Origin of the sequence: Clostridium sp. MD294 (assembly GCF_000364165.2) — a bacterium.
In the GTDB taxonomy this organism is placed as follows: Bacteria; Bacillota; Clostridia; order Lachnospirales; family Anaerotignaceae; genus Coprocola.
Genome location: NZ_CP097810.1, coordinates 2,479,872 through 2,595,214, shown reverse-complemented (window position 1 = coordinate 2,595,214; position 115,343 = coordinate 2,479,872). Strand labels below are relative to the sequence as shown.

The 115,343-nt window shown below is 30.9% G+C and carries 110 protein-coding genes, 3 pseudogenes and 1 CRISPR repeat array (1 of these 114 only partly in view); of the genes and pseudogenes, 72 read left to right on the top strand and 41 right to left on the bottom strand.

Going from position 1 to position 115,343, the window contains the following annotated elements; genetic code table 11:
* Positions 1 to 117: 117 nt before the first annotated feature.
* The 9 genes and pseudogenes from C820_RS12810 to C820_RS12770 form a co-directional block, all read right to left on the bottom strand.
* A complete protein-coding gene (locus tag C820_RS12810) occupies positions 118 to 882 on the bottom strand; it encodes an alpha/beta fold hydrolase (protein ID WP_004033167.1) in 765 nt (254 codons plus the stop codon).
* An 8-nt stretch (positions 883 to 890) separates the two neighbouring features.
* Positions 891 to 1,277 carry a GNAT family N-acetyltransferase gene (locus tag C820_RS12805; protein WP_004033168.1) on the bottom strand — a complete coding sequence of 129 codons (387 nt, stop codon included), beginning with the start codon at positions 1,275 to 1,277 and terminating at the stop codon, positions 891 to 893.
* The gene (locus C820_RS12800; protein ID WP_004033169.1) at positions 1,267 to 1,686 is read right to left on the bottom strand and encodes an SRPBCC family protein; all 420 of its coding nucleotides are present in this window, start codon (positions 1,684 to 1,686) and stop codon (positions 1,267 to 1,269) included. The genes C820_RS12805 and C820_RS12800 overlap by 11 nt, the downstream gene beginning before the upstream one ends.
* Before the next feature lie 126 nt (positions 1,687 to 1,812).
* On the bottom strand, positions 1,813 to 2,055 hold the full coding sequence (locus tag C820_RS12795; RefSeq protein ID WP_004033170.1) for a helix-turn-helix domain-containing protein: 243 nt from the start codon (positions 2,053 to 2,055) through the stop codon (positions 1,813 to 1,815).
* The gene (locus tag C820_RS12790; protein ID WP_004033171.1) at positions 2,048 to 2,467 is read right to left on the bottom strand and encodes an RNA polymerase sigma factor; all 420 of its coding nucleotides are present in this window, start codon (positions 2,465 to 2,467) and stop codon (positions 2,048 to 2,050) included. Before C820_RS12790 ends, C820_RS12795 begins: the two co-directional genes overlap by 8 nt.
* 258 nt (positions 2,468 to 2,725) lie before the next feature.
* On the bottom strand, positions 2,726 to 3,103 hold the full coding sequence (locus C820_RS12785) for a replication initiator protein A (RefSeq protein WP_004033173.1): 378 nt from the start codon (positions 3,101 to 3,103) through the stop codon (positions 2,726 to 2,728).
* A 186-nt stretch (positions 3,104 to 3,289) separates the two neighbouring features.
* Positions 3,290 to 3,526 (bottom strand): hypothetical protein, encoded by a 237-nt coding sequence (locus C820_RS12780; protein ID WP_051057727.1) that lies wholly within the window; start codon positions 3,524 to 3,526, stop codon positions 3,290 to 3,292.
* A gap of 57 nt (positions 3,527 to 3,583) precedes the next feature.
* A complete protein-coding gene (locus tag C820_RS12775; protein WP_004033175.1) occupies positions 3,584 to 5,227 on the bottom strand; it encodes a recombinase family protein in 1,644 nt (547 codons plus the stop codon).
* Between the two features lie 46 nt (positions 5,228 to 5,273).
* Positions 5,274 to 5,516: pseudogene (locus C820_RS12770) on the bottom strand (type IV secretory system conjugative DNA transfer family protein); the annotation flags it as partial.
* Between the two features lie 557 nt (positions 5,517 to 6,073).
* Here C820_RS12770 and C820_RS12765 point away from each other — a divergent pair.
* Positions 6,074 to 6,724 (top strand): hypothetical protein, encoded by a 651-nt coding sequence (locus tag C820_RS12765; protein WP_004033176.1) that lies wholly within the window; start codon positions 6,074 to 6,076, stop codon positions 6,722 to 6,724.
* A 322-nt stretch (positions 6,725 to 7,046) separates the two neighbouring features.
* Here the strand turns inward: C820_RS12765 and C820_RS14605 are convergent, their stop codons facing one another.
* From C820_RS14605 to C820_RS12750, 3 genes and pseudogenes are all read right to left on the bottom strand, one after another.
* Positions 7,047 to 7,262: a DUF3847 domain-containing protein gene (locus C820_RS14605; RefSeq protein ID WP_347562951.1), complete on the bottom strand. Its 216-nt coding sequence runs from the start codon at positions 7,260 to 7,262 to the stop codon at positions 7,047 to 7,049.
* A gap of 95 nt (positions 7,263 to 7,357) precedes the next feature.
* Positions 7,358 to 7,513: pseudogene (locus C820_RS12755) on the bottom strand (transposon-encoded TnpW family protein); the annotation flags it as partial.
* Between the two features lie 79 nt (positions 7,514 to 7,592).
* Positions 7,593 to 8,087: pseudogene (locus tag C820_RS12750) on the bottom strand (DUF4368 domain-containing protein); the annotation flags it as partial.
* A gap of 1,320 nt (positions 8,088 to 9,407) precedes the next feature.
* Between C820_RS12750 and C820_RS12745 the strand changes: the two are divergent.
* From C820_RS12745 to C820_RS12625, 25 genes are all read left to right on the top strand, one after another.
* Positions 9,408 to 9,599, top strand: a complete 192-nt coding sequence (locus C820_RS12745) for a helix-turn-helix domain-containing protein (RefSeq protein ID WP_004033181.1) — start codon at positions 9,408 to 9,410, stop codon at positions 9,597 to 9,599.
* Complete coding sequence (locus C820_RS12740) at positions 9,592 to 10,284, top strand: response regulator transcription factor (protein ID WP_004033183.1); 693 nt, start codon at positions 9,592 to 9,594, stop codon at positions 10,282 to 10,284. Before C820_RS12745 ends, C820_RS12740 begins: the two co-directional genes overlap by 8 nt.
* A gap of 3 nt (positions 10,285 to 10,287) precedes the next feature.
* Entirely contained in the window at positions 10,288 to 11,211 is a 924-nt protein-coding gene (locus C820_RS12735) for a sensor histidine kinase (protein ID WP_004033184.1), read from the top strand.
* 157 nt (positions 11,212 to 11,368) lie between these two features.
* The gene (locus C820_RS12730) at positions 11,369 to 12,292 is read left to right on the top strand and encodes an ABC transporter ATP-binding protein (RefSeq protein ID WP_004033185.1); all 924 of its coding nucleotides are present in this window, start codon (positions 11,369 to 11,371) and stop codon (positions 12,290 to 12,292) included.
* A complete protein-coding gene (locus C820_RS12725; protein WP_004033186.1) occupies positions 12,285 to 13,073 on the top strand; it encodes an ABC transporter permease in 789 nt (262 codons plus the stop codon). The genes C820_RS12730 and C820_RS12725 overlap by 8 nt, the downstream gene beginning before the upstream one ends.
* Position 13,074: 1 nt before the next feature.
* Positions 13,075 to 13,854: an ABC transporter permease gene (locus tag C820_RS12720; protein WP_004033188.1), complete on the top strand. Its 780-nt coding sequence runs from the start codon at positions 13,075 to 13,077 to the stop codon at positions 13,852 to 13,854.
* A gap of 15 nt (positions 13,855 to 13,869) precedes the next feature.
* Positions 13,870 to 14,253: a YxeA family protein gene (locus C820_RS12715; RefSeq protein WP_004033190.1), complete on the top strand. Its 384-nt coding sequence runs from the start codon at positions 13,870 to 13,872 to the stop codon at positions 14,251 to 14,253.
* Between the two features lie 14 nt (positions 14,254 to 14,267).
* Positions 14,268 to 14,771, top strand: a complete 504-nt coding sequence (locus C820_RS12710) for a hypothetical protein (protein WP_502799855.1) — start codon at positions 14,268 to 14,270, stop codon at positions 14,769 to 14,771.
* A gap of 379 nt (positions 14,772 to 15,150) precedes the next feature.
* On the top strand, positions 15,151 to 15,609 hold the full coding sequence (locus C820_RS12705) for an RNA polymerase sigma factor (protein ID WP_004033194.1): 459 nt from the start codon (positions 15,151 to 15,153) through the stop codon (positions 15,607 to 15,609).
* Positions 15,581 to 15,784, top strand: coding sequence for a helix-turn-helix domain-containing protein (locus C820_RS12700; RefSeq protein WP_004033195.1), 204 nt, complete (start codon positions 15,581 to 15,583; stop codon positions 15,782 to 15,784). The genes C820_RS12705 and C820_RS12700 overlap by 29 nt, the downstream gene beginning before the upstream one ends.
* 380 nt (positions 15,785 to 16,164) lie before the next feature.
* Positions 16,165 to 17,358 carry a site-specific integrase gene (locus C820_RS12695; protein WP_004033197.1) on the top strand — a complete coding sequence of 398 codons (1,194 nt, stop codon included), beginning with the start codon at positions 16,165 to 16,167 and terminating at the stop codon, positions 17,356 to 17,358.
* Between the two features lie 687 nt (positions 17,359 to 18,045).
* The gene (locus C820_RS12690; protein ID WP_004033198.1) at positions 18,046 to 19,074 is read left to right on the top strand and encodes a LacI family DNA-binding transcriptional regulator; all 1,029 of its coding nucleotides are present in this window, start codon (positions 18,046 to 18,048) and stop codon (positions 19,072 to 19,074) included.
* A gap of 280 nt (positions 19,075 to 19,354) precedes the next feature.
* Positions 19,355 to 20,359 carry a Gfo/Idh/MocA family protein gene (locus tag C820_RS12685; RefSeq protein WP_004033200.1) on the top strand — a complete coding sequence of 335 codons (1,005 nt, stop codon included), beginning with the start codon at positions 19,355 to 19,357 and terminating at the stop codon, positions 20,357 to 20,359.
* 14 nt (positions 20,360 to 20,373) lie between these two features.
* Positions 20,374 to 21,207: a sugar phosphate isomerase/epimerase family protein gene (locus C820_RS12680; protein WP_004033202.1), complete on the top strand. Its 834-nt coding sequence runs from the start codon at positions 20,374 to 20,376 to the stop codon at positions 21,205 to 21,207.
* A gap of 65 nt (positions 21,208 to 21,272) precedes the next feature.
* Entirely contained in the window at positions 21,273 to 23,348 is a 2,076-nt protein-coding gene (locus tag C820_RS12675; RefSeq protein WP_004033204.1) for a cytidylate kinase family protein, read from the top strand.
* A gap of 7 nt (positions 23,349 to 23,355) precedes the next feature.
* Positions 23,356 to 24,252 (top strand): myo-inosose-2 dehydratase, encoded by an 897-nt coding sequence (iolE, locus tag C820_RS12670; RefSeq protein WP_004033207.1) that lies wholly within the window; start codon positions 23,356 to 23,358, stop codon positions 24,250 to 24,252.
* A gap of 13 nt (positions 24,253 to 24,265) precedes the next feature.
* Entirely contained in the window at positions 24,266 to 25,186 is a 921-nt protein-coding gene (locus C820_RS12665; protein ID WP_004033208.1) for a sugar phosphate isomerase/epimerase family protein, read from the top strand.
* A 357-nt stretch (positions 25,187 to 25,543) separates the two neighbouring features.
* Positions 25,544 to 26,569: a LacI family DNA-binding transcriptional regulator gene (locus C820_RS12660; protein ID WP_004033211.1), complete on the top strand. Its 1,026-nt coding sequence runs from the start codon at positions 25,544 to 25,546 to the stop codon at positions 26,567 to 26,569.
* A gap of 250 nt (positions 26,570 to 26,819) precedes the next feature.
* Positions 26,820 to 27,854: a 5-dehydro-2-deoxygluconokinase gene (iolC, locus tag C820_RS12655; RefSeq protein WP_004033212.1), complete on the top strand. Its 1,035-nt coding sequence runs from the start codon at positions 26,820 to 26,822 to the stop codon at positions 27,852 to 27,854.
* Between the two features lie 16 nt (positions 27,855 to 27,870).
* The gene (gene iolD / locus C820_RS12650) at positions 27,871 to 29,802 is read left to right on the top strand and encodes a 3D-(3,5/4)-trihydroxycyclohexane-1,2-dione acylhydrolase (decyclizing) (protein ID WP_004033215.1); all 1,932 of its coding nucleotides are present in this window, start codon (positions 27,871 to 27,873) and stop codon (positions 29,800 to 29,802) included.
* A gap of 15 nt (positions 29,803 to 29,817) precedes the next feature.
* The gene (locus C820_RS12645; protein ID WP_004033217.1) at positions 29,818 to 30,597 is read left to right on the top strand and encodes a 5-deoxy-glucuronate isomerase; all 780 of its coding nucleotides are present in this window, start codon (positions 29,818 to 29,820) and stop codon (positions 30,595 to 30,597) included.
* A gap of 47 nt (positions 30,598 to 30,644) precedes the next feature.
* The gene (locus tag C820_RS12640) at positions 30,645 to 31,796 is read left to right on the top strand and encodes an iron-containing alcohol dehydrogenase (protein WP_004033226.1); all 1,152 of its coding nucleotides are present in this window, start codon (positions 30,645 to 30,647) and stop codon (positions 31,794 to 31,796) included.
* 36 nt (positions 31,797 to 31,832) lie between these two features.
* Positions 31,833 to 32,678, top strand: coding sequence for a class II fructose-bisphosphate aldolase (locus tag C820_RS12635; RefSeq protein ID WP_004033228.1), 846 nt, complete (start codon positions 31,833 to 31,835; stop codon positions 32,676 to 32,678).
* Positions 32,679 to 32,692: 14 nt separating this feature from the next.
* Positions 32,693 to 33,487, top strand: a complete 795-nt coding sequence (locus C820_RS12630) for an enoyl-CoA hydratase/isomerase family protein (RefSeq protein ID WP_004033230.1) — start codon at positions 32,693 to 32,695, stop codon at positions 33,485 to 33,487.
* A 107-nt stretch (positions 33,488 to 33,594) separates the two neighbouring features.
* Entirely contained in the window at positions 33,595 to 33,822 is a 228-nt protein-coding gene (locus tag C820_RS12625; protein ID WP_004033232.1) for an HPr family phosphocarrier protein, read from the top strand.
* A 1,359-nt stretch (positions 33,823 to 35,181) separates the two neighbouring features.
* Here C820_RS12625 and C820_RS12620 read toward each other — a convergent pair.
* The 5 genes from C820_RS12620 to C820_RS12600 all read right to left on the bottom strand — a co-directional run bounded on the left by C820_RS12620 (position 35,182) and on the right by C820_RS12600 (position 40,181).
* A complete protein-coding gene (locus C820_RS12620; protein WP_162213011.1) occupies positions 35,182 to 37,956 on the bottom strand; it encodes a hypothetical protein in 2,775 nt (924 codons plus the stop codon).
* A gap of 6 nt (positions 37,957 to 37,962) precedes the next feature.
* Complete coding sequence (locus C820_RS12615) at positions 37,963 to 38,754, bottom strand: hypothetical protein (protein WP_162213012.1); 792 nt, start codon at positions 38,752 to 38,754, stop codon at positions 37,963 to 37,965.
* A complete protein-coding gene (locus tag C820_RS12610) occupies positions 38,744 to 38,902 on the bottom strand; it encodes a hypothetical protein (RefSeq protein WP_004033243.1) in 159 nt (52 codons plus the stop codon). Before C820_RS12610 ends, C820_RS12615 begins: the two co-directional genes overlap by 11 nt.
* A 6-nt stretch (positions 38,903 to 38,908) precedes the next feature.
* Positions 38,909 to 39,709 (bottom strand): hypothetical protein, encoded by an 801-nt coding sequence (locus C820_RS12605; protein ID WP_004033245.1) that lies wholly within the window; start codon positions 39,707 to 39,709, stop codon positions 38,909 to 38,911.
* Positions 39,710 to 39,863: 154 nt separating this feature from the next.
* Positions 39,864 to 40,181: a hypothetical protein gene (locus C820_RS12600; RefSeq protein WP_035295419.1), complete on the bottom strand. Its 318-nt coding sequence runs from the start codon at positions 40,179 to 40,181 to the stop codon at positions 39,864 to 39,866.
* A gap of 444 nt (positions 40,182 to 40,625) precedes the next feature.
* Here C820_RS12600 and C820_RS12595 point away from each other — a divergent pair, with 444 nt between their 5' ends.
* The 4 genes from C820_RS12595 (at position 40,626) to C820_RS12580 (ending at position 45,277) form a co-directional block, all read left to right on the top strand.
* Positions 40,626 to 41,012, top strand: a complete 387-nt coding sequence (locus C820_RS12595; protein WP_004033255.1) for a BlaI/MecI/CopY family transcriptional regulator — start codon at positions 40,626 to 40,628, stop codon at positions 41,010 to 41,012.
* 40 nt (positions 41,013 to 41,052) lie between these two features.
* A complete protein-coding gene (locus C820_RS12590; RefSeq protein ID WP_162213013.1) occupies positions 41,053 to 42,387 on the top strand; it encodes a M56 family metallopeptidase in 1,335 nt (444 codons plus the stop codon).
* A 144-nt stretch (positions 42,388 to 42,531) separates the two neighbouring features.
* Positions 42,532 to 43,695: a hypothetical protein gene (locus tag C820_RS12585; protein ID WP_004033259.1), complete on the top strand. Its 1,164-nt coding sequence runs from the start codon at positions 42,532 to 42,534 to the stop codon at positions 43,693 to 43,695.
* Between the two features lie 130 nt (positions 43,696 to 43,825).
* Positions 43,826 to 45,277 (top strand): hypothetical protein, encoded by a 1,452-nt coding sequence (locus tag C820_RS12580; protein ID WP_004033261.1) that lies wholly within the window; start codon positions 43,826 to 43,828, stop codon positions 45,275 to 45,277.
* A gap of 629 nt (positions 45,278 to 45,906) precedes the next feature.
* On the opposite strand, the gene C820_RS12575 is transcribed toward C820_RS12580, so the two are convergent.
* Positions 45,907 to 46,065, bottom strand: coding sequence for a hypothetical protein (locus C820_RS12575; RefSeq protein ID WP_180321619.1), 159 nt, complete (start codon positions 46,063 to 46,065; stop codon positions 45,907 to 45,909).
* Between the two features lie 1,101 nt (positions 46,066 to 47,166).
* Here C820_RS12575 and C820_RS12570 point away from each other — a divergent pair.
* The gene (locus tag C820_RS12570; protein ID WP_004033263.1) at positions 47,167 to 47,709 is read left to right on the top strand and encodes a hypothetical protein; all 543 of its coding nucleotides are present in this window, start codon (positions 47,167 to 47,169) and stop codon (positions 47,707 to 47,709) included.
* A complete protein-coding gene (locus tag C820_RS12565; RefSeq protein ID WP_004033265.1) occupies positions 47,703 to 48,035 on the top strand; it encodes a PDDEXK-like endonuclease domain-containing protein in 333 nt (110 codons plus the stop codon). Before C820_RS12570 ends, C820_RS12565 begins: the two co-directional genes overlap by 7 nt.
* Before the next feature lie 405 nt (positions 48,036 to 48,440).
* Positions 48,441 to 49,392: a CRISPR direct-repeat array (repeat unit 36 nt; unit sequence GTTTCCGTCCCCTAACGGGGAGTCGTATTTGCAAAT).
* A gap of 215 nt (positions 49,393 to 49,607) precedes the next feature.
* On the opposite strand, the gene csm6 is transcribed toward C820_RS12565, so the two are convergent.
* The 9 genes from csm6 to cas6 are packed head-to-tail and all read right to left on the bottom strand — an operon-like array spanning position 49,608 to position 58,476.
* Complete coding sequence (csm6, locus tag C820_RS12560; RefSeq protein WP_004033267.1) at positions 49,608 to 50,948, bottom strand: type III-A CRISPR-associated CARF protein Csm6; 1,341 nt, start codon at positions 50,946 to 50,948, stop codon at positions 49,608 to 49,610.
* 34 nt (positions 50,949 to 50,982) lie between these two features.
* Positions 50,983 to 51,306: a CRISPR-associated endonuclease Cas2 gene (gene cas2 / locus C820_RS12555; protein ID WP_180321621.1), complete on the bottom strand. Its 324-nt coding sequence runs from the start codon at positions 51,304 to 51,306 to the stop codon at positions 50,983 to 50,985.
* 5 nt (positions 51,307 to 51,311) lie between these two features.
* Complete coding sequence (cas1, locus tag C820_RS12550; protein WP_004033271.1) at positions 51,312 to 52,319, bottom strand: CRISPR-associated endonuclease Cas1; 1,008 nt, start codon at positions 52,317 to 52,319, stop codon at positions 51,312 to 51,314.
* A 4-nt stretch (positions 52,320 to 52,323) separates the two neighbouring features.
* Complete coding sequence (gene csm5, locus C820_RS12545) at positions 52,324 to 53,418, bottom strand: type III-A CRISPR-associated RAMP protein Csm5 (protein WP_004033273.1); 1,095 nt, start codon at positions 53,416 to 53,418, stop codon at positions 52,324 to 52,326.
* On the bottom strand, positions 53,418 to 54,350 hold the full coding sequence (gene csm4, locus C820_RS12540) for a type III-A CRISPR-associated RAMP protein Csm4 (protein WP_004033274.1): 933 nt from the start codon (positions 54,348 to 54,350) through the stop codon (positions 53,418 to 53,420). The genes csm5 and csm4 overlap by 1 nt, the downstream gene beginning before the upstream one ends.
* A gap of 2 nt (positions 54,351 to 54,352) precedes the next feature.
* Entirely contained in the window at positions 54,353 to 55,012 is a 660-nt protein-coding gene (gene csm3, locus C820_RS12535; RefSeq protein ID WP_004033276.1) for a type III-A CRISPR-associated RAMP protein Csm3, read from the bottom strand.
* Positions 55,013 to 55,024: 12 nt separating this feature from the next.
* Positions 55,025 to 55,399 carry a type III-A CRISPR-associated protein Csm2 gene (csm2, locus tag C820_RS12530; protein WP_004033278.1) on the bottom strand — a complete coding sequence of 125 codons (375 nt, stop codon included), beginning with the start codon at positions 55,397 to 55,399 and terminating at the stop codon, positions 55,025 to 55,027.
* A 1-nt stretch (position 55,400) separates the two neighbouring features.
* Positions 55,401 to 57,725 carry a type III-A CRISPR-associated protein Cas10/Csm1 gene (gene cas10 / locus C820_RS12525; protein WP_004033280.1) on the bottom strand — a complete coding sequence of 775 codons (2,325 nt, stop codon included), beginning with the start codon at positions 57,723 to 57,725 and terminating at the stop codon, positions 55,401 to 55,403.
* Positions 57,718 to 58,476, bottom strand: coding sequence for a CRISPR system precrRNA processing endoribonuclease RAMP protein Cas6 (gene cas6 / locus C820_RS12520; protein WP_004033281.1), 759 nt, complete (start codon positions 58,474 to 58,476; stop codon positions 57,718 to 57,720). Before cas6 ends, cas10 begins: the two co-directional genes overlap by 8 nt.
* A 507-nt stretch (positions 58,477 to 58,983) precedes the next feature.
* Between cas6 and C820_RS12515 the strand changes: the two genes are divergently transcribed.
* The 13 genes from C820_RS12515 (at position 58,984) to C820_RS12455 (ending at position 67,063) form a co-directional block, all read left to right on the top strand.
* A complete protein-coding gene (locus C820_RS12515; RefSeq protein ID WP_004033282.1) occupies positions 58,984 to 59,358 on the top strand; it encodes a BlaI/MecI/CopY family transcriptional regulator in 375 nt (124 codons plus the stop codon).
* A 5-nt stretch (positions 59,359 to 59,363) separates the two neighbouring features.
* The gene (locus tag C820_RS12510; protein ID WP_242824472.1) at positions 59,364 to 60,671 is read left to right on the top strand and encodes a M56 family metallopeptidase; all 1,308 of its coding nucleotides are present in this window, start codon (positions 59,364 to 59,366) and stop codon (positions 60,669 to 60,671) included.
* Between the two features lie 253 nt (positions 60,672 to 60,924).
* Entirely contained in the window at positions 60,925 to 62,121 is a 1,197-nt protein-coding gene (locus tag C820_RS12505) for a hypothetical protein (protein WP_162213014.1), read from the top strand.
* Positions 62,122 to 62,190: 69 nt separating this feature from the next.
* On the top strand, positions 62,191 to 63,063 hold the full coding sequence (locus C820_RS12500; RefSeq protein WP_162213015.1) for a stalk domain-containing protein: 873 nt from the start codon (positions 62,191 to 62,193) through the stop codon (positions 63,061 to 63,063).
* Positions 63,064 to 63,411: 348 nt separating this feature from the next.
* A complete protein-coding gene (locus C820_RS12495) occupies positions 63,412 to 63,726 on the top strand; it encodes a hypothetical protein (protein ID WP_004033286.1) in 315 nt (104 codons plus the stop codon).
* Positions 63,727 to 63,754: 28 nt separating this feature from the next.
* Entirely contained in the window at positions 63,755 to 63,988 is a 234-nt protein-coding gene (locus C820_RS12490) for a hypothetical protein (RefSeq protein WP_004033288.1), read from the top strand.
* Between the two features lie 3 nt (positions 63,989 to 63,991).
* Positions 63,992 to 64,510: a recombinase family protein gene (locus tag C820_RS12485; protein ID WP_004033289.1), complete on the top strand. Its 519-nt coding sequence runs from the start codon at positions 63,992 to 63,994 to the stop codon at positions 64,508 to 64,510.
* Entirely contained in the window at positions 64,507 to 64,659 is a 153-nt protein-coding gene (locus tag C820_RS12480; RefSeq protein WP_004033291.1) for a hypothetical protein, read from the top strand. Before C820_RS12485 ends, C820_RS12480 begins: the two co-directional genes overlap by 4 nt.
* Before the next feature lie 69 nt (positions 64,660 to 64,728).
* On the top strand, positions 64,729 to 64,917 hold the full coding sequence (locus C820_RS12475) for a hypothetical protein (RefSeq protein WP_004033294.1): 189 nt from the start codon (positions 64,729 to 64,731) through the stop codon (positions 64,915 to 64,917).
* Positions 64,918 to 64,948: 31 nt separating this feature from the next.
* Positions 64,949 to 65,131 (top strand): DNA adenine methylase, encoded by a 183-nt coding sequence (locus tag C820_RS12470; protein ID WP_051057728.1) that lies wholly within the window; start codon positions 64,949 to 64,951, stop codon positions 65,129 to 65,131.
* Positions 65,132 to 65,668: 537 nt separating this feature from the next.
* Entirely contained in the window at positions 65,669 to 65,977 is a 309-nt protein-coding gene (locus C820_RS12465; protein ID WP_035295426.1) for a plasmid mobilization protein, read from the top strand.
* Positions 65,978 to 65,992: 15 nt separating this feature from the next.
* Positions 65,993 to 66,427: a relaxase/mobilization nuclease domain-containing protein gene (locus C820_RS12460; RefSeq protein WP_004033297.1), complete on the top strand. Its 435-nt coding sequence runs from the start codon at positions 65,993 to 65,995 to the stop codon at positions 66,425 to 66,427.
* Positions 66,428 to 66,556: 129 nt separating this feature from the next.
* Positions 66,557 to 67,063 (top strand): hypothetical protein, encoded by a 507-nt coding sequence (locus C820_RS12455; RefSeq protein WP_004033299.1) that lies wholly within the window; start codon positions 66,557 to 66,559, stop codon positions 67,061 to 67,063.
* A gap of 53 nt (positions 67,064 to 67,116) precedes the next feature.
* Here C820_RS12455 and C820_RS12450 read toward each other — a convergent pair whose 3' ends face one another.
* From C820_RS12450 to C820_RS12435, 4 genes are all read right to left on the bottom strand, one after another.
* Positions 67,117 to 67,428: a hypothetical protein gene (locus C820_RS12450; protein ID WP_004033301.1), complete on the bottom strand. Its 312-nt coding sequence runs from the start codon at positions 67,426 to 67,428 to the stop codon at positions 67,117 to 67,119.
* An 878-nt stretch (positions 67,429 to 68,306) separates the two neighbouring features.
* On the bottom strand, positions 68,307 to 69,020 hold the full coding sequence (locus C820_RS12445; protein WP_004033303.1) for a hypothetical protein: 714 nt from the start codon (positions 69,018 to 69,020) through the stop codon (positions 68,307 to 68,309).
* Positions 69,021 to 69,109: 89 nt separating this feature from the next.
* Positions 69,110 to 70,183: a hypothetical protein gene (locus tag C820_RS12440; protein ID WP_004033305.1), complete on the bottom strand. Its 1,074-nt coding sequence runs from the start codon at positions 70,181 to 70,183 to the stop codon at positions 69,110 to 69,112.
* 39 nt (positions 70,184 to 70,222) lie between these two features.
* Complete coding sequence (locus C820_RS12435; protein WP_004033307.1) at positions 70,223 to 71,158, bottom strand: hypothetical protein; 936 nt, start codon at positions 71,156 to 71,158, stop codon at positions 70,223 to 70,225.
* Positions 71,159 to 71,338: 180 nt separating this feature from the next.
* Between C820_RS12435 and C820_RS12430 the strand changes: the two genes are divergently transcribed.
* From C820_RS12430 to C820_RS12395, 8 genes are all read left to right on the top strand, one after another.
* Positions 71,339 to 72,433, top strand: a complete 1,095-nt coding sequence (locus tag C820_RS12430; protein ID WP_004033309.1) for a hypothetical protein — start codon at positions 71,339 to 71,341, stop codon at positions 72,431 to 72,433.
* A gap of 20 nt (positions 72,434 to 72,453) precedes the next feature.
* Positions 72,454 to 73,446, top strand: coding sequence for a hypothetical protein (locus tag C820_RS12425; protein ID WP_004033311.1), 993 nt, complete (start codon positions 72,454 to 72,456; stop codon positions 73,444 to 73,446).
* A 14-nt stretch (positions 73,447 to 73,460) separates the two neighbouring features.
* Positions 73,461 to 73,829 (top strand): hypothetical protein, encoded by a 369-nt coding sequence (locus C820_RS12420; protein ID WP_004033313.1) that lies wholly within the window; start codon positions 73,461 to 73,463, stop codon positions 73,827 to 73,829.
* A gap of 17 nt (positions 73,830 to 73,846) precedes the next feature.
* Positions 73,847 to 74,176, top strand: coding sequence for a hypothetical protein (locus tag C820_RS12415; RefSeq protein ID WP_004033315.1), 330 nt, complete (start codon positions 73,847 to 73,849; stop codon positions 74,174 to 74,176).
* Positions 74,177 to 74,552: 376 nt separating this feature from the next.
* Positions 74,553 to 74,930 (top strand): hypothetical protein, encoded by a 378-nt coding sequence (locus tag C820_RS12410; RefSeq protein WP_004033317.1) that lies wholly within the window; start codon positions 74,553 to 74,555, stop codon positions 74,928 to 74,930.
* A 397-nt stretch (positions 74,931 to 75,327) separates the two neighbouring features.
* Positions 75,328 to 76,068 carry a hypothetical protein gene (locus tag C820_RS12405; RefSeq protein ID WP_004033319.1) on the top strand — a complete coding sequence of 247 codons (741 nt, stop codon included), beginning with the start codon at positions 75,328 to 75,330 and terminating at the stop codon, positions 76,066 to 76,068.
* Between the two features lie 69 nt (positions 76,069 to 76,137).
* The gene (locus C820_RS12400) at positions 76,138 to 76,374 is read left to right on the top strand and encodes a hypothetical protein (protein ID WP_004033321.1); all 237 of its coding nucleotides are present in this window, start codon (positions 76,138 to 76,140) and stop codon (positions 76,372 to 76,374) included.
* A gap of 20 nt (positions 76,375 to 76,394) precedes the next feature.
* Positions 76,395 to 77,117 (top strand): leucine-rich repeat domain-containing protein, encoded by a 723-nt coding sequence (locus C820_RS12395; RefSeq protein ID WP_004033331.1) that lies wholly within the window; start codon positions 76,395 to 76,397, stop codon positions 77,115 to 77,117.
* Positions 77,118 to 77,365: 248 nt separating this feature from the next.
* Here C820_RS12395 and C820_RS12390 read toward each other — a convergent pair whose 3' ends face one another.
* Positions 77,366 to 78,238 (bottom strand): hypothetical protein, encoded by an 873-nt coding sequence (locus tag C820_RS12390; protein ID WP_004033333.1) that lies wholly within the window; start codon positions 78,236 to 78,238, stop codon positions 77,366 to 77,368.
* Between the two features lie 189 nt (positions 78,239 to 78,427).
* On the opposite strand from C820_RS12390, the gene C820_RS12385 reads away from it, so the two are divergent.
* Positions 78,428 to 78,628 (top strand): hypothetical protein, encoded by a 201-nt coding sequence (locus tag C820_RS12385; RefSeq protein WP_004033335.1) that lies wholly within the window; start codon positions 78,428 to 78,430, stop codon positions 78,626 to 78,628.
* A 333-nt stretch (positions 78,629 to 78,961) separates the two neighbouring features.
* Here the strand turns inward: C820_RS12385 and C820_RS12380 are convergent, their stop codons facing one another.
* The 6 genes from C820_RS12380 to C820_RS12350 all read right to left on the bottom strand — a co-directional run bounded on the left by C820_RS12380 (position 78,962) and on the right by C820_RS12350 (position 84,503).
* On the bottom strand, positions 78,962 to 79,195 hold the full coding sequence (locus C820_RS12380) for a hypothetical protein (RefSeq protein WP_004033336.1): 234 nt from the start codon (positions 79,193 to 79,195) through the stop codon (positions 78,962 to 78,964).
* Positions 79,196 to 79,268: 73 nt separating this feature from the next.
* Positions 79,269 to 79,616, bottom strand: coding sequence for a thioredoxin family protein (locus C820_RS12375; RefSeq protein WP_004033337.1), 348 nt, complete (start codon positions 79,614 to 79,616; stop codon positions 79,269 to 79,271).
* 12 nt (positions 79,617 to 79,628) lie between these two features.
* Positions 79,629 to 80,627, bottom strand: coding sequence for a permease (locus C820_RS12370; protein WP_004033339.1), 999 nt, complete (start codon positions 80,625 to 80,627; stop codon positions 79,629 to 79,631).
* Between the two features lie 17 nt (positions 80,628 to 80,644).
* Entirely contained in the window at positions 80,645 to 80,920 is a 276-nt protein-coding gene (locus tag C820_RS12365) for an ArsR/SmtB family transcription factor (protein ID WP_004033341.1), read from the bottom strand.
* A 1,502-nt stretch (positions 80,921 to 82,422) separates the two neighbouring features.
* Positions 82,423 to 83,604 carry a serpin family protein gene (locus C820_RS12355; protein ID WP_004033342.1) on the bottom strand — a complete coding sequence of 394 codons (1,182 nt, stop codon included), beginning with the start codon at positions 83,602 to 83,604 and terminating at the stop codon, positions 82,423 to 82,425.
* 29 nt (positions 83,605 to 83,633) lie between these two features.
* Complete coding sequence (locus C820_RS12350) at positions 83,634 to 84,503, bottom strand: LysR family transcriptional regulator (protein ID WP_004033344.1); 870 nt, start codon at positions 84,501 to 84,503, stop codon at positions 83,634 to 83,636.
* A 410-nt stretch (positions 84,504 to 84,913) separates the two neighbouring features.
* Here C820_RS12350 and C820_RS14600 point away from each other — a divergent pair, with 410 nt between their 5' ends.
* The 4 genes from C820_RS14600 to C820_RS12335 are packed head-to-tail and all read left to right on the top strand — an operon-like array spanning position 84,914 to position 87,325.
* The gene (locus C820_RS14600) at positions 84,914 to 85,117 is read left to right on the top strand and encodes a cyclophilin-like fold protein (RefSeq protein ID WP_207635775.1); all 204 of its coding nucleotides are present in this window, start codon (positions 84,914 to 84,916) and stop codon (positions 85,115 to 85,117) included.
* Between the two features lie 20 nt (positions 85,118 to 85,137).
* Entirely contained in the window at positions 85,138 to 85,725 is a 588-nt protein-coding gene (locus C820_RS12345) for a DapH/DapD/GlmU-related protein (RefSeq protein ID WP_004033347.1), read from the top strand.
* Positions 85,722 to 86,195, top strand: a complete 474-nt coding sequence (locus tag C820_RS12340; RefSeq protein ID WP_004033349.1) for a cyclophilin-like fold protein — start codon at positions 85,722 to 85,724, stop codon at positions 86,193 to 86,195. The genes C820_RS12345 and C820_RS12340 overlap by 4 nt, the downstream gene beginning before the upstream one ends.
* Before the next feature lie 32 nt (positions 86,196 to 86,227).
* Complete coding sequence (locus C820_RS12335; RefSeq protein ID WP_004033351.1) at positions 86,228 to 87,325, top strand: alpha/beta hydrolase; 1,098 nt, start codon at positions 86,228 to 86,230, stop codon at positions 87,323 to 87,325.
* A 469-nt stretch (positions 87,326 to 87,794) separates the two neighbouring features.
* Here the strand turns inward: C820_RS12335 and C820_RS12330 are convergent, their stop codons facing one another.
* Positions 87,795 to 88,526 (bottom strand): UTRA domain-containing protein, encoded by a 732-nt coding sequence (locus C820_RS12330; RefSeq protein ID WP_004033353.1) that lies wholly within the window; start codon positions 88,524 to 88,526, stop codon positions 87,795 to 87,797.
* 326 nt (positions 88,527 to 88,852) lie between these two features.
* Here C820_RS12330 and treP point away from each other — a divergent pair, with 326 nt between their 5' ends.
* From treP to C820_RS12260, 14 genes are all read left to right on the top strand, one after another.
* Complete coding sequence (gene treP / locus C820_RS12325) at positions 88,853 to 90,805, top strand: PTS system trehalose-specific EIIBC component (protein WP_004033355.1); 1,953 nt, start codon at positions 88,853 to 88,855, stop codon at positions 90,803 to 90,805.
* Positions 90,806 to 90,828: 23 nt separating this feature from the next.
* Positions 90,829 to 92,466: an alpha,alpha-phosphotrehalase gene (gene treC / locus C820_RS12320; RefSeq protein ID WP_004033357.1), complete on the top strand. Its 1,638-nt coding sequence runs from the start codon at positions 90,829 to 90,831 to the stop codon at positions 92,464 to 92,466.
* A gap of 156 nt (positions 92,467 to 92,622) precedes the next feature.
* Entirely contained in the window at positions 92,623 to 93,645 is a 1,023-nt protein-coding gene (locus C820_RS12315) for a LacI family DNA-binding transcriptional regulator (RefSeq protein ID WP_156801376.1), read from the top strand.
* 184 nt (positions 93,646 to 93,829) lie between these two features.
* Positions 93,830 to 95,221 carry a family 43 glycosylhydrolase gene (locus tag C820_RS12310; protein ID WP_004033360.1) on the top strand — a complete coding sequence of 464 codons (1,392 nt, stop codon included), beginning with the start codon at positions 93,830 to 93,832 and terminating at the stop codon, positions 95,219 to 95,221.
* Positions 95,222 to 95,254: 33 nt separating this feature from the next.
* Entirely contained in the window at positions 95,255 to 97,162 is a 1,908-nt protein-coding gene (locus tag C820_RS12305; RefSeq protein WP_004033362.1) for a PTS sucrose transporter subunit IIABC, read from the top strand.
* Positions 97,163 to 97,164: 2 nt separating this feature from the next.
* Entirely contained in the window at positions 97,165 to 98,553 is a 1,389-nt protein-coding gene (locus C820_RS12300; RefSeq protein WP_004033364.1) for a glycoside hydrolase family 32 protein, read from the top strand.
* A gap of 554 nt (positions 98,554 to 99,107) precedes the next feature.
* Complete coding sequence (locus tag C820_RS12295; RefSeq protein WP_004033366.1) at positions 99,108 to 99,614, top strand: hypothetical protein; 507 nt, start codon at positions 99,108 to 99,110, stop codon at positions 99,612 to 99,614.
* A 35-nt stretch (positions 99,615 to 99,649) separates the two neighbouring features.
* Complete coding sequence (locus C820_RS12290) at positions 99,650 to 99,964, top strand: TIGR04076 family protein (RefSeq protein ID WP_004033368.1); 315 nt, start codon at positions 99,650 to 99,652, stop codon at positions 99,962 to 99,964.
* Between the two features lie 384 nt (positions 99,965 to 100,348).
* The gene (locus tag C820_RS12285; RefSeq protein WP_004033370.1) at positions 100,349 to 103,366 is read left to right on the top strand and encodes a P-loop NTPase fold protein; all 3,018 of its coding nucleotides are present in this window, start codon (positions 100,349 to 100,351) and stop codon (positions 103,364 to 103,366) included.
* A complete protein-coding gene (locus C820_RS12280) occupies positions 103,367 to 106,051 on the top strand; it encodes an amidohydrolase family protein (protein WP_004033372.1) in 2,685 nt (894 codons plus the stop codon).
* Between the two features lie 91 nt (positions 106,052 to 106,142).
* On the top strand, positions 106,143 to 107,606 hold the full coding sequence (locus C820_RS12275; RefSeq protein ID WP_004033395.1) for a type I restriction-modification system subunit M: 1,464 nt from the start codon (positions 106,143 to 106,145) through the stop codon (positions 107,604 to 107,606).
* A complete protein-coding gene (locus C820_RS12270; protein ID WP_004033396.1) occupies positions 107,603 to 108,619 on the top strand; it encodes a restriction endonuclease subunit S in 1,017 nt (338 codons plus the stop codon). Before C820_RS12275 ends, C820_RS12270 begins: the two co-directional genes overlap by 4 nt.
* A 15-nt stretch (positions 108,620 to 108,634) precedes the next feature.
* On the top strand, positions 108,635 to 108,817 hold the full coding sequence (locus tag C820_RS12265; RefSeq protein WP_004033397.1) for a hypothetical protein: 183 nt from the start codon (positions 108,635 to 108,637) through the stop codon (positions 108,815 to 108,817).
* A gap of 26 nt (positions 108,818 to 108,843) precedes the next feature.
* The gene (locus C820_RS12260; RefSeq protein ID WP_004033400.1) at positions 108,844 to 112,209 is read left to right on the top strand and encodes a DEAD/DEAH box helicase family protein; all 3,366 of its coding nucleotides are present in this window, start codon (positions 108,844 to 108,846) and stop codon (positions 112,207 to 112,209) included.
* Positions 112,210 to 112,633: 424 nt separating this feature from the next.
* Here the strand turns inward: C820_RS12260 and C820_RS12255 are convergent, their stop codons facing one another.
* Positions 112,634 to 113,524, bottom strand: coding sequence for a hypothetical protein (locus C820_RS12255; protein WP_004033402.1), 891 nt, complete (start codon positions 113,522 to 113,524; stop codon positions 112,634 to 112,636).
* A gap of 262 nt (positions 113,525 to 113,786) precedes the next feature.
* Positions 113,787 to 115,343, bottom strand: the 3' portion of a protein-coding gene (locus C820_RS12250) for a sigma-54-dependent Fis family transcriptional regulator (RefSeq protein ID WP_004033404.1). Its footprint extends 234 nt past the window's final position; 1,557 of the gene's 1,791 nt are visible here — the last part of the coding sequence; its start codon lies off the right edge, out of view; the stop codon is at positions 113,787 to 113,789.

The window sequence follows — 115,343 nt, the reverse complement described above, 5'->3', positions numbered from 1 at the left end:
CAATCTTTTCTTCAATGTCTGTCATGGTTAAAATCTCCTTTCTGATTTCGGGCATAAGAAAAGCAGGAAGTCCGTTTCGGGATTTCCTGCTCGGTGGTGCTACTGTAAGGGTAGCGGTTATTCAGTTATGTGTTGGCTTATGAAATTTTTTATCAGCGTTGCAGCTTCTTCCGCATTGGAAAAGAGAGAGGGGTGTCCTCCGTTTTGGAAAAGATATACGGAAGATTGAGAAAGCATAGAAGCCATTTCTATATATTCTTCCTCTATGTTGTTTCGGCAACTTTCATCTTCTCTACTTCCCATGAATAAGATAGGTATTTTTAATTCCTCCAACGGCTTATGGAATAGTGGACGCTTTTCCTCCGCACACTTCAATAATGCTTCTGTATCAAGATCAACCACCTTTTCCCAGTCTGCACCTTGACACAATTCGTAAAATTCCCTTGATTGTGTATCTTCTTTCGCCGCTTTTCTTTCAACTAAAAGGTTTGCGGTAAAATTTTCATTAAGAGTGCGCCCGTCAAAGCTGTCTGCTATGACTGCATGAAACAAGTCGGGGCGTTCCAGTGCCGCATTGACCGCCGCCCATGCGCCGCCACTTGTACCGATAAGGCTGACTTTTCCGCATTGTAAATATTCAGTAAGAGCAATCGTCTGTAAGGCTTCATCATGCCACATATCCGGCGAAAAGTTATCTACTCGGTCTGACTGCCCGTTTCCTAAAAAGTCAATCAAAATACATCTGAAATTTTCTGCATATAGCGGCATAAGAAATTCAGACATTTTAGAAGAAGCTGTATTGCCATGTAAGAAGATAATCGGCTCGCCTTGTCCGTATTCTTCATAAAAAATGGCTTTATCTTGATATTTGAAATATGACATACTCGTACCTACCTTTCTTTTGTTTTATTTATCATGTATGATTGCAAACTTTTTTGACAGCCGTTTTTTTCGTAAAATGCTTCTACACCCGGCTGTGCGCCAAAATACAACATGGTTGGGGTGTTCTCCTTTGTAAGTTCAAGAAGTTTACTGCCTACGCCTTGTTTTTGATACTCTGGAAGAACAAGTAATTCTGTAATTGTTCCAAAAAAATATCCGTCTGTAAGAATACGCAAACACCCTACAAGTATTTTATTATCATACGCTGTAATATTCAGCGTTTTAGATAATGCGGCTTGTGTGCGCTCTATATCATAGTCGCCTTTCCATATTTGGTTGACAAAGGGAATGAAAGTTGAAGCAACAAGTTTTATATCATTTACTTTATATTCCATTTTGTTCCTCCATTAAGCATAATATTACTTTTTTCAAATCAGTGACAAATTGCGCTTGTTGTTTTTTTAGATAGGATTTGACAAAAGGTTTCATAAAGAATTTTTTCGCTGTTACATACTCTGTAAAATCAATCTCCGTTTCATTATCTTTGGAAATAAAAATACCAACCCAGTGTCCTTTCATGTTGCTGTTTTCCATGTCAAATTCCCAACGCTTATATGGTTCTGTAATAGTAATTGTAAAGGTGGTCGGATAGCCCTCTTTGGTATATTCGATAAACTGATTGTCGCTTATGACTTCTGTTTTACTCAAATCACTACGCCATGTGTAATTTTCAACCTCTGTAACAACTTTCCATACGCTATGAATATCACAAGGAATACTGGCTTTAATATTTGAAGTTGCCATTTTTAACACCTCCGCACAAACTCCGTTTTTGATGTCTTTATTTTACCATACCTCGCTTGTGTTTCCTATCCCTATTCAACAAGGGCAATCAGCTTTTTTCTGACTGCCCCTGTCTGTACTGCCGCCTTATCTGTCTATCTTGAAATTCTCCACAACAGCATGAATTAAGCGGCGTTCCATGAAGTCTTTTTTATCTGTGTCTATCCCGTAATACACAAGCCCCCTTTCGTCATAAACCGTCTTGATACATTTGTTGCGGATATAGCTTTCATAGATTTTCAATACCGTCTGAATAGCGGCGGCTTCTCCCTGTGTGGCGGCTATGATTACCTCAACGAGCAGATAGCGGTCTTTGTATCTTTCACTCATGGCGGCACACCTCCAATTCTTTCTGTATCTGCCGGACAGCCCTCATTTTGTGATAGCTGATTTTTCCGGCGTTACAGTTATGCAAGGCGGCAATCTCCTTGTTCTTGAAGCCTAAGAAAAAATACAGCAAGATGCTTTCACGTCTGTACGGGGTAAGCCGTTCTATGGCGTGTCCTAACGGCTCGCTCTGCACTTCTACAAGCCATTCCCTCACTTGGAAATGATAAACCATGCTTGGGTACTCGTCGGTGGTGCTGACCTCGGCTAAATCCTTTTCCAGTAGGGAAGAAAAGGACATTTCATGCTCCATGCGGCGGCGGTTGGCGTGGTAGTAGCTGATAGAAGCGTATTTCAAGACTTTCGTACAATATACGTCAAACTGGCGTTGTAAGATTTCTATGTTTTCATTCATTTTGGTTTTCCTCCTGTCTTTTTGTGTGATAGTTACGCAAAGCAGACAGGAGAGGTGGCGAACGGCACTTGACCGCTTTTTTTATTGGCTTCATGTTCCTGCACCAGACTTTCGGTTTCCGTAGTTCCTGAATTTCGATTATCGAAGTTCAAGAGTTTCGGTTATCGAAGTGTATAAGACTGATTATATCAATACAAGTATAATAGACTTATCTATCAATCCTATCCTTTCCTTTCCCAAACCCTTTCCCTCCCACGCCTACCAGTCATAGAGGGAAGTATCGTCCATGAAGTTCTTGACATAGATAATATTCGGTTTTCCTAAGCCTTGCCGGACACACTCAATCAGCCCGATACCTTTCTCGCTGTCTAACTCGGCAAACAGCTTGACAATCTTTTCAGTGCCGCATTTCAGCCGTTCCCTTGCGTTCTCCAGTGTGAAGTAGATAAACACACGCCCGTCCTTATCCGTCCAGCCGTTTTTCATGGAAAGCTCCATGCGGTCTATCAGCATACCATACAACAGCTTTGCATCTGTGGAGAGGGATTCAAAGCGTTCATCAGAAAACAGCAGCTTCGGTATGCGGTAAAATGCGTACTGCTCAGCGGCTCTGCCGTAGAAGTACGGAAAACTCATGCAATCAATCCTCCTTTCTCACCTCAAACAGCGCAAACGGCAAAAACAATGGGTAGGCATATCCTAATACCTTATGATATTTACAGCTTCTTAAAATCCTATTGGAATAGGGATTGTGAAGCGTAGAACGCCCCCAAAACGCCCTCATTTATCCGTCCTCGGCAATCTCTGTTTTGCCCGTTCTTTCTACTCCGCTGTGAGCGTGACGGTCTTTTCCTTTGACCGCAGGCTGATAAACCGCTTTGGCATGGAATAGGTCTTGCTGACTTCATCAGCCTTGATGCACTGATAGCACTGTGGATTTTTCTCTACCAGTTTATCAAGTTTCCGTTTCCATACGGGGTCTGCGGTGTAAATACTGGCGGTGTCCTCGGCGGCATTCAAAAGGATAATGGTTTCTTTTTCATAACGGCTTAATCTCATATCTGCTCCTTTCCGGCAAGAGAAAAGACACTCCCTAAGAAGTGCCTTTCCTGCCTGTCATGCCCTGTCCGGCGGCGGTAGTTCCACCTGCCCGACAAAGTTAAAATACACATCAATTTTCTGTTTCCTGTCTGTCCTGCCGCCTGTGGCTTCATGGACTACCACCTTTTCTATAAACTCATTCAGCATAGGGGTGGTAAGTTCCGTAAAATCCGTATATCGCCGCACAACGGCTATAAATTTATCGGCTTTTGTGCTGTCCTCGTTAAAGCTGTCAATCTGCGTCTGCAAGCCCTCAATCTCGGTTTCCAGTGCGGTCTGCTCTGTATCATACTCGGCTAACAGCCGTTCAAAATGCTTGTCGGGTATCTTGCCTGTGGCGTTGCCCTCATACAGCTTCTTGATTAGGGTATTCAGTTCCCCGTTGCGCTCGGTGGCTTCTGCAAGCCGCCGTTTCTGTTCCCTTTGCGTTTCTGCCATTTGTACGGTAGAGGTCTGCTGTACCTTGTCTATAAAAGCCTGTTCGTCCTGCCGCACATAGTCGCTGACCTCCCGTATTGCCGTTAAAATCAGTTCCCACAAAACGGAAGTCTTGATAAAGTGCATGGTACAGTTCCTTGTGCGCTGTCGGTAACTGCCGCATATATAAGCATCGTCTGCGTCATATTTCTTTTTCTTGGTGGGGCTTGGCTGTCGGTGCGTCATTTTACTGCCGCAATCGGCGCAATAGACAAGCCCTGTCAAGGGGTGGGGCGGTCTGTCATAGCTTGGTTTTCTGACCGTTTTCCGTAGCTTCTGCGCTAAATGCCATGTTTCTTCGTCCACAATGGCAGGGTGGGTATTCTTGAAAATCATCAGTTCATCCGGCTCTGCCTTGCGCCGTTTTTTAGTCTTGTAGCTGACGCTGATTGTCTTTCCCAATACTGTATGCCCCATGTATTCCTGTTTTTCAAGGATATAGGAAACAGCGGTAGGCGACCAGAGGCAGGGATTTGTAAAGCCCTTGCTGTGGTCATTTTCGGGACAGTGAGTTTTCGCATAGGCTGACGGTATCAGCACTTTTTCAGCGGTTAGAATGTCTGCTATGGCGGTAACGCCTTTCCCCTCGATTACCATTTGAAAAATCCGGCGCACAACGGCGGCAGGTTCTTCATCAATGATTAACTTCTGTTTATCTTCGGGGCTTCTCAAATAGCCGTATGGAACGCTTGGGGAAACACGCTTGCCGTCCTGCATACGGGATTTGAAAACCGCCTGTATCTTGCGGCTTGCGTCCCTTGCGTACCATTCGTTCATAATGTTTAGGAACGGGGTAAAATCGCTGTCCTGTTGGTTTGCGCTGTCTATGCCGTTGTTGATAGCGATAAACCGCACACCCTTTTCCTTGAACATGACTTCGGTATAAAAACCGACTTTCAGATAATCACGCCCAAAGCGGCTCATGTCCTTTACAATAACTGCACTCACATTTCCGGCTTCAACCTCTGCAATCATGGCTTGGAAGCCCTCACGCTCGAAAGTTGTTCCGCTTACTCCGTCATCTGTGAAGTGCCGGATAGGGGAATAGCCGTTTTTATGGGCGTAGCTTTCAAGAAGCTGTTTCTGATTTTTGATACTGTTGCTCTCGCCTATGAGTTCATCATCTCGGCTCAAACGCTCGTACAAGGCTGTGAATTTCATAGTCTGTGTTGCTGTCCTCATGCTCTGCACCTCACTTTCTGCGGCTTTATTTCCTCTGTCCTTAACAGATTAACCCTTTTGGGTCTGTTATTACATATGATGAGTTCATTTGCATTAAATTTGGCTTAACGTGATACCTTGTCTTACCACTTCCTGAACCACCTATCACAAGTACATTTTTATTGATATTATATTTGGGTATTTTGTTTCTGCCCATCATAATTCTTTCTGTTTGTGTTAATAAAATGTTGTTTTGAAATTTTGGGTCAATAAAAGGTTTGATGTCCTCAGAAGTTCCCCATGAAGCGTTTTGTCAAGTGCTTTTTTAAGTTATTGACGGAAAACTTTTCGGCATGGCGGGAAACGGGGCATAAAAAGGGGCATAAAACGCGCCTGTGGACGCTTAGAAGCCGTTTTCATGAGTAGGTAGTATAAAACCCTTACCTATGAATTTTCGTATCTGCAACGCCTTAAAAATCAAGCCTTTTCAAGCCCTATTGCGTAACATTCCATTCTGTTCTTTGGGAGAGGTCGGGGGCGCGGGGGCAGAGCCACCGCAAAACTTACCGCCAGCCGCCGCAGTAGTGCAGACGGTTTTGCCGTTAGAATGAAGCGGACGAAAGCGGGAGCAGGGTTGTAAAATCCTGTTCCCCGTTTTCGGCGGCGAAATGGCAACGGCAAAAATCCAGACGGTCAAGGGTTTAAGAGTGGAGATTTTTTCGCGCCCTTTGCGAAAAAATACTACTCGTCACTTGACGGCCTAGATAGTCGGAACGGCGTAGAATGGGGATTGTTTTTCGTGATTGGGTATGGTATAATTTTCCCCAGTACAAACCGATAAATCGGAATTTATGGGGGTGTTCCTAAATGAAAAAAATTTTTTTGCCAAGCTGTAAAGTAAAGGGAAAATATAAAAGTGCAAGTCAAAAGTTGCAGCGATATCTTGAGATAAAAGAGAAAGTAACAACGGTTGGGTGTTGTAAGGTGTTTTGCAGCAAGGTATGTCCTGAGGATACGGCAGTAGTTATTTGTAATAACTGTGCGGCTATTATGGAAGAAAGCAGTGCCGTACAGAAAATTGAATTTGTTTGGCAAATTATTGATAATGACCCAGAATTTCCATTTCCTGATTATCATGGCGAGAAAATGACCATTCAAGATTGCTGGCGTGCATATGAAAAGCGGTCTGTGCAGAATGCAATCCGTTCCCTTCTTCACAAAATGAATATAACAGTCATTGAATTGGAAGAAAATTATGAAAATACAAAATTTTGTGGTGCAGACTTATTGGAGCCATGTACAGATATTGAGAAAAAATTTGCTCCGAGGCGGTATGTAGTAAATGGTGCTGATAAGTACAATCCTATTCCTAAGGAGAAAGAAGATTTATGGCTTCAAAATTACTGCCAACAAATCGAAACAGAAAAAGTTGTTTGCTATTGTATGGCCTGTCTTGATGGTATACAGCGTGGTGGGAAAACAGCAGTTCATTTATTAGAACTTATTTTCCCAGAGTAATCCATTCAAACAGCTTCCAGTTTATCGGTCTAATAAAACTCCAAAAATTGCTATGGTCTGTCCTCCTTTCTGCGGGTCGTTCCCCCGTCCTTTTGTGCCGAGAGGCACAAAACGTCGTCTGCAAGGGTAGGGGCGCGAGCCCGTTGCCCTTGCGCCTCGTCCCCGTTCTGGCTCCCGCCTGCGCCGTCCTCGCGGGCTATATGGGTGGTTTTGGCGGTGAGTGGCGTGTTACCCTGTGCCGCCGTTTCCGCGCCCTGTGCGGGGGCTGTGGGGGCGTTCTGGGCGGTCAATTCGTCCAGTATGCGGCGGACGTGGTTGGTCATTACGTTTTTTCAAGGAAGGTCTTGAATTGTTCCTCTGTCAGCGGTATTGTGTCGGGGACAAGGCTTTCAAAAAGCCCCATGCGGCGGTATAGGCGTTTTGTCCTGTCCTTGCGTTCCTGTGCCTTTTGCTCCTGCACAAGCTGTCTGCGCCTGTTTTCAAGCTGTCGGATTTCTTCCTCAATGCTTGTGATTTTTTCGGCTTTGGTCTTTGCCACGGGTCAATCGCTCCTTTCATGTCTGGTGTGGAATGGATAGGATAGGAATGGAATGGATTTTTGCAGATAATCGTTTTCCCGTTTTATTCCTGCTTGTCTGCAAGTATTATTTTCAGCAGCTTGTCGCGGAATGTTTCTGTGCCGCTGTGGTTGAAAAACAGCTCCGCAACAATGGTCTGCCCGTTCCTGTGTGTCGTGATGATACCGTCCGGCTTTCGGGGCGGGGTGGGGGTTTTGTTCTTTTCTGTCAATAGGTCGCTCCTTTCTTTGGGCGTGAAAAAGGGATTTCCCGTAATTGGAAAATCCCTCTTAGCTGTTGGCTGTTTGGTTTTACTGTGCGGTTGCGGCGGCTTGCGCCTTTTTTCTCGCTCTGTATTCCCGCGCTTTGATACGGTCATACTCCCGTTGCTTTTCAATATTTTTAGCGCGGTAGGCTCTGGAATATTCCCAGTAGTAGGCGCGGCTCTTTTCCTTTTTCGCTTCTTCGATTTCCTCCCGCATTTGTCTGATTTCCTGCTCTGTCGGCTCTGCAAGCTGTGTCAGTTCGTTCTCAAATTTGCCGATATGGTTGAAGTATATCCTGATATGCTGAATGGCGTATCTCGCCCGTTTCTGGTCGCGCTCATGCACTTCGATTTTGCTGATAAACTCGTTGAGAATGGCGGGGGTGAGTTCGGCAAAGTCGGCGTATCGTTCTGTCAGCTTCACAAACCTCTGCGCCCGTCCTCCCGCGTTCTCAAAAGCGGACAACTGCTCTTTGATTTCCGCAAGTTCCTCTTTCAAGGTATAGTATTCTTCCGAATACTTCCGCGACATCTGCTCGTAGCTGTAAAGGGACAAAAAGAATGACAAAAAGGTGCAGAAAGAATGACAATTTTATAAAGCAAAAAACGAGCAAAAAATAAAATATTTTTCACTCGTTTTTTTGTAAAAATGGTTGATTATCTCAAAAAAGCCTTGATTTACGGACATACACGCAGGATTTCAAGCGAAATTTACTACCAATTTACTACTTTTGAGGGAAAGAGCCTTGATATGCCGCCCGGAATCCTGCAAGCCCAAACACCAGCCCCCAGCATTGAAAAACTGAATAAAGAAATACTCCAAAGGCACGGCGTTTCTTTATCTCCAAACAAGGAGAACAGGAACGCCGCTTTTTTATACCCTTATGTTACGCATTAGGAGCAACAAGAGCCTTGTTATATGCGGCTTTCTGGGCGCATTTTTATTGAGGGCAAGGATTTATACCTTAACCCGGCAAAATGGCGTTCTATAGCGTAACAAATACAAAGCAAAATGGGTAATGAAGCTATGGCGATTTTCCAAGCAAGACACAACATGAACCGTCCGATATTGGGAAACCCGATATTGGATTTTCCGATACCGGGTAATCCGACGTCGGAAAATCCAATGCAATTAAATAAAGATATAAATAAATACTGATTTATAAAATACTATTCCTTTCCCTTCCTATCCTTCCCTCTCTCTCTATCGGAAAAACAATACAGCCGCCGGAATGGAAACGAAAGGAACAGGCATACAAAAACATTGGAAATTTATAGAGAGATTCTAAAGATCAGTATCAAAATGATATTCTCAAACAGTATAAGGTTTAGCATTTACAGACTGGACGCGATTGTCGGCTCCATGCCCGGAACTGTTTCCCCCAAGAGAACAGCAATCCGAATTACTGAGAACGCTTACCCTGCGCCGATAATCTGATAATAGCAAAGTTACGGTTGTTATGCACAGGGAGTAAAAGCCCTTTATCGGGAAATCCCCGGAACAACAGTTCTGTCAACACAAGGGGAATTTTCACTGCTCTAAACGGAAAATGCTTTTCCATGCGAGTAGGGCTGTTGTTTCGGGTAATGAAAATCCGCCGTAAATTACGTTTTCAAAGAAGAATAAGTTTCGGAGCAAGCATAGGAAAAGAGTACCCTTTTCCGTAAATCTGCCCGTATGCGGCTTGCCGGACAGATTTGCTTGTTGGGAAATATCCCAAACCCTCGTGATAGTTCTCTCACTACCTACAACACCGTACAAGACGATTAAAATGCCAAGCATTATTTAATTTCTTGAATTTATTCGGCTGACCGTATATAATTATAGCAATAGACCTTAGGAAAGCGAGGGAGACCGAAAATGTTAGAGTTTATTTCTGCCCCGGAAGCGGCGCAAAAATGGGGCATTTCAGAAAGACGGGTGCAAAAGTTATGTGAGGAAAACCGTATACCGGGTGTGGCAAAATTCAGCCGCTTGTGGTTGATACCAAAGAACGCTGAAAAACCAACAGATGCCCGCTTGAAAGCAGAAAGGAAGAAAAAACATGAATAAAGTTTTAATTATTGATGATGATAAAGAGCTTTGTGCATTGATTAAACAAAGTATTTTACAAGAGAGTATAGAAGCTGACTGCTGCTATTCCGGGAAATCCGGCTTGCTACAACTAAAAGAAAAGGAATACCAGCTCGTCATACTGGACGTAATGATGCCCGGTTTCGATGGTTTTGAAACATTAGAACAGATTAGACAGGAAAGCAGTCTACCTATTTTAATGTTTACATCAAAAAATGACAGTGCTTCAAAAGTGCGTGGCTTGCGGGCGGGAGCCGATGATTATTTAACAAAACCTTTTGATATGGACGAGCTGGTTGCCCGTATTGTTTCATTGATTAGACGCTATACCCGCTTCAACCAAAAAGACGGACAGACACAGAAATTTGAGTTTGACGGGTTGACGATTGATTTTAATAGCCGTTCCATTGTCACAATAAATGGAGAATATGAAATTCCCCCGAAAGAATTTGATCTTCTTCTGTTCCTTGCTAAAAATCAAGGAAAAATACTAACAAAACAGCAAATATATGAAAAGGTATGGGGCGAGGAATATGTGTATGATGATAGTAATATTATGGCAATCATTAGCCGTTTACGGAAAAAAATAGAAGAAAATCCCGGGAGCCCTAAATATATCCAGACAGTAAAAGGGATTGGCTACCGTTTCAGTAAGGAGGTATGACCATTGTATACAGAAGCTATCATTGTGATTGAAATAGTGATTGTCCTTTTATCTGTTTGCAGTTCTGCGCTGACCGTCCGGCGTGTAAAAAAGCAGATTTCGGAAATATCTGACGCTTTGGAAGATATAAAAAATGGGAATGGAAACAGGCGTATTTTAGCAGAAACACATGAGCTTGTTGCCCCTCTTGCTTATGCAATCAACGATATTATCCTGTCTTATGAAAAAAGGCTTTCTGCCTATCACCAGACGGACGAAACAAACAGGCAGCTTATGACGAGCCTTTCCCATGATGTAAGGACACCGCTTACCACTTTGATTGGGTATTTAGACGCTGCACACAAGGGGATTGTTGACGGAAAAGAACGTGATGACTATATCGAAACTGCCCGCCGGAAAGCGCATGACTTGAAAGAATATATAGATGTGCTTTTTGATTGGTTTAGGTTAGGTTCTAATGAATTTTCCATGAACATAGCGGAGATTGATTTAACAGAGCTGACACGGAATATACTAATCGACTGGATACCGATATTTGAAGATACACAGGTAGATTTCACGATTGACATTCCAGAACAGCCTTTCCGGGTGCAGATTGACCCAGACGGATATATGCGGATATTAAACAACCTTATACAAAATGTAATCTCCCATAGCCATGCAGATAAAATTGAAGTCGCTTTATCGGAACAGAACAGGAATATAAAAATTCTCCTGTCTGATAATGGAATAGGGATTGGCAAGGAGGACTTAAAGCATATTTTTGATCGGCTGTATAAATGCGATAAAGGGCGGTCTGAAAAAGGCAGCGGTCTTGGTCTGTCTATCGTACATGAGCTTGTTGATAAATTAAACGGAACAATAACGGCAGACAGCACACCGGGAAAAGGAACAATTTTCACCCTGTTTTTCCCTTTGATAAACTAATCAGCCCCCGCCACCCTATGGCGGGAGTAATTATTTGTAAAAATCGCCTTTTCCAAATTGCAAGGTTAATGCAAGATTGGTGCAAGGTTAATGCAAGGTTGGCGTGGTAGAATGGCAGACATGAAAAACTTTTATTTCATAAAAGGGAGGTTTCGCAATGAGCAAATATGTAATTGAAACGAAAAATCTTACAAAGCAATACGGAACACAAAAAAGTGTTGCCAATCTGAACATTCATGTTCAAAAAGGACGTATCTATGGTCTGCTTGGCAGAAATGGAGCCGGAAAGACAACGACTATGAAGATGCTGCTTGGACTTACACAGCCGACTTCTGGGGAAGTGACGATTTGGGGGAAGCCCTTACAGGCAAATGAAAAAAAGCTGTTGCCCCGTATTGGCAGTCTGATTGAATCCCCCGGCTTCTATCCTAATCTTACAGCTACCGAAAATCTGCGCATTTTTGCTACCCTGCGGGGAGTGCCGAACCGCAACGCAATTAAAAATGCACTTGATTTAGTTGGTCTGCCTTACAAAGATAAAAAGCTGTTTTCCCAATATTCACTTGGCATGAAGCAGCGACTGGCGATTGCACTTGCCATTATGCACGACCCGGAGCTTTTGATTTTGGATGAACCGATCAACGGTCTTGACCCGATTGGAATTGCAGAAGTCCGTTCCTTTATCCGTGATCTCTGCAATGAGCGTGGAAAAACAATATTGATTTCCAGCCATATCCTTTCCGAAATTGCACTTTTGGCAGACGATATAGGCATTATCGACCACGGTACATTGCTGGAAGAAGAAAGTCTTGCAGAACTGGAAGCAAAGAGCAGCAAACATATCCGATTTGTTGTTTCTGATACGGCACAAGCGGCAAGAATTTTAGAGCGTATCTTCCATGAAAGCCAGTTTACCATACAGGATGACCACAATATACAGGTGCATAACCTTGATTTACCAATAGGAAAAATTGTTACTGCTTTTGTAGAAAATGGCTTGGAAGTATCGGAAGCCCATACTTGTGAAGAAAGCCTTGAAGATTACTTCAAACGTGTAACAGGGGGTGAAGGGATTGCTTAAACTTGTTATTTGTGAGTTTTCAAAATTGAAGCGAAAAAAATTTATATGGCTGGTTGTTCTTTCGGCGTTTTTATTTCCCGTGCCGCTGACAGCATTGATGACAATGCCGCAGACAGCAGGACAATATGACAGCAAAATAGATATTTTTAATGATTATTTTCAGTTTGTTATGGGATATGGGGTAGAACTTCTTTTGCCATGCGTGATCGGGGTGATGGCAGCCATGCTCTTTTTTATGGAACGGGATAATGATACATTTAAAAATCTGCGCACAATCCCTGTCACAAGCACACAGATGATTTTGGCAAAAATAATTGTTTTGTTCTTTTTTGGGAGTATTTTTAGTCTGACATCGGCTTTTATATCAATCCTGTGCGGTGGGATGATTACAGAAGTAAACAGCATTGCTTACAGATTATTTTTTGCGCTGGAAATGGGAATTTTTATTACCGCCGGGACGCTGCCGTTAGTCGTTCTCGTAGTTTTCTTTAGTAAGAATTATGTATTTTCTGTTTTATTATGTGTTTTTTACAGTGTCCTAAGTTTGACAGCCGAATCATCTTTTGGCGCACTGCCTAAAGTGATGTGCTGGTTAATGCCAATTCCGCTTACAACCCTTTGGAGTGCAGGGAATTTAACCGCACATGGAGCTATGGACGGCGTGGGGATGCTAGAATATTTAATTCCGACTACATTTCAGACAATTATTATTTTAGCCGTTATTGCTTTGCTTTCTGTTATATTGGTTGATTATATGTATAAAAAGAGAGGGGATGAATGATATGTTTCGCATGGTTAAGACCGAAATATGGAAATTAAAACGGTATCATATGATATGGGCAGGTGTTTTCCTAATGCTGCTCTCTGTCGTATTAACGCTTTTTTCCACAACCGCATTGGACGGAACGGTTTGGACATTTTCCTTTTTTACAGAGCAGGTAATCAAAAACAATGCCACAACGATTTTCCCCATGTGCATTGCCCTCATTGCCGGATATATCATAGCAAGGGAAGGAAAAGACGATACGCTGAAAAGCATTTTGACGATACCTGTTTCGTATAGCAGCTTGTTGTGGGGGAAGTTGCTTGTATGTGCATTGCTTTCTTTGTTTTTTGGACTGGTAAGTGCGGCATTTACGGTAATCGCTGATCTGATGATGGGATTTCCGGGAATTTCTGTAACATCAGTATTGCAGACATTTATCCAGATTATTTTTAACTGCCTGTTTTTGTATATTGGTGTCATGCCTGTTATTGCATTCGCCGCCCGTATACCAAACGGACACATGATTGGAACAATTATTGCTTTTGTTTATGGCTATGGCGGTATGTTTGCCTCTGGAAATGTTACGTTAGCAAATGTTTATCCTGTTACTGCAAGTTTAGGCTTAATCAGTTACAGAAGCTACGATCCGGCTGTACATTGGAATGTGTTCATCTGTCTGATTAGTATGATTGTCGCATTGATGATTACTGCTGTTTTCGTGTTCACTGCAAAAGGAAACGTGCCAGTCAAGGCAGCAAAAAAACAAAAAAAAACAATAACAAAAAAAGGTTGGTAAGCGGAGGATATAGGAATGAAGAAAAAATTATCTATCGGGATTGCGGTAGTTGTAATAATTGTTGTAGGTTTTATTGGTTTTTGTATGTGGTTTCTTTCGGGAACTGGCAGCACATACTATTATTCACAGATTGATAACAGTAAAATAGAACAGACCGAATCAAAAGGCGGTGTAATTAACTTTAGTGGAAGTATGGATTACTCATACACTTTATTTTCTTACGATGAGAATGGAAAAGGAAAAGACATTACATTCGGAACATCAAAGGAATTGAAAGAGGGAGCTTTTATCCGTTTAACAGTAATGCCAATCCGAGGTGTTCTTGAATGGAAAGAAGTGCAATATGATGAACTTCCTGCCGTTGTGCAAAGCAATTATACAGAACCAACGAATGAATAAGGGCAGTTATAGGTTTGGAATTAAAAAATAGAAAGGCTGATGATATGCGCTATAAGAAAATAAGTTTCCATTTCCTTTCAATGATTGTTTTGATATTTGGTTTGACACTTGCAGGGTGTTCAAAAGATGAAATCTTAGATCAGTATAATAGTGTTGTCCAAATAGCTGGAAATACAGCACTCACAAGCGATTTTTCACTGAAAGGAAATCGGACATATGGGGAAGATTGCTATACCGGGACGTATACGGCAGATTATAAGGATTTTTCTAAAACAGAATATCTCTTTGGTGGAACTTCTATTGAGCGCGAAAATGGCAAAGATATTTCTGTTTCCTTTGACTTGGAAATTACCGAGGGAACAGCGCAAGTGTTTTGGGTTTCTGGTAGTGATGATCCGGTAATCCTGCTTGAAGCAACTGGTAGCTATTCCGAAACAATAACATTGCCGGAAGGCGGGAACTATATTGGCGTTATTGGAAACAATTTTACAGGGCATTTAGAAATGAATATAGAATAATAATCTGCCGCACGACGGCAAAAGAAAAAAAGCCGTCGTCAAGCAGAGGTCTTTTCACACGCCTATCATTAAACGGCGGCTTTGGGAAAATCAAAGCCGCCGTTTCTTTTACTAAAGAAGTGAGAATCTTTGCCTAAAGATATGGCGGCTAAAGGAGTTAGCCGCCATGAAATGCAAACTGTATCAGCAAAATTCATCAGTCATTGATTTGTTAAAAAAATTCTGTCTTGCGAAACGGGATTTTTTGCCTATGAGTATGAACTATTATATCATTTAATATGTCTTAATAACTCATATTACCCAAATGCCTGTGCAGCTTTTTGTTGTATGGGTGTTTGCTGTAATAGCCCCCTACTGGGAAGAAAGGGGGTGAGAGAAAATGAGATATTCTGAAAGGTTCATGGAACATATCGAGTATGCGTTCAATGCGTTCTGTAAGATTGTCCTGCGCCATGAAGCAATCAACGCTTGGCGGGATTTGAAACGAAAAGAGGAAAGGGAAATATCCCTTGACTATCTGATGTCAGAGAAACATTTTGAACCGTCCGCTATGGACAGCTATTTTGAAAAGCAGGACAAGCCAACTGTATTTCTTGTGTTGGAAAAGGAAGTTATCGTTGATGATGAACGGCTGGCAATAGCATTATCAAGATTGCCGCATTTAAGGCGGGAAGTCCTGTTGCTTTATTACTTCCTCGGTTATCGTGACGAAGCAATCGGCAGGCTGTACGGACGTTGCAGAAGTTCAATAAACCGCAGGAGAAATGTTGCACTGAAACAGCTACGGAAAGAATGGGAGGAATTGGGATATGAGGAACAAGAAGCTGATACCTTTTGAAGTGATCGAAAAAGCCGTTGCTGGAGAGCCGGAAGCGGTAGAGGAAGTGTTGCGGCATTACACCGCGCACATCAAATATCTGTCTATGTACAAAGGGCGCATCAATGACGATACACAGGACAGATTAAAAGCAAGATTAACAGAATCCATATTGAAATTCCGCTTCGACCGATAGGAAGTAGCAAAGACAGGAAAAGCTGTCAAGGGTAAACTTCGCGCTACGCGCCCTTGACAGCTTTTCCCGCCTTTGCTGTTGGGCAGTCAAGAGGGTGAAATCAGTAAACTGCTTTCGCCCTCAATTTATTATGGAGTTTGTTACGCAGTAGGGAGTCTTTTCAGCTTGTTTTTGGCGGCTTGCAGACATGGAATTGACAGGAGATAAGGATTTATATTCCTACCCCCGGAAATAGCGTTCTAAAGCGTAACAAGAAAGAAAACAAAAAGTGGTGTGTTGGACGCAATTCAGTAAAAAAGACAGTGGAAATAATCTTTAAATCTGCTATAATAAATACAGGCATATCAAGGCTCTTTCCGACACAGAAAGGAGCAAAAACAATGTCGGAGAAAAGACGTGATAATAAAAACCGCATTTTGCGTTCGGGAGAGAGCCAGAGAAAAGACGGGAGATATGCTTACAAATATACCGATACTTTTGGTAAAGTGCAATTTGTCTATGCGTGGAAGTTAGTGCCTACGGACAAGACCCCTGCCGGAAAGCGTGACGATATATCCCTTAGAGAAAAGGAAAAAGAGATACAGAAAGACCTTGACGATGGGATAGACACGACCGGAAAGAAAATGACCGTCTGCGAGCTTTACGCGAAGCAGAACCGCCACCGAGGGAACGTAAGGCATAACACCACAAAGGGGCGCGAACGGCTGATGAAGCTGCTGGAAGCGGATAAACTTGGTCCCTGCCCCATTGACAGTGTGAAGCTGTCCGACGCGAAAGAATGGGCGTTGCGCATGAAAGAAAAGGGAATATCCTACAAGACCATAAGCAATGACAAGCGTTCTCTGAAAGCTGCTTTTTACACAGCGATACAGGACGACTGTATAAGGAAGAACCCCTTTGACTTCCAGCTAAACACCGTGATCGAGGACGACACAGAGCCGAAAGTACCTCTCACAGCGGAACAGGAAGAAAGCCTTTTATGCTTTATGCAAAATGATAGCGTCTATCAGAAATACCGTGATGAAGTTATCATACTGCTGGGGACAGGGCTTAGGATTTCCGAACTCTGCGGGTTGACTGAAACTGATCTTGACTTTGAAAACCGGGTAATCAATGTAGACCACCAGCTTTTACGGAGCGCGGAAACAGGCTACTACATAGAGAAGCCCAAAACACAGAGCGGTATCAGACAAATTCCAATGAGTGAAAAAGTGTATGAAGCGTTGGGGCGCGTGTTGGATAACTGCAGGGGAGCGAAAACGACCACCATTGACGGTTACAGCAATTTCCTTTTCCTTAACCGGGACGGTTGCCCAAAAACGAATGTGAACTATGCGACCATGTTCCGGGGGCTTGCAAAGAAGTACAACAAGTGCCATGAGGAAGCCTTACCCAAAGTAATGACACCCCACACCCTGCGCCATACGTTCTGCACCAACTTAGCCAATGCCGGAATGAACCCGAAAGCGTTACAGTATATCATGGAACACTCCAATATCACAATGACGCTGAACTATTACGCACACGCAACATTCGCTTCCGCAAGGGCTGAAATGGAAAGACTGATTGCATAGTCGTCAGCAGAATTTACTACTTTTTTACTACTGCCCAGAGGGAAAACATAAGGGATTATAAGAGTATATGTGAACTTCTCTCCATATCTGAAATGCCGGAAAAGCCCGGGAATACGGGCTATACCGACATATAAGAACTTCTAAAGAGATAATCTAATTTTACCAATAATTTTATTTTAAAAGTTTTTGCTTAAAAATTTTATCAAAAATGGTTTTACTTTTAATAGTAATTTTTATATACAGTACAATAAAAACGACATTTCAAGAAAAGGAAAAGCCACGCCGAAGGCGTTTTGCAAATTTCAAAAAAATTTGCATTTGGGGTTTGGAGGTGCTGAATGTCCAGTGAACATTCGTTTAGTACCGACCGGAGCGAAGCGTAGACACGCCCCAATAAGCATGGAAAGGGATATCCCTTTCCCCTGCTTGCAATTGGTGCAGACCTTCGTTTATATGCAATTTTTTATGTTTATATTTATTTTTAATTCATTCAAAAATGAATTTTAAAATTATCAAAAAGATTAAGCTCTATTATTATCTTTTTGAAGCAATTTTTTTAATAGGAAAGTCAAATTTAAAAATAAAAATTTATGAAGTAAAATAATAAAGAAAAATTGTAACATTGAAATATAAAAATATTGGTATTATAATAAACATAAAAATTATGAAGTATTAGAGGTGTAAAAAATGGCAGTTACATTACAACAAATTGCAGAGTTAGCCGGCGTTTCAAGAGGAACAGTTGATAGAGCATTAAACAACAGAGGTCGCATTAAACCAGAAGTGGAACAAAAAATTAAACTGATTGCCAAAGAATTGGGTTATCAGCCAAGCCTCGCTGGTAGAGCACTTGCTATGGCAAAAAAAAATATAAAAATAGGTGTTATATTACAATCAGCAAAAACGCCATTTATGCAGGAAGTTTTAAAGGGACTAGAAGCAGCCAAAAAAGAAGTGGAAAACTTAGGTGCAACAGTTGATATACAAAAAATAGATGGCATTAATGCTGGAGAAGTAGTATCTATTATGGAAAAAATGAAAGAAAACAATGTAAGCAGTATTGCACTTTCTCCTTCAGAGGACAGGTATTTAATGCAAACGATAAATCAGTTTTCAGAAGAATATCATATACCTGTTTTAACATTTAATTCTGACTTAGAAAATACTTCTCGCATTTGTTTTATTGGACAGGATACCAAAAAAAGTGGACAAACTGCGGCTGGGCTGATGGGAGAAATTTTAAATGGAAATGGAGAAATTATGATTATTTCTGGCTATGAAGAAAATCTTTCCTTAAAAAATAGAGCAAATAGCTTTGTGGAGGAAATAGAATTGTGTTATCCAGATATCAAAATTATAGGGGTAAGATATGGCTATGATGATAATTGGGTAGCGGAAAAAATTACAGAAGAAGCTCTAAAAGAGTATACAAATATTAGAGGATTTTATATTACTGGTTCTGGTGTTGTAGGGGTTTGTAAAGCAATTAAAAATGCACAAAAAGAAAAAGAAATAAAAGTAATTGCAAATGATTTTATAGAAGAAAATATTCATTGGCTTTTAAATGGTACTATTAATTTTTTAATTGGACAAGATGCTTATACACAAGGTTATGAGTCTGTACTATCTTTATTTCGAAAATTTTTTTATGGAGAAGAACCGAAAAATGAATTTCAATATACAGAAATATTTATCAAAACAAAGTATAACATATAAAATGTGCACGAGTACATAATAAATCATTTTTATTTCTTATAAAAATACAAAATACTTGTTTTTCATATTGGGAAAAAATAGATATTTATACCAATAATAAACAAGTATTTTATTTTATTTTTAGTAAAAATAAAATAATAAAATAGGGAATTGTAAAATCTAATAAAAAAAAGCAGAATATCTTGTGAAAAAGGCATATTGCGTTCACGTGCATAAATATGATAGTATAACAACAACAAAACAAAATAAGTAAGAGAAATCATAAAAGGAGGAATTTGTTATGTTAAATGTAGGTGTAATTGGTTGTGGCGGAATGGGAAAAGACCATATCAAAAGATTAACAGAAAAAATTCAAGGGGCACAAGTGGTAGCAGTGTCAGATGTTTTTGAGGAAAGTGCAAAACAAGCAGCAGCAATCTGTGGGGCAAAAGTTTATACAGATGCAAACGCTCTAATCAATGATAGTAATGTAGATGCTGTATTTATTGTATCACCTGGTTTTGCTCATGTTGATTCCCTTTTAGAAGCAATCAAGGCAGGTAAAAGAATTTTTTGTGAAAAGCCTCTGTGTACAACCGCAGAAGATTGCTTGAAAGTAGTAGAGGCAGAAGTAAAAGCAGGCAAACATCTTATTCAATTAGGATTTATGAGAAGATATGACAAAGGATATATGCAAGTAAAAGAGGCTTTAATCTCTGGAGAATATGGCGAGCCTTTGATGTTGCATTGTACACATAGAAATCCAGAAGTTGGAACAAATTATAACACTCCTATGGCTGTGCACGATACCGCAATTCATGAAATAGATGTATTACATTGGTTAGTTGATGATGAATATGAATCTGCACAAGTAATATTACCAAAAGTAACAAAATATTCTCATTCAGAGTTGAAAGACCCTCAAATTATGCTTCTTCGTACTAAAAAAGGAGTTTGTATTGACGTAGAAGTATTTGTAAATTGTAAATTTGGATACGATATTAACTGTGAAGTAGTTTGTGAAGATGGTGCAATTAAAATGCCATCTCCAATTTATCCAAGTATTCGTAAAAATGCAGCCGTTGCTACAACAATAGATACTGACTGTTTTGTAAGATTTAAGGATGCTTATGATGCAGAAGTGCAGGCTTGGGTTGATGATGCAGCACAAGGTGTTATCAATGGACCAAACGCATGGGATGGCTATTTAGCAGCAATTACTGCAGATGCTTTGGTAAAAGCACAACAAACAGGCGGCATTGAAACCATTAAAGCAGCTGTTGAAAAACCAGAATTTTATAAATAAGGAGGAAGCGAAATATGAAAATAGGATTTAATGAAGCGACAGCATTAGAATGTAAAGGACAATCTTTGATTGCTGACCTTGAAATGTGTGAAAAATATGGATTTGATTACATAGAAATTCGTTTTGACTGTATCAGAGAATATTTAGAAACAAATACATTAGAAAATTTAGCAAATTGGTTTCAAAGTCACCATTTAAAACCATGGGCATATAATACTTTGATTTTCTTTAACCAAAGAGATAAAGCTGGAGAAAAAGAAATTGATGAGGAAGTAGACTTTATTATGGAAGTTTCCAAGGCAATCGGCATGAAAATGTTGATTACAGTACCTTCTTTTGATGTAAAAGATAAATCTGTCAGTGAAATCAAAGCAGAAGCTGTAGAAAGATTGCGTTATCTTTCTGATAAAGTTGGAAATGATATGAAAATATCACTTGAATTTTGTGGTGCACCAAACTGCTCTATTAATCAATTTGGTACAGCTTATGACGTTGTAAAAGCAGTTGACCGTCCTAATGTTGGAATTACAGTAGATACCTTCCATTTTCATGAAATGTGCTCTAAATTAGAAGATTTAAAAGCAGCAGATGGAAATAAAATATTTGCTTATCATTTAAATGATTGTGAAGATTTGCCTTTAGGCTCTTGCGGAGATGACAAGCGTTTATGGCCAGAAGAAGGCGTTGTTGACCATGCTGGCATTGCTTCCGCTTTGAAACAAATTGGTTTTGATGGTGTATGTACCATTGAAGAATTCCGTCCTGAATACTATGCAATGTCTCATGAAGAAAATGTAAAAAAGGCTGCTGAAGTAACAAAGAAATTTGTAAAAAAATATTTTGGATAAATAAAAAACGGCTGCCTTTTGTCTAAGGCAGTCGTATTAATAAAAAATGATTGGAGGGGAAATGTATGGTACAAGGAGGTATTCCAGAATTATTAAACTTTAAACAAAAAGGCAAAGATATGAATGAGTTTATTAAAGTACCATTGTCAGAAAAGCTGTCATATTGTTTTGGTGACCCTGCATTAACATTGATGTATACTATGACGACCACATTGTTAATATATTTTTATACTAATGTTGTAGGAATTTCGTCTGGTTCTGTTGGTATGATAATGCTTTTGTCTAGGGTGTTTGATGGTTTTTCTGATGTGCTTATGGGAACCATTATTGACCGTACCCATTCAAAATATGGAAAGGCAAGAATATGGATATTAAGACTTGCCATTCCTTATGCTTTGGCTGCAATTTTATTGTTTACCATGCCAAATGTGGGTGATATGGGAAAAATAATCTATGCTTTTGTCACTTATAACATTATGAATACAGTAGTATATACTGCAATCAGCCAACCATTTCATGCTTTAGGCTCTTTGATGAGTCGTGACAGAAAAGAAAGAGATACCATTTGTAATATTCGTATGGTATTATCCATTACAGCAAGTATGGTAATTACTGCATTTACATTACCTATCATAAATCAAGTTGCTGCACTTATCCATAACACACAAGCCGCATGGATTATTGTGACTGCTGTTTATGCAACTGTTTCTGTATTTGTGTTAATCAATACATATTGTACTTGTACAGAGAGGGTAAAAGCAGCGGCACAAGAACAAAAATCTGACATTCCATTTTTAACAGCTTTTAAAGCAACTATTACAAATAGATATTTTTTAATTGCTTTAGGGCTTATGATTTTTTATACTGCTTATCAAATTATTATAGGTACAGATTTAACCTATTACTGTCAATATGTTTTAAATGATGTTAATTTAGTAATGCCTTTATCCGCAGCAGAAAAAATAGCAACCATTATTGGGATTGCCATGCTGCCGAAAATACTTCCGAAATATGGAAAACGAAATTTAATTTGTGCAGGTTGTATATTAGGTATCGCTGGACAACTTGTATTCCTTTTAAATATTACAAGTGTACCTTTAGGAATTTTAACTTGTATTATGAGAGGCTTTGGTATCGCACCATTTTATGGAACACAATATTCTTTACCAAGTGATGCAATAGAATACGGACATTGGAAAACAGGTGTCCGTGTAGAAGGATTGATGTTTTCCTCTATGAGTATGGGACAAAAAGCAGGTTCTGGTTTTACTTCTGCGATTATGGGTGCTATTCTTTCTTTTGCTGCATTTGATGGATTAAAAGCAACAGCAGCAGAACAAACAGTTGAAGCAATCACTGCAATCAAAGGTTTTTATTTATATGTACCTATCGCAATATGGGTTATCATGTTTTTAATTGCTGCTTGTTATAAATTAGATAAAACATATGATAAAATGATGCGAGAACTGATTGCAAGGGAAGGCAAAAATTTAGAAAATATAGAGCAACAAACAAATACTGATAGAAATGGAAATGAAATCAATGTTGCAATAGGTCGTTTATATGGTGCAAGTGGAAAAAAAGTAGCAGAAGGTGTTTCAAAAGCATTAAACTGCCGCCTTTATGATAGACAAATTATATGTCTTATGGCTGAAAAATTTGGTATGGATTCCTATTCTATGAAAGATATTGAAAACTACTTTGACTCCTATAATGAACAGCAAGAAATTACATTTTCACCCTATGCCTATGGAAATGCAGGCACTGCTGGAGATTTGACAGCAAGTGATATGTTTAAGGTACAAACAAAAATTATTAGAGAATTATCTGTAAAATCACCTGGTGTATTTTTAGGCAGATGTGCTAATTTTATATTAGAAAATAAACCGCATACGTATTCCTTTTTTTTGTATGCTGATGATGAATATAGACAAAAAGAAGCAGCAGAATACTATAAAGAGGAAAGCTTAAAAGACTTAGATAAAAGAGATGAACAAAGAAATCATTATTATCAAAAGTTTACTGGAACGCAAAGAAATGACCCACAATATTATGATATGGTTATCAATGTGGGTAAAGTTGGAGTAAACAATGCCATAAATATGATATTGAATTACATAAAACAAAAAGAAATGGAGTGAAAAAACGATGTTAGATAAAAATAAAGTGAAATTGGGCATTGCTCCGATTGCATGGACAAATGATGATATGCCAGATTTGGGAAAAGAAAATACTTTTGAACAGTGCGTTAGTGAAATGGCACTTGCAGGATTTACAGGTTCAGAGGTAGGTGGAAAATATCCTACAGATACTGTTGTTTTAAAAAAGGCTTTAGATATGAGAAAGATAGAAATATGTAATCAATGGTTTTCTTCTTTTTTGATTTCAAAACCATATGAACAAACAGAAAAAGAGTTTATCAAGGCAATAGACTTTTTACATACTATGGGAGCGAAAGTAATAGGTGTTTCAGAACAAAGTTACAGTATACAAGGAAAATTAGACCAACCTGTTTGGGAAGGCAAATACATAATGAATAACGAGGAATGGAAATTATTAACGGATGGATTAAATAAGTTAGGAAAAATTGCCAAAGACAAAGGCATGACATTGACATTCCATCATCATATGGGTACAGTGGTACAAACAGAACAAGAAATTGATAAATTTATGGAAATGGTAAATCCAGAATTGGTATATTTATTGTTTGATAGCGGACATTTATCATTTGCAGGAATAGACCCTGTAAAAGTATTAAAAAAATATGTAAATCGTGTAAAACATGTACATTTAAAAGATATTCGCAGTGATATGGTTGAAAAATCCAAAAAAGAAAAATGGAGCTTTTTAAAAGGAGTACGAGAAGGTGTTTTTACCGTTCCCGGAGATGGTGATGTAAACTTTGAGCCAATTTTTGAAGTATTGGAAGATGCTAATTATGAAGGTTTTGTTGTAGTAGAGGCAGAACAAGACCCAGCAAAAGCGAATCCTTTAGAATATGCTTTAAAAGCAAGAAAATATATTGCAGAAAAAACTGGTCTTTAAGGAGGTATGATTTATGAAAATAGCATTTGACGTTGATGTATTAGCAAAACAAATGGACATCAATAGAATGGTACACCAAGTTGCCGATTGGGGCTATAAATATATTGAACAATCTCCTCATCCTCGCATTAATCCATTTTATAAACACCCTTTGTTTTCCAAAGAATGTGAAATGGAATACAGGAAAGCATTAAAAGAAACTGGTGTTGAAATTTCTTCTTTTATTGTAGTGTATCGTTGGTCAGGTCCTACAGAAGAACAAAGACAATTTGCTGTAGCAAATTGGAAAAGAATGATACAAATTGCAGCAGATATGGGGGTACAGGTTATTAATACAGAATTGTCGGGTGACCCAAATCAGCAGGAAATTTGTAATGGTATGTGGTTTAAATCTATGGAAGAGTTGCTTCCTATTATTGAAAAAGAAGGGATTAGAGTAGAAATACAATCGCACCCATATGATTTTTGTGAATTAAACAATGAAACTTGTGACATGGTAAAATCTTTCCGCTCCAAAAATTTAGGATATGTTTATTCTTCTCCTCACGGATTTTTCTATGATGAGGGAAAAGGTGATGTGCGTTCTATGCTTCGCTATGCAGGTGATGAATTAACACATGTATTATTTGCAGATACTTTTAATCAAACATTAGATTGTCGTTATATATTAAATCCACCATGGTTAAATGGTAGAGGAAAAGCAGATGTTACAGTGCATCAACATTTAGCAATGGGAGAAGGCGATGTTGATTTTGATGGTATATTCCAAACATTGAGAGAAATGGATTTTGCAAATAAACAATTAAAACCTAATGCTCCAAAAGCAGGCGGAGACAATATTGCTTGTGTATCTATGTTTGGTTTTCCAGAAAAAATGAATAAACAAGCCCCAGAAGCAAGAGAAAGAATTGAAAAAGAATTGTTAAATAAATAAAATCAAAAAAGAAAAAAGAACAGAAAATATAACATTTTGCTGTTCTTTTTTCTATATTATTTGCTAATATATTTTAGTGCTTCTTCTTTGGAAAATCTATAAAATAACATGAGTTGTTTCAATGCAGTATTTTCTTCCATATTAATGTTTCAAAATACTGTAATAAATGCTTTGATACATGGAAAGTTTAGAAACTCGAAAGGTTACACTATATTCCTTTTTTTATTTATTATAGCACAGAATTGACAGATTATTTGTATTTCTTTTTACTTTTATCTATTTATGTTGTAGAATAATAATATCATTGTGTGCCATAACAAAATATGCGTGCATATTAAAAGGTAGGTGTAAAAGATTATGAGAGTAACAATACAACAAATTGCAGACAAAGCAGGCGTATCTCGAGGAACAGTTGACAGAGCATTAAATAATAGAGGAAGAATTGCCCCTGATGTAGCAGAGAGAATAAAAAATATTGCAGAGGAATTAGGATATACTCCCACAATTAGAAAAAAATCAGAAATAAAAAAGAAAAAAATAAAAATAGGTATTATCAATCAACTTGCAAAATCTTCCTTTATGTTAGAGGTAAACAAAGGAATACAGCAAGCAAAAGAGGAATTAGCAGAATGGGGCATTGAAATTATTGTAAAAGAAGTACTTTCTGTAGATGAGAAAATACAGTTAAAATATATAGAAGAACTTGCAGAAATAGGTATTGATGGTTTAGCAATTATGCCTGTAAATTGTGAAAGTATTCGTTTAAAATTAAATTGGCTAATAGAACAAAAAAAAGTACCTGTTGTTACATTTAATTCCGATATTGTAGGAACAAAAAGATGTTGTTTTGTAGGAATGGACAACCAAAAAAGTGGACAAACAGCAGCAGGTTTGATGAATATGTTAACAGGTGGAGTTGGAAAAATTTTAATTATTACGGGATTTTTCAGCAATTCTGTAAATAATGCAAGAGTAGATGGATTTATAGAAGAAGTCAAAAAAAACTATACACAATTAAGTATTGCAGGAGTGCAGGCAAGTTTTGACGAAGCAGAAGAAGTAGAACGTATTATTGAAAATACAATAAAAGATGTTTCTGGAGTGAATGGAATATTTGTTGTATCAGGTGGACAGTCTGGAATTGCTAAGGCTTTTGAAAAACTAAATATAGAAAAAAGACCTCATGTAATTATATATGATAAAACGCCTAAAAATGAAAAAATATTAATAGATAATGTTGCAGATTTTTTGATTGACCAAAACAGCTATATACAAGGTTATCGTCCTCCTTATATTTTAGCAAATATATTAGGAAAGGGACAAATACCCAAAAGCGAGTTTTTATATACAGATATCAATATTAAAACAAAATATAATTTGTAAATAAAGAAAAGAGCAGTATTTTGATAAGAATACTGCTCTTTTTTTATGCTTTGCGTGCAAAAAGCACGCAAACAGTATAAAAAATTGTTGTATTTACTAAAAAAATATATTGTTTATTATACAGTGTGCAGAAAAATAAAAAATCATCAAAAAATACTTGCACGCAATATATTTGCGTGCTATAATAAATCAAACAAAAGTGAATAGAATAAATGCACGCAAACAAAGTAAATAGAATGGAGGCTATCACATGAAATATATTGAATTTGATGAAGCAAGAAGACTTGATTTAATACTTTTGGGCAGAGTAACCATTGATTTTAACCCAGCTTATAATGACCAAGTAAAAGAAGACTTTAAGCCACTAAAAAAGGTACATATGTTTGAAAAATTTGTAGGAGGTTCTCCAGCAAACATAGCAGTAGGCGTTACAAGACATGGTTTAAAAGCGGGATTTATAGGAAAGGTTTCTGCTGACCAATTTGGAGAATATGTAGTTGATTATTTTAATGAACAAGGAATTGATACCTCTCATATTACAAGATGTACCAATGGTGAAAAATTAGGATTAACTTTTACAGAAATGCTTTCCAGCAAAGAAAGCAGTATATTGATGTATAGAAATTGCATTGCAGATTTGCAGTTATCTGTGGAAGACATAGACGAGGAATATATTAAAAGTGCAAAAGCGATATTGGTTTCTGGTACAGCATTAGCGGAAAGTCCTTCCAGAGAGGCAACATTAAAAGCAGTTATGTTAGCAAAGAAAAATAATACAAAGGTTATTTTTGATATAGATTACAGAGAATATAATTGGAAAAATACAGATGAAATTTCCATTTACTACTCTATAGTTGCAAAAGAAGCAGATATTATTATGGGCTCTAGAGAAGAATTTGATTTGACAGAAAAACTGATACAGCCAAACAGAACAGATAAACAAACAGCAGAAGCATGGCATGGATATAATGCAAAAATCGTAGTAATCAAGCATGGTATGAAAGGCTCTACTGCTTATACTTGTGACGGTCAAGATTTTTCTATTAAGCCATTCCCAGTAGAAGCAAGAAAAGGTTTTGGCGGCGGTGATGGATATGGTTCTGGATTTTTATATGGATTGTATCAAGGCTGGGAAATCATTGATTGCTTGGAATTTGGTTCCGCAGAAGCATCTATGATGGTAAGAAGCAACAACTGCTCTGACTCTTTACCAAATGCAGAACAAGTAAAACAATTTATAAAAGAAGAAAAAGAGCAATATGGCGAAATGATTGCAAGAGTATAAAAAGGAGGGTGTGTTTATGGAAAATACAATTAAATTGACAGTTGCACAAGCCATTGTAAAATTTTTAGATAATCAATATGTATCTATGGATGGAAAAGAAACAAAATTTGTAGAAGGATTTTTTACCATATTTGGACATGGCATTGCTGTTGGATTAGGAGAGGCACTTGACACAAATCCAGGACAATTAAGAGTCATGCAGGGAAGAAATGAGCAAGGTATGTGTCATGTTGCAACAGCATTTGCAAAACAAAGTAACAGAAGAAAAATAATACCATGTACAGCTTCTGTTGGTCCTGGTTCTGCAAATATGATAACAGCTTGTGCAACTGCAACTGTAAATAATATTCCTCTTTTGGTATTTCCAGCAGATACCTTTGCCTCAAGACAGCCTGACCCTGTATTACAGCAGTTAGAACAAAGCAACAGTTTAGCAACAACTACAAATGATGCTTTTAAACCAGTTTGTAAATATTGGGATAGAGTTGTAAGACCAGAGCAGTTAATGACAGCACTTATCAATGCAATGAGAGTATTGACAGACCCAGCAGAAACGGGTGCTTGTTGCATTGCAATACCACAAGATGTAGAGGGAGAAAGCTATAACTATCCAGAATACTTTTTTGAAAAGAGAGTACACAGAATTACAAGACCTGTTGCAGTAGAGGAAGAATTAGAAGACATTACAGAAGTAATTGCAAATGCAAAAAAACCGATTATTGTAGTAGGTGGTGGCGTAAGATATTCTGAAGCAGGAGAAACTGTAGAAAAATTTTGTGAAGAATTTCATATACCATTTGGAGAAAGCCAAGGTGGAAAAAGTGCTTGTAAATCCAGTCACCCTTATTGTTTAGGCGGTATTGGCGTAACAGGAACTTATGCAAGCAATATTATTGCAAAACAGGCAGATGTTGTTATTGCCATAGGAACAAGATTGTCTGACTTTACAACAAGTTCTAAAAGATTATTTTTAAATAAAGATGTAAAATTTGTTACAATAAATAATTGTCGTTATCATGCTTATAAAATGGATGCAGTAAAAGCAGTAGGTGACGCAAAAGTAACTGTAGAGGCTTTAGCAGAAAAATTAAGAAAACGTAACTATCAGTCAGCATACACAGAGGAAATACAAAAAGCAAAACAAGTATGGGATAAAGAAATGCAAAAACTTGCTTCCATTGCATATACAGGAGAGGATTTTGAACCTTTAATTAAGGCAAGAGATTTGCGTACCATACCAGAATTTGTAAAATTAACAGGTGGAAAAATTACACAAACAGCAGCACTTGCGACAATAAACAGAATTATTGATAAAAATGCTGTTATGATTACAGCAGGCGGTTCTTTACCAAGTTGTATGCAAAGAGTATGGACAACAGATAAAAGAGGCGGATACCATGCAGAATATGGTTATTCTTGTATGGGATATGAAGTAGCAGCAACATTAGGAGCAAAATTTGCAGAACCAGAAAATGAAGTTTATTGCGTTGTAGGCGACTCCAGTTTTCAAATGTTGCATAGTGAAATTATGACAATTATACAGGAAAAACAAAAAGTTAATATTATACTGTTTGATAATTGCGGATTTGGCTGTATTAACAATTTAGAAATGAATCATGGTGTTGGAAGTATTGCAACAGAGTTTCGTTATACAGATGGCAAAAAACCAGTAGGAGATTTAATACCAGTGGACTATGCCAAAATTGGAGAAGGGTATGGCTTAAAAACATATACTTGCAAAACAATACAAGAATTAGAAAATGCTTTAGAAGATGCAAAAAAACAAAACATTGCTTGTTTATTTGATTTAAAAGTTATACCAAAAACAATGACAGACGGGTATGAGTCATGGTGGAATGTAGGTATTGCTACAACATCAACAAAGCAGTCTGTCAATGAGGCTTGTGAAAAAGTGATGGAAGGTAGAAGGGAAGCAAGAAAATATTGATAAGGAGATAAAAATATGAAAGTATTTGGCTATCCAAAATTTGATGAAAATAACGAAAAAACACTTACAACTTATGACAATGAGTATCAAGCTATGATGATGGATGTACGCGTTTATCGTATGAGTGCAGGAGAAACAAGAGTATTTCAAAAAGCAGAGGAAGAAACAGCGATATTGCTTCTTTCAGGAAATGTTGTATATCACTATCATAATTTTCAGCAAAAAGCAAGTAGAAAAGATGTATTTACAGAAGGACCTTACTGTGTTCATGTCTGTAAAGATACAAAAGTAGAAGTAGTTGCAGAAAGTGCTTCAGAAATATTAGTACAGTGTACGAAAAATGATATTATTTTTGACGCAAAATTTTATCAACCAAAAGACGCACCTTGGGGATATTCTTGTGTGGGAAAATTTGGAAATGTGGCAAAAAGACGTGTAAATACGATATTTGACCATGATATTGCACCATATTCTAATATGGTATTAGGAGAAGTGTTAAATGATAAGGGAAATTGGTCAGGATATTTGCCACACAGACACCCACAGCCAGAAGTATATTATTTTAAATTCGACCGCCCAGAAGGATTTGGAGCAAGTTTTGTAGGAGAGAGTGTATTTAAAAGTGTAGATGGCAGTTTTTCTGCTATTCCGGGAGGAGAGTTACACCCACAAGCAGTTGCTCCAGGTTTTCAAATGTATACTTGTTGGATGATACGCCATATAGAAGGTAATCCATGGCTGCAAACAGACCGTTGTGAAGATGAAAGATATATCTGGTTACATGATAGTTTATAAAATAGATAGGAAAACAAAATATAAAAAATAGAAAGGAAGTTTTTATTATGGCAAGAGAATTTATTGTACCAAGTCAAATTATTTCAGGTTCAGGTGCATTAAATATGGCAGAGGAGTCTTTAAAGAGTTTAGGAAAAAAAGCAATGATTGTTACAGATACTGTTATGATTGATTTGGGAAACTGTGCGAAAGTAGAAACAGCTTTAAAAAATCAAGGTATTGACTATGTCATTTATTCTGAAATATTAGGTGAGCCTACCGATACTATGATTGAAAAGGGATTAAATTTATACAAAAAAGAAAATTGTGATTTCTTAGTTGCACTAGGTGGAGGAAGTCCTATTGACTCTATGAAAGCAATTGGTTCATTGGTAGTAAATGGCGGAAATATTTCTGATTATATGGGAAAAGTCATTGATGTAGCAGTACCTCCTATGGTGGCAATCCCTACTACTGCTGGTACTGGTTCTGAAGCAACACAATTTACCATTATTACAGATACCAAAAAGAATATTAAAATGCTTTTAAAAGGAAAAGTATTAATTCCAAAATTGGCAATTATTGACCCACAATTTACTATGACAGCACCACCAAAAGTAACAGCAGCTACCGGTTTAGACGCACTGTGCCATGCAATAGAAGCATATACTTCTAGAAAAGCGCAAACATTATCTGATACTTTTGCATTGTCTGCAGTAGAACGTATATTCAAATATTTACCTATTGCGTTCCATGATGGAAAAAATGAAGAAGCAAGAGTGCAGATGTCTGTTGCAGCTTTAGAAGGTGGTATTGCATTTAATAATGCCTCTGTTACTATCATTCATGGTATGAGTAGACCAATCGGTGCATTGTTCCATGTAGCACATGGTTTATCAAATGCTATGCTCATGAAAGAATGTTTAAAATTTGCCTTAGAAGGAGCATATGACCGTTTTGCAGTATTGGGTAGAAAAATAGGTGTTGCAACAGCAAGCGACAGTGACAAAGTAGCAAGTGAGAAATTTTTAGTAGCTGTGGAAAATATTACAAAAGAATTAGAAACACCAACATTAGAGCAATTTGGTATCAATAAAGAGGAATTTTTTAATCAAATTGATAAAATGGCATTTGATGCCATGGATAGTGGAAGCCCTCAAAATACAATGAGAGAAGTAACAGAACAAGATGTAAAACAAATTTATAAAAATTTATGGTAATTTTTATAAAGCATTTACAAAAATAGGAGGTATAGTATGCCACTTGTAAAAATGAAAACATTGTTAGAAAATGCAAAAAATAAAAATATAGGCTGTGGAGCATTTAGCATAGCAAACATGGAAATGATAAAGGGAGCAATCAAAGCAGCAGAAGAAATGCAAACACCTATTATATTACAAATTGCAGAAGTACGTTTGAATTATTCTCCTTTACATATGATAGGCCCTATGATGGTGGCAGCAGCAAAACAGTCAAAAGTAGATGTTGCAGTACATTTAGACCACGGTTTGACATTGGAAACTGTAAAGCAAGCATTAGAACTTGGATTTACTTCTGTAATGTTAGATGCTTCTACACTTCCATTTGAACAAAATATTGAAAAAACAAAAAGTGTTGTAGCATTGGCCAAAAAATATGGTGCGACAGTAGAGGCAGAACTTGGGCTTGTAGGAGGTAGTGAAGACGGAAGCAGTGACCATGGTATACGCTGTACTGACCCACAAGATGCAAAAGTGTTTACAGAAAATACAAGCATTGATGCACTTGCTGTGGCAATAGGAAATGCTCATGGTAATTATTCAGTAGCACCTAAATTAGCATTTGATGTATTAGAACAAATTAAAAATAATGTTTCTATTCCTTTGGTACTTCATGGTGGAAGCGGTATTACAGACGAAGATTTTCAAAAAGCAATTTCTTTAGGAATTAAAAAAGTAAATATTGCAACTGCTAGTTTTAACAGCTTAACGAACAAAGTCGAAGAATATATTAAATCAGAAGGAAAACACAATTATTTTGATTTGAATACTGCTATGACAGAAGGAACTTATCAAAATGTAAAAAAACACATTAAAGTATTTAATATGGAAAGTCTTTCATAAGGAGGATATTAATTATGAAATTTGAAGAATTAAATGGTACATTAGAAAATATAAAAATAGAATTGGAACAAAACATATTGACAGTAACAATGAACCGCCCTAAAGCATTAAATGCTTTAAATAACCAGACATTAGATGAACTTCAAAAAATTACAGATATGATTAATGAAGATAGTGATGTCTATGGTGTGATTATTACAGGAGAAGGCAGAGGATTTGTTGCAGGAGCGGACATTGTGCAAATGCGTCCTTATAAAAGTGAACAAGGCAGAGACTATGCAGGATATGCACAAGCTACATTTAATAGAATTGAGGCAATTACAAAACCTGTGATTGCAGCGGTCAATGGTTTTGCATTGGGTGGAGGCTGTGAACTTGCTTTGAGCTGTGATATTAGAATTGCATCAGAAAAAGCAGTATTCGGACAGCCAGAAGTTACATTAGGAATTATGCCATGTTTTGGAGGTACACAACGCTTGCCTAGACTAATTGGTGCAGGACTTGCAAAAGAAATGATATTTACAGGCAGACAGGTAAAAGCCGAAGAAGCTAAAGCACTTGGATTAGTAAATAAAGTAGTGCCAGCAGAGGAATTGCTTTCTTCCGCAAAAGAAATGATGAAAGATATTTTAAAAGTATCTCCTATTGGTGTAAAATATGCAAAACTTTCTATTAATAAAGGCGGTGACATGGATTTAATGAATGCTTTGGAATTAGAAAAGGATTTAGTAGGGCTTTGCTTTGCCACAGAAGATAAAGAAATTGGTATGGAAGCATTCCTTTCTAAACAAAAACCGGCTTTCAGATAATATATTATAATAAATGTTCCAAAATTCCTACTCTTTTATGGCATGAAACGGTTTGTTATGGTTTCATGCCATATATAACATAATATAATAAAGGAGAAAAATATAATATGGAAAAAACAATTCAAATTTATTTAGCATCTATCAATGATATTAAAAAATTTGTTTCTATCATTTCAAAATATGATGGGGATTTTGATTTGATTTCTGGAAGGTATGTTGTAGATGCAAAATCCATTATGGGTATCTTTAGTTTAGATTTATCAAAACCGATACAGTTGAGTTTATCTTCTGTAATACCAGAGCTGATAGAAGAATTAAAACCATATATTATATAAAAATACATAAGAGTCTGTTTGTTTATCTATTTTCATAGAAATAAATTGGCTCTTTTTTTAATATAAAATAAAAAACATTATTGTTTTTCACATATTCAATTTTTAGTTTGAAAAAAATTAAAAATTTAAGAGATTATCAATATGAAAGTTAAAATCAAATACAATAACGAAGTATTTGAAAAAGTTATACAGTTTTGCAAGAAGAAAATAAACAATAAGAAGGGTAAAAAAATAAAAAAAGATGATTTGATACCAGAGAGCTAAGTGGTTACATAGTTCATTTATGAACTACAGATAATATTTTTTTACTACTAAAAATTTATTTACTTATTTTTTATAGAGTGTTAGATATATAAAAAGGCACCCAAAGATATAAATATAAAAATTATGGCAATCAGTTTGTTCCAATCTTACAAAAGGAAGTTGACTAACAAATAAAATTGATGGTATGTTTATTATATATCAATAAATTATTTTTCAAAATAATTACTGGTTTAATTCATACTTCAGCAACGAATGTGCTAAGCTGAGTAAGAAAGTTTGCATTACAACATTTTTAGAAATGAATAAAGTGTTGTATTTACAACGCTCTGAAAGCAAATAAGGGCATTCATATTATTTTATAAATTTATAGAAGAGATATATAATATGTAGTGTGTATATATTATTAATATAGGGTATATAATATTTTTAACTATAATAATTTTCTTTCTTAATAGTAAAATAAGGAATAAAACAAACTTCTTTTTTGAGCTGTTAAGAGAGAATTTTTTTTGCAAAATTTACATAAAAGTAGTTTTATTTTTTGATAGCAATATTATTATATAGTATAAAAAGGCAACAAAGAAATTTTCTATTTTAAACTGCTAAAAGGAAATTTTTCAATTAAAGATTTTGTTTAAAATCAATTTATTTTTAATAGTAAATATTATATATAGTATAATAAAAACGACATTCCAAAAAAAAGGAAAAGCCACGCCGAAGGCGTTTTGTAAATTTCAAAAAATTTGCATTTGGGGTTTGGAGGTGCTGAATGTCCGCTGGACATTCAGCACCGACCGGAGCGAAGCGTAGACATACATCAACAAGCGAGGAAAGAAATATCCCTTTCCCCTACTTGCACTCATTGTAGTTTTTATTTTTTGTGTAGTTTTTGATATTTCTAATTATTTTACAATTCATTTATTTATCTGAAAAAATTCTAAAAAAATTTTTACTATTTTTATTAAGAGTAAAGTAATTATTACAAAAAAGTTTAGAGTTTCTTTTTTTTAAAATTAAAAATTTATCAAAACAAAAGAGAAAAATAGAACAAAAAATAAAAATGCTCTATACTGTCAATAATATAGAGCATTTTTATTATAATTTAATAAAAAGTGGTTTAGAAGCAGAAGATGTTGTTGTTGCTTTATATCTAATTTCTATAGTAGTATTTGGATTATTTTTAATATAACCTGCAACACTTATGCTAGTTCCTTTTGAAAGTGTATGCCAAGTTGTTTCTGTGTTAGCTTTGTACATCATAGCAGTTGTCATACCATTAATTTTTTGTGTTGCACTATCATATTTTGGTGTTGTAGGTGCATTACTTCTTGCATATATTTTAATTTCTTTGGTAAGACTGTATGGACTTGTTTCGGTAGCAAATTTTCTAATATAAATACTTTTGCTTCCTCCTGTAGGAATAGCATCAATTACTGCTTTCATATCCATATTTCCACTACAATGTGTAAAGTTAACATTATTATAAGAATATTCCATTACAGACGTTGTATTTAATATTTCTGTAGTTTTATTAATAGAAACAGTAGGTGCTTTTGCTCTTGTTCCTATGGTAAAAATAGCATTTTTAGATAAAAAAGCATTATCTGTTGCTTTGTAACGGAAATAGATTTTATAACTTGCACTACGGAAATCTGTTACCATTTCTGTGCTAGTAACATTTTTCCATGTTTTTCCTAAATCTAAACTATACTGCATTGAATTATCAATACCTTTAAGCACAACATCATCTTTATATCTAGTATCATTACATACAAAACTTATTGTAGGGCCATTTGGTCTAGAAGGTATATTGACATAAGTTGCAGCAGAACAAGGTTCTGTAGTTGTTTGTTGACGACGCACATAAATATTAAATCCAATATTAGTATAGCCTAATTCAGAAAGAGGAACAGAAGGACCATTAAATGTTTTCCATGTTGTAGTTCCAGATTTTCTCCATTCATAACTTTGATTTGCTGTAAATCCTGTAAGTAATTCATTTTTATAATCAATTTTCCATGTTGGAGCAGGAGATAATTTTGGTATTGTAAATACATATGGACGAGAAGCAGAATTTGTTGTTGTTTGTTTTACACGCACTTTAATTTCTACTGCATTTTCAGTAGTTGCAAGTGATGATAAATTAATATCTTTACTAATAGAAGTCCAGCTTGATTTTGTAGGATTAAGATATTCCATACCTGATGTAACACCTGTCAACTGAAAAGTAACTTTGTCATATTTTAAACCTGTTGGTGTAGCTGCTCTTGGTAAAAGTACAATTTGTCTTTCAAAACCAGCGGGTATAGTATCTGTTGCTTTTTTTCTGATGTACAATGTTTGTTGTGTTCCAGTAGGCACTTTATCCAAAAAAGGAGCCGCACCAGTTTCTAATATTTCATCTGTTACATCAAAATATTCTCCATTATCAACTTTCATTTCATATGTTTTATCAAAAGTATATCCTACAGCTTGTACAAGGCGTTCTGTAGCAGCATCAATACGAATAATAGAAGCAGTTGGTCTTGCATAAGCAGTTATTTTTTTTGTTTGAGAAGCAGGAGCATCTCCTTGTGCTTTGTAACGAATATAATAATTTGTGTTTGCTTCTGGTGCAGCAAAAGCGATGTCACTATCTGTACAATCTATCCATGTATCTGTTTCTTCTTTGCGATATTCCATTCTGGAGTCAGCACCTGTTAAAAGTAATCCTGTTTTATTATTATCTACTATAAATTCTGGTGAGGTAGGAGCAGCAGCACTATCTCCGCTTTCTTCAGAGCCTTTTAATTTAATAACAAATACTCTAGTTACTGTTTTCATTTTATCTTGGGCAGGCTCAACGGAACATTCAAGTCTAACCTGTTTTTCTTCAGGGTCTAAATTAGTAATAACATAATCTACAGAAGACGATAATACAGCATTATTTGATGGGTCAACTTGTTCAATGTGAGTTGGACAAAAACCAAATTTACCAGCACTTAAACTAGTCTTTTCATTAAGCCCTAAGCCATCCATTCTAACATTTACAGTAACTTCATTGTTATAGTGTGTTTTTTGAGAATAGTAGGTGTATTTTTGCATATTGCTGCCTTTACCGTCTATATTCTCTCTTATAGATTCATTAGGTTTTTCTCCTATACTTTCTATATAAACACCATAATAATCTGTTAAAACACCTTGTATAGGAGCTGCTTTTTCTTGTATGTCTTCTGTTTCTATGTTTTCTGTATTTTCTGTTTCTGATTTATCAGTAATATCCTGTTTTGTTTCATCATTTACTACTTCATCATCAGTTTTGTCTTCTGTAGTTTCATCATTTATTACTTCATCATCAGTTTTATCTTCTGTAGTTTCATCATTTATTACTTCATCATCAGTTTTATCTTCTGTAGTTTCATCATTTACTACTTCATCATCAGTTTTATCTTCTGTAGTTTCATTATTTACTACTTCGTCATCAGCGTTATCTTCTATAGTTTCATCATTTACTACTTCGTCATCAGTTTTATCTTCTGTAGCTTCATCATTTACTACTTCGTCATCAGTTTTATCTTCTGTAGTTTCATCGTTTATTACTTCATCATCAGCTTCATTATTTTCTGTAGAGGGTTCTATCATAATACCTTCGTCTGAATTAATATTTTGTATTTCCCCTTTTTCGTTCATAGTAATAGAAACAGTAGGCATATCATCAATATCTTTCTGCTCATCTTCTATAGTGTCCACATCTACATCATCAATAATATTATATTCTTGTTCAATTTCTGTATCTATATCATCTATAGTATCTGCACCAAATGCCACTGTTGGTATTGCTAATGACAAACATAATACAGAACTTAATAATAAAGACATTAATTTCTTCATATATCATCAATCCTCTCTTTCTTCTAAAGCATTCATTAAATCCACAATATAATCTATTTCATAATTAAATTCTTGCTGTTGCTGGAAGTCATTAAATGTCATAGATATTTTTAATTCTTTTGCAACCGCATTAACATCAATTTTATTATTTTGCAGATATTCATACGCATATTGGGAACCAACTTCTGTACCATAAACTTTATAGTTGCGACCATGTTCAGAAGTTCCTGCGACTTGAGCCTGATAAATTACCTCCCTAATCATATAATTAATACTATATGAATCAACTAATCCTGAGGATTTTAACTCTTTTAGCAAAGAGATCTGATCAATGCCATTTTGAGGATTACCATATTCCTTTTGGATACTTTCCCATTTCTGTTCATCAGTCATTTTGTTGTAACCTTTATAAATTTGATACAAATTGTCATCTCTGATATTTTGTCTTTTTATTTCTTCAGTAAAGTGCTCAGCAACATCACTATTACCAGCAGCTCCTGCCCACTGTGCAATTAAATCTGGGAAAGCCTTTTCGTATCTTTGTATAATGACTGTATATTTTTCAATATCTGTCATACCACTAAAATCAGTAGCATCGTTTAGTTCTTTTAGTTTTTCTAGTTTTTTAAAGTCAGACTCCTCCGAAAATTCAATGCTGTCTTGTGGCTGTGTCATTTTCTGGTTTTGAATTACTTTCTCTAAACTCCCCTGAAAACTTTGCCTTTCTACTTTTTTGTCTTGCTTTGTCTGCGAAACATTTGTGTAGGAAATGCCCCCTGTTCCAATTCTAAAATCCATATTTTATTTCTCCTTTCTGTAATATAATTTTATTTTTATGATGAAATGAAAAGATTAATTTTATTAATATTTCATTCTGTAATATTATCGGCATTGCTAATGACAAACATAATACAGAACTTAATAATAAAGACATTAATTTCTTCATATATCATCAATCCTTTCTTCCTTCTAAAGCATTCATTAATTCTGTAATATAATCTACCTCATAATTAAATTCTTTTTGAACTTGAGGATCTTCATATCTTACAAATTGTTTTGTTTTTGTTGCAATTTGATTGAAGTCAATTTTATTATTTTGTAAATATTCATATGCAAATTGATCACCAGTTGAAGTTAGAAAAAGTTCCTCTTTTACATAATCTCGACCCTTACTATCAGCACCAGCATATCTAGCTTTTTGCTGTAATATAAAAAACATATGATCAACAGTATCTCTATCAATTAATCCAGAAAATTTTAATTCTGCTAGTGCAGAAATTTGTTTAATGCCATTTTGAGGATTACCATATTCCTTTTGGATACTTTCCCATTTCTGTTCATCAGTCATTTTGTCGTAACCTTTATAAATTTGATACAAATTGTCATCTCTGATATTTTGTCTTTTTATTTCTTCAGTAAAGTGCTCAGCAACATCACTATTACCAGCAGCTCCTGCCCACTGTGCAATTAAATCTGGGAAAGCCTTTTCGTATCTTTGTATAATGACTGTATATTTTTCAATATCTGTCATACCACTAAAATCAGTAGCATCGTTTAGTTCTTTTAGTTTTTCTAGTTTTTTAAAGTCAGACTCCTCCGAAAATTCAATGCTGTCTTGCGGCTGTGTCATTTTCTGGTTTTGAATTACTTTCTCTAAACTCCCCTGAAAACTCTGCCTTTCTACTTTTTTGTCTTGTTTTGCCTGCGAAACATTCGGGTAGGAAATACCCCCTGTTCCAATTCTAAAATCCATACTTCGTTACTCCTTTCTGTAATATCATTTTATTTTCATAATGAAATGAAAAGATTAATTTTATTAATATTTCATTCTGTAATATTATCGGCATAGCTAATGACAAATATAATACAGAACTTAATAATAATGACATTAATTTCTTCATATATCATCAATCCTTTCTTTCTTCTAAAGCATTCATTAAATCCACAATATAATCCATTTCATAACCTAATTGTTGCTTTTGTTGTATTTGTGTATTAATATCACCAAAATCTGCACGTAATGTTATAGATGTCATTGCTTCCTCTTTAACACTATTAAAGTCTATTTTATTATTTTGTAGATGTTCATAAGCATATTGCCAGCCAACTTCTGTACCATAAATTTTATAGTTTAATCTGCTTTTAGAGGTTATCAATTTATTATTAACAAAAGAAAGTTCAGAATGGCAAGGAACAGTAACAGAACTGGTTGAAAAATTGTCCAATATGCACATACAAACAAGTGTGATTACTAGATAAAATTTTTATTGAAAAGCACTTTATTTTTAATAGTAAAATTTATATACAGTGCAATAAAAATAACATTTCAAAAAAAAGAAAAGCCACGCCAAAGGTGTTTTACAAATTTCAAAAAAATTTGCATTTTGGGTTTGGGAGTGCTAAGACCACTGGACATTTAGTATCAACCGAAGCGTAGACACACCCCAACAAGTGGGGAAAGGAATATCCCTTTTTTCTGTTTGCAATTGATGCAATTTTGAATTGTATACAATTTTTTATCACTTCTAGTAATTTCCAATTTATTGATTAGCTTTGAAAATTAATGATAGTATTTTTGTTATTTTATGAAAATTTTGACACACAATATAAAATATGATAGTATTATAATACCATACAAAACAATTTGTTTAATGAAAGGAGGAAAAAGTATGGGAGATTTAATTAGAGTTTCAGATGCAGAAATGAAAGTGATGGAAAAAGTTTGGGAAAAGGGAGAGATGATTACTGTTTCAGAATTAATTTCTATGTTGACAAAAGAAGAAAAAGAAGGCATATGGATTTATCAAAAAGTAGCAACTTTTTTAACCCGTCTTGAAAAAAAAGGCATGGTTTCAAAAACGAAAAAGGATAAATTAGTATATTATTATCCTTTAATTAGCAGAGAACAATATAATGAAGATGCTGCAAAAGAATTAGTGAATACAAGATTTGGAGGTTCTTTAAAAGGATTTTTAACCGCTTTTTCTAAAAACAATATGAGCAAAAAGGAAATAGAAGAAGTAAAGGAGTGGATAAATCATTTTAATCATCAATAATATTTTTATGTTAGCTGTCATGGCGTCTATATGCGGTTTTATGTTTAGTATAGTCTATTTTTTATTAGCAAGATTTGTTTATCAAACGATTTCGTCAAAACTTATAATTATGATTAATATAATTGCAGTATGTTCTTTTTTAATACCATTTTGTATGATTTTATTTATACCAGAAGAAACAGAAGTATTTTTTGGCGATTATAATATTGTTGTTATGTTAAGTAATGAGTGGGAATGTTTCGTATTTGAGAAAATACATGATTTTATACAGTATATCAATATTATTTGGTTATTAGGTGTGATATTCTTTTTGTTTTTAAATATTTACGAATATATCACATTTGTTCAAAAATTAAAAAAGAAAAGTTTTCACATACAAGATGATACATGGGAAATTATCATTGAAAAAGTAACAAAAAAATGGAACTGTAATAAAAAAGTACATATTGTTGGCAATCCAGAAATTTTTGAGCCATGTGTAGTAGGAATAAAAGAACATTATATTATTATTCCAGCAAAATTAATTGATAGGCTGACAGCGGAAGAAATAGAACTCATACTAAGCCATGAATTTTTTCATATAAAACATAATGATGCTTTATTGAATTTTTTGATGGTACTCTTGACTTCTTTTCATTGGTTTAATCCTATATTTTATTTTTTAAGACAAAATTTATATGAGTATATTGAAATCAACTGTGATGAGGCAGTTACTCATGATTTTGACGAAGAAAAGAAAATGTTATACTGTAAACTTATTGTGAAAATAATAGAGGAAAGTAAACAGTATAAAAAGTGGAAAAGTTATGTTGTTTGTATTGGTGGAAGTAGTAAAAAAGAATATTTTAGGAGGATTGAATGTATTATGAGTAAAAAAAGAAAAGGAAATATTGTAAAAAATGTAGCAGTTTTAACAGTAGCATGTGCTTGGTTGTTTGAGTCAACAGCGATTGCAAAAAATATGGATTTTACGATAAGACAACTGTTTTCTAACAGAGTAGATATTACGAATGCAGAAACCACAGAAATAATACTTGGTTTAGAAATTCCTGAAGAAGAAGTGCCAGAAGTAAGAGATGCTTCTTATATAGAGCCTATTCCAGAAAATCAGCTTATTGTGGAAGACAATCCAGATATTAGCTATAAACTCTTTTTTGAAGATGGAACTTCTATACCATATTATGGAGCAGAAATGGAAGAAAGCAGAGCAAGCCATGTGCATACACTAAAAAACACTACAGCAACAAAACACACAAAATTGAAAGATGGTTCTTGTGAAACAAAATATTATGAAGCAAGATATTGTGTGGATTGTGGAATGGTTTTTTATGATAAATTGATTGAAACAGTTACTAAAAACCCTTGTAACCATTAAAAATAGAATGATTTATTTATGAATAAACTTATTTTGAAAAAAATAGTATAAAAATATTGACATATTATGTTTAATATGATAATATTATACAAAACAAGTTGTTTAATTATTATAGTGTTTTATAAAAATATAGGGGGAAAAGTTATGGTAAAATTAAAAAAATTTGTGTCTCTTTTATGTACAATGGTTTTATTATGTAGTGTATTTTCATTTCACACATTTGCAGCAACAGAAGAAATAATAGAAACAACAGAAAATGAAGGAGTAAATACTCTACAACCTCTTGAAGAAGTAGCATTACATAAAGTAGATTCTGAAGAATTTGAGATTGTAAATTTGGAAGACAATGTAAATGTTGAAACGTTTGAGGAAGAAATTGATACTTCTTCTATAAATTTAATGAGTAGAGATGCTTGGAGAATTACACAACCTATTTATGTGGGAAATGGCACTCTTGATGAATCAGTAGATTTTTATATAGTTAATGTTTCTAAAACAAGTTTTCCTTTTTTAAAATTAAATTCTGATAATGATAATTTAATGGCAGCATTTTATAAGTTAGATCCAGATGGTACTATTGGTAAGAATGCTAAATGGGGAGTATTTGCAAATAAGGGATATACTTTTTGGGATTTAAACCGTAAGGGAGAGGATGCACTTGAAACAGGACAGTATGTTATTGCTATAGGTTCAAGCACTGGAAATGAAAGAGGAGATTATACATTAATGTGGAATTGTTCTAATGAAATTAGTGTTAATGGAGAATCTCCAAAAACGCTTATAGATGTAACTTCTGATTTATCAAGAATCATTCTTTTCTATGACCTTAATACAATTATATGTAATGGAACAAATATTTTAAATAAATTAGTATGGGAAGAACATGAAACATGGTATGGTACTTATGGTTATTCTGCTAGAGATATGAAAATAACAGCAATGAAAGGAGATAATGGAGAACCAGCAGCTAGGGGAGTATATGTTGGCTCTTTCTCTAGCTCAGCTCCATATTCTACATCAAAAGCATTATTAGTTGATGTAAATCATGGTGTTTGGACATATGCTAATTCATATTATCAAAATATAGGGGGAGACGTAAAACATATTATAGATTATTTTGATGTATCTGGTCAAAAAACTCCTAGAACATTTGGAGAAGGTCCTGTTGATTTTGACTATGGTCGTAATTACATTGTAATTGATTTGAATACTTTTGAAGTATGTGAATTTTTAAGTCCATTTAACTATCACTATACACAAAATGGAGGACGTACTTTTACATTAAGCAACTTACAACAAGCTGGTTAATAAAAAATTAAAAACACTATAATAATTACATATAAAATTATTGCGAAAAAGAGAAATTAATTTTATTATTAAAGTAATCTTTTTTGCAATAATTTATTTTAATTTATTATTATGTAAGGAGGAAAGGGATATGTTTATAGGAAGAATTGGATTTCAACAAAATTTTCAAACTGGTTTTTTATCAGGGCAACAAAAAACTTTATCCAGATTACAGCAGTCTATTCAGCAGTCAAAAGTGCAAAATAATAAGGATACTTTTACACAGTCATCACACAGCACCATTTATTTAGAAACGAATAAAGGAGTAAATAGATTAACTCCGCTTACAACAGAGCCAATTCCTTGCCGTTTACTTAGTGAAGTTCATCCAGAAAGTGTAATAAAATTTGATAAACCATCTGGCTTTGCACAACACTATAACTATTCAGAAGAAGATGCTTTGATATATCAATATTACAAAAAAAATTGTTATAAATCATGGAATGTTACATCAGATAAATTCGTTATGACAGAAAATTCAACAGAGGAAGAAATCAAAAACTACACATTAAAAATGGTGGAAGTTGGTATGAATCAATTTGTAAGAGATTCTTTAAAAGACACATTAACAAAAGAAGAATTAGAAAATTTCAGACAGGAATTGATAAAAAATGGTGTAGATGATGAAATTGACTGGTGGGAAGTGAATTGTGATTCTGCTTATGTTACAATGGGTACATCACCTGAATATTTAGAGGAGGATATAGATTATATTTGCTCCAGATATGTAGCATTAAAAAACCGCATTGAAAATCAATATACTGGGGAAGAAAAAGAAAAAAATATGCAAATTCTCAATGAAATATATAACCGTAACATAGAAGATTTTGTGTCTTATTATGCGAAAGATGTTGGTAGTTTTTTTGAAAATTTGGGGCAATCAGGCGTTTCAGAAGATATGAAAAACAGTTTAAATGCAATTATAGACCAAAAAATTGCAGAATATGAAGACTATATTGCACAAAATAAAAACTTTGCTTCTATTTCAAATGAAGAAGATACTTGGCTTTATAAAGATGATATTTTTATGGCAGCTCAGCTTCGCAAAAGTATGGCAGCCTCTAAAGGCATCACAGAAAATATAGATGCAAAAAGTAAGTACGATTATAACCATAGCAGCAAATTTGATTTTTCAGAATATTTGCAAAATAATGTAAAAGGAAATATAACAGGAGAAGACTCCACATATAAAACAGAAAAAGAGTTTTCTTATTCTTTGGAAGATTTAAAATTTGCAGGAATTTATGCAAATACTATGCAAAGCTACTTAGATGTTTCTTATTGGGGATATAGTAACAAAAATAATGATATAGCATTAGGAAAACAATTTGCAGAGGAGTTTCGTAATATAAAAAGTATTACTTCAAAGCTAAATATTGGAGAAAATTTGAAAAAAACAATCGAAAAAACATTTCGACCTTTTTTAAATAAGTTGATGGATAAAATAGATAAAGGCATTGAGGAAAATAGAAAAGACCCTCTTTTGAACCTTCGACTTAGTTATATTAATAGAATTGCTGTTTTTAATGCTTTTTCTGTATAAAAATTATATAGACAGTTACTTAAAATGGCTGTCTATATTTTTTAATATAAATCTCTTCTGTGTTTTGAGTATTATTATATACATATACTTGTTATTGTATTAAGGTTTCAAGAAAGTAGTATGAAAAAATATATGGAAAATGAAAACGAAAAATCACATCATAGAATGAAAAGAATAATAGGATAGGTACAGGCTATTTTAAAAAGCCGCTTGAAGTATTGTATTTCTGAAAGTATGAAAAATGACGATGTAGAAGAAACTATGAAAAGTTTTTCAAAAGCAATGGAAAGATTTGTAAATATGAAATAAAAAAATAGCATGATAACACCTTATTGATAACAATTTGATAACATTATTTGGAATAGACCATAGATATAAGATAATAGAGAACAAATAAAACCAAATCTCCCATATAAAACTGTATAGAACTAGATTTTAATTTGAGAGTGGAAATGATAAGTTAATGAGAATAAAGCTAGTGTTTATACGGATTACAAGCAACTTTGTTTAGTAATTGGCAACGAAATGGCAATATTTTCTGAAATTACTCACAGAATAATTATTTTAAATTTATAAAACCTTACTGATTTTCAAAAAGAATTGGAAGTCAGTAAGGTTTTTTTATTCTCTTACTTATCAATTTTGTTATCCAATTCTGTTACAAAAATATTATTGATTGCTTGTGATGGAATTTTTATCCAACGGTTAAGAAGTATCAAATTTAGGGTAATTGTATCTCCATTGGTCATACTGCTCTTTTGTAATTTCACATTGTTCCAATTTTGCAAATTGCTCCTGCTATGCTTGAAATATTTGTAATAGAGAAATGTCAGATTTATCTAAATAGAATTAAAAAGATTATAGAAATGTGACACGTTTTTGTTTTTTAGTTGATAAGAGGAAATTGCCTTTTTAAACACAAAAAGCAGTAATTTGAAATAGATGTATATAACTGGTATTTAGAAACATTGTATGTACAACATTTTTAGAAACGAGTATATAAAGTAGCTAATAAATATCAATAAAATAAAAACAGCCTTCAAAAGCATTGTAGTTACAACGCTCTGAAACAAGGCATATAGCATTTTTTATCAATAATTTTCTTTCCTAGTAGTAAAAAAAGTAAAAAAATTTTTATTTTTAGCTATTGAGAAAGAATTTTTTTGCAAAATTTACATGAAAATAGTTTTATTTTTTAACAGTAATTTTTGTTGATAATACAGGAAAAAGAATTAAAAAAATTTTCTATTTTGAACTGTTAAGAGAAAATTTTTTATTAAAAAGAGCTTTATTTTTAATAGTAAATATTATATATAGTAAAATAAAAAATGATATTCCAAAAAAAGGAAAAGCCATACTGAAGGCGTTTTGCAAATTTCAAAAAAATTTGCATTTGGGGTTTGGGGGTGCTGAATGTCTACTAGACATTCAGCACCAACCGAAGCGTAGACACGCCCCAACAAGCGTGAAAAGAAATATCCCTTTCCCCTGCTTATGTTTGGTGTAATTACGAATTGTATACAATTTTTTGTGATTTCTAATTTATTTATTAATTTAAAAAATGGTTAAAAAATTTTTATTTATTTTATTATGAAATAGATTTTGTTTGTTATAAAATTTCAAATTAAATAATTTTCAATTTAAAAAAAATCAAAGTTTTTTCTTCCTAAAATACGAAAGAGAAAGAAAAATATAATTAAATTATTTCTTTATAAAAAATATTTTTGCATATATTTGAATTTACCAAGTTTTAAAAATATATAGTTACTCACTTAATTAATATATTTTGATTTTATCTAATAATAACATATTTTTCATAAACTAATAGTAATTGCTATAATATAGTTATTATGCTATAATTAGAAAAATTAATAGAAAAGTGGTGTATTTTGTTGAACGGTGAAGAAAAGGCAATTAATTTGTTTAAATATATTAGAGAGCTTTGTGCTTTAAGATATAAAGTAGTTACAAATATAAAAAATGAAGTATGGTATCAATTTTTTAATGAAATACCATATGATAAAGAATATATGAAATGTCCTTTTTTAGAAGAAAATGATCTATTAAATAACGAAAATGAAAATTCTATTATATTACAAATCACGAAATTAGAATTTGAAGATTGTCCAGAAATACCTGATATTTTAAAAGATTGGATTAATGAAGACTGGAAAAATTATAATGCAAAATTAAGACGAAAAAGTCAAATTATAAAAACAATAGATAATGTGGAAACTACAATTTCTTTTGATAAATACTTTTCAGAAAATGAAGAAGAATTTAGAAATAGTTTAATACAATGGAACAAAAAAAGAGAAGAATGGATACAACATCAAAAGAAAATAGAAAAGATAAATAATTTTTTTGTAGAATTACGTGAAAAATATGATGAATTGAAAAATAATTCTGAAAGTATAAAATTGATATGGTAGCGATTTATAAAAATCAAAAAATAGCAATTGAATGTGATGGAGAACGTTATCATAGTGGTGAAAAAAAATTACGTGAGGATATGGAAAGACAGGCGATATTAGAAAGACTTGGTTGGAAATTTATAAGAATTAGAGGAAGTGAATATTATAGAGATCCAGAGAAAACAATAAAAAGAGTAATATATGAATTAAATGAATTTGGTATTGAACCAGAGTCTAATCAATGTAATAAGGACATAGAACAACATGTAACAGATTTACAACAAGCAGTTATTAGCAGGGCCTCTCATATTATGAAAGAATGGGAACAAACAAAAGCCTTATGAGTAGCTGATAAATAAATATATAAATTTACAAGCTACTATCAATAATATTTTTTGTATCTGAATACAGCAATTCAAAAATTTATAATCTTTAATATAAAAACAAAAAGTTGTTAGAACAGAATTTATAAAAAAAGATAAAAATAATATATACTTATTGTTTAAAGACAGAAATTTTCTGTCTTTTTTTTGTGCAACAAAATCTGTATAGACTGTTTTTATAAGAGTTTTGAAAAACTCACTTTATCGAAACTTTTACAAAAACGTATAAAAAAACAAAAATACAACACTCACTTTTTTCCTTACTAATGATGTATATGTATAACATAAGCAAAATAAACACACGTCCCCTAACGGGGATTCGTATTTGCAAATAATTAAATAAAAAATTTGCATCTTTTAAAAAAGGTTTCCGTCCCCTAACGGGGCTTCGTATTTGCAAATAATAACAGAAAATGATGATATAATGGCGAATGAAGTTTTCGTCCCCTAACGGGGATTCGTATTTGCAAATGATAAGCAATCACAAAACGACTAGAGTAAATGTTTTCGTCCCCTAACGGGGCTTCGTATTTGCAAATCCCATCTTATATACGAATATGAATGCTATTTAGATAGTTTCCGTCCCCTAACGGGGAGTCGTATTTGCAAATTGAAAAAAAACAAAGTACAAAAAATAGTTGATTTAATGTTTCCGTCCCCTAACGGGGCTTCGTATTTGCAAATCATAAATGCGGTATATACATATTCTATATACAGTTTCCGTCCCCTAACGGGGAGTCGTATTTGCAAATAAGAGTTAAAAAAACAACAGTCTAATTATAAAGAAGTTTCCGTCCCCTAACGGGGAGTCGTATTTGCAAATAGTAGGGACCTTGAGGATTATGAAATTGAAATGTTTCCGTCCCCTAACGGGGAGTCGTATTTGCAAATGTATCAATATTCTATTTTGATAAGGATACATTTCGTTTCCGTCCCCTAACGGGGAGTCGTATTTGCAAATATTATTTCAAAAATGCATCAATAGTAGATATAATGTTTCCGTCCCCTAACGGGGAGTCGTATTTGCAAATTAAACAGTATGATATACTTAATTTATATTAAAAGGGTTTCCGTCCCCTAACGGGGAGTCGTATTTGCAAATGATTGGAATTTCTCCGCTATCCACACCTCATCACGTTTCCGTCCCCTAACGGGGAGTCGTATTTGCAAATAAACAACAAAATTATTTATGTAGGAAAAAGCAACGGGTTTCCGTCCCCTAACGGGGAGTCGTATTTGCAAATTACAACCACATAGAGTCATAAAGAAAGAGGATTGTTCAGTTTCCGTCCCCTAACGGGGAGTCGTATTTGCAAATACTACCTTTTGTACCCCGCTTCACACAAGGGCTTTCAAACAGCTTTGCGGCTGAAAATCATTTTTTATAGCACAAGCCACAAAAATCTACACAAAACTTGCTGAAAACCTTGTATTTTAGCGGTGCGGCTGAAAATGCCACTTATTTCATATTATTATTTTTTTCTATCTTTTTATTATACAAAAATTAGATTATAATGTCAAATTATTTTTATGTTATTTCATACTATTTTTTATTACTTCGTTCATAGCATTATAAGAATCCCAATATTCTTTTTTTACATGAATACCTGACTGCACAGTAATGCTTTTGAGCAATTCCATAATCTCTCTTGCTTCCATTGCTGTTCTTTTTTTCACCCATTCCTCTGTTACAGACACAATTTCATGTGCTGCAAAATTTCTAACATTTTGTTCTACATCATGTAACTTTTTCATTTTATTCAAAAGTTCATATTCTTCTGGACCACTTAAATTTTCAAACAGTTTCATTGTTGTATCAGATGTATAAGGTCCATCTTTCATCATACCATATGCACTATCTAATATTTGCTTTATTTTTTTTCCTTCTTCTGTTTGTTTCAGTATGCTGCCTTTCAAGACATATACAAAAGCACCTTTTTTATTTACTTTTTCACAATGTTTTTTTAAATCAATATTACATTTGTTTTTCAAACAATTTTCAAACAAATCCATTACAACTGGTGTAATGCCTCTTATAAAATCAGCTAAATTTCCTTGTTTTAATTTTATTTGTAATGAAATCAGATATTCAAAAATTTCTCTTTCATCACCTGTTTTAATTGGCATAAAATCATATTTTTTATTTTTTAATGCTTTATCATATCCTCTTAAATCAATTTGACTACGACAATAAGCTGCATGAATTAAATTTAATGTGTCTTGTTCTAAATATTCTTTGATGTCTTCTGCAATTTCTTTTGCTGCCTTGTAATTATAAGCATCTATCATTTTAATTACAATTTCTTTTTTAATACGTGCTAAAAGATTATTGCTTTCTACAACAACTGTTCTGTTTTTATATTCTGTATTGTTGTCATTGTTCGTTTCCCAATATAATGCAACATCATACTCATCTGGCTTATCTTGTTTGGGATTTTCTTTTTCATTTGGACTTTTTACTTGTACTGGTATAACATTATGTTTTCCTAATGTCGCAATAATTTCTAATGCACTTTTCATTGCTGGCGTGCCTGATGATATATTTAAAAGTATTTTTTTATTTGGGTTTTGTTGCTGAATATCATCGATTATTTGCTCAAACTCATCATAAAAAGTATCAAATGTCTGCACATTGACAAGTTCTTCTTTTTCGATACATTTTATTTCTTCTATGATAAAATTTTCATGTTGTTGCAAAAGTACAAGACTCTTTCTATATCTATCGTCTATATTTTGCCTTTCCATCATTTCTTTTGAAAGATATAATACCACCTTTTTAGGTTTATAAATACGACAAATATGTAGTATTGCACCATCTGCACAGCTTGCTATAGGGTCATGTCCTCCCACACAGCTAAATAAAATATATTCCATTTTTGTCCTCCGTTTTTATATTATAGTTATAAAATTAAATTATAATACAATCATCATTTTCTTCTTTTGTTTCTCCCCATGTATATACCTCACTAACTCCTTTTAATACATATATTTTGACACAATCGTCTTCTTCAATAATGTTATCAATCCCTTCTCTGAGTTTTTTTATTTTAGTGGAAGTAATTACTGCCTCAAAAGCAGACTTTTGTACTCTAAAACCAAAACTCTCAAGAAATTTAGACATCTTTAAACGTCTTTTGTTATCTGTAATATCATATATAATAACAGTTAAAAATTTTCTATTTTTTAAGTTTTCATCATATTGTAATTTTATATCAATATATTGTTTGTCCAAGTTTATCACCTTATTACAACTGGCTTATATATTTCTGCATCTTCTTTTTCAATTGCTTCTAACAAACGTAATGTTTGAATATAGATACATCTCTTGAAACTACTATTTTCTCCATCATATGTTATATATCTATTTTCGCTATTTATCTTTTTTGAAAATTTAGATATAAATATTCTCATAGCATTTTCATTTAAAAAAACACCATTTTCTTCTTTTTTAAAATCAGCAATATCTATTTCGTTTCCTTGAACAAGGCTCATTACAACAGAATCAACAATAACAGCTCTCCATTCTTCCATAAGGTCACTTGCTAAAGAAGGGTGCTTTTCTCTTATGCTATGAAGAAAACCAATATAAGGATTTAATCCTCTATTTTCAATTTCAGCATATATCGTATACATAAGAATTGTGTATCCTAAACTTAACATAGAATTAAAAGCATCTTTTGGTGGTCGTTTACTTCTTCCTTGAAATTTAAAGTCATTATTAACAAGTAATGATAATGCAGAAAAATAATTTTTTGCTGCAATTCCTTCAAATCCCATAATTTCACTAATCGTTTCACAAAATTGTATCTTTTTCCCGGCCGTTTTCATAGAATTGATATAATATGCTATATCAATTTTATTATTTCTACAATATCGTCTTAAAATAACAATTTGATTATGAATTTTTGCTCTTATAATTTTTTTTGAGAATGCAATACAAAATTCTTCATTATCTGAAACATAAACTTGTTTTTTTATCCTTTCTGCATTTACATGAGATGTTGAAACAAGTTTTCCAAAATAACTTCCTTTTCCTGAAAAATAATTTACAGGGATACCATTTTCAAGACATGCAACAATACATTGACTTGTCATGGAAGAATTTCCAAATATAGTAATGGACTCCAATGTTTCTTTTGGTATTTTTCGTACAAGACCTTTTTTCTGTTTTACTTCAAAATATCCACCACTGATTCCTATTATCGCTCCTGGTTCATTTACATATAAAAAACTAATTGAAAACACCTTCCTAATTTATACTTATTTTACAAACACCATAACTATATTTTTTCCCATTACAATATGTCATTTTTATCATATGAGGAGATACCCCTAATTTTTCATCATTTTGATGTTTCTTTTCTGTTAGTGAAGCATCTATAACACTGCTAACTCTTTTTACCCTTTTTGGTTTATCTATCAAAATTTGATGTAACACTGTTTTACTCATAAATCCTACACCGCCACCCATAAACAAAATATCTTTTTTATAATCATAATCCCTTCTTTTAAAAGAGTGAGCGAATAAAGTATTATAACTATCTAAAAATACATTTACACTATAAAGTATTCGTTGTGGTGTTATTTTAAAAAGTGTTTGGTCTATTTCCATGTCAAATTCAATAATTGTTTTAGGTTTAATACATTCTCTTAATATAGGAAGTTTATTTTCTTTTCCATCTGGAGTAACATCAATTTTTTGACAAAGTACAATATCATCACAGCTTAATGGCCTACTGTCGCTTATCCTCAGCCCTGCCATCATATCATTCACAGCATTTAATTTCTTTTTCTTATCTCTGTTAAGTATATTATAAAGAATTCCTTCTATCTCTTCAGATTCTCTTTTTAAAGAACGTCTTCCTTGCAATGGTGTTTTTTCAACGCTATTAGAAGCAATTGCATATTTTTGTTTATTTTCTAATATATCTGTTGCAAGTAAAACCGTACGCAATGCTCCTTTTAAACTACTTCCTGGTACATAAGGGTAACCATAACTATCTTTCATACAAGTTAATATTCCTTTTTTACCTTTTTGTTCAAAAACAGCGTCGCCACTATCCATACCGTAATCTATCCATGAGATATAATCTTTTTTATATATTTTATTTGCTTTTAGCCATAAAAAAAAATCACGTCTATCTTCTAAAAGATATTGCTCATATTTCTCAAGAAGTCCCTTTTTACTAAAAAACTCACACATTTTTTTCATATTTGGAATATAAACTTTTTTATCAGTACTATCATAAATATATTCTTTTTTGTTAATTTCCTGTCCAGAACCAATATAAACTGGTGAAAACGTTTCCAATACAACTTTATATGTTTTAATATATTCGTTCATTAGTCCACCTCCATAAATAAAGGAATTGCATAACGATATACTTTATGTGTTCCACTTCCAGAAACATCAAAAACATCACCTTGAAAAGCATTTGTAAAATAAGAACCTGACTTAAAACAATAAAAATCTTTCTTTTTTCTCATTGTTTCAGCATATGTTTCTGAAAATATAAAACCACTTCTTTTTACAAGGAGGTAGTTTGCATTTTCAAGTGCTTTTTCTAATTCATTTTGTTGTGCCATAGATACAGAAAGTGTTATAAATTGTTTTTTGCATACCCCAATACACTCTTTTATATTTTGAGGAATATCCTCTACAATAAAATCAAATTTACCAAATCCAGAACTTCTTTTTCCTCCTATTCCAGAATAGGACACAGATAAAAATAATTTTTCAAAAAATTGTTTTTCATTGTCACTTTCAAAGCCAGCAAAAAAATATAATCCACTTTTTTCAGAAAAATTGTATATTCCAACTTGAAAAGGAAGCATATCACCTGTTTTTATTTTTTCTTCGTTAACAGAAGAACTCATTGTACGTATTCCGCTTTTGCCTAATAATTTCATTTTTTGATTTTGTTCTAATGGATTGATATTTCCCTCCATATATGTATTGATATTAGAAACTGGAATATATTTTAATTTTTTAAATGCTTTTTTTAATATAGAATTTCCTTCACTTTCTGTTTTTATCATTGCCATAGGTTTTGGAATATAAAGTTCATCTTCTACAAATGGCATAGCATCAGAAATAATAAATTTTCTATTTTTTGCCATATCTACAATACTATTTATATTTTTCTGATTTCCAGCTTCACAACAAAGTGCAGAAAATATTGTATCTGCCATAATAATATTTTCACTGTTAGCAAGTGTTCCATTGCCTACATGAATGGGTGTTTTAAAATACATTTTATAAACAAAATAGTCCATTATCACACTTCCTTAAATAATTCCACACATTGATTTAATATATCATCTTTTATATCACCTATAACTGTTTTTACATTGATATTTTGAAATTCTATTTTGCCATATCCTCTAGAGCCATGTCCCCCAATATAGTCATATTCCATCAATTTAAAACCATCAGAAAGTATTTTCATATCTTCTAGTATTTCTTCCTCTTTTACCACATTATAAATAACAGAAAATTGAAATTGAGAACCTCTTATCACTCTTTCTATTTGTCTAGGATTTGCAACAGCTGTTAGTCTATTGATTGTATTTTCAAATTTAATTTCTGTTGCAGAAGTCAAACCATATTTTCTAATTTCTTCCATATTGTATAACATCATGTCTGAAAATAACACTCTACTAGCACTTGCATTTTTTCCACCACTACCGAAAAGCCTTTTTATCCTTTCATCGTCTTCTTCAGCACATTGAGGTGGCATTGCATTACTATATTTTTTAGTAAGCAATGTTCTCATTTTTCCTTTTAAACTGCTACCAGGTATGATAGGCATATCTGTTAAAGTATCTCTAATAACTGGAGAATCTACTGCACCAATCGCTGCAAAAGCAGAAGAACCTCCTATATGCATACCTGTTTTTACTTCTATGATTCCATTTATTTCAATTTTTGAAAACATTTTTATCACTCCTTAATCTCTACCACCATAATATTTATGATATGCTACAAGTGCTTCTATATAACGACAAAATAATATCAAATTTTGTTTACTATCACCTATGGATTTAATGTTTTTTATAAAATCTGCTTTTTCAACAAAATCTTTTACTGTTTTCTCTCGTCCAGCTTCATATGCAATTCTCATTCTCAAATATTGTACACGACCTTTTAATTCACTATCAATTTTATCTTCTTTGTAATGCAAAGCATCATTATATATATCATTTACCATAGACAATATATTTCTAATTTTAGATGTTGTAAGTTGTAATTTTCCTCTGTCATCTATCATACTTTTTATTACTTTTTCGGCTTCATCAACATAGTTTTCAGTATTGATTGTCATTTCATTCTTCCTCCCTTTCTCTAATGCTATAAATATAAATATAAATTGCTGTAATGACTTGTCTGCATTGTTCTTCATCTCTTATCCAATGATACATTTTTTTAGCAAATTGATTATAATTTTCACTTGCTTGTTTGTCTTCTTCTTCATTTGGCTGCAATCTGGAAAGTACATAAGCAAAACGTGCAAGGTTTATTTTTTCTTCCCTATTTTTCATTAATTCAAGTAAACGATATAAAAATGCTTTTCCTCTTGCAGTACTACTATTTTTATTTTCAATGCTTTCAAAAAAGTCTTTTATTGTTAAATACTTATCTTCTAACACATCATTTACAAATGTATCCCAGTGATAAGTATTTCCTTCTCCAAATAATGTAATAGCATTTTTATCAGGATATTGTTTCGAAAGTTCTTCTAATTCTCCTGTCTGTATTGCCATTGTAGAAATCGGATATTTTTGAGGATATATTCCTATTCCTGCTGATATTGTAAGTGTTCCTTGAGCATAATCGCTTAATGCATCATTCAAATCTATTGCAAACTCTATAACATCGTCCCATGCACCAACAACAAAAACATCATCTCCACCTGAATATACAATAGCAATATTTCTTTCGCCTTCTTTATCAGAAATAGTACAATATTGTCCATTTGCAAGAATTTCATTAATATGTAATTTAAAAAACATAGATAATTTTCTTGAAAATGTTGCCGTTCTTGAAATTGTAACATAAGTATCTTTATTTTTATTACTTTCAAAGCCACATACAAATGCCTGCCCTAAATTATCAATATCAGCACGTAAAACACCTAACCTTGCGATACCATTTGCTGCTTTTGCCAAATCTTCAAAAGTATCACCATTTTTATAATCTCCAACCCATAATTTACAAACAATATTAAATCCTGTGTGCATTTTATTTTTACAATATGCCCTAACATAATTTTCTTTTGTCATTTTTTGAATTAGGCTTCGTTTATCATCAGCTAAAATATACATATTTCTAGGCATAGGAAGCCCCTGTGATTTTTTTACAACACTAAAAAACTGTTTATTAATAATATCATTTGAAAAATTTTCTAACACTTCACAAATAGAACATCTTTGATTGTCATTTAATTTTTCCGTTTTTCTACACACAGAACATTCTCTTTCTCCATCTGTTGTATTATCATTTAATTTTATAATATCAGAAGCAGTATATCTAGAAGATTTTTTTTGCGAAATATTATTTGATACATTTTTAAAAATATCACCATAACTTCCTTGAGGTTCATTTTTTAAATCATTCGCACTACATGAAGCAAATCCTCCAGCAATATAAAGTGCTGTACCAAAATTTTTTAAGAACCAATCATTGATTTCTTTTTCATAATCAGAAATTACTTTTATTGTTTTTTCTGTATTAGAAAGTATCATATAAGCATGACCACCACCACAATACAAAAGGTTTGCCCTAGAAAGTGATAATGTACATAATAGTTCATCTATAATGTGTTCCATAATAAGTTCAATATAAAAGGAACGTGCTCTCAGATTTTTAAGTGCTTTATCTGTACTGATGGTATAAATGAAATCCTGTATACCAGATATATCCATGCTATATAATAAAAAAACTTTTTTATGATAAAAATCATTTGATTTTAAAAAAAGTTCTGATTTATAATTTATAATATTGTTTTGTTTTAAATATTGATAAATACAGCAAGCGATTGCTGCTGTTGTTTTAGAATGATCAAAAAGAGAAATATCTGCAACTTCATTAATAGAAGTAGAAGAAGGAATAAAAGAAATATTTGCTTCCAACACTTCTAATAAAGAATTGATATAATTTTCGTCATATTCTATTGCTTTGATGCAATTCTTTATATTGTTAACACATTTTCCATAAAATTCCTGATTATATTTTATAGTTTTATTTTTTTCGTCTATAGGATAGTTAATACCCTTATCAAGCATAGCTGGAGGATATTTTTTATTTTCATCGTTTCCATTTAACCTATTAAATATGCTTTCTAAAGGAATTTCTCTAACAAATCCCCAACCTTCTTCATTGCTTTTTCTTCTGTCTGCTGCTGCTGAAATGTTATCTGCAATACAAGTAATGTATGCTAAAGAATTATCTGCTAACTTTGCATTTTTTAAAAGTGCTGCATGATGATAATGTATTTGTTCTAATATATTGACATCATTAATATCAGCTTCTTTTTGAATAAATTCAAAGCCACTAATACTATGATTTCTTTTATCATTATATCTATAAAGAAGTTTTCCAACATCATGTAGTAGTCCACCAATTGTAATTAGATACTCTGTATCATTCATTTTTATCTTTCCTTTCTATTATTTCAATTCCTCCCATTCCCATAGCACTTTTGATGCCAACACCACTAAATCTTCCAAAATAAGAAAGCAAATATAATAAATTTACCATTTGTTGTGGTCCTGTTACCTTTATTTTAAAATTACCAATGAAAGCTGGTATACTAATTTTTTCTAAATAAAATTTTGTACTTTTTAAATTATAATAAATCACTTTAGTGTATCGCATAATTTCATCTAATATTTCTGGTGTGTATAAATTTGCACAACAACAGAAAAAGTCAAATTTATTAATAAGGCTTTGAAATATTGCTTTTATAGTAGGATAAAAAACATATTCTCCATTACTTTTAAAGGCAGTTGGAGAAATAAATTGAAATTCTATTATTCTATTTTGATTTTTAAAAAAATAATTATCAATTAACATATCATATGATATTTTTTGAAATTCTTTTTTTACAATAGTAAATTCTATATTTTTATTTTTTAAATAAAAATTTGAAAATGTATCTGAGAGAAGCATATCAGCAATATAATAATCTGATTGTTGTTCTAACGTATTCACTGTCCATACAATTTCACCATTTCTATTTAATATAAATTGACTATATGGTTTTAGTTCTGATAAATGTAGTTTTTCCCCATAAGAAAAAGGAATCCTTTCCATAATAATCCCTTGAAAAGCAGAACCAACATTCCATGTGATTTTTTGTTGTTCTTTATAATTTAATATCATTTTTATTTGTGAAGGCATATTATATCCCCTTAAAATATTATATAATTACTTAGTATTTGTAAATTTAATTATACAGCAACTCTCTTTAATTTCTATTATGTTAATATAATATCACTATTATACTGTTGTTTCAACACTTTTCGTGATTTTTCGTTTTTAAAATTCATTATGATAGAATTATGTTTCAAAAAACTTTTATAATTGTTTTTTTAATTTAAAAAATATTTATAAAAATTTTAGTTATATTTTTGAAAAATAGATTTTATTTTAACTTTAATATTTCCATGATACTATTAAAAATAAAAACTATTTTGCTTTTTATAGTATTATAAAATGAAAAAAATAGAACAATGATTTTGTAAAATAGTAAACAAATTTGTAAAAATTTCTATTAAAACAATTGACAAATTTTATTTTTTATTATATATATAATATATAGCAATTAACATACCATGTATAATTATAGTAGGTATAATATTGTTTGTATTACATTACAATATTATTTTAGGAAAGGAGAAAAAGTATATGAAAGAAATCGTAAAAATTACAGAAGGACAATTAAAAATTTTAAACATTTTATGGAAGGCAGAAAAGCCAATTTGTGTTTCAGAAATACTGGCAGAATTAAAAAAACAAGACATTCATCTAGCCTATCGTACTGTGTCAACATTTGTAGGGCAATTAGAGGAAAGAGGTGCAGTTGCTGGCATCAAAGACCAAATGACATTTTATTATTATCCGCTTATTGAAGAAAAGGATTTTAGAAAAAATGAAGCAAAAAATCTGATAAAAAAGCATTTCGGGGGGTCATTAAAAGGATTTTTAGCCGCTTTCACAGGAGATGAAGATTTGACACAGCAAGAAATAGAGGACATGAAGGAGTGGGTTGATAAACTTTGATTTCTATGTGTTTTATTGCGGTATTACAACTTTCTGTTGCTGGAGGAGTAGCAGGAATATTGTTTTTATATGTGGAAAGATGGTTGTATGAAAAAATACCATCAAAATATATTATATGGCTGAATATTGTAGCATTGTTGATGTTTGTAATACCATTTTTTTCGCTAATTATGGAAATTGATGGGAGTTATCAATCGTTTTTGGAACATACCCTTATCGTTGTAACAGGAAAAAGTGATATACAAAATAAATTTTATGACATCATTCAGCAGACTGATATTTCTAATCAAATAGTTACTATTTGGCTGATTGGTATGATACTCTATTTTATTTATGAAATGTCGTATTATATCTATACCATAAAAACAATTAAAAAAGGAATTTCTCTTTCAGAAACGATTTGGCAAAGAGTATTAAGTGAAGTGCAAAAAGAATTGCATATTAATAAAAAAATTAGTTTATATGGAAAAATAGATGTTGCTCAGCCATGTACCATAGGAATATTGAAACAATATATTTTAATTCCCTCACTACTTGTCAATCAACTGAGTGAAACAGAAATGAAAGCGATATTAAGACATGAATGTATGCACATGAAAAGAAATGATGTACCTTTAAAAGCAGCTATGCAGGTGTTGAGTTGTTTGAATTGGTTTAATCCTTTGTTTGCTATATTGAGAAACTCTTTATATGATTGGATAGAAGTGGGTTGCGACGAGGAGTTAACAGAAAAGTTTACAAAAGAAGAAAAGAAAACATATATTAAAGTGTTGCTAAAATTGACAGAAGAAAAACAAAAAAGAAGAAGTTTTGGATTTGCAGTAGGATTTGGAGAAAGAAAAAACACATTAAATAGGAGGATAAAATACATTATGAATAACAATAAAAAAAGAAATACTTTAGGAAGAATTGTAGTAATAGCATTTTTATTATTTACAGTACCTGTATGTAGCGTAGCAGCGAAAGATACCGATGTCGTATTACATAGTATTTTTTTAGAAAATGTTGAATTTATTGATAAGGACGATTTTAAAGTAAATGAAGATGGAAGTGTAACAATAACACAAACAGTTGAAGAAAGTCACTATATGGGTGATATAAAAGAAACTACAAGAATATTACAAGAGGGAGAAGAAACAGCAGAACCAAGACATACACACAATAAAGTAAAAACAACACTAGAGAAACATATAAAATACAGTGATGGTTCTTGTGAGGTAATTGTTTATAATGTAGATTATTGTGCTGGTTGTGATGCTTATTGGACACTAGGCATTGCTAGTTCAAAAACTTATAAAAAATGTCCTCATTAAACTTGATAATAACTTAATACTTTATTAAGATAATATAGATAATATGGCATTTTAGCCTATATTATAAATATAAAAAAAGAAAGGAGGATATTGAAATGCGTTGGAGAGGTGGATAACAAAATAAAAAATGCCTTATAATATAGCGTTTTGTATTGCGTGGCAGCAGTAAAATTCTATATTTTTATAAGACATTTTCCTAAGTATAACAAATAAAAAATAAAATTTCAAATGTTAATTTTAGGAGGAATATATTATGAAAAAAATGATAGCTTTAGCATTAAGCTGTATTATAGCAACTGGTTCTGTAGTAACAGGATTTGCTCAACAATTAGAGGAAAATATTAGTGTAGTATTAGAGGAAACTGAAAATGGTATAAAAGAAAACGTAAATGAAATTAGTGAAAAAGATGCAGAATTAGTTGCAAAGCAATTTATTATATCAAGGTCAAAAGCACCAGGAGTAACAGAAACATTTCCAGAAAATTTTACTCTTGAAAAAAATATAACAATGTATGATTTAAGTGATACTCCTTCTGCATATAAATTTGATGTTTTAGATGAAAATGGTTCATATAGTGGCTATATTGTAATTGGAGCACAAAAATGTTACCATCCAGTTATAGAATTTAGTTGTTCTGATGGAGAAAGCATATTTGACACAGCAGCCAATGAAACAAGAAATGCTAATAAAATGTATTACGTTGGTGGAATTGACTACTTAGTAGAGAATGAAGCTGAGGAACTTGTTGATTTAGATGGACAGAACATTGGTACATATAGTGAATTACAAGGAACATTAAAAAAAGCAAGAGATTCTGAAGATGAATTTAAAAATGAATGGAATGATGCATTAGAACGAGCTAGTAAGGTTGCTGAAATCGAAGATCCTGCTGATATTGAAGAAGATTGGGATGATTTCGATGGACAAGAAATGTATGATTATAATACAGTGAAATATGTAACCCAAGGTCAATATCCAGATAGGGATAATTGTTCTGCGGTAGCAGCAGTTAATGCATTTGCATACTGTGATGAGATATATGGTATGAATAAATTAAAGCTTAATGGCAGTTGGGATGCAACTTATAGAAGAATATTACAAACAAGTGGTGCTGCTGGTGGAAACGGAGCTCTTGCAAAAGATTTATTTAATGCAATTGAAACATTTATAGATGATGTAGGTGTAACTCGTTTGAATTGTTCCTATTCTGCAAGAGTTAATACAGACACTATAAGAAGTAATATACTGAAAGACAGTCCACAGATTTTATTTTTAATGAATAACAAAATATACAATGACCATTTTGTATTAGTCGTATCTTATGAAAAATATATGTATGATACAAAAGATGATAAAATATATTTTGGTATTATTGGAGGAAGAACAACGTCTGTTAGATACATACCTTACGATAGAACATCAAATAGTGTGATTACTTTATCCTGTTAAAAAATTAGTAATAATGCAAAAGCTATATTGCTTTTGCATTTTATCATAAAAAAGGAGAGTAGATAGGACATGAAAAAGAATATATTATTTATGATGCTATTTTGTATATTATATTGTGTTACAGTTTTTGCAAGTAATCAAACAACAATAAATAATGAAGATGTTATGACAATGGAAAAATTTATTGGTGTCACAGATGTATCAGATATTTCTATGATTCACATTAGAGTACATAAATATGGTGATTGTCATGTAGTAGATGAATATGAAATTAAACAGGGTTATGATATATTAATGACTATGCCTTTGCAAGAAATTGTAGATGGTCCTACTTATTTTGAAATAGATAAAAATGATGGTGCTTATCCGGGTGATGTAGAAAGATATCATGTAACATTCTATAAAAATGGTGAAGAATTAACAAGTTTTTCAGTGACTGCAGATAAAATATTTACACATGATTGGGTGTTTGTATCTGGAAATATGGAAGATGGCAATGAAAACGAATTTTATAAATTTCTTCAAAATGCAGAAAAAAAACATCAAAGATATACTTTCGAATTAAATGAGAAAGATATTTATAATAATGAAGTGTTTGTGGATACTAAAAAAGTAACTTATAAATGGGGAAAACCTTATATCAACAAAAATAATCAAATGATGGTACCATTTAAAGAATTGAATACAGCATTAAATACACAAGCAATATATGATGTGAAAACACAAATGGTTTCTGTGCGAAAAGAAAAACCTGTACCATTATATGGAGAAGTAACAGATGAAATTATATATGTTGCTGTAAGAGATTTAGCTACATTGGGTGGATATGATACTTATTGGGATGATGAGTTAAAAATAGTATATATTACAAAAGAAGAAGGTATTAAAATATGGAATAAAGAAACGATATATCTGCCAGCAGATGAATATTATAAAAGATAGCATATGTTTAAGCAATAAAGATACATTATGAATATTAATATGTTTGTAGCAAATATTAAAATAGTAATTGAATATGACATTTAGAATTGTTTTTTATCTAATTTTATTTTTCCTTTTTTATAAAAAAATTATTGTTTATATTATTATAATATTCAAAAAAATATTTATTTTAACATAATAAAGTTATTAGTTTAGTTCTGTTAATTTAATATGAAAATAAAAATACAAAAAAGACTTTTAAAAATGCAATATTAAAAGGACAAAAAAGAACAAAATCTTTAATAAGGGGCTGTTGTCTATATCATTTTAATGTAACTTAACGCTTAATTTAAGATAAAGAGAATTTATATGAAAAAATTTATTACAATTGCTGTTTCATTAATTTTATGTTTTAATACCACAATTTCAGCTTTTGCAGTAATTCCAGAAAGATGGAGTGAAATGACTAAGGAAGAAATTGAATCAATTTCAGGTAATTTTATAGAACCAGAAAGAAACACTGAGAAAACAACAACAGATGAAATGTATGCTGCTCTTTATGCACCAGTGCGAGGTGATATAGATACTATTCCAGACGTTGATATTGCTGAAGACTATTTAGGTGGAAATTACCTGAATTATTCTGTAGAACGTTATATAAATCCTAGATTATGTAAATATTGACCGCTTATATAATTGTACCGATGTTTTAATGTATACAGGTCATGGAATTTATGATAGAGTTGTCATTTCTCCAAGTGCGGAAAGCGATAAAACAGACGATAATTGCACTGGTGTTTATATGGGAAGTAAAAGTATTGTTGACAAAACATATAACACAAAATTTGTAGGTATTTTAAAAAGAAATATGTCTGCCTGCAAATTTGTATTATTTGCGTGCTGTGAAGCAGCAAAAACAAACTCAAACATCAAAAAAGTGTTGTAGAAAATGGAGCAAAATCAGCAATTAGATGGCATGAATGAAGCAAGAATTTCTGATGTATTAAATGAAAGAGATGTCCTTTCTCCCATTATGTACAAAAAAGAAAAAAGATATGCTTATGTAAAAGGCAGATATATTACAGAAAATAATGCAAAATGGTCAGCAACAACCATACTACGAATACTAAAAAATGAAATTTATACAGGAACAATGGTGCAAGGCAAAAAAACAACATACAATTACAAATTAAAAAATATTATTCAAAAGTCAAAAGAAGAATGGATTTATATAAAAAATACCCACGAAGCAGTCATTTCAAAACAGGAATTTGATTTAGTGCAAAGTATTTTTCTTTTGAATACCAAAACAGCACCTCATAAAGAAAGCGTATATTTGTTTTCAGGTTTACTGATTTGTGCAGATTGTGGAAACCGTATGACAAGAAAAAGCGTTGCCTACAAAGACAAAAATATTTTTATTATTATTGTCCAACTGGTAAAAAAGGCTGCACTTCTTCTCATATGATAAAAGAGGATAACCTAATAGCTTGTGTTTTAGAAAGTGTCAAAAAGCATATCAGTAATGTGATTTCATTGGAGAAATTACTCAACAACATAGAAAAAGAAAGAATGAACCAAAAAATTGCACAAAAATATGGAAATAAAATTGTATAAAAAGAGCAAGCAGAAGAGGAATTAAAAACGTTTCAGTCTTCATTATATGAAAATTACATCAAGGGAATTTTGCCAAAACAAGATTACAGAATGTTAAAGGAGGAATATACAACAAAGTTAGAAACAGTAAAAAAAGAAATTTCTGCTTTAAATGAAAAATTAGAAAAGGAACTGTGGCACAACCGAAAAGAATGGATAGAACATTTTAAAAGATTTTCAAATATTACAATTTATATTAAATGTAAGAGAAATATTTGATGCTTTTCAGCAAAACAAAAATAGAACAGATTTGACATATATTCAAAAAGCAGCAATATTTTATTATATGATTAGAACATCTTATGGTGCAAGTTTAAAACAATATGGTGCAAATTACAGAAGCCCTTATTTACTTTTGCGAAATATAGAAGTAATTTCAAAAAGATTAGCAAGGATAGTAATAGAAAATAAAGATTTTAAATACATAGTGTAAAGATATGATAAACAAGGAACATTGTTTTATTGTGCCCCACCTTATTATAAAACAGAAAAGATGTATGATATGGGTGGCTACGGTTTCATATACTATTAAAGAATATGCTTAAAAATATAAAAAGTAATTTTGTATTAAGCTATAATGATAATGATTTTATAAGAGGTTTATATCAAGGTTTTAACATACAAGAGGTAGTAATTTATCTCTTAATGATGATAAAAAAGGAATGTATAAAGAATTGATTATAAAAAAATTTTAAGTGTTTCTAGTTGAAAAGTATAGTTATGAGAATATAAAAAAATCATTTTTAACTATTCTTTAACTGCCTTTTAACTAGCGTTAAATTAGTATTTAATTAATTTTTTTTCATAAAAACTTTTAAGATAAAAACGAATGAAAAATATTTTATTTTTTACTCGTTTTTTGCTTTATAAAATTGCCATTTTTTCTGCACCTTTTTGCCATTCTTTTCATCCCTTTACAATAGAAATCAAAAAACAAAAAGAGGTGATGTTATAATGCAAAAAAAGAAATATAGGACTTTATACCAAAATTTCTGAACAAGAAAAAAACATCATTCATGAAAAAATGAAACTAGCTGGCACAAACAATATGAGAGGATATTTACGAAAAATGGCAACAGAAGGCTATATCATTGCTATAGATATGAGTAGCATACAAGAACTTGTTATTTTGCTTCGCTCTATTACGAATAATATCAATCAGATTGCAAAAAGAACAAATGAAACAGGAAATTTTTATGCAGAAGAAATGAAAGAATTACAGCAACGCTACCAAAAAATATGGTGTTCTGTAGAACAAATATTGAACCAATTTTTATAAAAAAGAGGTGAATATATGGCAGTTGTTCCTTTTTATAACAGACATACTTCTAAAAACCAAACAATAAAAGAGTGTATCAAATTTCATATTGATTACGCTAAAAATCCAGAAAAAACACAAAATGGATTACTTGTGAGTGCTTATGAGTGTAGTCTAGAAACAGCAGCAGAAGAATTTTTAATCAGTAAAAAATTGTATGAAATGATAACAAAAAGAAGTCAGTCAAAAGATAAAAACAATATCAGTTATATGCTGATGCAGTCGTTTAAACCAGAGGAAATCACACCACAAAAAGCACATGAAATTGGTTATCAATTTGCCTATGAATTTACAAAAGGAGAACATCAATTTGTGATTTCTACACACACAAATAAAAATCATATTCATAATCATATAGAAATTAATAGCACTTCATTGGATTGTACACATAAGTTTAATGCTTATAAGTGATAGGGAATATCATCACAAAAATTGAGTGATAAAATTTGTAAAGAACATTGTCTATCTACTATAAAAGAAAATTAACAAAAAGGCGAATATTATGCAGAATAGAAAGCAAAAAAAGTATCACTTCTTTTATTGATATTCAGCAAAAAAAAAGAACAAGGAAAAGGTGTAGCTTATGAACAATGGGCAAAAATATTTAATGTAAAACAGACAGCAAATATCGTAAATTTTTTAATAGAAAACGATATAAATTATCAGACATTAGAGCAACAAGCACAGAATAGTACAGAACGATTTCATGAAATATCTAACCAATTAAAACAAAAAGAAAAGCAGATAAAAAAGGTTTTAGAGTTAAAAACGAATATCATTTATTATGCTAGAACTATTGATATTTATAAGCAATATCAGAAAACAAAAGACAAACAAAATTTCAAAAAAGAGCATAACAAGGACATCATAAAACACAAAAAAGCAAAAACATTTTTTGAAAAAACCAATCAAAAAAATCTTCCAAAAATGAAAGAATTACAACAACTATATCAACACTTATTGGAAAAAACAACAGATTTACCAATAATATACAAAAGCAAAAAAGGAAATGCTGGAGTATCAAACAGCAAAGCAAAACATGGATAAACTGCTCCAAACCAAACAAAAAAATTCAGAAAAAGACCAGCAAATATAAAAAATTACTGTTCTTGTTCTATATTGTGTGCCTTTTCATAACGAGTTTGAAATCTATGTTTACGACTATAAAAATATTTTTCTACTTCATAAAAAGGTATCCAAATTTCAGCTTCTTCTATTTTATTATAGACAGCACTTAGTATTTCTACATTGCGTTTAGAGTTAGGTGGTTTTCCAACCTCATCATAAATATGAGCATATTCTTGATAAAGCCATTCGCTAATTTTCTCTTTTTGTTTCTGTTTTAATTGAGAAAAAGATTTGTTTATTTGTAGTAATCTTCCATTTATTATTTTATGATTTTTTCGGAACATAATTTATTTTCCTTTCTTATTTTTTTATAATAATAGCATTATAACATAAAAAAATAAAAAGGGTTAGAGCTTTCCTTAAGAAACGAAATTGGTATAACAATTTCTGATTTCATCTCTTTTTTTATTTGTATTTTTTGTTTTTAACGACGCCGAAGGCATTTTGCAAATTTCAAAAAAATTTGCATTAGGGGTTTGGAGGTGCTGAATGTCCAGTGGACATTTGCTTAGCACCAACTGGAGCGAAGCGTAGACATACCCCAACAAGCGTGAAAAGTTCCCTTGCTTGCACTCGATGCAGACATAACTTTGTATACAAATTTTTAATATTTCCATAATTTTCTTAATAGATTACTTAGCTTAAAAATTGATTGAAAAATTTTAGTCATATTCTTAAAGTACATGGGATTTATCAGAATTTGAAGGAAGAGATAGTGGAAAAAGTGAATTTGGAGGTTCTACTTTTGAAAGCGTTATCTTGAAAAAGTATTAATTTAAAGAAATGACAACTTTCAAAGCAAGAAAACCAGATTTAGAATCTGACGCTTGGGCAGATTCTCTTGATATTGTATCTAATATGAGTACAGTAAAAATCCTATTGGAAACTGCTTATGGTTTATGACAAACTCTGCGTACAAAAAGAGGTGCTAGTAGGTCAGGAAGCAATGAAACTTTTACATTTTCTGGTTCTACTGCTAAAAAAGTTGTTGAAAAAAATAATCGGTAATCACACTTTCTTCAGAATAGAAGGTTATTGATTATTTTGACAAAAAAACAGTTAATAATCTAGTACATATCTTTTAAGCTAGCTTATATTAAAGATTAAGAAACAACAATAAAAGAGAAACCTACATTTTTATTTCTGTAGGTTTCTTTTTTTATTAAAAATGAATATTATCTAATTGATAAGTACCATTTTGATATATGATATTTGCAGCAACTTGATATTCTAATGTATCTGGGATGACTTTATCATCATAAAAAACAGCAATTTCAAAAGTAACTTTTATTTGATTATTATTTATTTCAAAAGCTGGATATAATAATGTAATATTATCTATCTGATTTTGAAAAGGAATATTTATATCTCTTACATCATCATTTATTCTAATCAAGATTGTATGGTTATATTGAGAAAAATGTACTTTTTTTAATAATTGTTCTTTTGTTGTATTTTCAGAAAAAGTATAATCTGTCCATAAAGTATCTTCCTCTGTTTTTTCTATTTCTAATAGATGAAGTTCTTGTGAAGAAGTTCCATTACCTTGATATAAATTTGCAATATAACACAATTCTTTTTTATCATCATGATTAAAATCTTCAAAAACAATAACAGGCAATTCTCCAATACTGTTTTGCCAATTCCATTCAAAAAACTTACTTTCCTTTTCAAAACAAACTACAACACCTGATGATTTTACTCCATATATTTTTATAGCATATTGGTCTAAATTTGCAATTTCAGGAAGAGGATTTTCATTAAAATCACCCTGTTCCACTTTTTCATTTTTTTGTGCAGCAATGGTAATGATAGTAAAGACAGTAAAACAGCAGATACATAAAATTAAAACAAAAACTTTTTTGATATTTCTCATAAAATGTTCCTCCTCAATCAATTATAATTTCTTATATAGAAATAAAACAATGAAAGCGAATAATGTACTACAAAATTTTTAATTGTTTTTTAAGGAGTTACTACTTTATCAATCAATTTTGTATCTTTTCCGTCAAACCAAATATCTAGATAAGTATAACTAAATGGCATGTCAATAAATTCTGAAATATCCTTTTCCTCAATATAAATTTCTCCTCCGTAAACAAAGACAGAAAATTCTTTTTCTGGACAATGACTTGATTTTAAAGTAATACTTCCCAGACAATATTGCTGTGCTTTTGTACAAAAAGGGTCTTTGTCTTCATAAGTATGTAAAGATTGCTTTGTTCCTTTTTCTAAAACAAGCATATTTTCTTTTCGTTCTTTTACTTTGATGTCCGCTATTTCTAAAAGAGATTTTAAATTGATATATTTATTATCTTCATATTGAGCATCATAGCGGAAATAAAATATATCATTTCCTTCAAAATCAGAAAAATCAGAACGTGTTTCGTAAAATTGATAAGCGTATTTATTTCCTGTATAATTTGATACATAAGGATACTGAATAGAAAGCAAATCTAATGGAAATATTCCAAAATCTGTTTGAATTTCTTTTCCGCCCATCAGTGCCTCCATCTCTACAATTCTTTCTTCTGGGTGCCAAACAAAGCGAAAGCCATAATCAGAATAACCATTTGTTCCAAAAGTTCCATAAGCTTCTATGTTATGGTTAATCTCAGAAATTGCAGATACTTCTACGACTGTTTTACCACCTACATTATAAATATGTTCTTTCTCAACAGATGTATCATTGATGGATACTGTTATATCCGTTTCATAAATGTTTCCTATGATTTCTTCCAGAGAACCTTTTTGGAGTGATTTGTATTCAGGAGCAACTTCAGGCATACAACTTGCATTCGCACTTAAGTATCTTGATTCCTCATACCATTCCACTTGAAAACCATATCTTTCTAAATCCTCCACTACAATTACCGTTTCCCCACCGATGTTATACGATGGTATTTTCATACCATTAAGGTAAGTAACAATGTCTGTTGCATAAATATTTCCAATCACGTCACCTACTGCAGCATGAGCAACCGTTCCTCCTAACAGAAAACAAAACAATAAAATGATACAGATTACTAACTTTTTCATAAAATATTCCTCCTGTATTGATGATAAATTTCATAAAACTTACCATTTGCATACTATTTTCATAGAGTAAAAATCTTCCAAAGAGACAAATTTATCTGCAAAATAAATAATATAGCCACCATGGTTACCACCATAAAATTCTTCAACAGAAGTAACTTCTACTTTTTCTCCATTGATAAATATATCAAAATGTTGATTGGCAATATCTGCATTTTCTTCTAGTATTGTTCTAACTTCATGTATATTCTGCATAGGTTTTGGATCATCCATATAAAGGTCAAAATGAAGAGAGAATGTTTTTTCCCTATAAGAAACTTCCATAATAGGGTCTGATAAATATTGTATATTTTCTCCCGAAATATCAAAACCGCCTTGTTCATTTCTATTTACTTCTATCGTAAAGTTATGAATTTGGGCATTTTTATCAAATATACTTTCCTCATCACTAAAACGCATTGCCCAAGAAAATTCAGGTTCGAAATGAATTTCTCTTTTTTCAGGATACCATGTCACAGTGCCATATTCTTTCAAAGCATCCATCAATATAATTGTTCTTCCGCCTATATTGTATGCTGGTACAACTTTATCTCCAACAGATGTTACAATATTTGTTTGATATAATGGAAAAGCAAAGCCTTCAAGAGCAGAAATAATTTGATGATTTTTATCCATATGTTTCTCTGTATGTTCTGTAAAAGGCATATCATTTGCTGAAATATAGGAACCATCACCATAATAAATATCTAATTTTCTGTTCTCTGCATCATAATACACATCAAAATCATAATTTTCTAAATCTTCTGCAATAATTCCTGTATAACCATTGATATTGTAGGACGGTATTAGCACACCATCAATATATGCAGTAATATCTGTTTTTACCGCTTTTCCAATGATTGCTCCATTCGCATATATTTTATTTCCTCCTAACAGAAAACAAAGCAATAAAACCATATAACCTAGCAATTTCTTCATACAACATTCCTCCTCTATAGATTATAAACTTTTTATATAGAAATAAACAATAAAAAAGCTGAAAATACTACAATATTTTTGATTGTTTTTAAAAGAATACAAAAAACATTGAAAAAAGTTGTAGTAAAATCTATTTTTTTTTATTTATAATAGAGAAAAATAAAGAAGGGAAGAGTTATTATGAAAAAACTAAAAAAAATAATCAGTATGTTATTGTTGTGCAGTATGATTTTCACACAGCCTATCTATGCAGTAGAGAACCCTATTGTATCAGAACCATCGCAATCTGGTAACGAATATTTTGCAGAAAAAGACCATATTTTATATTATTTTAAATATGTTAAATTAGAGGAAATAGAAGAAGAGTACAATTCTAAAAAATTACAGCTTTATCAATATAATTTACAAACCGAAACAGAATCTCTATTATGTGAAGATTTTTTTGAAGATCTTTTTGGAAGCTCTCATCATATACGAGTTTGCAACGACGAATATATTTATTTTTATGGAAAAAAAGTAGATGATGATAGAGAAGGATATTATAGAGTTTCTAAAAATGGAGGTAAAAGTGAATATTATGGTAGTTCTATAAAGATAACATTTCTTTCAGATAAGTGGGTATATGATAGAGAAAAAAATGTTTTTTATAATTTTGAAACACAAGAAATCATAAAAAATACCATACAAGATTTGTATAGGATTGCAGGAAGTTATATAAATTTTTTGGAATATCACGATATGCTTTATATTCATGTTAATTTACCTTTTTCTCTTCAAAATGATGAAAAGCAAGATGTTAATCGTATTAATGGTCAACAATTAGAGAATGGTGTTTATGTTGTGTCATTGTATAAACAAAATGATTTCCATAGAATAGAAAATGATGATGATATTTATCTACAATGTGCTTATCATAATAATTTATATTATAGTAAGGAAAATCAAATAAAGGAATATTCTCTGAAAAATCACACGGTCAAAACAATTATTAAAAAAGAGGAAGGAGTATTAAATATGTTAAATATATATAATGATATATTATACTATTATTATGATGTTGAAAAAAACGGAAAACATTATAGTAATATTTATGGTATTTCTTTAAAAGAAGAAAACCAGCAGCCTTTTTTAGCAGCACCATATATATATGGTTATGCTGTAGATATTTTAGAAGATGTTACTTTTTATGCTGCTAATATTGGCAGATGGTATATAGGAAATTGGAGAATATATGATATTCATACTGGAAAAAGATATTTTATTGAACCTTATTGAAGAATAGGAGGAAAAGGACAATGAAAAGATTTTTGAAATTTGTAGTATTATTTTACTGCATGATATTAATGGAAAATACAGTTTATGCAGAAACAGAAAAAGTCATTTATTCTGACATTACTGCATATATCAATGGTTTGCCAATCCCTTCTTACAATTTTTATGGAGCAACGGTAGTAATTGCAAAAGAGTTAGAAAACTATGGTTTTGACTTAAATTATGTTAATGAGGAACGCTGTTTATATATAGAGTACAATCCAGAGAAAGAGGTAACTGCAAATTATGACCCTCAAAAAGAGAATAAAAAAATTGGTTCTGTAGCATTTCCTGTGCAGGCAACAGATATTTATGCCAGAATAGGAGGACATAGTACAGATGGCACTTCTTATAGTAGCAATGGAGAATTAATTATTTCTATAAATGAACTGAAAGAGCAACATTCTTGCTATGTAACGTGGTATGAAAAAGAAAGAAAAATATGTTTTGATTATATGCCATATTGGAAAATAAACCCCAATATTGACTATGAAAAGGAAAAAAATGAAAATATTTCTAGTTTTACAATAGAATTTACAAAAACAGAACAAAAGGAAATCAATGAATTTGGCAAAGAACAACCAAAATTTCATGTGGATGGAAAAAACGAACAGTATCTTTCCTTTTTTAGAATTATCTGGTGCGAAAAAACACCTGTAAGAGATTTCAGCAAAAATTGGTTTGAAAATGGTAAAATTACCATTGATTTTTGTATTCGTGAGGATACTATTTTGAAAGCAGAACAATTAATACAGTTATTAAATTCTATTTTGACAATCAATTCTGAAGGAAATGTTGTATCAGAAAACATTGCTGCTGCTAATAAACATATTAAAGTGTCTATCAATGGAGAAAGTGTATCTGTTTCGGCAATAGAACTAAGACCAAATTTTGACGGTTATACTTATTACATAAAATTGGACAAAGAAATAAAAAATTTAAAAGAAATCCAAAGCATTACCATAGAATGTAAATAGAAATGAGGAATTTTGTGGAAATATTAGCGGAAAGTAGAAATTATATTGTTTTTTATGAATTTGAATCTGTGATATTGAAAATCAAAAAATCGAAAAAAGAAATTTTAATTGGCGATTTCTATGGAGAACCAAAAATGGCTCTCATTTCGGAAAAAGAAGATTTTTGTGCTGTATGTGGTTGTGGCATTATAATATATTATTTACATACTCCTTTTATAGAATATGAATATAATAAAAAAGCAAATCAATGGAAAGAATGGGGCAGAAACAATAAAATAATTTGGATAGAAAGTATAAAATATATTTATGATTTTATGCTAGAAATTAAAACAGAATCAGGTAAGATAATAAAAATCAATCCATATACTCTTTCTATAAAATAATAAAATTGGAGGAAAAAATGTCAGTAGGATTATATAAGTATTTAGGTAACATTTATGATAGAAACTCAAAATTAATTTTGAGTGAAAATATTTCTTCTCAGCAGTTTTATGAAAAATATTGGAAAAAAGCAATATATGAAATGAAAATTAAATATGTTCAAGATGGAGCAGAATTTGATATATCAAAAAAAGAAATAGTATTAGAAGAATTAAAATTGCTGCTAAATTGGGCAGAACAAAATTTAGAATATAAAGATTTAAACTATATGAAAACTAAAATCAAAAATTTGCAAAAAGTTATAATGACAGAATTATGTGATGAAAAAGATATTTTATATATTTTTTAGTGATATTTAAGGAATATAATATAAAGCCTTATGTATTTGGTGTAGATGATATACCATAGCTTTAATTATTTTATCTGCTTCTGGAAGCAATTTAACTGATTTAACTAATTTGTCTACTGATGTTAGTTTACCTGTAAACTATTCATTAGACACAAACAAAAAATTTGTGACTTATAATCACCCTGAAGCATTAAAAAATAATATGTATGGATATAAAGAAAAAACGGATTGTAACAAATGCTTAAATCAAGTGACTGTTCCAGCTGGCACACATCAGATTTTCTTTTCTTACTAATACAATAATAGTACAGATGCACCTGAAGCAAAGCATAAACTAAATTTTGGTATACAAATATTTAATTCAAACAGTACAACATTGCATTTCAGACAATTAAAATTAGGATATGACACAAATCATTTTGATAATAAAAAAAGTTGGAATGAAGTTGCAGGTGAAACAATAAAAGACTATTTTAATTCTTCACCAGCATCAGAAGGAAGCATAGCTAAAAATAGTTCTTATTGGTTTGATAAAGAATTGCTTTATTACAGTGGGCTTTACAATGGTTTAATGGAGTTTCAAGTAGATAAACAAGCTATTATCACAGTATATATCTATGAAAACAAATGGAATATAGATGATACAGCTACTATAATTCCAAAAACAGATGGCAATGGAAAACAATATTCTGGTTATTCCAATGGCTATAAATATGTAGTAGATACCATTACATTAAATGCTAGTGACTTATAAAAATCAATAAGATATTTAAAATTAAATACAACAGTAATTTCTAATTTAAAAATAAATAAAGCTGTTGCTACTTCTGATTTACTTCCAAATCCATTTGGTAGCTCCTGCTGGAAAGTGCATTTCTACAAAACTTTCTGACCATAATCTTAGCAACTAAGGTATTATCTATGAGTTTTCAGTTAAATTTGTAAATGACAGCGGAAAATACTCTGTAACATTTAATATCTACATAAAAAGCTGCTTTATGAACTATCATAAGGCAGTTTTTTTATTCAAAAAATAAGAATTTAAAAAAATATAAAATACTTTCAAAAAATTTGTAGTAAATTTGTCTTTTTTGTTGTTTATATATAAAAAGAAATTTATAATCATATCATCAATGAAGGAGGAATGTTTTATGAAAAAACTAGTAAGTTGTATTGTTTTAGTATTTTGTATTATGATGAGTGACAGTATTGTTTTTGCGAAAACAGGAGATATTGTTGGAAAGGCGGTCAATACAGATATTGTTGCCTATATCAATGGCTTGCCAATTCGGTCTTATAATATCAATGGTTATACAGGAATTGTTGCAGAAGATTTAGAAAAATATGGTTTTGATGTTTGGTATTCAGATTCTGAACGTACTCTACGAATAGAATATGATATTGCATCTCCCAATGAAATAACAGCAGATTATATTCCCTCAAAAAATACAAAGGCAATTGGCTCTTTCGCAGCAAATATTTACGAAACCGATATTATTACACGACTTATTTATGGAGCTGACAGAGATGAAAAATCTTATAATACAGGTAGTCGTGTCATTTTGGAAGTTCTATCACTAACTGATGAAGAAAGTATTGATGTAAACGCTTATAATATAGGTGGTCAGACCATTATCTTAATGGACGATTTAGAATATTATGGTGATGTAACATGGTATCCAGAAGAAAGGAAAATATGTTTTGATTATGTTTCGCCACCTACTAGCACATCATGGAGCTTAAAAGTAAAAGAAAATTATGATGAAGATATTTCAAAAGACATTTCAGATTTTGTTATAGAATTTAAAAAAAATGAAAATGATGGGTTTGATATTACTGAAAAAAATATACAATATTTTACAGGTTTTACTGTAACATGGAGTCAGAGTTAAGAAAGACATTTAGGATTTCATTTTCAAGTTGAAACGCGTACAATAAATCAAACGAGTGAATTGCGTCAGATGATGAATAAAATGTTAAATCAAGACAAAGAAGGAAAAAAGGTACAAGAAGGAACTGATTTGGCAAATGAACATATCAAAATGTCTATTAATGGAATCTCAGTCCCTGTTACATTTGTTCGTGGTGGTGGTGGGAATGGTCACAGTGATTTCTATTTTTATTTTGATACTTCTAACTTAGATGAAACAGTAAAAGAATTTGATGATATACAAACAATTAGCATAGAATGTAAATAAAAGCAGAAGAGTAAAATCATATGTTTCAAAGGCTATTTTTATTTCTTTTTATTCTTTTCTCTTTTTCAGCTTGCTCTGATAATAAAAAACAAGAGAATGAATATACAGAAAATTCGCAAATAGAAATCAATTTTAAATACGAAGATATGTTGTATTCCTCTGAAACAGCAATCGAATTTTTGTCATTGGAAGAAATAGATTATACTGTTGATGAGATAAAAACGATTCGCATATGTGGTGTAATTTTAAATGATTCTTCTATGCTATCACAATATCAAAATTTAGAATCTATTTTTATAGAAAATTGCAGTATAAACGATTTTTCTTTTTTGTCATACTTACAAAATTTAAAATCTTTACATTTATCCAACTGTATCGCACAAGAATATCAGTCCATTGAAAAATTGCCAAACAAACAAAATTTGACAGAATGTAATATCAATTACTGCCAGCAAGGAGATACTCCTTTAAAAGATATATCTTTTTTAAAAAATTTTTATCATATAGAAAAATTAGGTTTAATAGGAAATGATATTTCTGATATTTCTGCATTGTCTAATATGAAAGAATTGCAGGAGTTATTTTTGACAGACGGAAATTTTTCATTAAATACATTAGAAGCATTGTATTCCCTAAAAAATTTAAAATTGATTCAAATATCTATGGCTGTAGCAGAAAATTTGTCAAAAAAAGATATTGCAGTATTTGGAAATCCCTTTTTTCTGATGAAAGTACCATTATAGAAATTGATTAAAAAAGAAACCCACTGCAAAAAATAGTGGGTTTCTTTTTAATGTATAAATTATTGTCCTGTCCAATCACAAGAATTTGCAATATCTGCCAATAATCTTATTCTACAAAAAGTAAGTCTGGTACTAGCACCTGCACTTGTAGCAGAACAGTTTAATTTATAAGATATTTAGTACATATTGTGACAATAGTTCGTAAATATGATTTAATAGTAATTAACTACTTAATATTTTTTACTTTTTTAAAAATTATGGTTAATGATATATTCAAAAAAATCTATTGTATTACTATCTACTTTATCAATCGTTTCAACATAAGAACCATGTCCTGCATTGCCATGACCTGTTTTATAATAAATTTCTCCTGTTACTTTATCTACAAGCAGTAAATAAGAAGCATCTATTATCCAAAAACTAGCTGTATCCTCTATACACTGCATAGCATTTATTTTTTGCTGAATTTGTATGAGCATTTTATTTGCATTGTCATTTTTTTGCTCTAATAAAAAATTTTGATAACATTGATTCATTTTTTGTTTTGCCATTTGTAATGCTTGTTCTTTTGTTACTTTTTGTTCTCTTGTATCAATACATATCAAAGGGTTATATAAAGGCATTATTTCTTTTGTAGTATAGCTAACAGCACCATTTAAAGCGGTTACAAATTCTTTTAAAGGTACATATATTTCATTTTCTACATAAATTGCTTTTATTGGTAGTATTTCATTATTCTTTTTGATTGAAAGGGAACTATCTACTACAATGTTGTCTAGTCCATTTTTAATATTGTTTTTATTTTCTTCCTTTTGCAAATGCAATTCTTTACAAATTCCTTCTAATGAAACAAAAGAAATATCATTTTGAATGACAACATTTTCAGAGGATATTTTACCATTTACAATAAGAAATGTATGCTTTTGTCCTTCTTCTAATAAGAATGAAGTACCATCAGAAGCAGTAAATTTGTATTTCCAATTTCCATTTTCAAAATCACTGTTTTCTACATCAATTGTATTAATATAACAAGGGGTTTGTACTGCTTCCTTTGCCCATACTTGTGTTAAAATTTGAGAACATAAAATTACAGCAGTGATTATCTTTTTAAATTGTTTCATATCAACTATCCTTTCTATATTTTAAATTTCTAAATTTTTTTATTGTTTTGGTTGCTAATATATCCAAATTTTATCTTTATTTAATATAACAAGTAAAAACTTTAGATGTAAAAGGCTAACCATTTAAAGTATGCCTAGCTTGTTTAAAAATTACAGTGTAAAACAAAAAAGAAATGGAGGAAAAATAGTATGGCAATTTCTAAAGATGACTACAAAAAAGTAATAGACGACATTGATGTGGAAGGTACATCAAAATATCAACCAAGTGGAGGTAAAACATATTGTAATATTTTTGCTCAAGATGTTTCAAAAGAATATGGTACTCCTCTTCCAAGTGGTACTTGTGCAACAATGTTAGAAGCATTAAAAGGAAACAAAACGCTTCACTAATATTCTGTTAATTATGCCGATGCTCAAAGCAGTGCAAATAAAGGATATACTACAATTGGTATTACTTCTGACCATGTTGTTATTATCTATCCTCACGGAAATACAGCTAGTTCTGTTTCAGATTTATATATGTCTATGGCAGGATACCAATGCTTTAATGACACAAAAATTACATATGCTTGGGAAAAGTCCGCTTTATCAAATGTAAGATTTTACTCTTGGTATGAAAAAGAATAAATTATTTGAAATTTAGCATAAAAAATAAAGGCAGCTTTGTTTATTAGAACTGCCTTTATTATAGTTTTTCATTTATTGTAAGTCAATGATTTCTGTTTAATAAAAATATGTTTCAGATATTGTAATTGGCTCAGAACCATTTTTTGTGCTGACACTACCACTAAATATCAATTCATAACTTCCCCTGCCAGAAGCAGTTAATGTACCAGAAATTTTTGTAATCTCATTTCCATATATGTATATACTATATTTGGCTCCAGAACTACTAATACAAAAATCTAAATTAGCTGATATAATGTAACTATATCTTGGAGTTATAGAATTTTGCATTTCTACTGTTTCATATAATTTACTTTGTGTAAACGTTTGTATTACACATATAGAAACATCACTTTTTTTAAAATCATCCTCTTACTTTCTTTAATATTTCTATTACTTCCTCTTTTTTCAGCACTTTGCCATAAGATACTACTTTATCATCTACAACCAATGCAGGAGTTGTCATTACTCCATATGAAGCTATCTTCTCAAAATCTTTTACATGTTCAATATTACTATCCATACCTAATTCAACAAGAGCTTTTGTTGTTGCTTCTTCCAATTGATTGCATTTTTTACAACCTCCACCTAATATTTTTACTTCAGAAAATTGTCTTTCTTTCTCAGCATGCTTTATTGTTTCCTGTGTATAGTTATTACTATAACAACATTCTTTTTCCTTCTTCTTTTTTCCTAATACAAATAATGGCATTTTCATATCCTCCTAAATTATAAAAAACTGAAATAAGTTAAATAAATACCCTACAATGATAATTCCTATTATACATATTGCAACAAATATGCCAAGAAGTTTTGGCTTTACAGCCTTCTTTAACATAATAATTGAGGGTAAACTAAGCGTTGTAACAGCCATCATAAAACTTAAAATTGTTCCTAATTCTGCTCCTTTTACAAGTAATGCTTCAGCAACAGGAATTGTTCCAAATATATCCGCATACATTGGAATTCCTACTAAAGTAGCAAGAATAACACCGAATAGATTATAACTACCAAGTATAGCTTCAATATAATTTTCTGGAATGTAATTATGAATTATCGCACCTATCCCAACGCCTATCAAAATATATGGAAATACTTTTTTAAATGTGGATATAACTTGTTCCTTTGCATAGGTTAAACGGTCTTTTTGCATAAGTATAGTACTATCAATATCAACATTGTTTGCTTTTAAAATAAAATCTTCTACATATTTCTCCATATGTAATTTTTCAATCAAAGTTCCTCCAGATATTGCAATAATTAATCCAACGATTACATAAATAATAGCTACTTTTGTTCCAAAAATACTCATCAAAAGCACAAGACTTCCCAAATCTACCATAGGAGATGAAATTAAAAAAGAAAATGTTACACCTAAAGGGAGTCCTGCACTTGTAAAACCAATAAACAGTGGAATAGAAGAACAGGAGCAAAAAGGTGTAACCGTTCCCAATAATGCAGCGATACAATTTGCTCCAATTCCTTTAAACCTACCTAATATTTTCTTACTTCGCTCTGGTGGGAAATAGCTTTGTATATATGAAATCATATATATTAATATACAAAGAAGTATTGTAATTTTTATTACATCATAAATAAAAAAGTGAATACTACTTCCTAATTTTCCATATATATTCAATCCAATTTTTTCTAGTGCATATCCTATCAATGTGTTCAGCCATTTCATACCTAATATTTGTATTTCTATAAAATTCCATATCATAGATAGCTGCAACCTCCTCATTTAGTGCAATATAGATTGTCAATAAATTTTTTAAATTCTTGCAATGTATTACAATTTAAAGAGTAGTGATGCCACTTTCCTTCTTTTCTATCGTTCACAATATTACATTCACATAATATTCTCATATGATGTGATAAAGTTGGTTGTGTAATATCAAAATATTCCAACAATTTACATCCACACTTTTCTCCCTCCGATAACATTTGGACAATTTGTAAACGATTACTATCTCCAAGTGCTTTACATATAACTGCTATGTCTAATGCATTCATTTTATATCACCTCACATTGATAATTATCTATGTAAAAGACTCTATCATATACATAGATAATTGTCAATATATTATATTAAAAAATTATTGTTAAAATAAGTACCTCTTTTTTATCTGATTATCTTCTTATACTTTTATATTGTTCTATATTCTGTTGATATAAATTTACTTTTTGCTCTAATTTTCTCAATTTTTATAATACTTTCTTTTTCCATTTTTATTATAAAATAGATTTCTTTATGCAGTTTTTACTTCCTCCTTTTCAAGTAACTCTCTTTCACTAAAAATCAAATGAATATGATAATTGGTTTTCTTTTTATTGTAATGAAGTACAGAAACACATTCTACACCATATTTTTGTTTAAATTTCTTTGTACTGTTTCATAAGTCGCATATAAATTTTCTTGTTTTTCTGGATTGGTAATATAATCTATTTTACCTTTTACATTACTCAGTTTTGATAATTGTATAAATAAATTTCTTACGATATTCCTTTCTCACTTTTTCAAAAATAATTGAAAAATATCTCTTTTATACTATTATAATGTTAGTGACAAAAAGCTTAATGCAGTTGTGAAATAGACCAAGTAAATAAACCAAAGGTTTGTGCAATGGGTATATTTTGCTCTCAATCGCAAAGAGCTTCTTTTTGTTTTGCTAATTAGCTTTTTATACAAAACTATATAACAAAGAATAAACTCTAAAATAATGCGTATATGTGTATCAAATACGTGTGCAGATACGTTTTGCTATACGCTTTTTTTACTTTAAAAATGTTGATTTTACAGCATTTATATACATATACGCTTCTGTAGGCACAAAAGAGAAGGCTGGGAGTTACCCGCAGAAAGAAGTGCGGCGTGTGACAATTTATTATGCAGTATCAAAATCATATCCCACAGCAGGAGTAAGTCCGTCGTTGCCGACTATATTCAAGGCATTTTGTAACGCAAGGCATAGGTAGAAAAATCATAATATTCCCAATCATTGTATAATCTTAAGGATGCAAAAAATATACTGAATTTTCTACAAGCCAACAACATTATGGATATGACAAACTTGATGAAAAATTCAAAACTATGATAGGGGAATAACTAAATATTCCAGGAAAATCGAAACCTGTTAAATGGCGGTTAGGCGTTAGGCACATTCATGGGCAAAAACCAAAACGACTAATGTAAAATAATAATTCACAGTTATATGCCTGATGAAAGCTTAAAACAGGGCAGCAGTTTACTATCCCGCCGCTTTAACTGTTACTGTTTCATATCTTGCATACTATGGTGTTGCTGCCTTTGCTCAATACTGAATATGATGTATTTTTTATGAGGATATGACTTTATAAGTAGTATAAATTTTGTATTCAATGACATAAAAAACTCCTTTAGAACAAATCAATTATACTTGATATAATTAATTTACAACAAAAGGAGCAAACTTACATTAAGTATAAATTTATTATAGAGAGCCTGAATTGAAAAAAGTCCAAATTAAGTAGAATTTTATTCAAAACCATATTTTCCTACAAACAAAACGTCATCATTTCGAGTATCTGTAATACAAAAATAAAATGGTTTATTTGCATTAAAATCCATAATATTCGTCATAACTGATGAAAATCCATCTGCTTCTATATTGCTGTTTGTATTAATACCTTTTTGCCCAAAATCAAAAGAAACTTTTTGTATGATTTCTTTATCAACATTTAATTCTTTGGCATTTAATTGGATATAAGAGTCCAATTTTACTTTAGGTAATTTCAAATTAACCCAGCTTTCATCTTTATAATAATTAACATTACTTATCATATCACTTGTTATATTGTTTTCAGACAATAGAAAGGTAATTTCATAAGGCAATTCTTTATGTTGTTCTGTTCGAAATACTGTAGAAAGTGCAGTAATATTTGCATCTTTATAATATTCATATAAACTAGTATGACACATAAATATTTGATTTTCTATGCTGTTTTTATAATAAAATGCCTCAGAAATATTGTGTTCTTCTGAAAAAGCATATCGCCAAGGGCAGCAAAAATACACTTCATTAACTATATTATCATTTTTATCTAGTAAAATATTTTGTGAAAAATAATCTTCTTTTTTTATTTTGTTATTGAAATCCAGATGTTTTATTGCTTTTGGAGAAATTATGACATTTGATTTTGCTTCATTTAAAAGTTTTAAAACAAAATCAATATTTTTAAAATCTTTTTTTTGCTCTGGTAATTTCTTTTCACGTAAGTATACACTAATTGTATTATTTTCTTTTTCATACTCCACATAATTTAAATTATTTATAAAATTGATAGTAATATATTTTATATCTTCTACTGCAATATAACATACACCATTTTTATTTTGTACAGGAGCATGAAGAGAAATTTCACTAAAATTGCAAATTGCTTTTTGCTCTCCTATTTTAAAAAGTGTAACATTACCATCAGCTAATACGGATATTTCTGAATTAGAATAATGTACAAGAGAACCACCTCTTTCAGCAAGTTCTCTTAATGGTACATATATAATATCATTATGCTGATAGGGAGAATTTTGAAATATTATCTCATTTCGTCCATTTTCATATATACTATAAATGTTATTTTCTTCTGCAAAAACAACATTTGTAAAATATAAAAGTATTATAAAAAACAAAATTTTTTTCAAAATAAACTGATACATCATTTTCAACTCCATTATGATATGATTTTATATTATAATATTTCTTTCAATTTTTCTAAAAATTTCTCTGAGGCTTTTGAAAGAATTTGATATTTTTTCCAGACAATATTCATACCAACTTCTAATATTGGATAAAATGGTTTAAAACAAAGATTTGTATTTGTAACATTGATTATTTTATCAAGACAAAGGGCATAACCTAAACCTTCATCTACCATAAGTGAGGCATTATATACAAGATTATAATGAGCAATAATATTTAATTGGGAAATATCTTTTTTCAGCCATTGAGGAAGGTCATTTCCTTTTATTGCTTGACGAGAAACAATAAGAGATTTTTCCCATAAATCTTCAGGAGTAATAAATTCTTTTTTTGCAAGAGAAGAATTATTTTTCATCAAAACGCCCCATATATCTTTTATTGGCAGTTCTATATAATTATATTTTGAAATATCAACATTCCCTACTAAAACTGCAAAATCAATCAATCCTTTATCCAATTTTTCTATAATGTCAACAGAATCGCCACTAACAATATTATAATGGATATCTGGATATTGTTCTTTTAACATTTTTGCTGCTTTTGCAATAAAACGAACACCATCTGTTTCTCCTGTTCCTATAAAAATATCACCACATATCAAATTAGAAAGTGTAATTTCATTTTCTGTTTTTTGCACTAAATCAAGTATTTCTTCTGCACGTTTTCTTAATATCATACCTTCTTCTGTAAGTGTAATTTTTCTGCTTCCCCTTATAAAAAGCTGTTTACCAAGTTCCTCCTCCATATCTTTAATTTGTCGGGAAAGCGTGGGCTGAGAAAGATGTAAACTTTCTGCTGCAGCTAGAATGCTTTGTTCTCTTGCAATGGCAATAAAATATTTTAAAACTCTAATTTCCATAATATCACTCCTTTTTATCAGTGTAGCACATTTTTATATAACTGTAAAGCATAAATATTTATTTAATATAAGTATTTGTTATTATATATTTGTTATGCTAAAATAATCCAAAAGAAAAGAGCAAACAAATAAAAAGAAAAATATGTATTTTACTAGCAGTATTTTTTACAATGTCTATAATAACAATTTGTTCTGTAAATCAACAGCAAAATATAGTGAAATATTGCCATAAATACAACAAATGTAATCAAAACAAATTCTGAAATAAAACTACTTGAAAATGGTTTATTCGCTGCACAATTTGAAGAAGGGAGCTTCTTATTTATCATTATAATGACTATGATAATTAGGAAGTTATGCAGTATTATAACATTCCTTCAAAATATGAAATTATTTAAAATACAGAAAGTATTACATCACAAAAAGCAGATACAGTTTATTTTGAAAAGGAAAATCAAATTGTATTATTTTATAAAGACGTACAAATTAGTAAGGAATATACAAAGCTAGGTTATTTTGATGCTGGTGATGATTTTGTATCAGTGGTAGAAAATAATCCCATATTAGAAAGTTGGGGCAATAAAATTATTGTAATTAGTGCAAATGTAGAATAAATAAAAAATGGGGGATAATCATGAATACAAATGAATTTTTAAATCATGTAAATCAGGGGCTAGAAATACAAGGTGGTTCTGAAGTACATCAATATATGAGTGAATTAAGTCAAGAAGCAATAAAAATTACAACAGAATTGAATTGTTGTTATCATACACCAGAAGAAATATGTCATATTTTTTCAAGGTTAATTGGAAAACCTGTTGATAATACGTTTAGAATGTTTCCACCATTTTATACAGATTGTGGAAAAAATATTAATATTGGAAAAAATGTATTTATCAATTCCTGCTGTTGTTTACAAGACCAAGGCGGCATTACTATAGGAGATGGTACGTTGATAGGGCACAAAGTTGTTTTTGCTACACTTGACCATGACTTTAACCCACAAAAAAGACAAAGTATGATACCAAAACCTATTATAATTGACAGAAATGTATGGATAGGTGCAAATGTAACTGTTTTAGGTGGTGTAACAATAGGAGAAAATGCCATTGTTGCAGCAGGTGCGGTAGTAACAAAAGATGTACCAGCAAATAGTATTGTAGCTGGTGTACCTGCAAAATTTATAAAATGGATTGATAATAAAGTGGAGGAGTCTACATGAAAAATTTTTTGTTTGCACTTACTGTTACAGCATTGGGTGCTATAGGCTGTACTACAAATGAAACAATAAATTTAACACAACAACCAGCACAACAATATATAGTAGAAAATACACAAGAGAATACTATGGTAACAATGAAAATTGGTAACACAGATTTTAGTACAATATTATATAACAATGCCACAACACAAGAATTTATAAAACAATTTCCAGTTACATACACGATGTCAGAACTGCATGGTAATGAAAAGTATTACTATATACCAACAGCATTACCTACAAATAGTGAACGCCCTGATACAATAAACAAAGGTGATATTATGCTTTATGGCAACAATTGTATTGTAGTATTTTATGATACTTTTCCTAATTCTTATAATTATACAAAATTAGGATATATTGAAGATATAACGAGGCTAGAAGAAGCTGTTGGAAAAGGAAATATTGATGTTCATTTTGAACTAAAATAATACAAATGATAGTTTAAAAAGGGGAGAAAAGTATGAAAAGATGGAAAGCAAAAATTTTATCTATATTACTTATGGTAACTATGGTTACAGTGACTGCTTGTGGTACACAGCAACAAACATCAAATGACATTCAAACAAGTCAAATAATGCCAACAAGTCAGCAGACGGAAGGAGAAAATAAAAATATGGAAGAATATTACATATTTGAATTAAGTGATGCTGTAGATAGAACATCAGTTCACTATAAAAATCGTTATGGCATTGAATTGTCCGCAGATTTATATACAAGTAAATATTTAGATAAAACACAAACGTATCCAGCTATTGTGATTGGTCCGCCTTATGGTGGTGTAAAAGAACAAGGTCCTGGTGTTTATGCAAATCAACTTGCACAAAGAGGATTTATTGTACTTGCATTTGACCCATCTTATAATGGTGAAAGTGGTGGTGAACCAAGACATATTTCATCACCAGAAATTTTTTCAGAAGACTTTAGTGCTGGAGTAGATTATTTAGGTTCTTTAGATTATGTAAATCGTGAGCAAATAGGTGCGATTGGTATTTGTGGAAGTGGCGGTTTTGCACTTTCTGCTGCAGCTATGGATACTCGCATTAAAGCAGTTGCGACTGCTGCAATGTATGACATCAGTGCAATGGGTAATACAATGGACAATGAAAGTCGTAATGCTATGATAAAAAGTATGTCAGAACAACGTTGGCAAGATTTTGAAAATGGAGAAGCTGCATATACAAGAAATTATCCATTAGAAGCTCCTCTTGATGAACTTCCAGAAGATTTAAGTGGATTAAATATAGAATGGTGGACATTTTATGGTTTAAAACGTGGTTGGCATCCAAATTCAGGCGGTTCTTTCACAGATACCAGTATGCTCCCATTTACAAATTATTCTTTATTAAATCATATTGATAGCATTTCACCTCGTCCTATTCTGTTTATTACAGGTGATATTGCCCACTCTAAAGAATTTAGTGAAACAGCATATCAAGCAGCAGAAGAACCAAAAGAATTATATGTTGTTCCAAGTGCAATGCATATTGACTTATATGATGACACGAATAAAATTCCTTTTGATAAATTAGAAACATTTTTTAAAGATGCTTTCAAATAAATAAAACAAAAATCACTGAGCAATTCAGTGATTTTTATTTTTGTTTTTTTAACAATATAAAAAGCAGTAGAAATGATTTCTACTGCTTTAAAAAATATTTATTTTCTACTATATAGAAATTATTTTGTTTTGCCAGCATTCTATAATAGTATTTTGTTCTATTGCTGTCTGTAAACCAACAGTATTTTCTATTGTAACTATTTTAATGTAATTTTCGTCAATTTCTACATCTTAATAAAATAATATTATTCTATTATCAGCATAATTACTTCCTCTGTTTTTGCAGGAATTTCATAATGACTAGAGATTTGATAATACTGCATATATTTGTAACCATCAAAGTTATCAAAATGCTATATAAAGAAGGTTTATTTCAAAGACTTCAGCAAATGCAGCAATATATAATGCTGTTTCGTTATTTTCAATTATTTTTGGCTTTTATAAAAATATTCAAAAATATCTATAAAAATTATGTTGGTTTTCTCACAGCATTGTCTTGAAAACGAAAATAATTTGGAAGATGTCTTGACTGTGTAAATTCAAATAGAGTGCCATTACTATTATAAGTATAACTACTTACAACAGCCATACAATTATAATCTTTTTCGTTAATATTCAAATATTTTTTATCCAATTCATTTATTTTTTCGATTGTCATAATACGACGACTATTTATAATAGTCATGTGTAATGTTTGTTCCAGATATTGATAAATAGAAGATGATGCAATTTCTTTTGTTAAGCCTAAAACACACTCTTTTAAAAAATAGTTATGATTTAGAATAAGTGGTATTCCATCTAAATAATGTAAACGTTGTATATAGTAAAATTCAGAACCAATGGAAAAACCTGTTTTTTTAGAAAGTAACTCATCAGTAGTCCCTTCTGTAAATAATAATATATCTGTATGTGGAATTTGGCTATTTCGTAAAGCAGATTCACGAAAACTTTCAATTTCACCTAATGTAAAAGTAGATTGTTTCATAGGAATATAAATATTACGAACTCCTTTTCCCTGTATAGTTTGCACATATCCATCTGAAACAAGATGACTAATAGCACGACGCACAGTATTTCGAGAACAGCTATATTGTTGTATCAATAAATTTTCAGAGGGCAATAATTTCTGATAAACATATTCATTTGTTTCTATTTTTGTTTTAATGTCTTTATATATATCAATGTATTTACTTTTAGGCATTTCTCATTCATTTCCTTTTTATTATTTTTATTTCATTATAAAAACATGATAGTTTAAAGTCAATAGAGAAAGTATTTACAAACAAATATCATTATTTTATTATTTTTGAAATGTAAAATTGATAAGCATTATACTGTAAAAATATTGTTAAAAATAGATAAATAGTATAACAATGTTTTGCTAAAGTGATATGCAATTTGTTCTATTTTTTTGATATTCAATAGTTTGTTTGAACAAATTTTAAAAATAACATTGACTTGTTTAAACAAGTATGTTATAAATAAAGCATAAGTTGTTTAAACAAGTTTATGAACGGAGGGAAATATATGGGAAAATATGTAGAAGATGCAAAGCAACTATTAAAATTGGTTGGTGGAAAACAAAACATTGCAGCAGTATCGCATTGCATGACAAGAATGAGATTTGTATTAGTTGATACAGCAAAAGCAGATATTAATGGAATTGAAGCATTGAAAGTAGTAAAAGGAAGTTTTACACAGTCTGGACAGTTTCAAGTAATTATTGGAAATACCGTTGCAGATTTTTATAATGATTTTGTTAGGACTGCTGGTATCGAAGGTGTTTCAAAAGAGGCAGTAAAACAGGCAGCAAAACAAAATCAAAATGTGTTACAAAGAATTATAACTGCTCTGGCAGAAATTTTTGCACCATTAATTCCAGCGATTATTACTGGAGGTTTAATTTTAGGATTTCGTAATTGTATTGACAGTATTTATTTTTTTGAAAATGGTACAAAAACACTCTGTGACATCAGTCAATTTTGGAGTGGCATTGACAGTTTTTTATGGTTGATTGGTGAGGCTATATTTCATATGCTTCCAGTTGGCATTTGTTGGTCAGTTACCAAAAAAATGGGAACAACTCAAATGCTTGGTATTGTACTTGGTTTGACATTGGTATCTGGACAGCTTTTAAATGCCTATACAGTTGCAAATACAGCAGTTGCGGATATTCCAAAGTGGAATTTTGGATTTATAGAAGTAAATATGATTGGATATCAAGCACAAGTTATTCCTGCAATACTTGCTGCGTTTACACTGGTTTATATTGAAAAATTTTTTAGAAAAATAACACCTCAAGTAATTTCAATGATTGTTGTACCATTTTGTAGTATTGTATTAGCAGTTATGGCATCTCACTTTATACTGGGGCCAGTTGGTTGGAAAATAGGTTCTATTATTTCATCAGTAGTATATTCTGGCATTACAGGCTCTTTTAAAATTGTATTTGGCGCAATATTTGGCTTGGTTTATGCACCACTTGTCATTACTGGATTACATCATATGTCTAATGCGATTGACCTTCAGTTAATTGCAGATTATGAGGGAACGATGTTATGGCCTATGATTGCATTATCAAATATTGCACAAGGCTCTGCGGTAATGGGTATGATTGTGCTACAAAGAAGAAATTCTGAAGCACAAGAAGTAAATATTCCAGCAGGAATTTCTTGTTATTTAGGTGTAACAGAACCAGCAATTTTTGGTGTAAATTTAAAAAATGGTTTTCCATTTGTATGTGGTATGATTGGTTCTGCAATTGCAGCAATTGTTAGTGTAGCAACTGGAACAACAGCAAATGCGATAGGTGTAGGAGGAATTCCGGGAATACTTTCTATTCATACAGAAAGTATGTTAAACTTTTTTATCTGTACTATCATTGCAATTGTCATTCCTTTTGTACTTACTATTATTGTGGGAAAGAAAAAATTAACTGAAGTAGAAAAAAATGGAATATCTAAAGAGGTTGTTGATAGAAATACAGAAAAAGTAGAAGCAAATCAAAAAGAAACTGAAGACATATCAAAAAATTTAAAAGCATTTTTGTTAGGAAAAGTAATTCCATTAAAAGAAGTAAATGATGGCGTATTTTCTGAGGGTATGATGGGAGAAGGTGTTGCAATAATACCAGAAAATGAAATATTATATTCTCCAGCAGATGCAGAAGTTGTTGTTTTAATGGACGATTCAAAACATGCTTGTGGTTTAAGATTAGCTAATGGTATGGAAATTTTATTACATATTGGACTGGATACTGTAGATATGAATGGAAATGGTTTTCAATATTTTGTTACACAGGGGCAAATGGTAAAAGCAGGAGAAGCTTTAATAAAATTTAATAAAGAAAAAATCAAAGCAGCAGGACATAGAGATGTAACCATTTGTGCAATTACTGAAGCAGGAAATGCTAAAAATATTCAATTTACAACAGGAATAGATGTTTTTGATAAAGAAACAACCATTATTACTTTTGAATAAAAGAATAGTAAAGGAGAATAGATATGAATTATTTTAATGACAAAGTTGTGTATCAAATATATCCAAAATCTTTTAAAGATTCTGATGGAGATGGCATAGGCGATTTAAAAGGAATTATACAAAAGCTGGATTATATCAAAAATTTAGGTGTAGATTATATTTGGCTTACACCAGTGTTTCCATCACCACAGAATGATAACGGCTATGATATATCAAATTATTATGAAATTGACCCTATGTTTGGCACAATGGCAGATATGGAAGAATTGATTACTCAAACTAAACAAAGAGATATGAAAATTATGCTTGATATGGTGTTTAATCATACTTCTACAAGCCATGAATGGTTTCAAAAAGCGTTAGCAGGAGAAAAAAAATATCAAGATTATTACATATTTAAAGAAGGAAAAGAAGTTCCTACAAATTGGGAGTCAAAATTTGGAGGGTCAGCATGGGAATATGTTCCATCACTTCAAAAATGGTATCTTCATTTATATGATGTGACACAAGCTGATTTGAATTGGGATAATGCTTGTGTGAGAGAGGAATTAAAAAAAGTTGTTTGCTTTTGGAAACAAAAAGGTGTACAAGGATTTCGTTTTGATGTTATTAATGTCATTTCCAAGCCAGAAGTGTTTGAAAATGATATGCAAGGAGATGGGAGAAGATTTTATACAGATGGTCCTCATGTACATGAATATTTAAAAGAATTAGTTCGTGATACTGGTATTGAAAATATGATAACTGTTGGAGAAATGTCTTCTACTACTTTGCAGAATTGTATTCGTTATTCTAATCCAGAAGAAAAAGAGCTATCTATGTGCTTTAATTTTCATCATTTAAAAATTGATTATAAAAATGGGGATAAATGGGAAATTATGAAACCTGATAGAATAGCTTTAAAAAATTTATTGGAACAATGGCAAGTAACAATGCAACAGCATAATGGATGGAATGCCTTATTTTGGTGTAACCATGACCAGCCTCGTATTGTATCACGATTAGGAGAAGAAGGAAAATATTGGGATAAATCAGCTAAAATGCTTGCGACTTGTATCCATATGATGAGAGGAACACCTTATATTTATCAAGGAGAAGAATTAGGTATGACAAATCCACATTATCATAAAATACAGCAGTATCAAGATGTAGAAAGTTTAAATTATTATAATATTCTTTTGGAAAATGGGAAAACAGAACAACAAGCACTTGATATTCTTTCTGTTAGGTCTAGGGACAATAGTAGAACACCTATGCAGTGGAATGATGAAAAAAATGCTGGATTTACAGAAGGAAAAGCATGGATTGAAATAGCAAATAATTATCAATTCATTAATGCACAATCGCAATTAGCAGATGAAAATTCTATATATTCCTTTTATAAAAAGTTAATTGCTTTAAGAAAAAATAAAGATGTGATTTCAAAAGGAGATATTGTATTTTTTGAAAAAGAAAATGCAGATGTACTTGCTTATAAAAGAATATATCAAGAGAAAGAAATTATTGTATTGAATAATATGGTATCTACAGAAATAGTAATATCTACAAACTTGTTATGGAAAAATTACAATAAAATACTAGGTAACTATGAAATAAGTGATATTTCAGATGATAAACTTATACTAAAACCATTTGAAACACTTATATTAGAAAAGAAATGATATTATATTTTGTTATCAAGACAATGTCTACAATATTTTTTCAATATCATTTTTCTATTGACATTGCAAAAAAAATAATATATGTTTTATTATAAGTTTTATAATTTTTTAAATATTAAAGTGAAAGTTACAGCAGCATATAAAGGGATTAAAGCAATGAATAGACAAAGTGAAAAAATAGAAATAAAAGAAAAAAAACCAGGCATTAAAGATGTAGCAAAAGTTGCAGGAGTATCTTCTACTACGGTATCTAGGGTTTTAAATAATAGGGGATATATTAGTGAAGAAACAAAACAAAAGGTACATCAAGCAATGAAAAAAATAGGATATTATCCGAATGAAATTGCTAGAGCTTTATTAAATCAGCGAACATATTTTATAGGGGTAATTGTTCCTTCTATTATCAACCCTTTTCATGGAGAAGTTGCACAAAATATTGAATACTATCTTTCCAAACAAAATTATAAGATGTTATTATGTAACAGCAATAATAATGCAGAAACAGAAAAAGAATATGTTGAAATGCTAAAAAGAAATCAAGTAGATGGTATGATTGTAGGAACACATAATAATCATAGTGATATTATAAAAGAATATTCTAATTTATCTATGCCTCTTGTAGCAATTGACCGTTATTTAGGGGATAATGTCATTACAATATCTTGTGATAACTATAAAGTAGGACAACTTGCTACAGAGCATCTTTTAGAAAAAGGCTGTCGAAAAATTTTATGTATTAGAGGAGATAGTCGTTTAAAAATGCCAGGAAATGATAGAAGCCAAGCATATAGAGATATTATGAGAAAGCTAGGACTTCCAAGTCTAATATTAGAGATACCTTTTGTCAAACCTTTACAAGAAAAGTATAAGCTAATAGATGATACATTGCATACATATACTGACTTGGACGGCATTTTTGCAGGAGATGATTTATTAGCTACTATTACATTGCAAATTGCAAAAGAGAGAGGAATTGCAGTACCAGAAAGATTAAAAATAATAGGGGTAGATGGAGCAAAACAAACAAGGATATATCTTCCAGAATTGACCACAATAAGACAGCCTATTGAAGAAATTTCAAAATGTGCTGTAAAAAGTATGATAGATTTAATTGAAGATAAAAAGTGTGAAAATAGATTAGCTTTACCAGTAACATTATTAGAAGGAAAGACGACTTGAAAGGAGTGAAAAACTCCTTTTTTTAATGAAAAAAAAAAGATATAATTAAGCACAATATACAAAAAAGAATGCTATATTTTGTAATAAAATAAGTATGAAAACGATTGACATATGAAAACGATTGACATATAATAATACCAAAATGAATAGCCAAAAAATGATATAACAAAGGAGGGAAAATACCATGTATCAATTATATTATCAACCAAAAGGTGTATGGGTAGGGGACATTATGCCTTATGGAGAAAATGGAACTTTTTATATTTATCACCAAAGAGATACTAGAAATCCAATGCCGTTTGGAGAACCATTTGGCTGGTCTTTAGCTTGTACAAAAGATTTTGTTCATTATGAAGATTTTGGAGAAAGTTTAAAAAGAGGTTCTGATGATGTGTCAGACCAATTTGTTTATGCAGGTAGCGTGTTTAAAGTTGGACAAAAATATCAGGCATTTTATACAGGCTACAATCGAGAATATTTAAAGTTAGGAAAAACATCTCAAACTTTACTTCATGCAATAAGTGAAGATAAAATTCATTGGGAAAAGTCTTACAAAACATTAGAAATTGCACCACAACAAGGTTATGATAAAAGAAATTGGAGAGATCCTTTTGTAGTTTGGAATGAACAAGAACAAGAATATCTTTTGATATTAGGTACAAGAAAAGGAGAAGACAAAACAAAGCCAACAGGACGATTAGTATATTTTACATCTAAAGATTTGGAAAATTGGGATTTTAAAGGAGATTTTTGGGCACCTGGTTTATATACTATGTTTGAAATGCCGGAATTATTTCAGATTGGAGATTGGTGGTATTTAATTTATTCTGAATATAGTGAAGGAAATAAAATTCATTATAGAATGAGTAAAAATATTTATGGTCCATGGACTACACCAAAAAATGATAGTTTTGATGGCAGAGCTTATTATGCAGGACGAACAGCTTATGATGGTAAAAGAAGGATATTATTTGGTTGGGTGCCAACACGTATTGATAATGATGATAAAAATTCTTATTTATGGGGTGGTACATTCGTACCTCATGAAATTATGCAAATGGCAGATGGTACACTTTCTGTAAAACCACCAGATACTCTTTGGAAAGCATTTACTGATTGGAAGGATATTTTTTGCACTCATATGAAAACGATTGACACAAAACAAGAAACTGTTCTATATTCAAATATAAAAAATGTAATTGCTTTTGAAACAGTTTGTTATTTTTCAGAAGGAACAAAAGCCTTTTCTATAAAATTTTATGAAAATGAGAAAAATAGTTTAGCTTATGAATATGAATTTTTAATCAATGAAAATAGAGTTATTTTTCAAAAAAGTCCAAATTATCCATGGTATCAATGTTTTAATATAGGATTGGAAAGACCAATTACATTACAGGCAGGAGAAAAATATCATATTCGTTTTATAATAGATAATGATATTGCAACATTGTATGTTAATGGAGTAGCATTAAATGCTAGACTCTGTGACCGTCCCGGAAATTTGTTGTCCATTACGGTAACAGATGGAGAACTAAAAGCAGAACATACAAAAATATCAACTTCTGTTAAGAAGTGAAGTGATAATTTGACAATTTAAGGAGGGAAAATTATGGATTATAAAAAAATATCTGAAGAAATTGTAAAATATGTTGGAGGCAAAGAAAATATAAAAGGTGTAACACATTGCGTTACAAGGCTTCGACTAATATTAAATGATACAGAAAAATATGATAGAAAAAAATTGGAAAATATAGAAGGTTCTAAAGGCGTTGTATTTAACAGTGGGCAGTTGATGATTATTTTTGGAACTGGTACAGTAAATAATGTATATGATGCTTTTGTAAAAGTGACAGGAGCAAAAGAAATGTCAGCAGCAGAAGCAAAACAAGAAGGCATTAGCAAACTTGGAAAACTACAGCAAGGATTTAAGGTGTTTTCTGATATTTTTATTCCTATTATTCCTGCTTTTGTAGCAGCAGCTATTATTATTGGTATCAAGGCATTATTGACAGCACAAGGATTATTTGGATTAGAAGGTGCTTTAGTTGACCAAAGTCCATTTTTAAATAGTTTAGCGGATTTTATGGGAATTATAGCAACAACATTTGATTATCTACCAATATTAGTAATGTATAGTGCTGTAAAAAGATTTGGTGGTAATACTATACTTGGTATATTAGTTGGTATTGTTATGGTACACCCTAATTTAATGAATAGAAATGCTTTTGTATTAGATGCTTCTAGTGCTGAGTATTGGAATTTTGCGGGACTTTCTGTTGCAAAAGTAGCTTTTCAAGGCGGTGTATTTCCAGCAATATTGACAGCATGGTTTATGTCTAAAGTAGAAAAAGTTGCACAAAAATATGTACCAGCAGTCATTTCGTTTGTACTTGTTCCAACAATTACAATATTGCTTGCAAATATTGCATTGTTTACTGTTTTTGGTCCAGTTGGTAATGTGATTGGTAATGGTCTTGCAGCAGTAATTGACATATTATATAATAGTTTTGGTGCAGTAGGTGCATTTATTTTTGCAGCACTGTTACAACCATTAGTAGTAACAGGAACACATCAGGCAATTCAAGGTATTGAGGCAAATTTAATTGCAACAACAGGTTTTAATTATATTCAAGGAATATGGTCAGTATCTATTATTGCACAAGGTGGTGGTGCAATTGGTATGTATTTGTTAGCAAAAAAGAAATCAAAAGATAGAGATATTGCAATGTCTAGTTTTGTTCCTACTTTAGTAGGTATTTCTGAACCTGCAATATTTGCAGTAAATTTAAAATATTCTATAAAACCTTTTATTTGTGCTTGTTTAGGAGCAGGAGTCGGTGGTGCTTTTATGAAAATCACTTCTGTACGTGCCATTGGTCAAGGTCTTACAGGTGTATTAGGTTTGTTAATTGTAGTACCAGAAAAATTAGTATTTTACATCATTGGCAATATAATTGCTTTTGTTGTTCCTATTGTGTTGATATTAGTTTATGATAAAATAAAAGGAATGCCAAAAGAAAACGATGAAGAAGAAGAAAAAAAGATTGATATTACAAAAACAACAGAAAAACAATCTCTTTATGCAGCAGTAGATGGAGATGTTATTTCAATTCAACAAATTGGAGATGGTGTTTTTTCTGAAAAAGTGCTTGGAAATGGCGTAGGTATTATACCAGAGAGTGAAGTGGTTGTTGCTCCAGCAGATGGCACAATTTGCACTGTAATAGAAGACAGCAAACACGCAGTAGGCATTACTTTAAATAATGGTATTAATATTTTAATTCATGTAGGCATTGATACTGTGGCAATGAATGGAGAAGGATTTGAATATTTTGTAAATGTAGGTGATAAAGTAAAAAAAGGAGAGAAATTACTTTCTTTTGACAAGAAAAAAATTCAACAAAAAGGATTTAGTCCTGTTGTAATTATAGTAGAGCTTGAAGAAGGACAAGGAGAAACGATACACTTTATCTCTGGAAAAAATGTAAAAGCAGCACAAGATTTGATTGGAGAATAATAATGGAAAAAAAAGAATTTGAAAAGTATACATATATTACAAAAGAAAATGAAAATTATATAAGAAAATTGGCAAATTACTGCCAGTCTTCTCCACATAAACCTAAATTTCATATAACACCGCCTTGTGGTTTATTAAATGACCCAAATGGTTTAGCATATTATAATGGAAAATATCATATTTTTTATCAGTGGCATCCCTTTGATACAAGCCATGGTATGAAACATTGGGGGCATTTTATATCTGAAGATTTAGTAATTTATCAACATTCTAATGAAATACTAATTCCAACAGAGGAATATGAAAAAAATGGCTGCTATTCAGGAAATAGTATACAAATTGGGGAAAACTTATTTTTATATTATACAGCTAATTATAAAAGTTCAAATGGAAAAGTTCCTAAACAGGCAGTTGCTTTTATGACACCAGATGGCAAAATACAAAAATATAAAAATAATCCTATTATAGACAAAAAACCATGTGGTTTAACAGGAGAAATTCGTGACCCATTTGTATTTTTAAGAGATGGAAAATATTATATGCTTTTAGGTGGCGGAACAATAGAAGGACAAGGAAGAATATTACTTTATCAAAGTTTAGATGCTTTAAAGTGGGATTATAAAGGTACAATATCTTTAGGAGAATTAGAACTAGGCTATATGTTTGAATGTCCAGGTATTATAAGAGTAGATAATAAAGATGTACTTTTTCTATCTTTAATGGGAGTTCAAACAAAAGGTGAAAAATATCAAAATGAATTTTCCTCTGTTTATTTTGTGGGTCAGCTTGATGTAGACAATATGAAGTTTGAAGTAGAATATTATGACGAATTAGATAAAGGCTTTGACTTTTATGCTCCACAACCTTTTTATGATAAAAAAGGACAACCGATATATTTTGCATGGTTTGGTTGCGGAACACAAAAACTTCCTTACATGAATACGGATATGTGGATACATGGCATTACTATGCCAAGAGTGTTATCTATACAAAATGGCAAATTGCTACAAACTTTATATCCATCTGTAGCAGACCAGTTTGAAACAATACAATTAAATAATAAAAAAGCAATTCCAGTAAATAAAAATTTTCATTTGAAGGTAAATGTAACCAAAGAAAATATACAATCTATTCATATTGGAGAACAACAAGACCATTTTGATATTATAATTGAAAAAGAAAATAATCTTTTGAGAATTGATAGAAGTGGTTTAAAACAAAGATTTTGTTGTGAATATGGAGAACAAAGAATTTTTTCTATTGATTTAAAAAAACCGTTACAATTAGATTTATATTATGATAATACATTTGTAGAATTGTTTGTCAATAAAGGAGAAAAAGTTGCAACATTTCGTGCTTTTCCTTCTGTGTTAAAAATATATGTAGAGTAATATTTTTAGAGTGATAACACTTGATAATAGTATTTGAGATATATTATACATATAGAAAACAAATAAAACTAAATTTCAATTTAAGAGTGAGAGTAGTACCCAAAACTTCAGTAAGTCCTGAATATAGAAGGCTTTTTTGAATTGTTTTATTCTCTCCGATATTAAAATTAGGATACTACTCTTACATTATAATATACAACAAAAAATTTGTATATAAAATTACAAAAAATTTTTAAATATGGGAAAATAACAGAATTATCTATTGTGTTAGTGGAAAAAAGTGAGAATAAAATAACTGAAAAAATAGGGAAGGTAAGCGATGATTATAAAGAATAATAAAAAAATTTAATTAAATAGTAAAAGAAATGTAATTATGGTATGATATTAACAACTTAAAAAAAACAAAATTAATAGGAGATATATTTGAAATGGGAATATTTTAAAATTATGACAATCCAAATATAAAAGAACGAGAACAATGGGAGGAATATTTTTCTATTATATTAGAAGATAGAGATTTATATGAAAAAGTATTAGCTTTATGTAATTTAGAATTGATAGAACAGTTAATACCACTATCTTCTTATTGTGAAGAATATAATTGTACATTTAATATAGATGGAGCAGTTTTTGCAGAAGATGGTTGTGGAGGATGTTATGCTTTGTTAGAAGATGGGGATATTGTACGAATAGATTATGCAGAAGGCGAATGTGGGAGAGTAGCAGAAACACTAAAGGACTTATTAGAATTGCAATTAAATTGTGCGTGTGCATGGCAGAATTATATGAGAAAAAAATATATTGATGACTCTTTTTTATTAGAAAAAGATATTGTAGAATTTGAAGCAGAGGGTCGTAATAATTTCAAAAATGTCTATGGTGATGATATGCCTGAATACAATAAACTACAAAAAGAAATTGCAGAACGATTACATTTAAAAATATATCATGAAATTGATAAAAATGTCCTTACTAAACTTTATAAAATGGCAACAAAACAGCCAAGTTTTTTAGTTAAAAATATGACTGATAATGAGTTTTTTCATGAATTAATGTATTAATTTTTTATATACAAATAATTTATGGAGGTGTTATATTGAAGAAAGTAAAAATTTCTGTTATGAAAATAGCACATTATACAGATTTAATAGAAAAGTATGAAAATCCAATTTCTCATGCCTGTGATATGAAAGAGGGACAGGTATTTATTGCAAACGGCTGGCAAAAACCAGAAGGATTTTGTGAAAGTGCGTGGGAGAGTATGTCGGCATTTGTAATGACACTTGCTCATGGTGGTGAAAATTTGTATAATGGTTGGATGAAAAATAAAAAATCTGCTATGATTTCTTGCAATGATGGATTTCGTCCTGTGAGTTTTTTAATCGAAACATTGGATATTGATGCAGAATGAAAACCCTTATTTGTTACTTTATTAGAATGATTATATAATCATGAAGCATATAGAAAATCAATCTATATGCTCTATTTTTTTACAAAAAACAAAGTACTATATTTATTATTGAAGTAATACATTCGCTTTTTTATGATCTGTAGATTTAATAAAGAAGCGTGACTGTATAAGAAAAATTCAACAAAACAAAAAAATGATAGAGCTGTCGCAAGAAACAAGTGATACTGTAACAAGCAGTATTGAAAATTGGAAAAATTATTTAAACACATTAAGTCAATTTTATAAATATTCTTTTGATGAGTCATAAATTGCATACTTAAATAGGTTATGTTATAATTAGTGAAAAATGTAGAATAATGGCATAAAGGAAAGTGGTGTTTTTTTATGGAAAGAAAAAAAGTGACACTAGGAGCAAGAATATTAACAGAGTCTGAAATAAAAAAGACATTAGCAACATATGATACTATTTTTAATCAAATAGAATTATTTCGTGAAAATGTTGAAGAATTATCAGAAAAAGATATAGATATGACCCCTCAAAAAATAAACAATATTGCTATTCTTGGAAAAAGAGGAACAGGAAAAACATCTATATTGCGTACAATACGTGAAACATTAAAAAAAGAAGATAAAAAGGATATTTTACTCCCTATTATTATACCTGAAAATATGTCTCAGAATAATAGTTTAATGTCAAGTATTATTGGTATGTTTTCTGATATAGTAAAACAATATAAAAATGAAAATTATGTTAATGATTGTATCGGTAATAGAAAAGCCAAAAACGAACTAGAGGAAAAATACAATGATGTTGTAAAACAATTTTGTTATATACAGCCGCAATATAAACATATATTGATGGATAATTTTATCAGTGAATTAGAGTATACTAAAAAATCTAGTCAGATTTTTAATGCAGACCAAGAGTTTATTAAAAAATTTCATAGATTTATCAATGCTTTATTAAAAAACTGTGAAGAAAAAAAATCTATGATATTTGTATTTATAGATGATATTGACTTGAGTACAAATAGATGTATGGATGTGGTAAAAACACTCCTTTCTTACATTTCTCACCCTAATATTGTTACATTTCTTTCAGGGGATTTAGATACATTTGAAGAAGCTATTGCAATAGATTTTTTAAGACAAGAACAGGCTTTTTCTGAAAAGGTATGGAATGGAAAATTTATAAATGAAACATCTTTACTAGAACGTAAAAAAGAATTGGCTTATGAATATTTGAAAAAAGTAGCTCCTCCTATTTATAGACATAATATTAAATATTGGTCTTTAAAAGATAGAGGAAATTATTTTATTGCACAAAATGAAGAAGATACATCAAAAGAAATTACATTGTATAAAATGTTAAGAAAACTGGAAGAAAAGGAATTTCAGAAAGAAAGATTTTTTACAATGTATAGTGAACAGGAAACGGATAAAGTATTACCTTTGACATATCACCTTTTTGATGAAACTGCAAGAGGACTAAACAATGTGTATGCAGTATTGTATGATATGTATCAAAAATGGATTAATGAAAAAGATATTGATTACACAGATAAAAGAAATTTAATTGATACTATGATTTCTGCAAATCCAGTATTAAATGGTTTACGTGATAATATTGATAGTATTGTACATTTTAACGTTGAGCAGGAAGATGTATATATTCGTTATGATAATTTTGTTATATATATTAATGAAGTACTAGATATAAAGCAAGATAAGGTTAATGATAAAATTAATAATACTACAATAAATGATTCCTCAGTAGGTAAAATATATATAAAAAACATAGGTAACGCTCAATTAAATGTAAATAAATATTTTAATAAAAATAACAAAAATGAAAGTAAAAGAAAAAGTATATTTATTTTATTTTTATTCTTAGAATTTATAAAAAAATTATTTGAACAAGATACTTCTTATTTTTCACAATATAACTATATAATATCAAAAATTAAAGCGATAAAACTATTATTATTGACACCCTCTTTGAATGAAAGCAATACGTTTATAAAAAAAGAAATGGAGGAATATATAAATAGAATTATACCTAATGACGCTTCTAATAATAGCGATGACTTTTTTATACATATTATACGAACATTTTTAATAAATGGAAATTTTTTACTTTCTTTACATTTTTATGAAAAATTGGTGGAATTAGATTATAATTTTTATAAATTGTATCAGAAAGAAATATCTAATACAAAATTAGATTTAACCATAAAAGTACAAAAGGCGTTTGAAAGTTTTTTATGTGTAGAAAATGATTTTAATGAAAAAGTAAGAGGATATTTAAGTAAAAATTATGAAACATTAAAGTCTGGTCTCAATTTAATACAAAGTTTTTTAGCTGGAACAGAAGATACAATTAAAGCTGAAATTTTGTTTGAACCTATTTTAAAAAATAAAGAAACAGTGCTAAAAAAAGTATTATTAAAAGAAGAAAATTATAAAAACCAAGTTGCTTTAGAAATAATTAATAAATTTTCTGAATTAACTTATGAAAATTTTGTAAATTTAAGAAACAAGCTATTTTTTAATTATATCATAAAATATTATAAAGACGTTATTTTTGAAGAAACATTAAACAATGAAGAAATTAAAAATGTAAGTATGAAATCATTTGAAAAGAACAAAAGTTTTTTAGAGAATTTTGATGGTACTAAATATGAAAAACAATATAAAATTATAAAAAAGATAGAAAAAGGTGAGTTATGGAGTAGTCCTATATTAAAGAAAGCAATAGCAGACTTGGAAAATAGTATTAACAAATATTTAGAACAAAAGTTAATACCAAATTTGCAATATATTTCATTAGAAAATAAAGATTTTAAAATTAAATTAGAAGAATTTGATAAGTGTTATGATGGTATTAGTGATACAATTGCAAAAAAAGAAAAATATAAATTAAGAGAAATAGAATTTTTGCCTTCTATAAAAGGACAACAATATGAAAAACAAAAAGAATCATATAAGATTATACAATATGCAAGTAATATATTGGATATAATATTTTATGGGCGAGGGTGGTATGGAAAAGAAGAAGCAAGAGCTTTAAATAACGAAATTTACAAATTAACGTGGGAAAAAGTAGAGAATGATAATAAAAATAGTGAAGAAGTTTTTAAACTCCATTTATACTTTTACGCTCTTTATAGAAAAAATGAATTAATGGCTAATATAGATAATATAATTAAAGCAAAACAATTTGACAATATTATTGATGAAGCAAGAATGTTATATCGTAATACAACAGAAAATGAATTTATAAGTGTTATTAATGAAGATAAAACAGAAATACAACAAAAAAATAAACAACAATATAGTATAAGAGACATTGAAACACTATTTGAAGAGTTGAATGAAAAGAATCAGGAAGGAGAAAGCTAATTGAATAACGCAATCAACTGCATGATAGAAGTAATGTGTTATCCTTTTGCAGGTTTGGGATTTTATGAACAGGATAGTATAGAGCAGCATTATAAAACAGATAAAAACCAATTTAACACCAAAAATATTACAGAAACCCTAGAAAACACTATAAAATCAAAATATCATATACATAATTTAGATATATTGGATATGCTTGTTAGAAAATATTATTTTTTTTCGGAAAAGCAATATCATAATGCAGAAGAATATTCTTTAGATATGTTTTCAAAATTAGCAAAATCTTTTATATCGCAAAGGGACGGTAAATTTGTATATAAATACTGGGAAAATGAACAAGATAAAGAATTGCTTGGAGGATTTGCAGGACACAATAAAATAATTTTTTTTCATGCATTAAACAGACATATTCCTTTAGATATTATTGTAGTACAATATTTATTAGACAATGCAAATTATTCTAAAGAGCATAATATTGAATATATTAATTATTTAAAGGGATTTTATGGACTGATACATATGGGAGATATGCAATTAGATGGCTTATTACAGAAAGGAATATCAGAAAATCATATTCATGTAGGGGCTTATGGAAGTTTTCCGTTGTTTTGGGATAGTTTTATGAAGCAGTTGTATGCGAAGAATAAACAAGGTTTTTTAAATTTACGTTTAAAAGAAGAGGACTTTACTTTAATATTAACAGCAAACATATTAAGATTAGTTTTAAGTATATGGATAAAATATGAAGAAATTAATTCTTCTGAAAAATCAAATGAAACTTATAAAGAATTGTTTCAAATTATATGCAATATAAAAAGTAATGTACAAAATTGTAAACAAGATATAACATCAGAAAAAGAACGACAAAATGCTATTTATAGTTTTTTTGTTTCTTTGTGGGAAGAAATAGAAAATAATTATTTTGTAAGTAAAAATGATGAGTATAATTATAACTATATTGATAATATATTTAAAACAAAACATATTAATACTACAAGAGAAGCTATTTTTTTATTTTATGCTTTAGAAAAAATACAAAATAAAAAACAAAATAAATATTTTAGAAAAATATTTTTTCAATATATCAGAATAAAACATCATATTTTTAATATTTATGTGCAAGAAAATACTATAACAGGATTACAATATTTTCAAAGATATTATGGAAAAAATAGTAAAGCTGGGAATTTTATAAAAAATATTGAAGAAAAAGACTATTGGGAAATTGTAATCAGAGAACAATTTCAAAATAAATATCTTGAAAAAATAGAATTTCGTCTTTCTGTTAAAGATAGTGATAAAGACCTTTTTAAAGATATTGTAGCTTTTTTAAGTGCTTATCAAAAAATATTGCATGAAAGTTATTGTATTAAGAAAGAGGAAGAATATGTTCCATATAAAAGACTACCAAGAGTAGGAATTATTTTCCATTTTATAAAAAATGAAGATACAGAAATAAGTTCAAAATGCTTTTATGAAGCTTGTGATTATTTAAAAAAAGAGGAAGAGGGTTATCATTCCTTTTTATACTATGGAAATTTACAAAAAAAATATCAACAACAATTAGAACAAGTGAAAGAAATGAGGATAAAATATCCTATATTGAGTAAATATATTGTTGGAATTGATGCAGCAAGTTTAGAAAATGCAACACCAATACAAATATTTGCACCTATATTTGAAAATGCAAGAGATAGCTCTTGTGAACCAATATTTATACAAAAAGATGGTATAGAATGCTCTTTACAAAGTCTATGTTTTACATTTCATGCAGGAGAGGACTTTAGACATTTGCTTTCTGGATTGCGTCGTATCTATGAAGTAGTTCATTACTGTAAATTTCATGCAGGAGATAGAATTGGACATGGTATTGCATTAGGACTTTCAGCAGAATTTTGGCAAAAAAGAAATCCTGTTGTGATTTTACCACAAATGGAACTGTTAGAAAATTATATTTGGGCATTTGACTTATTGAGAAATTCTGAAAATGAGGTTACAAAGCAATTATTTTATTTAGAAGAAAAGATAGAACAGTTATCAGAAAAAATTTATGGAAGCATAATAAATATTTCTACATTAATAAGAGCCTATAAAAAAGAATTTAAGAAATCATTAATGAATATAGACTATGAGAACAAAGAACTAAAAGAAAAATTTTGCAAAAATATGCCAAATAATACTATTTTATGGAATGAAAAAAAGCTTTATTATGCAAAACATTGTCAATATTATTTAAACCGTATGGTGAAGCCCATTCATATAGAAATTACACAACAAGATGTAGAAATTATCAAAAATGTACAAATCATATTAGAAGAATATTTAGGACAAGCTGGCATTGTTATAGAAATAAATCCTTCTTCTAATGTTGTAATTGGTGAAATGGATTCCTTATTTGACCATCATTCTTATACAATCAATCATTTTATGGACGCTAAAAATAATGTAATGATTTGTGTAAATACAGACGACCCTTCTTTATTTAATACAAATATTAGTAATGAATTATGTTATATCTATTATGGTCTAATGGAAAAAAAGTGTAATAAGGAATTAGCTTTAAACTGGATTGAAAAGTTAAGAAAAAACGGTATAGAGTGTTCTTTTATTAGAAACAATTTAACGGATAAAGAAATGTTGGAAGAGTTAGAAGAATTATTAAAACAACTAAAAGGTGAAATTTAGAATAAAGAGCTGTTACCATAAAAGAATTAAGAAAAAAGTATAGTATTATACAAAAGACATTTGATATAATGAAATAATAAGGAGGGATATTATGATAACAGGTGAAATAAAAAATAAAATTGACAAAATATGGACAGATATGTGGGCTGGAGGAATTACAAACCCCATTACAGTAATAGAACAGCTTACATATATTATGTTTATACATTCTCTTGATGAGAAGGAATTAGAAAATGAAAATTTTGAAGCACTTACTGGCGAAAAAATAACAAAAATATTTCCTGAAACAGAGGAAGGGCAATCTATGCGATGGAGTAAATTCAAAAATAAAGATGCAAGGGATATTTTTGAAATTGTAAGTCAAAAAGTTTTTCCATTTATTAAAAATCTAAATGGTGAAAATGCCTCAGCATTTTCGAAATATATGGAAACAGCTATGTTTATGATACCAACACCACAAATATTACAAAAAATTATAACAGGGTTGGAAGATTTATATACAACAGACATTACAGGATTAGATATTCAAGGGGATTTATATGAATATATGCTTGATAGGCTATCAACAGCAGGACATAATGGGCAATTTCGTACTCCAAAGCATATACGTGAAATGATGGTCAATTTAATGCAGCCTACTCCTAATGACTATATTTGTGACCCTGCGTGTGGAACAGCTGGATTTTTGGTATCCTCAGCAGAATATATTCGTAAACATTATGAGTCTGTTATGACAAGCGAACAATGGGAACATTTTACAACTACAATGTTTTCGGGATTTGACACCGACTACACTATGTTGCGTATTTCAGCAATGAATACAATGCTTCACTCTATCAATAACCCTGATATTGATTATAATGATAGTGTATCAAAACAAAATGAAATACAATCAAAATATACGCTGATACTAACAAATCCACCATTTGCGGGAACAGTAGACTCTGAAAGCATAAATGACAATTTAAAAGCTGTTACAAATACCAAAAAAACAGAATTGCTTTTTTTAGCATTATTTTTGCGTATGCTGAAAAAAGGGGGACGCTGTGCTTGTATTGTACCTGATGGTGTATTATTTGGTAGTAGTAAAGCACATAAATCTATTCGTAAGGAATTAGTAGAAAATCATCAGCTTATGGCTGTTATATCCATGCCATCAGGGGTATTTAAGCCATATGCAGGCGTTTCTACGGCGGTGCTTGTATTTACAAAAACAGATGCAGGTGGAACTGAAAATGTATGGTTTTATGACATGAAAGCAGATGGTTTTAGTTTAGACGACAAACGTACAGTAATTGCAGAGAATGATATACCTGATATGTTAGAACGTTTTCATAATATGGACAAAGAGAAAGACAGAGAAAGAACAGAGCAATCCTTTTTTGTACCAAAAGAGGAAATTGCAAAAAATGACTATGACCTTTCTATCAATAAATATAAAAAAGTGGAATATGTGCCTGTGGAATACCCTCCTACACAACAAATACTTTCAGAACTGCAAGAACTGGAAAAACAGATTGCAGCAGGACTGACAGAATTGGAGGGAATGTTGTGAAAGAACAATTTCTTAATGTTTTTAAAGATGTTACTAAATATGGAACTAAAATTCCAAAAGAAAACTATTTAATGAAAGGAAAATATCCAATTTTTGACCAAGGGCAAGAATATATAGCTGGTTATACTAATGAAGAAAATGGAATTTATTCAGATGTGCCAATTATATTATTTGGGGATCATACAAGAATTATAAAATATATTGATGTACCTTGTTTTCTTGGTGCAGATGGAGTAAAATTATTAAAAGCAAAAAAAGAAAATGCAAATTATAAATATCTATATTATGCACTTTGTCATGCTCACATTCCAAACACAGGATATAATAGACATTTTAAATGGTTAAAAGAAATCAGTATTATTTTTCCATCTAATGAAGAACAACAAAAAATTGCTGCTGTGTTGGACAAGGTAAGTGAACTGATTGCTCTACGCAAAAAACAGCTAGAAAAACTAGATGAATTAGTAAAATCCCGCTTTGTAGAGATGTTTGGTGACCCAGTTTATAATTCTCAAAATTTCCCGACAACAGAATTTGTTAATGTAGTCACATTACAAAGAGGCTATGACCTTCCTGTTTATAATAGAAATTCAGGGGGGGTAATTCCCATTTATGGTGCTAATGGAATTTTAGATTATCATAGTGAAGCAAAATCAAGAAATGGAGTTATTACTGGACGTTCTGGAACAATTGGAAAAGTATATTATTGTGAAGGTTTTTTTTGGCCTTTAAATACTACTCTTTTTTCAATAGATAATCATGGAAATAATGTAATATATCTTGCATATTTGTTACAATATTTTAATTTAAAACGTTTTTATGATGGAACAGGAGTTCCAACATTAAATCGTAATATTATTCATAAGAAACAAATTATTAACATACCTATTGAACTACAGGAACAATTTGCTAATTTTGTTACAAAAGTTGACAAACAAAAATTGACTATTCAGCAAAGTCTTGATAAACTAGAAGTATTAAAAAAAGCATTAATGCAGCAATATTTTGGATAATAGGGAGGTGTTGAAATGTGTTATTCAAATGAAAATATAAACCACAAATATAACAAGGCAAAAAAAGATTTGCTTGAGGCTTGTAAATCATGTAGTGAGCTTGATAGTGATGAAAAAATAGCTCTTTTAAAAGATTTGATGGGAGAGGAAACATTTTTAGCATTTTATACCCAAATACAAAGAATATTTAAACATTAAACCCCTACAGACAGGAGGGAAAATAAATGTCAAATTTTGAATTTTTAAAACAAAACAAGCAATACACTCTTTTTTGTACTGCCACAATAGAAGCAGAAGAAGTTTTTTATACTTCCCCTGCTATGTGTGCCATAGGCTGCCGTAAGGCTTTGGAACTTGCTGTAAAATGGGTTTATTCTGCAGACAATACCATACAAAAGCCTTATCGTGACAATTTGCAATCATTAATACATGAGCCTTCTTTTAAAGAAGCACTTGACCGAAATACATGGCAAAAACTTCCTGCTATTATAAAGTTAGGCAATATTGCAGTACATACCGAAAAGAAAATCACAAAAAGTTATGCTTTACTTGCATTAAAAACACTTTTTGAATTTATTCAGTGGATTGACTATTGTTATGGAGAGTATTACGAAGAAAGAACATTTGACGAAAATAGTATTCCTACAAAAAAGATTTTTATAGATACCTCAAAAATAAAACAACAACAAGACATTTTAAAACAACAACAAAGCCTAATTAAAAAACTCATAGAACAAATTGAACAGTTATCTCCTCAATTGACAGAGGGAAAAGAACAACACAAAAAACAGCGTAAATTTAAAGCAAATGATTTATCAGAGTTTGAAACTCGTAAACGCTATATTAACGTTGATATGATGCTAAATGGCTGGGATTTTGATGATGATGTAAAAGAAGAATTTCAAGTACAAGATATGAATGATGTAAAAGGTAAAAAAGGATATGCTGATTATGTGCTTTTTGGAAGGGACGGGCTTCCACTCGCTGTTGTAGAGGCAAAACGCAGCAGTAAAGACCCTAACACTGGTAGACAACAAGCTGTACTTTACGCCAATGCTTTAGAAAAACAATATGGACGCAGACCTATGATGTTTACAACGAACGGTTTTGATACTTATTTTTGGGACGACCTCAGCTATCCTCAAAGAAAAGTCAGCGGTATATTTTCCAAAAATGACCTTCAAAAGCTCATGAACCATAGAGAACAACGTAAGTCTTTAAAAGATATTAAAATAGATGATAAAATAACAGACAGATATTACCAAAAAGAAGCAATTCGTGCTGTTTGTTCTAATATTGAAAGAGGACAAAGAAAACATTTATTAGTTATGGCTACAGGCAGCGGAAAAACTAGAACTGCTTCTAGTCTTACTGATGTACTTTCCAGAGGTGGATATATTACAAATGTATTGTTTTTAGCAGACAGAATAGGACTTGTGGAACAAGCAAAAGACGATTTCAAAAATTATTTGCCTGATATGAGCCTTTGCAATTTACTCTCAAACAAAGAGGACAAAAATGCAAGAATTGTATTTTCTACCTATCCAACAATATTAAACGCTATTGATACAGCAAAAAATGATGATGGAAAAAGATTTTTTACTCCTGCTCATTTTGATTTAATTATTGTTGATGAAGCACATAGAAGTATATTTAAAAAATATGGTGTTATATTTGATTATTTTGATTGTCTTGTTGTAGGACTGACTGCTACTCCTAAAACAGATGTAGATAGAAATACATACGAATTTTTTGAAATGGAAAATGGTGTTCCTACCTATGCCTATGATTATGAAACTGCAGTATATAAAGACCATGTTCTTGTACCTTATTACAATATAGAAACGCAAACAAAATTTTTAGAAGAAGGTATTTATTATGATGACCTATCTCCAGAAGATAAACAAAGATATGAAGATGATTTTGTAGAAGATGATGGAAAAGTACCAGAGTTTATATCTTCTGAAGAATTAAATCAATTTATTTTTAATGAAAAAACGATTGATATGGTTTTACAGGATTTAATGACAAATGGAATTAAAACAAATGGCGGAGATACCATTGGAAAAACAATTATATTTGCTCAAAATAAAAATCATGCAGAATTTATATTAAATAGGTTTGATAAGCTTTATACTCAATATAAAGGTACATTTGCGAAAAGAATTACTTGCGAAGACTCCTATGCACAAAGTATTATAAAAGAATTTAAAATCGAAAATAAATTACCCTATATTGCAATTTCTGTTGACATGATGGATACTGGCATAGATGTACCAGAAGTAGTTAATTTAGTATTTTTTAAAAAAGTTCGTTCCAAAACAAAATTTTGGCAGATGATAGGACGTGGTACTAGATTATGTAAATATAAAACTTTTTTAGATAAACAAGATGGAGAATATACAGACAAAAGAAGATTTTATATATTTGATTATTGCGGTAATTTTGAGTATTTCAGACAACATAAAGAAGGTATTGAAAGTAAAGAAACAAAAACTTTAAGTGAAAAAATATTTATAAAACGAATACAAATCATAAAAAACCTTCAACAAGCTATCTATACTGATGAAAAATATCAGCTTTTCAGAAATGAATTAATTCATATCGTTGTGTCACAAATACAGCAATTAAATAGAGAACTGATTTCTGTAAAAATGAAATTGAAATATATTGAAAAATTTTCAGATATAAAAAATTTTGAACATATTAAAGAGTTAGATGAATATGATATGATGCAAAATATTGCTCCTTTAGTTACCATGAACGATACTGATGAATATGCAAAACGATTTGATAATTTGATGTATAGTATTATATTGGCAATTATGGAAAATACTTCAGAAATAAAAAGAGGTAAAAAACAACTTTTCTCTATTACTGATGAACTAAAGAAAAGAACATCTATACCTAAAATAAAAAATAGTATTTCATCAATCAATACTGTTTATGCTGATGAGCTTTGGAATTCTAATGATATTTTAAAATTTGAAAATTTAAGAATAGAATTAAGAGAACTAATAAAATTTATAGTAGATAAAGGCTCAGAACAGAAAAAAATTATAACCAATCTTGAAGATATTGTAATAAGTAGAAAAGAAGGCGATATGTTAGACCCTGCTTATGATTTTGAAGATTATAGGCTAAAAGTAAATCGCTATATTGAAGAAAACAAAAACCATTTAGCAATATGGAAATTAAGACAAAATATGAGATTAGATACTGGAGATTATGAAGCACTGAAAAACATTTTTACAAAAGAATTAGGAAATGAAGAAGATTATAAAAGAGAATTTGGTGAAACACCATTTGGCTTACTGATACGAAAAGTTGCAAAATTAGATTATGATGCTGCTATGAAAGCATTTTCAGAATTTATAAATGATGCCTCATTAAACCATGAACAAATTGTATTTATAAATAAGATTATTGATTATGTTGTTCAAAATGGCTATATGGAGAGTGCAGTAGAGTTAATGAAACCTCCATTTGATAAACCTATCAATTTTATGAAACTTTTTGATAATAATAAAAAAGAAAGAATTGTAAAATTAGTTAATGAAATAAAAGAAAATGCAGTACAAGTAATATAAATAAATTCTTTATCATTATAAATTTTATTATAAAAATATTCATTACGATATAAACAAGCAATGCTGTAAACAAAAATCTAACAAATTTAATACCAATAAGGCGAAGAAAATAATTTAGTAGAAAATAGATATTTATAAATATTTTATTTTATGATGCCTTATAATAGAGATATTAAAACAATGCTATTAAATTAAGATAAGAAAAAAGTCCCCCCTCTAAAAATAGGCGACATAATGAGAAAAAATGATTTACAGAAGTTAGTCATAAAAAAACGGCAATATTGAAATCAGTTGTTTCAAAATCGCCGTTTTGTTTGAATTTTTATATGCTGTTTATTTTGGTGGCTAAATATTTTATGAAATGCACTGTCATTTATTGACAAAATTTGTATTCCTAAACATTTTGACTATTTAATATCCCATATCATAAAAAATTCAATGTTTCACCAGTGAATTTCATCTGTGTAGTATCTATGATATTATGTGATTTTTCCATCTGGGACGCAAAGAAATCAAAACTGGATTTTCCACTAAAAATAGAGGTACTTCTGGCAGGTTCAGCAAACTGCTTACCACCAGTCATTTCTTTATAGGCATCTTCTATATTCTGCTTCATTCCGTCCAATATATTAGAGGCGTTTTCCAACGCTTCCATAATTTCCTGAGCATTACCTGATAGATTGGAAAGCCCCAAAGATTCAGCAGAAATAGAATTGAGTTGATTTCCTATTACTTTTGATGCTAGCCCACCTGATAATTCATCATATTCGTCTACTGTAGACTTGTGTGAATTTATATGACTTTGAATGATGTCTGTATAGTCTGATTGAATACTTTGCTTATAGTTATGCAGATATGTTTCCGCCAACTCTTTCGTCATATTAGTATTACTATGTGTACCTGTACCGTTTAAATAGTTTTCAAGTTCGGAAATTTTTGACATTGTATACTGCAATTTGGATTTTGCATAGTCGATTATATCAGAAACAGTTTGTATTCCATCTCTCTGTTCCAAAATTGAGTTTTCAGCCCACTCTTCTTTACTGAACATTTCAGCCGCATATTTCTGATAGCCAGAAGCCTCTTCTGGTTTTTTATTTTCATCTGTTTTTTGGGCATCGCTGGCATTTAATAATTCCAGTGCTTTTTTACTCAACTCAACTGTATCACGGTTTCTTTTGATACCATAATTGGCATTTATCTGCTGAATTATGTTTTCTAAGCCGGAATTTTGCACCTGCCCTATAGTTCTTTGCATTGGCTTCTGTGTTTGCATTCCAAACATATTCTGAGTACTTGTTAAGTGTATTTGCATAAATAATTCCCTCCTTATTGACTGAAATCTCTCATTAATTTTATTTGAATGTAATTAAAATCAAACCATAGAGCGATTTCCTGTCGATTTTACATTTGCCTCTTTTTGTATTATGTTTTGATTATAACATAAAGTGTATATGTTTGACAATAAGCGGAAAAATTTTTAATTTAACTAATAATTCTACACTTTTTGTTAATTTAAGTAAAAAACGATGCTATTTGAGTGCTATTCTATAATGATATAAAACTATTTTTAACAATTATAAAGAATGATTTTTTAATATTCTCCACAATGTACTACGACTAATTCCTAAACGTTTAGAAGTTTTTTCTTTATTACCATTTTCTTGTTTTAACACCTCAATAATAATTTGATAGTTAATTTCATCTAAAGTTTGATTAAAATCAAAATGAATAGAAGAATGCTGAAAGGGACAAACCCTCTGTTCCTGCTTTAGTACTTGCTCAACACTTTTATAAGTAATATAAGGAGTATGTGTTATTACAACCAATTCATTTAATATATGCTGTAATTGGTCAAGATTATGAGGCCATGGAAAACATTGGAATAATTCCATAGCTTCTGCTTCCAAGCCTATAATCTGTTTTTCACTTGAAATATTCAGCTTATGAAGATACAATGCTGTAATACTTGGTATATCATGAATACGTTCTCTTAAAGGAGGTAATTTTAAAGTTAAACATCGAAGATTATTTTCTAAATAATTTCTTGCAGTTGCTGTTTCTTTATGCTCTTTGTTATTTAATACTAAAGAAAATATTAAACGATTTTTTTTATTTAATTTTGTTTGTTCAATATATGTAAAAAGTTTATTTAATTGTAGCCTAGACAAAGCACCTAAATTTTTTAAATAAATAGTAGTATGTAATGTATTAAGTGGTGAGTTTTCACTACTAATAAAATTATTCCATTTTCTTTCTCCCATAAAAGCACAGTCAATAGTATAAAAAGGTGCATTTTGAAAAGCACCATTTTCGTATAAAAGAGAAGCCGCTTTATCTTTTCCTGTTCCAACTTCTCCTATAATCAATACTGGAATATTTGTTTTGCTATATTCTTCTGCCATATTAGATAAATCACCTATATTATTAGAACTACTATAATAATTTGTAAAATCGCTAGGTATACCATCTGATTTATTATATATGGTAATGCCTAAATCTTCCTCAGAAAATAGAGCATCTTTTTGTTGTATGGTAATGGCAGTATATTTTTGTTCAGCATAATAAATATGACAATTCTTTAATACATAAACTTTATCTCTTATCTGTCTTGCAATTGTTTGGTCAGGTGTTTTTAGAAATGTTTTAATATAGTTTTGCACAATATTCATCAATGAAATATTAGTTTGCTCAATAGAAAAGCTAGAAAACCATAATTTACCAGCAGGGTCGTATATTAAAAATTCTCTATCTTCATTAGTAAGGAGTGCTTGAAATAAATCTTTTTGTTTATGAACATATTGTGAAGAATGTACTAATTTTACTGCTTCATTTAGTGCATTTATAATACTTTCTGTACTAGATGGAATTAATATAGCATTTAACCATAGCTTTTTTGCTATACTAGAGCCTAACATATCACAAAGTACCAATTTACACCCCTTTTTTTTCGCATCACGTAATGCAGGTAAAGCATCTTCTTCACTTGTAAATGTAATAATATCAATATCATATTGCAATAAATCACAGAGCAGTCTAGCATAATGTGTGATACCCGAAAAACCTGCAATGACAAATTTACCAGAATAATTTTCAGCTAATTTAATGGCACGAAGTATATCATATACAGAGAT

What these genes read in the sequence shown, in the direction of transcription:
- csm2 (WP_004033278.1), bottom strand. Translation starts at nt 55,399, where the DNA reads ATGACAATCAATACTGAAAACTATGTTGATGAAGCCGAAAAAGTAATA.
- C820_RS12665 (WP_004033208.1), top strand. Translation starts at nt 24,266, where the DNA reads ATGAAAATAGCATTTGACGTTGATGTATTAGCAAAACAAATGGACATC.
- C820_RS12565 (WP_004033265.1), top strand. Translation starts at nt 47,703, where the DNA reads ATGGTAGCGATTTATAAAAATCAAAAAATAGCAATTGAATGTGATGGA.
- C820_RS12805 (WP_004033168.1), bottom strand. Translation starts at nt 1,277, where the DNA reads ATGGAATATAAAGTAAATGATATAAAACTTGTTGCTTCAACTTTCATT.
- iolE (WP_004033207.1), top strand. Translation starts at nt 23,356, where the DNA reads ATGTTAGATAAAAATAAAGTGAAATTGGGCATTGCTCCGATTGCATGG.
- C820_RS12590 (WP_162213013.1), top strand. Translation starts at nt 41,053, where the DNA reads ATGTTTAGTATAGTCTATTTTTTATTAGCAAGATTTGTTTATCAAACG.
- C820_RS12435 (WP_004033307.1), bottom strand. Translation starts at nt 71,158, where the DNA reads ATGAAGAAATTGCTAGGTTATATGGTTTTATTGCTTTGTTTTCTGTTA.
- csm3 (WP_004033276.1), bottom strand. Translation starts at nt 55,012, where the DNA reads ATGTTTTCAAAAATTGAAATAAATGGAATCATAGAAGTAAAAACAGGT.
- cas10 (WP_004033280.1), bottom strand. Translation starts at nt 57,725, where the DNA reads ATGAATGATACAGAGTATCTAATTACAATTGGTGGACTACTACATGAT.
- C820_RS12370 (WP_004033339.1), bottom strand. Translation starts at nt 80,627, where the DNA reads ATGATATGGAATTTTATAGAAATACAAATATTAGGTATGAAATGGCTG.
- C820_RS12495 (WP_004033286.1), top strand. Translation starts at nt 63,412, where the DNA reads ATGAAAAAATTTATTACAATTGCTGTTTCATTAATTTTATGTTTTAAT.
- C820_RS12690 (WP_004033198.1), top strand. Translation starts at nt 18,046, where the DNA reads ATGGCAGTTACATTACAACAAATTGCAGAGTTAGCCGGCGTTTCAAGA.
- C820_RS12605 (WP_004033245.1), bottom strand. Translation starts at nt 39,709, where the DNA reads ATGGATTTTAGAATTGGAACAGGGGGTATTTCCTACCCGAATGTTTCG.
- C820_RS12800 (WP_004033169.1), bottom strand. Translation starts at nt 1,686, where the DNA reads ATGGCAACTTCAAATATTAAAGCCAGTATTCCTTGTGATATTCATAGC.
- C820_RS12330 (WP_004033353.1), bottom strand. Translation starts at nt 88,526, where the DNA reads ATGCCTAAAAGTAAATACATTGATATATATAAAGACATTAAAACAAAA.
- C820_RS12395 (WP_004033331.1), top strand. Translation starts at nt 76,395, where the DNA reads ATGTTTCAAAGGCTATTTTTATTTCTTTTTATTCTTTTCTCTTTTTCA.
- C820_RS12485 (WP_004033289.1), top strand. Translation starts at nt 63,992, where the DNA reads ATGGAGCAAAATCAGCAATTAGATGGCATGAATGAAGCAAGAATTTCT.
- C820_RS12355 (WP_004033342.1), bottom strand. Translation starts at nt 83,604, where the DNA reads ATGATGTATCAGTTTATTTTGAAAAAAATTTTGTTTTTTATAATACTT.
- C820_RS12795 (WP_004033170.1), bottom strand. Translation starts at nt 2,055, where the DNA reads ATGAGTGAAAGATACAAAGACCGCTATCTGCTCGTTGAGGTAATCATA.
- C820_RS12580 (WP_004033261.1), top strand. Translation starts at nt 43,826, where the DNA reads ATGTTTATAGGAAGAATTGGATTTCAACAAAATTTTCAAACTGGTTTT.
- C820_RS12775 (WP_004033175.1), bottom strand. Translation starts at nt 5,227, where the DNA reads ATGAGGACAGCAACACAGACTATGAAATTCACAGCCTTGTACGAGCGT.
- C820_RS12740 (WP_004033183.1), top strand. Translation starts at nt 9,592, where the DNA reads ATGAATAAAGTTTTAATTATTGATGATGATAAAGAGCTTTGTGCATTG.
- C820_RS12380 (WP_004033336.1), bottom strand. Translation starts at nt 79,195, where the DNA reads ATGCAAAATTCTATAACTCCAAGATATAGTTACATTATATCAGCTAAT.
- C820_RS12415 (WP_004033315.1), top strand. Translation starts at nt 73,847, where the DNA reads ATGTCAGTAGGATTATATAAGTATTTAGGTAACATTTATGATAGAAAC.
- C820_RS12425 (WP_004033311.1), top strand. Translation starts at nt 72,454, where the DNA reads ATGAAAAGATTTTTGAAATTTGTAGTATTATTTTACTGCATGATATTA.
- treP (WP_004033355.1), top strand. Translation starts at nt 88,853, where the DNA reads ATGGGAAAATATGTAGAAGATGCAAAGCAACTATTAAAATTGGTTGGT.
- C820_RS12620 (WP_162213011.1), bottom strand. Translation starts at nt 37,956, where the DNA reads ATGAAGAAATTAATGTCTTTATTATTAAGTTCTGTATTATGTTTGTCA.
- C820_RS12595 (WP_004033255.1), top strand. Translation starts at nt 40,626, where the DNA reads ATGGGAGATTTAATTAGAGTTTCAGATGCAGAAATGAAAGTGATGGAA.
- C820_RS12460 (WP_004033297.1), top strand. Translation starts at nt 65,993, where the DNA reads ATGGCAGTTGTTCCTTTTTATAACAGACATACTTCTAAAAACCAAACA.
- C820_RS12265 (WP_004033397.1), top strand. Translation starts at nt 108,635, where the DNA reads ATGTGTTATTCAAATGAAAATATAAACCACAAATATAACAAGGCAAAA.
- C820_RS12685 (WP_004033200.1), top strand. Translation starts at nt 19,355, where the DNA reads ATGTTAAATGTAGGTGTAATTGGTTGTGGCGGAATGGGAAAAGACCAT.
- iolC (WP_004033212.1), top strand. Translation starts at nt 26,820, where the DNA reads ATGAAATATATTGAATTTGATGAAGCAAGAAGACTTGATTTAATACTT.
- C820_RS12745 (WP_004033181.1), top strand. Translation starts at nt 9,408, where the DNA reads ATGTTAGAGTTTATTTCTGCCCCGGAAGCGGCGCAAAAATGGGGCATT.
- C820_RS12405 (WP_004033319.1), top strand. Translation starts at nt 75,328, where the DNA reads ATGAAAAAACTAGTAAGTTGTATTGTTTTAGTATTTTGTATTATGATG.
- C820_RS12510 (WP_242824472.1), top strand. Translation starts at nt 59,364, where the DNA reads ATGTGTTTTATTGCGGTATTACAACTTTCTGTTGCTGGAGGAGTAGCA.
- C820_RS12260 (WP_004033400.1), top strand. Translation starts at nt 108,844, where the DNA reads ATGTCAAATTTTGAATTTTTAAAACAAAACAAGCAATACACTCTTTTT.
- csm5 (WP_004033273.1), bottom strand. Translation starts at nt 53,418, where the DNA reads ATGAACGAATATATTAAAACATATAAAGTTGTATTGGAAACGTTTTCA.
- csm6 (WP_004033267.1), bottom strand. Translation starts at nt 50,948, where the DNA reads ATGGAATATATTTTATTTAGCTGTGTGGGAGGACATGACCCTATAGCA.
- C820_RS12785 (WP_004033173.1), bottom strand. Translation starts at nt 3,103, where the DNA reads ATGAGTTTTCCGTACTTCTACGGCAGAGCCGCTGAGCAGTACGCATTT.
- C820_RS12335 (WP_004033351.1), top strand. Translation starts at nt 86,228, where the DNA reads ATGAAAAGATGGAAAGCAAAAATTTTATCTATATTACTTATGGTAACT.
- C820_RS12610 (WP_004033243.1), bottom strand. Translation starts at nt 38,902, where the DNA reads ATGAAGAAATTAATGTCTTTATTATTAAGTTCTGTATTATGTTTGTCA.
- C820_RS12680 (WP_004033202.1), top strand. Translation starts at nt 20,374, where the DNA reads ATGAAAATAGGATTTAATGAAGCGACAGCATTAGAATGTAAAGGACAA.
- C820_RS12450 (WP_004033301.1), bottom strand. Translation starts at nt 67,428, where the DNA reads ATGTTCCGAAAAAATCATAAAATAATAAATGGAAGATTACTACAAATA.
- C820_RS12345 (WP_004033347.1), top strand. Translation starts at nt 85,138, where the DNA reads ATGAATACAAATGAATTTTTAAATCATGTAAATCAGGGGCTAGAAATA.
- C820_RS12615 (WP_162213012.1), bottom strand. Translation starts at nt 38,754, where the DNA reads ATGGATTTTAGAATTGGAACAGGGGGCATTTCCTACACAAATGTTTCG.
- C820_RS12310 (WP_004033360.1), top strand. Translation starts at nt 93,830, where the DNA reads ATGTATCAATTATATTATCAACCAAAAGGTGTATGGGTAGGGGACATT.
- C820_RS12625 (WP_004033232.1), top strand. Translation starts at nt 33,595, where the DNA reads ATGGAAAAAACAATTCAAATTTATTTAGCATCTATCAATGATATTAAA.
- csm4 (WP_004033274.1), bottom strand. Translation starts at nt 54,350, where the DNA reads ATGGACTATTTTGTTTATAAAATGTATTTTAAAACACCCATTCATGTA.
- C820_RS12505 (WP_162213014.1), top strand. Translation starts at nt 60,925, where the DNA reads ATGAAAAAAATGATAGCTTTAGCATTAAGCTGTATTATAGCAACTGGT.
- C820_RS12630 (WP_004033230.1), top strand. Translation starts at nt 32,693, where the DNA reads ATGAAATTTGAAGAATTAAATGGTACATTAGAAAATATAAAAATAGAA.
- C820_RS12305 (WP_004033362.1), top strand. Translation starts at nt 95,255, where the DNA reads ATGGATTATAAAAAAATATCTGAAGAAATTGTAAAATATGTTGGAGGC.
- iolD (WP_004033215.1), top strand. Translation starts at nt 27,871, where the DNA reads ATGGAAAATACAATTAAATTGACAGTTGCACAAGCCATTGTAAAATTT.
- C820_RS12285 (WP_004033370.1), top strand. Translation starts at nt 100,349, where the DNA reads ATGGAAAGAAAAAAAGTGACACTAGGAGCAAGAATATTAACAGAGTCT.
- C820_RS12705 (WP_004033194.1), top strand. Translation starts at nt 15,151, where the DNA reads ATGAGATATTCTGAAAGGTTCATGGAACATATCGAGTATGCGTTCAAT.
- C820_RS12340 (WP_004033349.1), top strand. Translation starts at nt 85,722, where the DNA reads ATGAAAAATTTTTTGTTTGCACTTACTGTTACAGCATTGGGTGCTATA.
- C820_RS12315 (WP_156801376.1), top strand. Translation starts at nt 92,623, where the DNA reads ATGAATAGACAAAGTGAAAAAATAGAAATAAAAGAAAAAAAACCAGGC.
- C820_RS12660 (WP_004033211.1), top strand. Translation starts at nt 25,544, where the DNA reads ATGAGAGTAACAATACAACAAATTGCAGACAAAGCAGGCGTATCTCGA.
- C820_RS12695 (WP_004033197.1), top strand. Translation starts at nt 16,165, where the DNA reads ATGTCGGAGAAAAGACGTGATAATAAAAACCGCATTTTGCGTTCGGGA.
- C820_RS12365 (WP_004033341.1), bottom strand. Translation starts at nt 80,920, where the DNA reads ATGAATGCATTAGACATAGCAGTTATATGTAAAGCACTTGGAGATAGT.
- C820_RS12790 (WP_004033171.1), bottom strand. Translation starts at nt 2,467, where the DNA reads ATGAATGAAAACATAGAAATCTTACAACGCCAGTTTGACGTATATTGT.
- treC (WP_004033357.1), top strand. Translation starts at nt 90,829, where the DNA reads ATGAATTATTTTAATGACAAAGTTGTGTATCAAATATATCCAAAATCT.
- C820_RS12445 (WP_004033303.1), bottom strand. Translation starts at nt 69,020, where the DNA reads ATGAGAAATATCAAAAAAGTTTTTGTTTTAATTTTATGTATCTGCTGT.
- C820_RS12715 (WP_004033190.1), top strand. Translation starts at nt 13,870, where the DNA reads ATGAAGAAAAAATTATCTATCGGGATTGCGGTAGTTGTAATAATTGTT.
- C820_RS12645 (WP_004033217.1), top strand. Translation starts at nt 29,818, where the DNA reads ATGAAAGTATTTGGCTATCCAAAATTTGATGAAAATAACGAAAAAACA.
- C820_RS12765 (WP_004033176.1), top strand. Translation starts at nt 6,074, where the DNA reads ATGAAAAAAATTTTTTTGCCAAGCTGTAAAGTAAAGGGAAAATATAAA.
- C820_RS12700 (WP_004033195.1), top strand. Translation starts at nt 15,581, where the DNA reads ATGAGGAACAAGAAGCTGATACCTTTTGAAGTGATCGAAAAAGCCGTT.
- C820_RS12480 (WP_004033291.1), top strand. Translation starts at nt 64,507, where the DNA reads ATGATAAAAGAGGATAACCTAATAGCTTGTGTTTTAGAAAGTGTCAAA.
- C820_RS12810 (WP_004033167.1), bottom strand. Translation starts at nt 882, where the DNA reads ATGTCATATTTCAAATATCAAGATAAAGCCATTTTTTATGAAGAATAC.
- C820_RS12375 (WP_004033337.1), bottom strand. Translation starts at nt 79,616, where the DNA reads ATGCCATTATTTGTATTAGGAAAAAAGAAGAAGGAAAAAGAATGTTGT.
- C820_RS12585 (WP_004033259.1), top strand. Translation starts at nt 42,532, where the DNA reads ATGGTAAAATTAAAAAAATTTGTGTCTCTTTTATGTACAATGGTTTTA.
- C820_RS12255 (WP_004033402.1), bottom strand. Translation starts at nt 113,524, where the DNA reads ATGCAAATACACTTAACAAGTACTCAGAATATGTTTGGAATGCAAACA.
- C820_RS12515 (WP_004033282.1), top strand. Translation starts at nt 58,984, where the DNA reads ATGAAAGAAATCGTAAAAATTACAGAAGGACAATTAAAAATTTTAAAC.
- C820_RS12350 (WP_004033344.1), bottom strand. Translation starts at nt 84,503, where the DNA reads ATGGAAATTAGAGTTTTAAAATATTTTATTGCCATTGCAAGAGAACAA.
- C820_RS12635 (WP_004033228.1), top strand. Translation starts at nt 31,833, where the DNA reads ATGCCACTTGTAAAAATGAAAACATTGTTAGAAAATGCAAAAAATAAA.
- C820_RS12385 (WP_004033335.1), top strand. Translation starts at nt 78,428, where the DNA reads ATGGCAATTTCTAAAGATGACTACAAAAAAGTAATAGACGACATTGAT.
- C820_RS12730 (WP_004033185.1), top strand. Translation starts at nt 11,369, where the DNA reads ATGAGCAAATATGTAATTGAAACGAAAAATCTTACAAAGCAATACGGA.
- cas6 (WP_004033281.1), bottom strand. Translation starts at nt 58,476, where the DNA reads ATGCCTTCACAAATAAAAATGATATTAAATTATAAAGAACAACAAAAA.
- C820_RS12430 (WP_004033309.1), top strand. Translation starts at nt 71,339, where the DNA reads ATGAAAAAACTAAAAAAAATAATCAGTATGTTATTGTTGTGCAGTATG.
- C820_RS12500 (WP_162213015.1), top strand. Translation starts at nt 62,191, where the DNA reads ATGAAAAAGAATATATTATTTATGATGCTATTTTGTATATTATATTGT.
- C820_RS12390 (WP_004033333.1), bottom strand. Translation starts at nt 78,238, where the DNA reads ATGAAACAATTTAAAAAGATAATCACTGCTGTAATTTTATGTTCTCAA.
- C820_RS12440 (WP_004033305.1), bottom strand. Translation starts at nt 70,183, where the DNA reads ATGAAAAAGTTAGTAATCTGTATCATTTTATTGTTTTGTTTTCTGTTA.
- C820_RS12720 (WP_004033188.1), top strand. Translation starts at nt 13,075, where the DNA reads ATGTTTCGCATGGTTAAGACCGAAATATGGAAATTAAAACGGTATCAT.
- C820_RS12675 (WP_004033204.1), top strand. Translation starts at nt 21,273, where the DNA reads ATGGTACAAGGAGGTATTCCAGAATTATTAAACTTTAAACAAAAAGGC.
- C820_RS12400 (WP_004033321.1), top strand. Translation starts at nt 76,138, where the DNA reads ATGATGAATAAAATGTTAAATCAAGACAAAGAAGGAAAAAAGGTACAA.
- C820_RS12640 (WP_004033226.1), top strand. Translation starts at nt 30,645, where the DNA reads ATGGCAAGAGAATTTATTGTACCAAGTCAAATTATTTCAGGTTCAGGT.
- C820_RS12780 (WP_051057727.1), bottom strand. Translation starts at nt 3,526, where the DNA reads ATGAGATTAAGCCGTTATGAAAAAGAAACCATTATCCTTTTGAATGCC.
- C820_RS12490 (WP_004033288.1), top strand. Translation starts at nt 63,755, where the DNA reads ATGTATACAGGTCATGGAATTTATGATAGAGTTGTCATTTCTCCAAGT.
- C820_RS12300 (WP_004033364.1), top strand. Translation starts at nt 97,165, where the DNA reads ATGGAAAAAAAAGAATTTGAAAAGTATACATATATTACAAAAGAAAAT.
- C820_RS12275 (WP_004033395.1), top strand. Translation starts at nt 106,143, where the DNA reads ATGATAACAGGTGAAATAAAAAATAAAATTGACAAAATATGGACAGAT.